The 114449-nt window shown below is 68.7% G+C and carries 115 protein-coding genes (1 of these 115 running past the window's edge); 37 read left to right on the forward strand and 78 right to left on the reverse strand.

Annotated features, from left to right (window positions below; all coding sequences use genetic code 11):
* The 6 genes from NM203_RS25385 to NM203_RS25410 all read right to left on the reverse strand — a co-directional run.
* Positions 1-945: hypothetical protein (locus tag NM203_RS25385; protein ID WP_308212852.1), on the reverse strand; the 945-nt coding region annotated here is incomplete at its 3' end.
* Between the two features lie 32 nt (positions 946-977).
* Positions 978-1844, reverse strand: coding sequence for a polyphosphate kinase 2 (gene ppk2 / locus NM203_RS25390; RefSeq protein ID WP_255063378.1), 867 nt, complete (start codon positions 1842-1844; stop codon positions 978-980).
* Between the two features lie 75 nt (positions 1845-1919).
* Positions 1920-2207, reverse strand: coding sequence for a cytochrome C oxidase subunit IV family protein (locus NM203_RS25395; protein ID WP_255063379.1), 288 nt, complete (start codon positions 2205-2207; stop codon positions 1920-1922).
* A gap of 3 nt (positions 2208-2210) precedes the next feature.
* Complete coding sequence (locus tag NM203_RS25400) at positions 2211-2729, reverse strand: cytochrome c oxidase subunit 3 (RefSeq protein ID WP_303625212.1); 519 nt, start codon at positions 2727-2729, stop codon at positions 2211-2213.
* Between the two features lie 74 nt (positions 2730-2803).
* Positions 2804-3559, reverse strand: coding sequence for a hypothetical protein (locus NM203_RS25405; RefSeq protein WP_255063381.1), 756 nt, complete (start codon positions 3557-3559; stop codon positions 2804-2806).
* Entirely contained in the window at positions 3556-4311 is a 756-nt protein-coding gene (locus tag NM203_RS25410; RefSeq protein ID WP_255063382.1) for a hypothetical protein, read from the reverse strand. Before NM203_RS25410 ends, NM203_RS25405 begins: the two co-directional genes overlap by 4 nt.
* A gap of 122 nt (positions 4312-4433) precedes the next feature.
* Here NM203_RS25410 and NM203_RS25415 point away from each other — a divergent pair, with 122 nt between their 5' ends.
* Positions 4434-5063 (forward strand): TetR family transcriptional regulator, encoded by a 630-nt coding sequence (locus tag NM203_RS25415; protein WP_408633419.1) that lies wholly within the window; start codon positions 4434-4436, stop codon positions 5061-5063.
* A 3-nt stretch (positions 5064-5066) separates the two neighbouring features.
* Here NM203_RS25415 and NM203_RS25420 read toward each other — a convergent pair whose 3' ends face one another.
* The 5 genes from NM203_RS25420 to NM203_RS25440 are packed head-to-tail and all read right to left on the reverse strand — an operon-like array spanning position 5067 to position 9110.
* A complete protein-coding gene (locus NM203_RS25420) occupies positions 5067-6584 on the reverse strand; it encodes an aldehyde dehydrogenase family protein (protein ID WP_255063384.1) in 1518 nt (505 codons plus the stop codon).
* Between the two features lie 9 nt (positions 6585-6593).
* Positions 6594-7166, reverse strand: a complete 573-nt coding sequence (locus NM203_RS25425) for a phosphatase PAP2 family protein (RefSeq protein WP_255063385.1) — start codon at positions 7164-7166, stop codon at positions 6594-6596.
* Entirely contained in the window at positions 7167-7697 is a 531-nt protein-coding gene (locus NM203_RS25430) for a mycothiol transferase (RefSeq protein WP_255063386.1), read from the reverse strand.
* 28 nt (positions 7698-7725) lie between these two features.
* Positions 7726-8694 carry a hypothetical protein gene (locus tag NM203_RS25435; RefSeq protein WP_255063387.1) on the reverse strand — a complete coding sequence of 323 codons (969 nt, stop codon included), beginning with the start codon at positions 8692-8694 and terminating at the stop codon, positions 7726-7728.
* A 26-nt stretch (positions 8695-8720) separates the two neighbouring features.
* Entirely contained in the window at positions 8721-9110 is a 390-nt protein-coding gene (locus NM203_RS25440; RefSeq protein WP_255063388.1) for a VOC family protein, read from the reverse strand.
* A 63-nt stretch (positions 9111-9173) separates the two neighbouring features.
* On the opposite strand from NM203_RS25440, the gene NM203_RS25445 reads away from it, so the two are divergent.
* Positions 9174-10895: an N-acyl-D-amino-acid deacylase family protein gene (locus NM203_RS25445; RefSeq protein ID WP_255063389.1), complete on the forward strand. Its 1722-nt coding sequence runs from the start codon at positions 9174-9176 to the stop codon at positions 10893-10895.
* Between the two features lie 10 nt (positions 10896-10905).
* Here the strand turns inward: NM203_RS25445 and fadA6 are convergent, their stop codons facing one another.
* The 8 genes from fadA6 to ipdE1 all read right to left on the reverse strand — a co-directional run bounded on the left by fadA6 (position 10906) and on the right by ipdE1 (position 18245).
* Positions 10906-12054, reverse strand: coding sequence for a steroid 3-ketoacyl-CoA thiolase FadA6 (gene fadA6 / locus NM203_RS25450; RefSeq protein ID WP_255063390.1), 1149 nt, complete (start codon positions 12052-12054; stop codon positions 10906-10908).
* A complete protein-coding gene (gene kstR2, locus NM203_RS25455; RefSeq protein WP_255063391.1) occupies positions 12047-12646 on the reverse strand; it encodes a TetR family transcriptional regulator KstR2 in 600 nt (199 codons plus the stop codon). Before kstR2 ends, fadA6 begins: the two co-directional genes overlap by 8 nt.
* Before the next feature lie 41 nt (positions 12647-12687).
* Positions 12688-14247 (reverse strand): DUF4153 domain-containing protein, encoded by a 1560-nt coding sequence (locus NM203_RS25460; RefSeq protein ID WP_255063392.1) that lies wholly within the window; start codon positions 14245-14247, stop codon positions 12688-12690.
* Entirely contained in the window at positions 14244-15203 is a 960-nt protein-coding gene (locus NM203_RS25465; protein WP_255063589.1) for a HAMP domain-containing sensor histidine kinase, read from the reverse strand. The genes NM203_RS25460 and NM203_RS25465 overlap by 4 nt, the downstream gene beginning before the upstream one ends.
* A 68-nt stretch (positions 15204-15271) precedes the next feature.
* The gene (locus NM203_RS25470) at positions 15272-15934 is read right to left on the reverse strand and encodes a response regulator transcription factor (RefSeq protein WP_255063393.1); all 663 of its coding nucleotides are present in this window, start codon (positions 15932-15934) and stop codon (positions 15272-15274) included.
* A gap of 91 nt (positions 15935-16025) precedes the next feature.
* Positions 16026-16298, reverse strand: a complete 273-nt coding sequence (locus NM203_RS25475; RefSeq protein WP_255063394.1) for a hypothetical protein — start codon at positions 16296-16298, stop codon at positions 16026-16028.
* 13 nt (positions 16299-16311) lie between these two features.
* On the reverse strand, positions 16312-17100 hold the full coding sequence (ipdF, locus tag NM203_RS25480; protein ID WP_255063395.1) for a (5R,7aS)-5-hydroxy-7a-methyl-1-oxo-2,3,5,6,7,7a-hexahydro-1H-indene-carboxyl-CoA reductase: 789 nt from the start codon (positions 17098-17100) through the stop codon (positions 16312-16314).
* Complete coding sequence (ipdE1, locus tag NM203_RS25485) at positions 17097-18245, reverse strand: acyl-CoA dehydrogenase IpdE1 (protein WP_255063396.1); 1149 nt, start codon at positions 18243-18245, stop codon at positions 17097-17099. Before ipdE1 ends, ipdF begins: the two co-directional genes overlap by 4 nt.
* Positions 18246-18292: 47 nt before the next feature.
* Between ipdE1 and fadD3 the strand changes: the two genes are divergently transcribed.
* From fadD3 to NM203_RS25510, 5 genes are all read left to right on the forward strand, one after another.
* Complete coding sequence (gene fadD3, locus NM203_RS25490) at positions 18293-19834, forward strand: 3-((3aS,4S,7aS)-7a-methyl-1,5-dioxo-octahydro-1H-inden-4-yl)propanoate--CoA ligase FadD3 (RefSeq protein ID WP_255063397.1); 1542 nt, start codon at positions 18293-18295, stop codon at positions 19832-19834.
* On the forward strand, positions 19834-20970 hold the full coding sequence (locus NM203_RS25495) for an acyl-CoA dehydrogenase family protein (protein ID WP_255063398.1): 1137 nt from the start codon (positions 19834-19836) through the stop codon (positions 20968-20970). The genes fadD3 and NM203_RS25495 overlap by 1 nt, the downstream gene beginning before the upstream one ends.
* Positions 20971-20975: 5 nt before the next feature.
* Positions 20976-21959 carry an acyl-CoA dehydrogenase family protein gene (locus tag NM203_RS25500; protein WP_255063399.1) on the forward strand — a complete coding sequence of 328 codons (984 nt, stop codon included), beginning with the start codon at positions 20976-20978 and terminating at the stop codon, positions 21957-21959.
* Positions 21956-22897 carry an acyl-CoA dehydrogenase IpdE2 gene (gene ipdE2 / locus NM203_RS25505; RefSeq protein ID WP_255063400.1) on the forward strand — a complete coding sequence of 314 codons (942 nt, stop codon included), beginning with the start codon at positions 21956-21958 and terminating at the stop codon, positions 22895-22897. The genes NM203_RS25500 and ipdE2 overlap by 4 nt, the downstream gene beginning before the upstream one ends.
* Before the next feature lie 215 nt (positions 22898-23112).
* Positions 23113-24282, forward strand: a complete 1170-nt coding sequence (locus tag NM203_RS25510) for a pyridoxal phosphate-dependent aminotransferase (protein WP_255063590.1) — start codon at positions 23113-23115, stop codon at positions 24280-24282.
* 608 nt (positions 24283-24890) lie between these two features.
* On the opposite strand, the gene NM203_RS25515 is transcribed toward NM203_RS25510, so the two are convergent.
* Positions 24891-25433, reverse strand: a complete 543-nt coding sequence (locus NM203_RS25515; protein ID WP_255063401.1) for a TetR/AcrR family transcriptional regulator — start codon at positions 25431-25433, stop codon at positions 24891-24893.
* A gap of 73 nt (positions 25434-25506) precedes the next feature.
* On the opposite strand from NM203_RS25515, the gene NM203_RS25520 reads away from it, so the two are divergent.
* Positions 25507-25896: a hypothetical protein gene (locus NM203_RS25520; protein WP_255063402.1), complete on the forward strand. Its 390-nt coding sequence runs from the start codon at positions 25507-25509 to the stop codon at positions 25894-25896.
* 37 nt (positions 25897-25933) lie between these two features.
* Positions 25934-26704 carry an alpha/beta hydrolase gene (locus tag NM203_RS25525; protein ID WP_255063403.1) on the forward strand — a complete coding sequence of 257 codons (771 nt, stop codon included), beginning with the start codon at positions 25934-25936 and terminating at the stop codon, positions 26702-26704.
* Positions 26705-26760: 56 nt separating this feature from the next.
* Here NM203_RS25525 and NM203_RS25530 read toward each other — a convergent pair whose 3' ends face one another.
* From NM203_RS25530 to hsaA, 5 genes are all read right to left on the reverse strand, one after another.
* Positions 26761-29088: a putative bifunctional diguanylate cyclase/phosphodiesterase gene (locus NM203_RS25530; protein WP_255063404.1), complete on the reverse strand. Its 2328-nt coding sequence runs from the start codon at positions 29086-29088 to the stop codon at positions 26761-26763.
* A gap of 203 nt (positions 29089-29291) precedes the next feature.
* Positions 29292-29858, reverse strand: a complete 567-nt coding sequence (hsaB, locus tag NM203_RS25535; RefSeq protein ID WP_255063405.1) for a 3-hydroxy-9,10-secoandrosta-1,3,5(10)-triene-9,17-dione monooxygenase reductase subunit — start codon at positions 29856-29858, stop codon at positions 29292-29294.
* A gap of 7 nt (positions 29859-29865) precedes the next feature.
* Positions 29866-30765, reverse strand: a complete 900-nt coding sequence (gene hsaC, locus NM203_RS25540) for an iron-dependent extradiol dioxygenase HsaC (protein ID WP_255063406.1) — start codon at positions 30763-30765, stop codon at positions 29866-29868.
* Positions 30762-31655, reverse strand: coding sequence for a 4,5:9,10-diseco-3-hydroxy-5,9,17-trioxoandrosta-1(10),2-diene-4-oate hydrolase (gene hsaD / locus NM203_RS25545; protein WP_255063407.1), 894 nt, complete (start codon positions 31653-31655; stop codon positions 30762-30764). The genes hsaC and hsaD overlap by 4 nt, the downstream gene beginning before the upstream one ends.
* 13 nt (positions 31656-31668) lie before the next feature.
* Complete coding sequence (hsaA, locus tag NM203_RS25550) at positions 31669-32853, reverse strand: 3-hydroxy-9,10-secoandrosta-1,3,5(10)-triene-9,17-dione monooxygenase oxygenase subunit (RefSeq protein ID WP_255063408.1); 1185 nt, start codon at positions 32851-32853, stop codon at positions 31669-31671.
* Between the two features lie 169 nt (positions 32854-33022).
* Between hsaA and NM203_RS25555 the strand changes: the two genes are divergently transcribed.
* Positions 33023-34081 (forward strand): ferredoxin--NADP reductase, encoded by a 1059-nt coding sequence (locus NM203_RS25555; protein WP_255063409.1) that lies wholly within the window; start codon positions 33023-33025, stop codon positions 34079-34081.
* 42 nt (positions 34082-34123) lie between these two features.
* Positions 34124-34663, forward strand: coding sequence for a hypothetical protein (locus NM203_RS25560; RefSeq protein ID WP_255063410.1), 540 nt, complete (start codon positions 34124-34126; stop codon positions 34661-34663).
* Between the two features lie 14 nt (positions 34664-34677).
* On the opposite strand, the gene NM203_RS25565 is transcribed toward NM203_RS25560, so the two are convergent.
* Positions 34678-36840 (reverse strand): acyl-CoA dehydrogenase family protein, encoded by a 2163-nt coding sequence (locus NM203_RS25565; RefSeq protein WP_255063411.1) that lies wholly within the window; start codon positions 36838-36840, stop codon positions 34678-34680.
* 197 nt (positions 36841-37037) lie between these two features.
* Here NM203_RS25565 and kstR point away from each other — a divergent pair, with 197 nt between their 5' ends.
* The 3 genes from kstR to NM203_RS25580 are packed head-to-tail and all read left to right on the forward strand — an operon-like array spanning position 37038 to position 39409.
* Positions 37038-37724 carry a cholesterol catabolism transcriptional regulator KstR gene (gene kstR / locus NM203_RS25570; protein ID WP_255063412.1) on the forward strand — a complete coding sequence of 229 codons (687 nt, stop codon included), beginning with the start codon at positions 37038-37040 and terminating at the stop codon, positions 37722-37724.
* A 3-nt stretch (positions 37725-37727) separates the two neighbouring features.
* The gene (gene otsB, locus NM203_RS25575; RefSeq protein ID WP_255063413.1) at positions 37728-38471 is read left to right on the forward strand and encodes a trehalose-phosphatase; all 744 of its coding nucleotides are present in this window, start codon (positions 37728-37730) and stop codon (positions 38469-38471) included.
* 11 nt (positions 38472-38482) lie between these two features.
* Complete coding sequence (locus tag NM203_RS25580; RefSeq protein ID WP_303625198.1) at positions 38483-39409, forward strand: phosphotransferase; 927 nt, start codon at positions 38483-38485, stop codon at positions 39407-39409.
* Here the strand turns inward: NM203_RS25580 and NM203_RS25585 are convergent.
* From NM203_RS25585 to NM203_RS25605, 5 genes are read right to left on the reverse strand one after another with little or no spacing between them, the layout of a single operon-like run.
* Positions 39406-40506: an Rv3575c family transcriptional regulator gene (locus NM203_RS25585; RefSeq protein ID WP_255063415.1), complete on the reverse strand. Its 1101-nt coding sequence runs from the start codon at positions 40504-40506 to the stop codon at positions 39406-39408. The genes NM203_RS25580 and NM203_RS25585 overlap by 4 nt on opposite strands.
* An 11-nt stretch (positions 40507-40517) precedes the next feature.
* A complete protein-coding gene (locus NM203_RS25590) occupies positions 40518-41408 on the reverse strand; it encodes a metal ABC transporter permease (RefSeq protein WP_255063416.1) in 891 nt (296 codons plus the stop codon).
* Positions 41408-42214 carry a metal ABC transporter ATP-binding protein gene (locus tag NM203_RS25595; RefSeq protein WP_255063417.1) on the reverse strand — a complete coding sequence of 269 codons (807 nt, stop codon included), beginning with the start codon at positions 42212-42214 and terminating at the stop codon, positions 41408-41410. The genes NM203_RS25590 and NM203_RS25595 overlap by 1 nt, the downstream gene beginning before the upstream one ends.
* Positions 42201-43169: a metal ABC transporter solute-binding protein, Zn/Mn family gene (locus NM203_RS25600; RefSeq protein WP_255063418.1), complete on the reverse strand. Its 969-nt coding sequence runs from the start codon at positions 43167-43169 to the stop codon at positions 42201-42203. The genes NM203_RS25595 and NM203_RS25600 overlap by 14 nt, the downstream gene beginning before the upstream one ends.
* Positions 43170-43217: 48 nt before the next feature.
* Complete coding sequence (locus NM203_RS25605) at positions 43218-44030, reverse strand: sulfurtransferase (RefSeq protein ID WP_255063419.1); 813 nt, start codon at positions 44028-44030, stop codon at positions 43218-43220.
* Between the two features lie 19 nt (positions 44031-44049).
* Between NM203_RS25605 and bluB the strand changes: the two genes are divergently transcribed.
* Positions 44050-44712 (forward strand): 5,6-dimethylbenzimidazole synthase, encoded by a 663-nt coding sequence (bluB, locus tag NM203_RS25610; protein WP_303625199.1) that lies wholly within the window; start codon positions 44050-44052, stop codon positions 44710-44712.
* Positions 44713-44722: 10 nt separating this feature from the next.
* Positions 44723-45499, forward strand: coding sequence for a LamB/YcsF family protein (locus NM203_RS25615; RefSeq protein ID WP_408633411.1), 777 nt, complete (start codon positions 44723-44725; stop codon positions 45497-45499).
* On the opposite strand, the gene NM203_RS25620 is transcribed toward NM203_RS25615, so the two are convergent.
* Positions 45492-45827 (reverse strand): ACP S-malonyltransferase, encoded by a 336-nt coding sequence (locus tag NM203_RS25620; protein WP_255063421.1) that lies wholly within the window; start codon positions 45825-45827, stop codon positions 45492-45494. The two genes, NM203_RS25615 and NM203_RS25620, sit on opposite strands and share 8 nt — an antisense overlap.
* An 84-nt stretch (positions 45828-45911) precedes the next feature.
* Here NM203_RS25620 and NM203_RS25625 point away from each other — a divergent pair, with 84 nt between their 5' ends.
* The 3 genes from NM203_RS25625 to NM203_RS25635 are packed head-to-tail and all read left to right on the forward strand — an operon-like array spanning position 45912 to position 49293.
* Complete coding sequence (locus NM203_RS25625) at positions 45912-46835, forward strand: MBL fold metallo-hydrolase (protein WP_255063422.1); 924 nt, start codon at positions 45912-45914, stop codon at positions 46833-46835.
* Positions 46832-48070 (forward strand): SLC13 family permease, encoded by a 1239-nt coding sequence (locus NM203_RS25630; RefSeq protein WP_255063592.1) that lies wholly within the window; start codon positions 46832-46834, stop codon positions 48068-48070. Before NM203_RS25625 ends, NM203_RS25630 begins: the two co-directional genes overlap by 4 nt.
* Positions 48067-49293 (forward strand): MFS transporter, encoded by a 1227-nt coding sequence (locus NM203_RS25635; RefSeq protein ID WP_255063423.1) that lies wholly within the window; start codon positions 48067-48069, stop codon positions 49291-49293. The genes NM203_RS25630 and NM203_RS25635 overlap by 4 nt, the downstream gene beginning before the upstream one ends.
* Positions 49294-49317: 24 nt before the next feature.
* On the opposite strand, the gene rlmB is transcribed toward NM203_RS25635, so the two are convergent.
* The 4 genes from rlmB to carD are packed head-to-tail and all read right to left on the reverse strand — an operon-like array spanning position 49318 to position 52696.
* Positions 49318-50259: a 23S rRNA (guanosine(2251)-2'-O)-methyltransferase RlmB gene (gene rlmB, locus NM203_RS25640; RefSeq protein ID WP_255063424.1), complete on the reverse strand. Its 942-nt coding sequence runs from the start codon at positions 50257-50259 to the stop codon at positions 49318-49320.
* Entirely contained in the window at positions 50259-51677 is a 1419-nt protein-coding gene (gene cysS, locus NM203_RS25645; protein ID WP_255063425.1) for a cysteine--tRNA ligase, read from the reverse strand. Before cysS ends, rlmB begins: the two co-directional genes overlap by 1 nt.
* Positions 51678-51718: 41 nt before the next feature.
* The gene (gene ispF / locus NM203_RS25650; RefSeq protein ID WP_255063426.1) at positions 51719-52195 is read right to left on the reverse strand and encodes a 2-C-methyl-D-erythritol 2,4-cyclodiphosphate synthase; all 477 of its coding nucleotides are present in this window, start codon (positions 52193-52195) and stop codon (positions 51719-51721) included.
* A 12-nt stretch (positions 52196-52207) separates the two neighbouring features.
* Positions 52208-52696, reverse strand: a complete 489-nt coding sequence (gene carD / locus NM203_RS25655; protein ID WP_255063427.1) for an RNA polymerase-binding transcription factor CarD — start codon at positions 52694-52696, stop codon at positions 52208-52210.
* Between the two features lie 342 nt (positions 52697-53038).
* On the opposite strand from carD, the gene NM203_RS25660 reads away from it, so the two are divergent.
* From NM203_RS25660 to disA, 3 genes are all read left to right on the forward strand, one after another.
* Positions 53039-53629 carry a copper chaperone PCu(A)C domain-containing protein gene (locus NM203_RS25660; RefSeq protein ID WP_255063428.1) on the forward strand — a complete coding sequence of 197 codons (591 nt, stop codon included), beginning with the start codon at positions 53039-53041 and terminating at the stop codon, positions 53627-53629.
* A gap of 70 nt (positions 53630-53699) precedes the next feature.
* A complete protein-coding gene (gene radA, locus NM203_RS25665) occupies positions 53700-55088 on the forward strand; it encodes a DNA repair protein RadA (RefSeq protein WP_255063429.1) in 1389 nt (462 codons plus the stop codon).
* Between the two features lie 123 nt (positions 55089-55211).
* Entirely contained in the window at positions 55212-56333 is a 1122-nt protein-coding gene (gene disA / locus NM203_RS25670) for a DNA integrity scanning diadenylate cyclase DisA (protein WP_255063430.1), read from the forward strand.
* A gap of 9 nt (positions 56334-56342) precedes the next feature.
* Here disA and NM203_RS25675 read toward each other — a convergent pair whose 3' ends face one another.
* Entirely contained in the window at positions 56343-57146 is an 804-nt protein-coding gene (locus NM203_RS25675; protein ID WP_255063431.1) for a hypothetical protein, read from the reverse strand.
* Between the two features lie 82 nt (positions 57147-57228).
* A complete protein-coding gene (locus NM203_RS25680) occupies positions 57229-57849 on the reverse strand; it encodes a carbonic anhydrase (RefSeq protein WP_255063432.1) in 621 nt (206 codons plus the stop codon).
* Here NM203_RS25680 and NM203_RS25685 point away from each other — a divergent pair.
* Together NM203_RS25685 and NM203_RS25690 are read left to right on the forward strand one after the other, a co-directional pair.
* Positions 57848-58762, forward strand: coding sequence for an iron-sulfur binding domain-containing protein (locus NM203_RS25685; protein WP_303625200.1), 915 nt, complete (start codon positions 57848-57850; stop codon positions 58760-58762). The genes NM203_RS25680 and NM203_RS25685 overlap by 2 nt on opposite strands.
* A gap of 9 nt (positions 58763-58771) precedes the next feature.
* Entirely contained in the window at positions 58772-60196 is a 1425-nt protein-coding gene (locus NM203_RS25690) for a bifunctional lipase/adenylate cyclase LipJ (RefSeq protein WP_255063433.1), read from the forward strand.
* Here the strand turns inward: NM203_RS25690 and NM203_RS25695 are convergent.
* Positions 60151-61116, reverse strand: coding sequence for a helix-turn-helix domain-containing protein (locus NM203_RS25695; RefSeq protein WP_255063434.1), 966 nt, complete (start codon positions 61114-61116; stop codon positions 60151-60153). The genes NM203_RS25690 and NM203_RS25695 overlap by 46 nt on opposite strands.
* 71 nt (positions 61117-61187) lie before the next feature.
* Between NM203_RS25695 and NM203_RS25700 the strand changes: the two genes are divergently transcribed.
* Complete coding sequence (locus tag NM203_RS25700) at positions 61188-61409, forward strand: hypothetical protein (protein WP_255063435.1); 222 nt, start codon at positions 61188-61190, stop codon at positions 61407-61409.
* Here the strand turns inward: NM203_RS25700 and NM203_RS25705 are convergent.
* Complete coding sequence (locus tag NM203_RS25705) at positions 61383-62189, reverse strand: alpha/beta fold hydrolase (RefSeq protein WP_255063436.1); 807 nt, start codon at positions 62187-62189, stop codon at positions 61383-61385. The genes NM203_RS25700 and NM203_RS25705 overlap by 27 nt on opposite strands.
* Before the next feature lie 42 nt (positions 62190-62231).
* Between NM203_RS25705 and mhuD the strand changes: the two genes are divergently transcribed.
* Positions 62232-62546 carry a mycobilin-forming heme oxygenase MhuD gene (gene mhuD / locus NM203_RS25710; protein WP_255063437.1) on the forward strand — a complete coding sequence of 105 codons (315 nt, stop codon included), beginning with the start codon at positions 62232-62234 and terminating at the stop codon, positions 62544-62546.
* A gap of 22 nt (positions 62547-62568) precedes the next feature.
* Positions 62569-63885 carry a serine hydrolase gene (locus tag NM203_RS25715; RefSeq protein ID WP_408633412.1) on the forward strand — a complete coding sequence of 439 codons (1317 nt, stop codon included), beginning with the start codon at positions 62569-62571 and terminating at the stop codon, positions 63883-63885.
* Here the strand turns inward: NM203_RS25715 and NM203_RS25720 are convergent.
* The 6 genes from NM203_RS25720 to lysS form a co-directional block, all read right to left on the reverse strand.
* The gene (locus NM203_RS25720; protein ID WP_255063438.1) at positions 63857-64426 is read right to left on the reverse strand and encodes a histidine phosphatase family protein; all 570 of its coding nucleotides are present in this window, start codon (positions 64424-64426) and stop codon (positions 63857-63859) included. The genes NM203_RS25715 and NM203_RS25720 overlap by 29 nt on opposite strands.
* Positions 64427-64435: 9 nt before the next feature.
* The gene (locus NM203_RS25725; RefSeq protein WP_255063439.1) at positions 64436-65251 is read right to left on the reverse strand and encodes a CbtA family protein; all 816 of its coding nucleotides are present in this window, start codon (positions 65249-65251) and stop codon (positions 64436-64438) included.
* 34 nt (positions 65252-65285) lie between these two features.
* Positions 65286-65501, reverse strand: coding sequence for a CbtB domain-containing protein (locus NM203_RS25730; protein ID WP_255063440.1), 216 nt, complete (start codon positions 65499-65501; stop codon positions 65286-65288).
* A 200-nt stretch (positions 65502-65701) separates the two neighbouring features.
* Complete coding sequence (gene clpC1 / locus NM203_RS25735; RefSeq protein WP_255063441.1) at positions 65702-68257, reverse strand: ATP-dependent protease ATP-binding subunit ClpC; 2556 nt, start codon at positions 68255-68257, stop codon at positions 65702-65704.
* 296 nt (positions 68258-68553) lie between these two features.
* Complete coding sequence (gene lsr2 / locus NM203_RS25740) at positions 68554-68895, reverse strand: histone-like nucleoid-structuring protein Lsr2 (RefSeq protein ID WP_255063442.1); 342 nt, start codon at positions 68893-68895, stop codon at positions 68554-68556.
* Between the two features lie 109 nt (positions 68896-69004).
* The gene (lysS, locus tag NM203_RS25745; protein ID WP_255063443.1) at positions 69005-70510 is read right to left on the reverse strand and encodes a lysine--tRNA ligase; all 1506 of its coding nucleotides are present in this window, start codon (positions 70508-70510) and stop codon (positions 69005-69007) included.
* A gap of 23 nt (positions 70511-70533) precedes the next feature.
* Here lysS and NM203_RS25750 point away from each other — a divergent pair, with 23 nt between their 5' ends.
* A complete protein-coding gene (locus NM203_RS25750) occupies positions 70534-71754 on the forward strand; it encodes an alanine racemase (protein ID WP_255063444.1) in 1221 nt (406 codons plus the stop codon).
* 140 nt (positions 71755-71894) lie between these two features.
* Here the strand turns inward: NM203_RS25750 and NM203_RS25755 are convergent, their stop codons facing one another.
* From NM203_RS25755 to NM203_RS25795, 9 genes are all read right to left on the reverse strand, one after another.
* Positions 71895-72983 carry a sulfotransferase domain-containing protein gene (locus NM203_RS25755; protein WP_303625201.1) on the reverse strand — a complete coding sequence of 363 codons (1089 nt, stop codon included), beginning with the start codon at positions 72981-72983 and terminating at the stop codon, positions 71895-71897.
* Positions 72977-74755, reverse strand: a complete 1779-nt coding sequence (locus NM203_RS25760) for an ATP-binding cassette domain-containing protein (protein WP_255063445.1) — start codon at positions 74753-74755, stop codon at positions 72977-72979. Before NM203_RS25760 ends, NM203_RS25755 begins: the two co-directional genes overlap by 7 nt.
* Positions 74756-74770: 15 nt before the next feature.
* On the reverse strand, positions 74771-75955 hold the full coding sequence (locus NM203_RS25765; protein WP_255063446.1) for a type III polyketide synthase: 1185 nt from the start codon (positions 75953-75955) through the stop codon (positions 74771-74773).
* Positions 75952-77430, reverse strand: coding sequence for a fatty acid desaturase (locus NM203_RS25770; protein ID WP_255063447.1), 1479 nt, complete (start codon positions 77428-77430; stop codon positions 75952-75954). The genes NM203_RS25765 and NM203_RS25770 overlap by 4 nt, the downstream gene beginning before the upstream one ends.
* A gap of 169 nt (positions 77431-77599) precedes the next feature.
* A complete protein-coding gene (locus tag NM203_RS25775) occupies positions 77600-78454 on the reverse strand; it encodes an LppX_LprAFG lipoprotein (RefSeq protein WP_255063448.1) in 855 nt (284 codons plus the stop codon).
* 270 nt (positions 78455-78724) lie between these two features.
* The gene (locus NM203_RS25780; protein WP_255063449.1) at positions 78725-79540 is read right to left on the reverse strand and encodes a type III pantothenate kinase; all 816 of its coding nucleotides are present in this window, start codon (positions 79538-79540) and stop codon (positions 78725-78727) included.
* 5 nt (positions 79541-79545) lie between these two features.
* Positions 79546-79953: an aspartate 1-decarboxylase gene (gene panD / locus NM203_RS25785; protein ID WP_255063450.1), complete on the reverse strand. Its 408-nt coding sequence runs from the start codon at positions 79951-79953 to the stop codon at positions 79546-79548.
* Positions 79953-80897, reverse strand: a complete 945-nt coding sequence (panC, locus tag NM203_RS25790; RefSeq protein WP_255063451.1) for a pantoate--beta-alanine ligase — start codon at positions 80895-80897, stop codon at positions 79953-79955. The genes panD and panC overlap by 1 nt, the downstream gene beginning before the upstream one ends.
* Complete coding sequence (locus NM203_RS25795; protein WP_255063452.1) at positions 80894-81823, reverse strand: Rossmann-like and DUF2520 domain-containing protein; 930 nt, start codon at positions 81821-81823, stop codon at positions 80894-80896. The genes panC and NM203_RS25795 overlap by 4 nt, the downstream gene beginning before the upstream one ends.
* 260 nt (positions 81824-82083) lie before the next feature.
* Here NM203_RS25795 and NM203_RS25800 point away from each other — a divergent pair, with 260 nt between their 5' ends.
* The gene (locus NM203_RS25800; RefSeq protein ID WP_255063453.1) at positions 82084-82308 is read left to right on the forward strand and encodes a hypothetical protein; all 225 of its coding nucleotides are present in this window, start codon (positions 82084-82086) and stop codon (positions 82306-82308) included.
* A gap of 9 nt (positions 82309-82317) precedes the next feature.
* Here the strand turns inward: NM203_RS25800 and NM203_RS25805 are convergent, their stop codons facing one another.
* From NM203_RS25805 to ftsH, 7 genes are all read right to left on the reverse strand, one after another.
* Positions 82318-83802, reverse strand: coding sequence for a DUF6779 domain-containing protein (locus tag NM203_RS25805; protein WP_255063454.1), 1485 nt, complete (start codon positions 83800-83802; stop codon positions 82318-82320).
* A 76-nt stretch (positions 83803-83878) separates the two neighbouring features.
* Positions 83879-84355, reverse strand: coding sequence for a DUF3180 domain-containing protein (locus NM203_RS25810; RefSeq protein ID WP_255063455.1), 477 nt, complete (start codon positions 84353-84355; stop codon positions 83879-83881).
* A complete protein-coding gene (gene folK, locus NM203_RS25815; RefSeq protein WP_255063456.1) occupies positions 84355-84870 on the reverse strand; it encodes a 2-amino-4-hydroxy-6-hydroxymethyldihydropteridine diphosphokinase in 516 nt (171 codons plus the stop codon). Before folK ends, NM203_RS25810 begins: the two co-directional genes overlap by 1 nt.
* Positions 84867-85247 (reverse strand): dihydroneopterin aldolase, encoded by a 381-nt coding sequence (gene folB / locus NM203_RS25820; protein ID WP_255063457.1) that lies wholly within the window; start codon positions 85245-85247, stop codon positions 84867-84869. Before folB ends, folK begins: the two co-directional genes overlap by 4 nt.
* Entirely contained in the window at positions 85240-86088 is an 849-nt protein-coding gene (gene folP, locus NM203_RS25825) for a dihydropteroate synthase (protein WP_255063595.1), read from the reverse strand. The genes folB and folP overlap by 8 nt, the downstream gene beginning before the upstream one ends.
* Positions 86089-86111: 23 nt before the next feature.
* Positions 86112-86717, reverse strand: coding sequence for a GTP cyclohydrolase I FolE (folE, locus tag NM203_RS25830; RefSeq protein ID WP_255063458.1), 606 nt, complete (start codon positions 86715-86717; stop codon positions 86112-86114).
* A gap of 18 nt (positions 86718-86735) precedes the next feature.
* Positions 86736-89093, reverse strand: coding sequence for an ATP-dependent zinc metalloprotease FtsH (gene ftsH, locus NM203_RS25835; protein WP_255063459.1), 2358 nt, complete (start codon positions 89091-89093; stop codon positions 86736-86738).
* 161 nt (positions 89094-89254) lie between these two features.
* Here ftsH and NM203_RS25840 point away from each other — a divergent pair, with 161 nt between their 5' ends.
* Both NM203_RS25840 and NM203_RS25845 read left to right on the forward strand, forming a co-directional pair.
* Positions 89255-90178, forward strand: coding sequence for an alpha/beta hydrolase (locus NM203_RS25840; protein ID WP_255063596.1), 924 nt, complete (start codon positions 89255-89257; stop codon positions 90176-90178).
* A 31-nt stretch (positions 90179-90209) separates the two neighbouring features.
* Positions 90210-90953 (forward strand): SIMPL domain-containing protein, encoded by a 744-nt coding sequence (locus NM203_RS25845; protein WP_255063460.1) that lies wholly within the window; start codon positions 90210-90212, stop codon positions 90951-90953.
* Positions 90954-90965: 12 nt separating this feature from the next.
* Here NM203_RS25845 and NM203_RS25850 read toward each other — a convergent pair whose 3' ends face one another.
* From NM203_RS25850 to dacB, 5 genes are all read right to left on the reverse strand, one after another.
* Positions 90966-93206 carry a molybdopterin-dependent oxidoreductase gene (locus tag NM203_RS25850; RefSeq protein WP_255063461.1) on the reverse strand — a complete coding sequence of 747 codons (2241 nt, stop codon included), beginning with the start codon at positions 93204-93206 and terminating at the stop codon, positions 90966-90968.
* Positions 93207-93224: 18 nt separating this feature from the next.
* The gene (gene hpt / locus NM203_RS25855; protein WP_255063597.1) at positions 93225-93809 is read right to left on the reverse strand and encodes a hypoxanthine phosphoribosyltransferase; all 585 of its coding nucleotides are present in this window, start codon (positions 93807-93809) and stop codon (positions 93225-93227) included.
* A 79-nt stretch (positions 93810-93888) separates the two neighbouring features.
* Complete coding sequence (tilS, locus tag NM203_RS25860) at positions 93889-94854, reverse strand: tRNA lysidine(34) synthetase TilS (RefSeq protein ID WP_255063462.1); 966 nt, start codon at positions 94852-94854, stop codon at positions 93889-93891.
* Complete coding sequence (locus tag NM203_RS25865) at positions 94833-95882, reverse strand: Rv3626c family coenzyme F420 biosynthesis-associated protein (RefSeq protein ID WP_255063463.1); 1050 nt, start codon at positions 95880-95882, stop codon at positions 94833-94835. The genes tilS and NM203_RS25865 overlap by 22 nt, the downstream gene beginning before the upstream one ends.
* Positions 95879-97258: a D-alanyl-D-alanine carboxypeptidase/D-alanyl-D-alanine endopeptidase gene (dacB, locus tag NM203_RS25870; protein WP_255063464.1), complete on the reverse strand. Its 1380-nt coding sequence runs from the start codon at positions 97256-97258 to the stop codon at positions 95879-95881. Before dacB ends, NM203_RS25865 begins: the two co-directional genes overlap by 4 nt.
* A gap of 119 nt (positions 97259-97377) precedes the next feature.
* Here dacB and NM203_RS25875 point away from each other — a divergent pair, with 119 nt between their 5' ends.
* The 6 genes from NM203_RS25875 to NM203_RS25900 all read left to right on the forward strand — a co-directional run bounded on the left by NM203_RS25875 (position 97378) and on the right by NM203_RS25900 (position 102576).
* The gene (locus tag NM203_RS25875; RefSeq protein ID WP_255063465.1) at positions 97378-97866 is read left to right on the forward strand and encodes an inorganic diphosphatase; all 489 of its coding nucleotides are present in this window, start codon (positions 97378-97380) and stop codon (positions 97864-97866) included.
* A gap of 158 nt (positions 97867-98024) precedes the next feature.
* On the forward strand, positions 98025-98540 hold the full coding sequence (locus NM203_RS25880; RefSeq protein ID WP_255063598.1) for a 2-oxo-4-hydroxy-4-carboxy-5-ureidoimidazoline decarboxylase: 516 nt from the start codon (positions 98025-98027) through the stop codon (positions 98538-98540).
* An 89-nt stretch (positions 98541-98629) separates the two neighbouring features.
* Positions 98630-99319, forward strand: coding sequence for a TetR/AcrR family transcriptional regulator (locus tag NM203_RS25885; RefSeq protein ID WP_255063466.1), 690 nt, complete (start codon positions 98630-98632; stop codon positions 99317-99319).
* Positions 99316-100254: a R2-like ligand-binding oxidase gene (locus NM203_RS25890; RefSeq protein WP_255063467.1), complete on the forward strand. Its 939-nt coding sequence runs from the start codon at positions 99316-99318 to the stop codon at positions 100252-100254. Before NM203_RS25885 ends, NM203_RS25890 begins: the two co-directional genes overlap by 4 nt.
* A 57-nt stretch (positions 100255-100311) precedes the next feature.
* The gene (gene alc, locus NM203_RS25895) at positions 100312-101346 is read left to right on the forward strand and encodes an allantoicase (RefSeq protein WP_408633413.1); all 1035 of its coding nucleotides are present in this window, start codon (positions 100312-100314) and stop codon (positions 101344-101346) included.
* An 81-nt stretch (positions 101347-101427) separates the two neighbouring features.
* Positions 101428-102576 carry a serine hydrolase domain-containing protein gene (locus NM203_RS25900; RefSeq protein WP_255063468.1) on the forward strand — a complete coding sequence of 383 codons (1149 nt, stop codon included), beginning with the start codon at positions 101428-101430 and terminating at the stop codon, positions 102574-102576.
* A gap of 7 nt (positions 102577-102583) precedes the next feature.
* On the opposite strand, the gene lhgO is transcribed toward NM203_RS25900, so the two are convergent.
* From lhgO to NM203_RS25955, 11 genes are all read right to left on the reverse strand, one after another.
* On the reverse strand, positions 102584-103795 hold the full coding sequence (gene lhgO, locus NM203_RS25905) for an L-2-hydroxyglutarate dehydrogenase (RefSeq protein WP_255063469.1): 1212 nt from the start codon (positions 103793-103795) through the stop codon (positions 102584-102586).
* 37 nt (positions 103796-103832) lie between these two features.
* The gene (locus tag NM203_RS25910) at positions 103833-105140 is read right to left on the reverse strand and encodes an acyltransferase family protein (protein WP_255063470.1); all 1308 of its coding nucleotides are present in this window, start codon (positions 105138-105140) and stop codon (positions 103833-103835) included.
* Positions 105141-105574: 434 nt separating this feature from the next.
* Positions 105575-106561 carry a 2-hydroxyacid dehydrogenase gene (locus tag NM203_RS25915; protein ID WP_255063471.1) on the reverse strand — a complete coding sequence of 329 codons (987 nt, stop codon included), beginning with the start codon at positions 106559-106561 and terminating at the stop codon, positions 105575-105577.
* Positions 106562-106565: 4 nt separating this feature from the next.
* A complete protein-coding gene (locus tag NM203_RS25920; protein ID WP_255063472.1) occupies positions 106566-107909 on the reverse strand; it encodes an enolase C-terminal domain-like protein in 1344 nt (447 codons plus the stop codon).
* Positions 107910-107990: 81 nt separating this feature from the next.
* Positions 107991-108800 carry an IclR family transcriptional regulator gene (locus NM203_RS25925; protein ID WP_255063473.1) on the reverse strand — a complete coding sequence of 270 codons (810 nt, stop codon included), beginning with the start codon at positions 108798-108800 and terminating at the stop codon, positions 107991-107993.
* A complete protein-coding gene (locus tag NM203_RS25930; protein WP_255063474.1) occupies positions 108797-109519 on the reverse strand; it encodes a sulfite exporter TauE/SafE family protein in 723 nt (240 codons plus the stop codon). The genes NM203_RS25925 and NM203_RS25930 overlap by 4 nt, the downstream gene beginning before the upstream one ends.
* On the reverse strand, positions 109516-110520 hold the full coding sequence (locus NM203_RS25935; RefSeq protein WP_255063475.1) for an ABC transporter ATP-binding protein: 1005 nt from the start codon (positions 110518-110520) through the stop codon (positions 109516-109518). The genes NM203_RS25930 and NM203_RS25935 overlap by 4 nt, the downstream gene beginning before the upstream one ends.
* Positions 110513-111547: an ABC transporter ATP-binding protein gene (locus NM203_RS25940; RefSeq protein WP_255063476.1), complete on the reverse strand. Its 1035-nt coding sequence runs from the start codon at positions 111545-111547 to the stop codon at positions 110513-110515. The genes NM203_RS25935 and NM203_RS25940 overlap by 8 nt, the downstream gene beginning before the upstream one ends.
* 22 nt (positions 111548-111569) lie before the next feature.
* On the reverse strand, positions 111570-112553 hold the full coding sequence (locus tag NM203_RS25945; RefSeq protein ID WP_255063477.1) for an ABC transporter permease: 984 nt from the start codon (positions 112551-112553) through the stop codon (positions 111570-111572).
* Between the two features lie 13 nt (positions 112554-112566).
* On the reverse strand, positions 112567-113496 hold the full coding sequence (locus NM203_RS25950) for an ABC transporter permease (RefSeq protein WP_255063478.1): 930 nt from the start codon (positions 113494-113496) through the stop codon (positions 112567-112569).
* 17 nt (positions 113497-113513) lie between these two features.
* Positions 113514-114449 carry the 3' portion of an ABC transporter substrate-binding protein gene (locus NM203_RS25955; RefSeq protein ID WP_255063479.1) on the reverse strand. It continues 642 nt past the right edge of the window, so 936 of the gene's 1578 nt are visible here — the last part of the coding sequence; the start codon falls outside the window, past its right edge — the gene reads right to left on this strand; the stop codon is at positions 113514-113516.

The raw sequence follows: 114449 nt of genomic DNA on the forward strand, positions 1-114449 counted from the left end.
GCAACTACCAGCGCGGCGACAAATCCACCCGGACCTACCGCACCCGCGAGCCTCAACCGGCATCATCGGTGTACGCGATGTCCTGAGACATATGTGTACGCGATGTCCCGAGACACCACACGTGCGCTCGCGCACTCCACCGAGGACTGCGCCGATCACACCGAACGCGACGAGCACCCCTCCCGCCGCCAGCGTCAGGCTGAGCCACAGATGCAGGCTGCCGATGGCGTGGCCGACCATCACGTCGGCGATCTGACGGATGTCGCCCGACGTCACGTCCAGCGCGGCCGCGATCCGCTTGCGCAGCACCTCGATCGCCGCCCAGCCGGTAGCTCCCACCAGCAACGCCGAAACACCCAGCGCCGCAAGCGCTTTACCGCGCCGCCTGGACGCGGCCAGGGTCAGCAAAGCGAACACGCCGGTGAGCACGCACGCACCCACGCTGACCCACGGCCCCCACTTCGTCAGCTGTCGCAGTTGGCCGGGCCGCACGTTCTCCGGCAGATCCGTCGAGATCGGCACCGTCAGCGACTCAGGCACGGAAACACCCACGTTCGCCAGCGGATCCCTGATCGAGCTGTCGTTGAGCAGCGGCCCGATGTCGACCACCCAGCCCTCGCCGTTCTGCTCGGCGCCCTCGGTGAACATCCACCGGTGCGCGATCTCGTTGAGGGCGGCGAACTGGCCGGGGAACGCGCTGCTGGCGGTGTACGCCCGCGCGGCGGTCCGCACCACGGTCTCGTTGACCGAGTACCGACTCGCCACCTGCGCGGTGATCTCACCGGCCATCGCCGCCTGCAGTTGCGGGTCCTCGGCAGCCGTCCTCGCCAGCGCGGCGTAGCCCGCACGGTCGACGACGGTGTGCTGCATCCAGGTCGCCGGTACCGCCACTGCGAGCGCCGCCGTCGCCAGCAGCCACATCAGCAGGGTCGCGAGGAACCGCACGCGCGTCCTTCCGGTGGGGGACGCAGGCTGGATCAGTCGGCCAACGCACGTCCCACGATGAGCGGGTCGGGCTTGCCGACCACGTCGAGGTCCTTGTTGTCGTAATCGAACTTACTCAGCACGTAACGCATGGCGTTGATGCGGGCGCGCTTCTTGTCGTTGCTCTTGACCACGGTCCACGGCGCCATCTCGGTGTCCGTCCAGGCGAACATGTCCTCCTTGGCCGCGGTGTAGGACTCCCACTTGTCCAGCGACGCGAGATCGGTTGGCGAGAGCTTCCACTGCCGCACCGGGTCGACCTGACGAATGGTGAACCGGGTGCGCTGTTCGGCCTGCGTCACCGAGAACCACAGCTTCGTGAGGCTGATGCCGTCGTTGACCAGCATCTGCTCGAACAACGGCGCCTGCCGGATGAATTCGGCGTGCTGCTTCGCCGAGCAGTAGCCCATCACCCGCTCGACGCCCGCACGGTTGTACCAGGACCGGTCGAACAGCACGATCTCGCCGGCGGCGGGCAGGTGGTTGACGTAACGCTGGAAGTACCACTGCGTCTGTTCCTTCTCGGTGGGCTTCTCCAGCGCCACCACGCGAGCACCACGCGGGTTGAGGTGCTCCATGAACCGCTTGATGGTGCCGCCCTTGCCCGCCGCGTCCCGGCCCTCGAAGACGATGACGTGCCGGTGGCCGTGGGACTGGCTCCACTTCTGCAGCTTGAGCAGTTCGATCTGCAGCAGTCGCTTCTGCTCCTCGTACTCGTCGCGCTTCATCCGCTCGTCGTACGGGTAGCCCTCGCGCCAGGTGTCGACGACCTCACCGCTGGGCTGGATCAGCAGTTCGGGATCGTCGTCATCGTCGTCGCGGACGGTGTAGCCGTTGAGGGTGGAGGCATCCAGGGTCACGGGTGGCAACGTATCCAGCACGGCGAACCGCAAGGTGACCGCGAGATGAACGGCAAGTGGCGTGGAACTGGGAGGTCAGGTCGCGGCGAAGTAGATGCCGAGCAGCAGCGCGAAGAGCACGACCAGCCAACTCATCGTGGTCACCCGCAGCCACGTCGGCGAGTGCCGCACCTCCATGAAGTGCCAGATCACCAACTGGGTCTTCACCGCGGCGATCAGCAGCACCACCACGGTGACCGTCGCGTTGACGACGTGCGTCGCGCCGCCGTCGCGTGCGGTCAACCACGACGCGACGGTGACCACCGTCAGCAGGGCCCAGACGAGGGTCAGATGGGTACGACGGTACGAAGGGGGGGATGTCACCGGTCACCTCATCACGTAGAGAAGCGCGAACAGGACGAGCCACAGCACGTCGACCATGTGCCAGTAGGTGGCGGCGGTCTCCACGAAGGAGATTCGCGGCGAGGCCGATCTCAGGTTGCGGATGACGAACGACATGATCACCAGGCCCAGCAGCACGTGACACAGGTGCAGGCCCGTCATCACGAAGTAGTACATGAAGAAGAGGTTCGTACCGGGCGTCAGGCCCGCGGTGATCTCCGGGACGTACTCGAACAGCTTCAGCACCGGGAACGCGGCGCCGATCGCGAGAGCGATACCGAAGAGGCGCAGTCCGTCCACCGTCTTCCCGGCGCGGACAGCGCCCGTCCCGAGCGCGACGAACAGCGAACTCGTCAGCAGCACGATCGTGTTGAGCGCGCCGATGTCCAGGTTCAGCCGAGCCTGGCTCTCCAGGAACATCGGAGAATCCTGCGTTCGGTAGTACATGTAGCCGACGAAGTAGACGCCGAAGATGAGCAGGTCGCCGATGACGAAGAACCACATGCCGGCGTCACCGGGAACATGCCTGCGCGCCTTCGTGTTTCGCACTCGATCGTCGACGCCCTCGGCGAGGTCGGTCACGCCTTCGCTCCGACAAGGGGGGCGTCGTCGTGAAGCCGGGCGTTGTCGAGTTCATCGTCGGGCTGATTCTTGATCGCCCGGTAAATGCAGACGTAGACGATGATCTGCCACGACACGTACAGCACCATCGCGAACCAGAACGTCATCACGCCGTTCCACGCGAACGGGCCCGACTTGGAGATCCACACCGGTGCCGCCATCAGCTCGGTGACGTACTGCCAGACCGTGTAGTAGCCAAGCCATTTCGGCAGGATGTTGTTCTGGTCCAGAATGATCGCCAGGCCGAAGGCCATCCACATCACGCAGAAGCAGCCAAGCGAGCCGATGTAGGCCAGGTATCCGAAGTCGTAGAGCAGCTGCAGGATCGACGGGTCGTATCCGGCACGGAACGAGCCGAGGCCGAAGCAGAACATCGGGAACAACATGCCCACGATGGCGCCCGTCATCGAGCCGATCATGATCGAGTAGCGGAACACCGGACTCACCGACATCCGTTTGACCTGAATCAGATAGACGGAGTTCGACAACGGCGCCAACCCGAAGGAGAGCGTCAGAATCGCGCACGCGATGAGCAGGTTGTGCGACTGCATGAACTCGACCACCTGCGGCGTGGAACTGTTCGCGGGCCGCGGCGGCATCATCCAGCTGAGCGGTACGAAGACGATGCCGAAGAGGTTGAAGAACACCGGAACGGTCCAGAACGCGATCCACTGGTCGCGCTTGCGGTTTCGCCGCCGTACCGGGGCGGTCATACCAGGGTGTCCTGCTCGTCGCCCTGCCGGTTGACGATCCGCAGGAGCACCAGGAACATCACGACGACGTAGGTCGCCAGCACCGCGATGCGCAGCGTGAACGACACGCCACCGTCCCAGGCGAGCGGGCCCGACTTGACCAGGATCGAGAACGCGCTCGGGGCCAGCAGCAGGGCGGCGGCGACGTTGAAGTGCGCCACCCAGCGGGGGAAGATCGGGTCCGGTCGTTCGTCGAGGTAGATGCTCACCGCGAGGCAGAGGTTCTGCACGATGATGGCGCCGACCGGCGCGATGAACAGGAACCACGCCATGTCGTTGAGCAGACTGATCAGCTGCGGGTCGCGGTCGGGCCTGAAAGCGGCTACGCCCCAGCAGTAGTCGGCGAGAATGAACGCCGTCGTGCCCACCCCGACGCAGATGACGTACGCGTAGGTGAAGACGCTGCTCGAGGTGCCGATACGCGACATCTGCACGGCGGTCACGGCGAAGAGCGGGACCAGCGACCCGGCGATGAGGTTGCAGAGGATGACGACACCGAGGATGCCGGTGTTGTAGTCGCGGAAGAACGCGGCGACCTCCTCCGGCGTCAACGTCGGCGACAGCGGTGGGGACATGACCGGGAAGAGCACGTACGCGAGCGCCAGCAGCGCCATCGCCGGCGGTGCCGTCCACAGCATGATGCGCTGGCCCCTGGTGTTCACGGGACGTCGGGCCGCCCGCCCGCCACGGCTGTCGGTATGCGTCGCCACCATGCGACAGGTCTAGCATGCTCACTGACAGATGACAACGAAATCTGGACCGCGAACACTCGAATGTTGGCTTTACCGCGGCAGCAGCTGCCGATTCGGATGACAGATGTCAGCGAATGGCTTTCCTGATGCACAATGGTCCGGTGCGAGACGGTTCCATCGGGCGCGAGGCGCAGCGACGTCGAACACGTGCCCGCGTCCTGGACGCCGCCATCGTGGAGTTCCAGCGGTCCGGTGCCGCCTCGGCGGACATCAACGCGATCGTCGAGTCGGCGGGAGTCTCGCGAAGCACGTTCTACTTCCACTTCCCGACCAAGGATCACGTGCTGCTCGAGTTGATCCGCCGCGACGAGAGTCGGCTCGGCGAGGAGCTCAACACCTTCCTCGATGCGCCCCACGATCTGCGGGCCGTGCTCCAGAAGATCATCGAATTGGTGCTAGCGCTCGAAAACCAATGGGGTGCAGGCTTGTTCCGCGATGTCATCGCGCTCTACTTCTCACCGACAAGGCTTGGCGAGGAACAGTGGTCGCAGCACCCGACGTACGTCCTGCTCGCCGGCGAGATCGAGCGCGCACGGCATCGCGGCGAACTCTACGACGACGTCGACTCACTCCAGAGCGCCGCGTTCTTCCTCGTCGGCCTGCACGCCCTGCTTATGACGAACAGGGAACTGAGCGCCGAACGCGAAGACGTGCTCGAGAAGTTCGTTACGAGCACGCTGCGCAGTGTCCAGCGGCGGTCGTCGCCGGACTGAGCCCTACTTCGCCGTGCGCTTCGGGCGCGCCAGCGCCAGCTTCGTCATCATGGTGTTCATGCGCTTGAGCGCCTTGAGCGAGTTGTTGTAGTAGTTGCCGCCCGCGCCGACGGCGGTACGCGGCACCACGACGGTCTCCTGCTTGCAGAACTTGCGGATACCGTCTGCGCCGCCGAACCGCGCGCCGATGCCCGAGGTCTTCCAGCCGCCCATCGGCGCGGTGGTGCACATCAGGTTGGAGATCACGTCGTTGACGTTGACGGCACCGCAATCGAGTTGCAGCGCAACATCCTTCGCGCGCTCGATATCGCGGGAGAACACCGCGGCACTCAGGCCGTACGGGCTGTCGTTGGCCAGCCGCACCGCTTCGGCGACCGACGACACCTTCATGATCGGCAGCGTGGGCCCGAAGGTCTCCTCCATCATGCAGTCCATCGAGTGGTCGACGTCCACGAGCACGGTCGGCTCGTAGAACGATCCCGGACCCGACGGGCGCTTGCCGCCGGTCCGCGCCCGGCCACCCTTCGCCAGGGCGTCGGCGACGTGGCGCTCGACGACCGCGACCTGGCTGTCGTCGATGAGCGACCCGAAATCGAAGCCGTCGCCGGCGCCCATCTTGAGGTTCTGCACGTCCTTCACCACGGCGTCGACGAACGCGTCGTACACCTGCTCCATGACGTACACGCGCTCGACCGACACGCAGGTCTGGCCCGCGTTGAAGAACGCACCCCATACCGCGGCGTGCGCGGCCAGTTCGATGTCGGCGTCCTCGAGCACGATCATCGGATCCTTGCCGCCGAGTTCGAGGCTGATCGGGGTGAGCGTGCGGGCGGCCCGCTCGGCCACCTTCGCCCCCGTCGCGGACGACCCGGTGAACTGGACGAAATCCGCGTTGTCGACGACGGCCTCGACGGCCTCGCGGGCGCCCTGCACGATCGCCATCACCTCGGGGGCACCCGAGTCGATCCACCCGCGCAGCAGCAGCTCGGCGGTCAGCGGCGTGCGCTCCGACGGCTTGAGCAGAACCGCGGATCCCGCTGCCAGCGCGGCGATGCCGTCCATCAGCAGGTTGGCCACGGGGTAGTTCCACGGCGCGATGATCGCGACGACGGGACGCGGCCGGTAGTGCACCTGGATCTTCTTGATCGACAGGAACGGCAGCGGCGCGGGCCGGGTCTCGGGCGCCAGCGCCTTCTCCATCGTCTTGATGTAGTACGACGCGATCATGATGAGCAGCGGCACCTCCTGCGCCGCGTCGGTCGCCGACTTGCCGGTCTCCTTGATCAGAAGCTGCTCGATCTCGTCGCGGTGCTCACCCATCCAGACGGCGAAGCGCGCGAGCACCTTCGCCCGGCCTGCGGCACCGCGCGCCTCCCACTCGCGCTGCGCCTGGCGCAGGCCAGCGGCGATGCGGGGAACGTCGGCCGGGTCGGTCCAGCGCACGGTTCCCGCCACGGCTCCCGTGGCGGGGTTGTGGATGGTGGCGGTGGCGGACGCGTCCACGTCAGGCGTAGCTGTCATGGGGCCATGTTAACCGCCGCTGTGATCTAAGTCGCAGCTGGGTTGACACCTGTCAAGTCCGGCGGCCCACGCGGCGAGGCAGACCACTGCGCTGCCGAGGAACAGCGCACCGACGGCATCGGTGAAGTAGTGGTAGGTGAACCCCTGCCCCAGCACGCCGATGACCGCGATGACCGACGCCGCGACGACCGACCACAGCGTCACGCCGAACACCAGCAGCGCCATCCCCAGCACCACCACCAGCAGCGTGGTGTGGCCGCTCGGATAGGCGAGCGCGTCGTCCCGGTAGCGGTCGAACACCCGCTTCGCCAGCCGCGAGGCGATCACCCCGACCAGCGGCGCCAGCACGACGACGGCGCTCAGTCGCCAGCGCCGCCGAAACACGGCCACCGCCACCACGATCAGCCACGCCGTGAACTGCACGCGCGCGTCGGTGACGAACAGCAGTCGGCCGAGGACCGGGTGGTCGTAGTAGGTGTGGTGGAACCAGTCGTCGAGCGGCGTCGTGCCGCTGCCGACGGCGACCCCCAGCGCGACGAGAGCGGCCAGCCCGACGGGCGGCCACCAGTACACCGCGCGCACTCAGCCCGCCGGTGCGATGCCGCGGAGGTACGCGGCCTGGCCGAGGTGCTGAGCGCAGTCGTCGATGATGCTGACGAGGCGGGCGCTCGCCGTCACGGGCGGTGTCCACCGCTCGTCGACGACGACCTCGAGATCCTCCGACGTCACCCCCGCGACGTACTCGAGGGTGACGTGGTGGACGGCCCGGTAGTAGCCGGCAAGCAGGGTCGCGGGCGCGCGCACCTTGCCGACGTCCTCGGGGGTGTGACCGTAGCCGTGCGCGTCGCGTGGCAGATCGAGGGCGAACCTGTCGACCCAGCCGTCGCGCAACCACACCTGTTCGATGCCTGCGATGTCGCACAGCTGCGCGTCCTGCACCCGCGCGCTGTGCCAGAGCAGCCAGGCGATGGTGTTGGCCTCGGGTGTCGGCCGGTAGAACGACACCTCGTCGGTCAAACCGTCGGTGAGGTCGTCGGCGTGCTCGATGAGTCGGGTGAACGCGTCGCGCAGCAGTTCGCGTGCGGCGGTGGCGTCTTCCGGAACGTGGGCCATACTCGCAAGCTACCCGCGGCCGGCGCGGTCAGTCGTCGACCATCGTGTACGTCACGTCGTCCGTGACGCTGCCGGCGCATCCGGCGCTGAACGTCGCGGTGCGCTCTCCGGACAGCGTGCGCAGGGGTGCGGACTCCCCCGTCGACTGCAACGTCTCGGTCACCGCGGCGACGCCGTCTCCACCCGTACCGCACGGCTGCTTCACCGCGGTGGCACGACGGCTGAACGCGTCCCCGTCGAATTCGAACACCGAGAACTCCGCAGCGTCGTCGTCGACCGACGTGCTGATGCACCGCGACTCGGCGCGCAGGCAGGTCGTCGTCACCTCCCTGGTGCTCAGCTGCACGACGCCACCGTCACGCGGCGTCCGCGTCAGGGTGTAATCGCCCGCGAAACCCGCCCCGCCGGGAACGATCCTGGCGGGCTGGTCCGCCGGATCGGGAACAGGCGCCCCCAGCAGCGAGTCGTCGGCCCTCGTGATGGTCGGATGGTGGACCTCGATGAACGGGCAGTCGCCGGTGCCCACCAGCGTCGCCGTCATCGTCAGGTCGTCGGTGATGTCGAAGACGGTCCACACCGGCGACGAGTACGTCTTTCCGTCCGCGCCCGCGCAGGTCGGGCCCTTCGCACTGCGCCACACGATCGACCAGCGCCCGTCGACGTAGTCGCCGATGCGCACGGCGGCCAGCCGCACCGTCGAGGCGCTGTTATCGGCGACGCCACCGCCGGTCGCGACACAGCCGTCGTCGTCACAGCTGGTGCGGAACACCCACGCGTTCCGTTCCCCCGGCCTCAGGCCGATGTCGACGGGAACGCCGATGTGCGAGACGGCACCCGTCCACTCGATCGCGTACAGGCCGGCGAGCGGAACGGGCTGCCCGGCGGCGGGACGCTCCGGCGGTCCGGACGCGGTCGGCCGCGACCCGTCGCCCAATGCTCCACACGCCGCGAGGATCAGCGCTCCGCCCACGACTGCCAACAGCTTGCCGATGCTCATAGAACGTTGATTCTAGAACATCGGTTCTAGGACTTCGGGCCGCCCCCGTGGAACACCGCCTCGACGTTGTTGCCGTCCGGATCGCGGACGAACGCGCCGTAGTAGTTCGGGTGGTACTCGGGCCAGAGCCGCGGCTCGTGCAGGGGTTCGGCACCCAGCGCGAGCGCGGTGTGGAAGAACGCCTGCACCGCCTCCGGATCCTTGGCCGCGAACGCGATGTGGGTCTCGCGGTTCGGCCCACTCGCGTCACCGGCCGAGGCGTCCGCGATCCAGAACGACGCGTGGCCGTCGGCGCCGTAGCCGACCGCCACGCCGAAGTCCATCTGGCGCGACGACCCGAGCACGCCCAGCACTTTGTCGTAGAACTCCTTGGATCTGTCCCAATCGCTGCAGTTGATTCCGAAGTGGTCGATCACGGGGCCATCCAAGCACGGCACTCGGACATGGTTCTTTGAGTTGGCGAGTCGTACATTCAGGAGATGGCTTACGACTTGATAATCCGCAACGGCACGATCGTCGACGGGTTGGGCGGTGAGCCGTACGTGGGCGACGTCGCCATCGCCGACGGCGTCATCGCGGCGATGGGATCGGTCGAGGGCTCGGGCGTTCGCGAGATCGACGCGACCGGCCTGTTCGTCACACCCGGCTTCGTCGACCTGCACACCCACTACGACGGTCAGGCCATCTGGTCGGATCGCATGACACCGTCGTCGGCCCACGGCGTGACCACGGCCGTGATGGGCAACTGCGGCGTCGGATTCGCACCCTGCCGCCCCGAGGACCACGACACCCTGGTCGACGTCATGGCGGGCGTCGAGGACATCCCCGGCGTGGTGATGGTCGACGGGCTGCCGTGGACCTGGGAGACGTTCCCGGAGTTCCTCGACGCCTTAGCGACGCGACAACGGGACATTGATGTCGCCGCGTTCCTGCCGCACTCGCCGCTGCGGGTGTACGTGATGGGCCAGCGCGGGGTCGACCGCGAGTTACCCACCGCCGAGGACCTCGCGATGATGCGCAAGCTCGCCGAGGAGGCCATCCGCGCCGGCGCGCTGGGCTTCGCGTCGTCCCGGTTGACGTTGCACAAAACCTCCAGCGGACAACCGATTCCGAGCTACGAGGCGGAGTACGCCGAGATCGAGGCGATCGCACGCGGCGTCGACGACGCCGGTGGCGGTCTGCTGCAGTTCGTGCCCGACCTGATGGCCTGCGACTACGAGGGCGCGCTGAGCGCCGTGTTCGACGTCGCCGCCGAAGTCGGTCTGCCCGTGACTTTCACACTGGCGATCGGCAACGCCGGCCCGCCGATTCACCTCGACGCGCTGCGCATGGTGGAGAAGGCCAACGCGAACGGTGGCGACGTGACGGGGCAGATCTTCCCTCGGCCGATCGGACTGGTGCTCGGGTTGGATCTGTCGGGCAACCCGTTCGTCATGTACCCGTCGTACCGGGAGATCGCCCAACTGCCCCTGACCGAACGCGTCGCCGAGATGCGCAAACCCGACGTCCGCGAGCGCATTCTGACCGACAAGCCGGCCAGTGACGGGCACCCGCTGATGTTCGCCGCGCAGGCGTGGGACTACATGTTCCCGCTGGGCGACCCGCCGAATTACGAGCCAGCGGAGGAGGATTCGATCGGTGCGCGAGCGCGCGCCCGCGGCGTCAGCCCGCTCGAGGAGGCCTACGACCGCCTGCTCGACGACGACGGCCACGCCATGCTGCTGGTCACGCTCGCCAACTTCCGCGACAACTCGCTGGACACCGTGGCGGAGCTGATTCAGCGCGACGACGTAGTGCTCGGCCTCGGCGACGGCGGCGCCCACTACGGAATGATCTGCGACGCAAGCTTTCCCACGTACATGCTGACGCACTGGGTCCGCGACCGGGAATCCGGGCGACTGTCGATGCAGCGGGTGATCCAGGAGCTGACGTCGGTGCCTGCGCGCATCGCCGGGCTGGCCGACCGCGGACAGCTCACCGTCGGGCACAAGGCCGACGTCAACGTGATCGACGCGGACGCCATGCGACTGTACCGGCCGACGGTGAAGGCCGACCTGCCCGCCGGTGGCCGCCGGCTCGACCAGGCCGCCGACGGCTACGTGGCGACCATCGTGTCCGGTGAGGTGATCGCCGAGAACGGCGAACCCACCGACGCCCGGCCCGGCAAGCTCATCCGCGGCCGCCAGCCGTCCCCGGTATAGGCGTCGAGAACTAGAGGCGCTCGATGATGGTGACGTTGGCGGTGCCGCCGCCCTCGCACATCGTCTGCAGGCCGTAGCGGCCGCCGGTGCGCTCCAACGTGTTCAGCATCGTCGCGAACAGCTTCGCGCCGGTGGCCCCCAGCGGATGGCCGAGCGCGATGGCGCCGCCGCTCGGGTTGACCTTCGCCGGGTCGGCGCCGGTCTCCTTGAGCCAGGCCATGACGACGGGCGCGAACGCCTCGTTGATCTCGACGGTGTCGATGTCCTCGATTGTCAGCCCGGCCTTCTGCAAGGCGTAGTGCGTGGCGGGAATCGGCCCGGTGAGCATGTACACCGGGTCGGCGCCGCGGGCGCTGATGTGATGGATCCGGGCGCGCGGCTTCAGCCCGTGGTCCTTGACCGCCCCCTCCGATGCGAGCAGCACCGCACTCGCGCCGTCGGAGATCTGGCTGGCCATGGCCGCCGTCAGCCTGCCGCCCTCGACGAGCGTCTTGAGGCCGGCCATCTTCTCCAGCGAGGTGTCACGCGGCCCCTCGTCGGTGACGAAGCCGTCCACCGCGATGATCTCGTTCTCGAAGTAACCGGCCCGGATGGCCTCCTGAGCGCGCTGGTGGCTGGTGAGCGAGTACTGCTCCATCTCCTCACGGGAGAGGTTCCACTTCTCGGCGATGAGTTCGGACCCGCGGAACTGTGAGATCTCCTGATCGCCGTAGCGGTGCAGCCAGGACTTGGACTCGTTGGTGGGCGAGGTGAACCCGAACTGCTCGCCGACGATCATCGCCGAGCTGATCGGGATCTGACTCATGTTCTGCATGCCGCCCGCGACGATCAGATCCGCGGTGCCCGACATGATCGCCTGTGCACCAAAGGAAATGGCCTGCTGGCTGGATCCGCACTGGCGGTCGACGGTGACACCGGGCACCTCCTCGGGGAAGCCCGCCGCGAGCCACGACAGCCGGGCGATGTTGCCCGCCTGACCGCCGACCGCATCGACACAGCCGGCGACGACGTCGTCGACGGCGCCGGGGTCGACGTCGTTGCGGTCGAACAGCCCGCGCCAGCCGGCGGCGCCGAGGTCGACGGGGTGCACACCGGAGAGCCCGCCGTTGCGCTTGCCGACTGCGGTGCGTACGGCATCGATGACGTAGGCCTCACCCATTGTTTTCTCCTTCGGTTATGCCACCGAGCACGATGGCGAGGTACTGCGCGCCGACCTGTTCGGCGGTGAGCGGGCCGCCGGGTTGGTACCAGCGAACCGAGACCCAGGTGGTGTCGCGGATGAAGCGGTAGACGAGGTCGACGTCGAGATCGGGCCGGAACATGCCATCCGCGACGCCCTGCTTGAGCACGTCGATCCACATGCTGCGCTGCTCGCGGTTGCGCTCGTTGAGGAAGCCGAACTGCGGCAGCGGGTTGAGCCGCTTGGCCTCGTCCTGGTAGATGACGACCTGCGCGTGCCGGTGCTCGATGGCCTCGAACGACACCATGAAAAGTCCCTTGACCCGTTCGAGCGGATCGGCGGTACTCGAGACGATCTCCTCGTAGCGGGTGAAGAGCCAGTCGAGGAAGTCGCGCAGAACCTCCTCGACCATCTGCTCCTTGGACTTGAAGTGGTGATAGAGGCTGCCCGACAGGATGCCCGCCGAATCGGCGATGTCCCGGACCGTGGTGGCCCGCAACCCGCGCTCGGCGAACATCGTCGCGGCGAGCGCGAGCAGCTCATCGCGGCGGGTCTGCGACGCCTTATCCACCGGACCACCATAGCAACCAAGCGCTTGCTAGGTAAGACCCGCTACCGCGACGACTCCCAGTACTCGCTGCACGCGTCGTCCGGCGTTCCGTCGTGATTCGCCCGCGCTCGAGCCAGATTGAACGCGTACCAGGGGACGGGCCGATCGTCACGATAGAACGCGCAGACGCGCATCGCCTCCGGGAGGCGCTGCAACGCCGGCTGGATGTCGGGCGACAGCCGCAGCAGGTACTCGGTGTCCAGCAGCCCCGACTGCTCGTAGCGGTCGATGTTGCGCTCGGCGATGAAGCGTTCGGGGTTCATCGCCGCCAACCCGAGGAGGGCGACGACGCCGGCCAGCAGCACCGCCCGCGGCAGCCACCGCCCGGCCATCCGGATTCCGGTGATCGCGATCAGCAGGAACACCGCTCCGAGCCACAGTTCGATCGTGATGACGACCAGCCGCTGCACGCTGAAGCCGTACGCCTGCTGGTACACCCACATCCGGTGGATCGCGGAGATCACCACGACGATCGAGGTGGCGCACAGGGTTCCGACGAGTACTCGCAGAAGCACCCGGTCACGGGGTTCGACGCGCGCGGCGACCCTGATGACGACGGCGAGCACCACCAGCGTCAGCGCCGCGACCCAGAGCAGCTGCCAGAAGCCCTGGCGCGCGTACTCGGCGTAGGTCAGGCCGTCGGTTCCCAGGACGTGCTCGTGGCCGCCGAACAGCACGGTCGCCTGTACCGCGACGAAGCCCAGGAACAGGACGTTCAGCACGCCGAGCGGAAACGCCCACTCCCAGTTGGGGACCGGCCGCATGGGCGGTGGCGCGGCGGCGTCCAACCTCGGCGCGAACCGAACGAGGTAGGCGCCGATCAGCACGAACGCCACGACGACGCCGAACACGACGACGCGTGCGAACAGCTGCCCGAAGCTCCACTCGGGGGTCAGCCCGTCGAGCACGCGGGAGAAGGCCGGGTCCGCGGAGGCGAACAGCCCGCCGAAGACCAGCGCGAGCACCACGGTGACGGCCACCACGACACCGGCCCGTAGCACCCGACCCCGGCCGAGGTCGCCGATCCCGGAACCGGGTACCGCGCGCTGCACCCACCCGGCGACGCGGGCGGGTGCGAGCCACGCGATGAAGGGGCCGACGAACACCGCAGTCCACGTCCGGCCGCCGACCAACGTGCCCCAGCCGACCAGCCATGCCGCCAGCACGCACAGCACGCCGAGCCACGTCGCCGCGAGGATCGCCGGTACGGCGAGCAACGCGAGAGTGATTGCCATACCGAGCCATTCGTCCCGGCTGGGCCGCCGCTGCGCGGTCCCGAACACCACGCCGAACACCAGCACCCCGACGACGAGGTAGCCGATGCTGAGCGTGCCGATCCGCCACACCGCGGTCCCGATGAGGCCCGCGACGACGGCGAGCACCACCGCCCGCTGCGGCGCCGCCTCCGTCGGATCCAGTGGCCACACCTTCCGCGGCCAGATGCTCCACCCCGGTTCACCGTGGCGTGGCGGCAGCGGGCCCTGCACCGGTGGCATCTGCGGTGGCGGTAGGACGGGTGACGAGACGGGCGTGGCGTACCACCCCTGGCCCGGCATGGTCATGTCAGCTCCTCGGTTGGGCGGGGGTGGGGAACGGTGACCGCGAATCGGCACCCGGTTGGCGAATCGACGACGTCGATGACCCCGTCGTGGAGTTCGACGGCCCAGCGGGCGATCGCCAGGCCGAGCCCGGTACCACCCGCCGACGTCGCCCCTCTGGTGAAACGCTGGAACACGGTCTCGCGTTCGGCCGGTGGGATGCCGGGCCCCTCATCGCACACCTCGAGTCGCAGACCCTCCGCGTCGGCGGCGCACCCCAGTACGGTCACCCGGCCACCTGCCGGACTGTGCCGAATCGCGTTGTCGACCAGATTGACCACCACCTGTCGCAGCCGCGCGGGGTCGGCCACGGCCGTCAGATCCGGCGGCGTCACCCGGACGTCGACTTCGACGTCGTGGGGCGCCGGTGACACGTGCCGGAGGGCGTCGGTCAGGAAGTCCTCCACGTGGAACGAACTGCGCTGCAATGGAATCGCCCCACCCTCGACGCGGGACAGATCGAGCAGGTTCGCCACCAGCTCGCCGAGCCGTTCGGTCTGGGCCAGCGCCACCCGCAGCGTCTCGGGGTCGGGCTGCGCGATGCCGTCGACGACGTTCTCCAGAACCGCGTGCAGCGCCGCGATCGGGGTCCGCAGTTCGTGGCTGACGTTCGCGATCAGCCCGCGGCGGTACTCGTCGGCCGCGCCGAGATCGGCCGCCATCTGGTTGAACGCGGTCGCGAGTTGGCCCACCTCGTCTCGAGAGGTCGCGCGGACCCGAACGCTGTAGTCCCCGCGAGCCATCGCGCGGGCGGCCGCGGTCATCTGGCGCAGCGGCGATGTCATGCCGTGCGTCAGGAACAGCGTGAACACCAGCGACGCCACCAGCGCGACGGCCAGCGTGTGGCGGATCTGCCAGCCCGTGCCCACCCAGAAGAGGAACGCGATGAGGATGATGACGCCGACGACGAGCAACCCCATCTTCGCCTTGAACGAGGCCAGCGGATCCAGCGGCCGGGGCAACCGGTCCCAGAGCGCGGCGAATCCGCTCACCTGGCCTCCAGTGCGTAGCCGACCCCGTGCACGGTGCGGATGAGCTCCGAGCCGAGCTTGCGGCGCAGCGCCTTCACATGGGTGTCGACGGTGCGGCTCTCCACGCCGGAAGCCCAGCCCCACAGGTGTTCGAGCAGGGCGTCGCGCGACACCGCCGCGCCCGGTCGGCTGGCGAGGAAGACGAGCAGGTCGAATTCCGTTCGGGTCAGATGGATCTCGACGTCGTCTCGATGAACGCGGCGGCCTTCCAGGTCGATTCGATACCCGCCGACGTCCAGCGCCTGACTCTGGCCGACCCGGTCGAGGCGGCGCAGCAGCACCCTGACCCGCGCCACCAGCTCACGCATGCTGAACGGTTTCGTGAGGTAGTCGTCGGCACCGATGCCGAGCCCGATCAGCATGTCCGTCTCCTCGCTCCGTGCGGTCAGCATCAGCACCGGAACCGGTTGGGCCGCCTGGATTCGCCTGCACACCTCGAGGCCGTCGAAACCCGGCAGCATCACGTCGAGCACGACGAGGTCCGGCGGGCTGGTGGTTGCGGCGGCCACGGCGGACGGACCGTCGACTGCGGTCTCGACGAGGAACTCCTCGGCGCGCAGCCGGGTCGCGACGGCCGCCAGGATCGTCGGCTCGTCGTCGACGACCAGGATGCGCTTCACGACTTCGACTGTAGGTGCCGGATGTGGGGCTACTGAGCGGTGATTGTGAAGATTCCGTGGAGATCGCCGGAAGGTCTGCGAACGACGGTCGTCAGACGAGGTCGCCGATCGTGACGTCGCCCCTGTCCGGAGGTGCACACGCGGCCAGGGTCGTCACCCTGGTGTCGACGACCTCGGTCGTCGACGAGTTCCTGCCGTTGCGCTCCTTGAGCATCCGCGCGACGGTCGCATCCATGTTCTCGGTGCGCATCGCCAGGAAGTCCCGGCACGTGGTGTCACCACCGGAGTTACTGGCACCGGAGCACCCGGTCAGCAGGGCCAGCACGCCGACCACGCTGCCGACGGCGACCGCCACGTGCTTCACGCACCCAGCGTACTCACGCCCGCTGGCTCGACACCGAGACGACCTCGCCGGTCAGGTAACTGGAGTAGTCGCTCGCCAGGAACGCGATGGTGGTGGCGATCTCCCACGGTTCGGCGGCACGGCCGAACGCCTCGTCGGACGCGAGCTGGTCGAGCAGCTCGGTCGAACTGGTCTTCTCAAGGAACTTGTGCCGCGCGATGCTCGGCGACACCGCGTTGATGCGCACCCCGAACTCGACGGCTTCGATGGCGCTGCACCGCGTCAGCGCCATCACGCCGGCCTTGGCTGCGGCGTAGTGCGACTGCGAATGCTGTGCGCGCCAACCCAATACGCTGGCGTTGTTGACGATGACACCGTCGTGCTCGACGTCGCGGAAGTACCGCAGCGCGGCGCGGGTGGCCCGCATCACGGAGGTGAGCGTGACGTTGAGGACGCGGTCCCATTCGTCGTCGGTCATGTCGACGACGGGTGTCTGCCCGCCCAGGCCGGCGTTGTTGACCAGCACGTCCAGCCGGCCCGCCTTCTCGACGGCCGATGTGATCAACGCGTCGACGGCCTCGGTGGAGGTGACGTCGCACACCACGGCGTCGACGCGGCCGAGGCCGAGTGCGGCGAGTTCGTCACGGGTCTCGTTGAGCCGCCGTTCGTGGTAGTCGGAGACCACGACGTCGGCGCCTTCGAGCAGGGCACGGCGCGCGGTCGTGGAGCCGATGCCGGTGCCCGCTGCGGCGGTGACGAGCACGACCTTCCCCTGCAGCAGGCCGTGGCCCGCGATCTCCTCGGGCGCTTGCGCGAGACTCATCCCTTGACCTCTCGGGGCAGGCCGAGCACCCGCTCGGCGATGATGTTGCGCTGAATCTCGTTGGACCCGCCGTAGATCGTGTCCGAGCGTGAGAACAGGTACAGCCGCTGCCATTCGTCGAACTCGCCGTCGGGGAGCAACAGCCCGGCCTTGCCCTGGACGTCCATCGCGATCTCACCGAGTTCGCGATGCCAGTTGGCCCACAACAGCTTCGACACGTTGTCTTGACCGGGTTGCTCCACGTCCATCGTCGCGAGCGCGTACGAGCGCATGGTCTGCAGGCCCACCCACGACTGAGTCAGCGCCTGGCGGATCAGCGGATCGTCGATGGCACCGGTCTTCTTCGCCAGGTCGACGACCCCGAGAAGCTCTCGCCTGTAACGGATCTGCTGGCCGAGTGTCGATACGCCGCGTTCGAACGTCAGCAGGCTCATCGCCACGCGCCAGCCGTCACCGGGCTCGCCGACGACGAGTGATGCGTCGGTGCGGGCGTCGTCGAAGAAGACCTCGTTGAACTCGGAGTCGCCGGTCAGCTGAACGATCGGCCGAACCTCGACGCCGGGCTGGTCCAGCGGCACCAGCAGGAAGGACAGGCCGGCGTGCCGCTTGGAACCCTTCTCGGAGCGCGCGACCACGAAGCACCACTGAGCCCAGTGCGCGAGCGACGTCCACACCTTCTGGCCGTTGACGACCCACTGGTCGCCGTCGAGTTCGGCGGTGGTCGAGACGTTGGCGAGGTCGCTGCCCGCGCCCGGTTCGGAGTAGCCCTGGCTCCACAGTTCGGTGACGTCGAGGATCTTGGGCAGGAAGCGCTGCTGGTGTTCCGGTGTGCCGAAGGCGATCAGCGTCGGTCCCAGCAGTTCCTCCCCGAAGTGGTTGACCTTGTCGGGGGCGTCGGCTTTCGCGTACTCCTCGTAGAACGCGACCCGGTGAGCCACCGACAGGCCGCGGCCGCCGTGCTCCTCCGGCCAGCCGAGGCAGGTCAGCCCCGCAGCGGCAAGATGCCGATTCCACGCGAGCCGTTCCTCGAACGCCTCGTGCTCGCGACCAGGGCCGCCGAGGCCCTTCAGTGCCGCGTATTCACCGACGAGATTGTCGGCCAGCCAACCCCGGACCTCGGACCGGAACTCCTCGACCTCTATCACTCTTGTAGGCTAACCTACCAAGCACTTGCTTTGTTAGAGGAGAGTCGATGACGACGGAGCGCAGGACCATCCCCCGGGTCCTGGACCGGATCAGCGACGAGTTCTCCGCCCACGAAGCCCTGGTCACACCCGATCGGACCCTGACCTACGCCGACCTCAGAACCGAGGTCGTCCGCGCCGCCGCCGCGATGATCGACCTCGGCGTCGAGGCCGGCGACCGCGTCGCGATCTGGTCCCCGAACACCTGGCACTGGGTCGTCGCCTGCCTCGCCACGCACTACGCGGGCGCGGTGGTCGTGCCGCTCAACACCCGCTACACCGCGAGCGAGGCCACCGACATCCTGGCCAGAACCGCGGCCCCGCTGCTGATCGGAATGGGCAGGTTCCTCGGCGCCGACCGGACCGCCGAACTGGACCGCACCGCGCTGCCCGCGCTGCGGCACATCGTGCGGGTGCCGATCGAGACCGACGACGTGGCCGCCGCGACGTCATGGCACGAGTTCGTCGCCCGCGGGACCGATCTAGCCGCCGTCGAGGCGCGCGCAGCGGCGGTCACCCCCGACGACGTCTCCGACATCCTGTTCACATCCGGCACCACCGGCCGGAGCAAGGGCGTGCTGTGCGCCCACCGGCAGTCACTCGACGCACCCGCCGCGTGGGCCGCCTGCGGTGAGCTGACGAGCGCCGACCGCTATCTCTGCATCAACCCGTTCTTCCACAACTTCGGCTACAAGGCGGGCATCCTGTCGTGCCTGCAGAAGGGCGCCACGCTCATTCCGCAGCTGACGTTTGATCCCGAGCAGGCCATGCGCGCCGTGCAGGATCAGCGGATCACGGTGCTGCCCGGCCCGCCGACCATCTACCAGACACTGCTCGACCACCCCAAGCGCGGCGACTTCGACCTGACGTCCCTGCGGTTCGCCGTCACCGGTGCCGCCGTCGTGCCGGTGGTGCTGATCGAGCGCATGCAGTCCGAGCTGGACATCGACATCGTGCTGACGGCCTACGGCCTCACGGAGGCAAGCGGATTCGGAACCATGTGCCGAGCCGACGACGACGCCGTCACCGTCGCCACGACGTGCGGACGGCCCATCGCCGACTTCGAACTGCGCATCGACGGTGACGACGAGACCGGCGAGGTGCTGTTGCGCGGCCCCAATGTGATGCTGGGCTATCTCGACGATCCCGACGCCACGTCCGCCGCGATCGACGCCGACGGTTGGCTGCACACCGGTGACATCGGGAAGCTCGACGAGCGCGGCAATCTCAGCATCACCGACCGGCTCAAGGACATGTACATCTGCGGCGGGTTCAACGTGTACCCCGCCGAGATCGAACAGGTGCTGGCACGGCTCGACGGCGTCGCCGAGGCCGCCGTCATCGGTGTGCCAGACGACCGGCTCGGCGAGGTCGGCAAGGCGTTCGTCGTCGTCAAACCCGGCGCGCACCTGGACGAGGCGACGGTCATCGCCCACACCCGCGAGCACCTCGCGAACTTCAAGACCCCGCGTTCGGTGGCCTTCCTCGATGTGCTGCCCCGCAACCCTGGAGGAAAAGTGGTCAAACCGCAACTGCGAGAGCTGATCTAATGGATCTGCACTTCGACGACGACAGCGAGGCGTTTCGCGCCGAGGTTCGCGGGTTCCTCGCGGCCAACCGTGAGCACTTCCCGACGAAGTCCTACGACACCGCAGAGGGTTTCGCGCAGCACCGGGTCTGGGACAGGGTGCTGTTCGACGCCGGGCTCTCGGTGATCGCGTGGCCGGAGAAGTACGGCGGCCGGGATGCGTCGCTGTTGCAGTGGATCGTGTACGAGGAGGAGTACTTCCGCGCCGGTGCGCCGGGCCGGGCCAGCGCCAACGGCACCTCGATGCTGGGGCCAACGCTGTTCGCGCATGGCAGCGAGGAGCAACTGGACCGCGTGCTGCCGAAGATGGCCAGCGGCGACGAGATCTGGGCGCAGGCGTGGTCCGAGCCCGAATCGGGCAGCGACCTGGCGTCGCTGCGCTCGACCGCCACCAGGACCGACGGCGGCTGGAAGCTCAACGGCCAGAAGATCTGGAGCTCGCGAGCGGTGTTCGGGGACAGAGCCTTCGGGCTGTTCCGCTCGGATCCGGAGGCACAGCGCCACAAGGGCCTGACGTACGTCATGTTCGACCTGCACGCCGAGGGCGTGACCGTCCGGCCCATCGCCCAACTCGGCGGTGACACCGGCTTCGGCGAGATCTTCCTCGACGACGTCTTCGTGCCCGACGAGGACGTCATCGGCGGTGTGCACGACGGCTGGCGCGCGGCGATGAGCACGTCGAGCAACGAGCGCGGCATGTCGCTACGCAGCCCGGCCCGCTTCCTGGCACCGGCGGAACGGCTGGTCGCCGAATGGGACGAGCGCGGCCGCGTCGACGCCCACGCCGACCGCGTCGCCGACGCGTGGATCAAGGCGCAGGCCTACCGACTGCACACGTTCGGCACGGTGACACGGCTGGCCTCGGGTGGCGAACTCGGCGCCGAGTCGTCGATCACCAAGGTGTTCTGGTCCGAACTCGACGTCGCGTTGCACCAGACCGCGGTGGATCTGCGAGGTTCGGACGCCGAGCTCGTCGATCACTGGACCGAAGGCCTGCTATTCGCACTCGGTGGTCCGATCTACGCCGGCACCAACGAGATTCAGCGCAACATCATCGCGGAACGTCTGCTGGGACTGCCTCGCGAGAGTAAGGGGTAGCCGCAGTGAGATTCGATCTGGACGAACAGCAGCGCGACTTCGCGTCGAGCATCGACCGCGCGCTCGGCGCCGCCGATGTGCCCACCGCGGTGCGCGCATGGTCGACGGGCGACACGGGGCCGGGCCGTAAGGTGTGGTCGACGCTGACCGATCTGGGCGTGACGGCACTGATGGTGCCGGAGGAGTACGACGGCATCGGCGCGCACCCCGTCGACCTGGTGGTGGCCGCTGAGCGGCTCGGCTACTTCGGTGTCCCCGGCCCCGTCACGGAATCGGTTGCGGTGGCGCCGATCCTGCTCGCGACCGACGAGCGGGCGGGTGGCCTCGCGTCGGGCGAGTTGATCGCGACCGTCGCGTTTCCGCCGCACGTGCCGCGCGCCGTCGACGCCGACACCGCCGGACTGATCCTCGTGGCGGGCGACGGCGAGGTCCGCGACGGCGTCGCAGGCGACGTCCACGAGTCGGTCGACCCCGCCCGCCGGGTGGTCGACGTGGACGCTTCCGGTGACGCCCGCCCGGCCGATACCGCGCGGGCCTTCGAATTCGGCGCACTGGCGACCGCAGCGCAACTGGTGGGGGCGGGCCAGGCGATGCTCGACATGTCGGTGGAATACGCCAAGCAGCGAACGCAATTCGGCCGACTTATCGGTTCGTATCAGGCGATCAAACACACGCTGGCCGACGTCTACATCGCCGTCGAGATGGCGCGGCCGCTGGTGTACGGCGCGGCACTGTCGCTGGCCGACGATTCCCCGGACACCGCGCGCGACGTGAGCGCCGCAACCGCCGCCGCCGCGGATGCCGCACTGCTGTCGGCGCGTTCGTCGCTGCAGGCCCACGGCGCCATCGGCTACACCCAGGAGCACGACCTGTCGCTGCTGCTGTTGCGGGTGCAGGCGCTCCGCTCGGCGTGGGGTGACGCGACGTGGCACCGTCGCCGGGTGTTGGAAGCACTGTCCAGCTCGAGCCTGGAGGCCCTCTCATCGTGAACGAGGAACGGGAACTGCTGCGCGACACCGTCGCATCGCTGGTGGAGAAGCACGCCGGCCCCGAGGCCGTGCGCCGGGCGATGGAGTCCGAGCGCGGTTACGACGAGAAGCTGTGGACACTGCTGTGCGAGCAGGTCGGCGTCGCGGCGCTGGTGGTGCCCGAGGAACTCGGCGGGGCGGGCGGTGAACTCGCCGACGCCGCGGTGGTGATCGAGGAAATCGGCAAGGGCCTGGTGCCGACCCCGCTGCTCGGCACCACGCTGACCGAACTGGCGCTGCTAGCGGCCGACGAGCCGGACGGTGACACGCTCGAGGCCCTGGCTGCGGGCGCGTCGATCGGCGCGGTGGTGTTCGATCCCGACTACGTGCTCAACGGTGACGTCGCGGACGTCGTCGTCGCCGTCGAGGACGGAAAGCTCACGCGCTGGACGGGATTCACCGCACATCCCGTCACGTCGATGGACCCCACCCGGCGGCTCGGTCGCCTCGAGTCGAGCGCCACCGCCGCACTCGGCACCGACCCCGGCCTCGCCGACACCGCGGCCATCCTGCTCGCCGTCGAGCAGATCGGCGCGGCGAGCCGCTGCCTCGACCTGACCGTCGCCTACACCAAGGACCGTGTTCAGTTCGGGCGGCCGATCGGCAGCTTCCAGGCGCTGAAGCACCGGATGGCCGACCTGTACGTACTGGTGCAGTCGGCGCGCGCGGTCGTCAACGACGCCGTGGGAGCGCCCTCGCCGGCGTCGGCCGCGCTGGCGCGGGTATCGGCGAGCGAGGCGTTCACCGCCGTAGCTGCGGAATCCGTCCAGATGCACGGTGGCGTCGCCATCACGTGGGAGTACGACATCCAGCTGTACTTCAAACGCGCCCACGGCAGCGCCCAACTACTCGGCCCGCCCCGCGACTTCCTGCGTGCGCTCGAATCGGAAGTCCTCTAGTCGTCGCGCCCTTCCGCGAGCGTGCGTGTCTGTACCCCCAACACGCCGAACCCCGACGTGCCGTCACGCACTTTCGCGTTGAACCGTTTCAGCGCGAGCGTACGGCGACGGGCCCGCTCAGCCGGCGTGTCGGGGTACAGACACGCACGCTCGCCGGGGGCGGTTCTCCAGCGTGCTCATCGTGTCTGCAGACTAGCCTGGATTCGATGACCGAAATCGCCCAGCGAGTCGCGATCCGCGCCGGGATCCCGCCGTTCCACGTCATGGACGTGTGGCTGGCCGCAGCGGAGCGGCAACGCACACACGGCGACCTGGTCAACCTGTCGGCCGGCCAGCCCGCCGCTCCGGCCCCGGCCCCGGTCCGCGCCGCCGCGACGGAGGCGCTCACCAGCCACACGCTGGGATACACCGTCGCACTTGGCATTCCGGAGCTGCGCGAGGCCATTGCGCACAGCTATCAGGATCGCCACGGCATCACCGTCGACCCGGCCGACGTCGTCATCACGACGGGGTCGACCGGCGGATTCCTGCTGGCGTTTCTCGCGAGCTTCGACGTCGGCGACCGCGTCGCCGTGACCTCGCCCGGCTACCCCTGCTACCGCAACATCCTGTCCGCCCTCGGCTGCGAGGTCGTCGAGGTGCCGTGCGGACCCGACACGCGTTTCCAGCCGACAGTCGAGATGCTGGCCGCCCTCGATCCGCCGGTGCGGGGTCTGGTGATCGCGAGCCCGGCCAACCCCACCGGCACCGTTCTTCCGCCCGCCGAACTGGCGGCCATCGCGACGTGGTGCGACGACAACGACGTGCAACTGGTGAGCGACGAGATCTACCACGGCCTGGTGTATCCCGGTGCGCCCGAGACCAGTTGCGCCTGGGAGACATCGCGCCGCGCGTTCGTCGTCAACAGCTTCTCGAAGTACTTCGCGATGACGGGCTGGCGGCTCGGCTGGCTCCTGGTGCCGCAGCCGCTGCTCCGCGCCGTCGATCGCCTCACCGGGAACTTCTCCATCTGCCCGCCGACGCTGCCGCAGTTGGCCGCCGTCGCCGCCTTCACCCCGGAGTCGCTGGCCGAAGCCGAGGGGCTCGTCGAGCAGTACGCGGTCAACCGGGAGCGTCTGCTCGCCGGCTTGCCCGCGATCGGGCTGCCGCGGCTGGCCCCGGCCGACGGCGCGTTCTACGTCTACGCCGACATCTCCGACTACTCGACCGACTCGCTCGCGTTCTGCGCGAAGTTACTTGCCGATACCGGTGTGGCGATCGCGCCGGGCGTCGACTTCGACACCGTGCACGGCGGCGCGTACGTCCGGCTCTCCTTCGCCGGATCGTCGGCTGAGATAGACGACGCGTTGCGGCGCATTGGCCCGTGGCTGGCAAGCGTCAATTGAGCGAATGTCCGAGGGATGATGACGACGCCGCCGCGGTGGCGTCGGGCTTCGGTCGGCTGCGGGGGTTCCGCAGCGGTGGCGTCGGGCTTCGGTCCGCGCGGAGCCTTTGGAGCGCCCCAGCAGCCGGGCTCCGCATTCGACGAGTGCCGCCCACAGGGCGAATTGAACAATGCCTAGAAGGATGAGGGGCCAGAGGAGGCCCGTGAAGGCCGCCAGCAGCAACCGTGAATTCCCGCTCTGCTGAATGAGTTTGACTCGGATGCCCATCGCGATGGCACTGGCCAGGCCGACGAGAAAGCCCAACGCATACACCGCAAGCAACGCATCACCGGTCAACGTCGTTCATCCGTCCCCGCGGGTCGACAACCGGCGTCGTTCGGACCGCCTCCCGACGCGTGATCCGATGCCACGTCCCACCCCCGTCCGGCGGCCAAGTCGGCCATCTGATGATGCCTGCTCGCAACCGTGGGCGAGCACTTCAGCAAACTTTCATCACGGTGCACCCAACACCCGGAACGTACCCTAAAGTATACTTACTCCAGAGTCAATTAGCTTCACTAGACGGATCCCCGGCGCCGTACGCGCCGTCCCCGGCTGACGGCCCAGCGCTAGTTCAACCGCAACCCGAGTGCGACGGCGGCGCGATCAGCGGCGGCCGCACCGGCGAGTTGACGGACGAGCAGCACGCCGTCGACCAGGGCCACGGTGGCCTCCGCTTCCGCGCGACGACGGTGCGGATCGCCGCTGAAGAACTCGGACAGCCAGCCGACCCAACCCTGCATGAGCTGGCCGGCGAGATCCCCGAACGGTTCGAGACCAGCCGCGGCCAAGCCGCATGCCTCGAAGTACACGGCGAAGAGCGGTTCGAACTCCTTGCGCGACAACACCGGTAGCGCCGCCCGAGCCAAGTGTCGATGATCCTCGGCAGCGTCGGTGAAGGCGGAGCCGAGAGCAACTTGGAGCCGCTCGCCCACCTGAATCAGCACGTCCGTGACGAGCTGATTCTTCGTCGGGAAGTAGTACACGATGATTCGGTCGCTCACCCCGAGCCGCTTGGCCAACGTCCCGAAGGTGAGTCGGCTCACACCGTCATCCAGTGCGGCCTCCACGGCGCCGTCGAGGATGTCGTCCCGCGTGTGCTTGTGTCCCATCGGGGGTTGATTGTAGTTGTCGCTACACATATGGTTTTGTAGTCATCACTACAAACCGATTACAGGAGCCGCCATGACGACCACCGCACCCGATCCGACCGCCGCTCGAGCTGCCGTCCTGGCCATTTCGGTCGGCCGCATCTTCGCCGGCGGACTGTCGTGGGCGAGCCCCCGCCACTCGTGGCGCCTGTTCGGCCTCGGGCCGATGAACACCAGCGACAGTTCGAGCATCACCTCCCGACTGTTCGGCGTCCGCGACGTCGCGCTGGGGCTGGCCGCCCAACACCCCGACCCGAACGTCAAGCGACTCGCGCTGCGGGCCGGCATCGTGATCGACGCAGCCGACGTCGCAGGGAACCTCCTCGCCGTGCGAGCGGGCGCGCCCAAGACGAGCCTGCTGGGGGTTGCGGCCGGCGCCGGCCTCTTCGTCGGCCTCGGCGCCTTCGCGTTGGCCCAGCAGTAGGCCGACCCGAACCCGAGGCATCGCTTAACGTCGGGTCATGCCATTCCTCGAAACCGACGACGGTCGCGCCTACTACCGGCACTGGGCCGCCGAGGCACCCCACGCGGCCGTCATCTTCCTGCACGGCTTCGGCGAGCACACCGGCGTCTACCACCGGTACGGCTTCGCGCTCAACGCCGCGGGTATCGACCTCTGGGCCGTCGACCAGTTCGGTCACGGCCTGACCGCAGGCGACCGCGGGGACTTCACGACCCTGGAGGCCAGCATCGGGCTCGGCGACGAGCTCGCACGTCTCGCGGCAGCGGCATCGCCCGGCATTCCGCTTGTCGTCCAAGGACACTCGTTCGGTGCGGTGGCGACGCTGTGGAAGCTGGTCCAGGACGCCGGACCGTACCGGGCCGCCGTGGTGTCCGGCGCTCCCCTGGTGCCGGTGGCGGGTCTCGTCGACGCCGACAGCACGTTCGAGATCGCGCCCAGCCAGCTGTCAGCCGACCCGTTCTACCTCGACCAGATGGAGAACGATCCCCTGGCGTTCGTCGACGCCGACGGCGGGCCGCTCGCGCGTGAACTCGATCGCGGCTGGGACGCCTTCGGCGCGACATTGCCGAACCTCACGCTGCCGACGCTCGCAGTGCACGGCACTAACGATCCGATCGCCCCGATCGGCGCGGTGCGCGCCTACGCCGAGCAGATTCCCGCGTTGTCACTGTTCGAGCTGGCCGGTGGCGGCCACGACATCCTCAACGACGTCACCCACCGCGAGGTGGCGGCCAGGATCGCGGAGTTCGTCGACCAGCACGTGGGCTGAAGCATCCACAGGGGTTGTGCACACTGTGGATGAATAACAGCGGTGTAATTCGACCCTCAGCGCCGGAGGTGCACGTCGCCGTGTGTGGCGTCCAGCCAGTGGTCGAGTTCGTCGGCCGGTAACGGCGGGCAGTGCACGTGCCCCTGCGTGATGTCGCAGCCGTAACGCCGCAGCGCGTCGAGGGTCTCGTTGTCCTCCACGCCCTCCGCGACCAACGACGCGCCGAGGCTGTGCGCCAGCGCCACCGTAGAGCGGACGATGGCGATCGATCGCGGTTCGTTCGCGAGCCCTTCGACGAACACGCCGTCGAGTTTCAGCTCGTCCACGGTCATCTCCTGCAACCGGGCCAGCGACGACCATCCGGTGCCGAAGTCGTCGATCGACAGTTTGACGCCGAGCTTCTTCAGCGCATCGCCGACGCTGCGCGAACGCGCGCGTTCGGAGATGAGCATGCCCTCGGTGATCTCGAGGATCAACGCATCAGCGGGCACGCCGTGGCAGTCCAGACGATCCCCGATGTGAGCGACCAGGTCGACGTCGAGCAGGTTGGTCACCGACAGGTTGACGGCGACCGCCAGGTCGTCGTGCGTCTCGCGCCACCGGCGCACCTGTGTGAGCGCGAGGTCGAGCACGGTGTTCGTCAGCGGGCGCATCAACCCGCCGCGTTCGGCGAGGTGCAGGAACGCATCGGGCGTCAGCAGGCCACGGGTGGGATGTTGCCAGCGCACCAGCGCCTCGACGCTGTGCACGCCGCCGTCGGACCGCACCTTCGGCTGGTAGTGGCAGGTCAGCTGGCCGCCCTCGATCGCCAGTCGCAGTTCGTCGATGGTGCGGCGTTCGTCGATGCGCAGCGACTCGTGTCCGGTGTCGTAGACCGCGACCCGAACCGGCGACCCCTTGGCCAGATACATGGCGATGTCAGCGCATTGGAGCAGGTCCTCCGGACGGCGACAGTGCAACGGGCACAGGGCGATACCCACGCTCGCATCGACCTGGACGGTGATGGCCGAGAGGTGGAACGGTTCGCTCAGGGTGTCCACGATTCGCGCCGCGATCGCTTCCGCGGTCGACAGGTCGACGCCCGCCGGAAGCAGCACGGCGAACTCGTCACCACCCACCCGTGCCAGCAGATCCTCGGACCGCACCGTCTGCGAGAGTCGGTCGGCCACCCGGCGCAGCAGTTCGTCCCCGACATGGTGTCCCAGGGAGTCGTTGACACCCTTGAACCGATCGAGGTCGAGCACCAGTAGTCCCGGTCCCGCCTGGTCGCTGTCGCTCTCCGAGAACGCGAACGACGCGGCGGTCAGCGCCGTCGACATCGCCCGGCGGTTCGCCAGCAGGGTGAGATCGTCGGTCATGGCGTGGCGGTGGCTGTCGGCCAGCAGGCTGACCTCCCTGAAGGCCACGGCGAGGCGGGCGGTGACCGCGAGCAGGCCGCACGCGGCCAGCACGATCGCGACTCGGGGCACACCGGCGTCGTAACTGAGCACCAGCAGACCGATCAGCACGGCCGTGGCCACGAGTTGGGGAACCCCGTTGCGCTGCAGCGCCCCGAGCGCGTGCGTCCGCCGCGCACCGGGCGCCAGCCAGCTGGCGGCAGCCAACAGCAGGGCCGCCGCGGGCCGCAGCGCATCGGTCCAGCTGCCGCGAACGTAGGTGCCGTCGGCGACGTAGACCATGAAGAGCACATCGGCGATCGCGTACAGCACGAACCCGGCCAGGAGCAGACCCCAGCGCCGATCGGCGCCCCAGCCCAGCAGCGACAGCGCGCAGGCGGCCAGCGCGACCAGCATGAGATCTCCGGCCGGGAACGCCAGCGCCAGCACGACCGCCAGCGGGGAACCGTTGGTCGCCGCGCTGTACGGGCCGAATGCCACAGCCGCCAGCGCGGCCACTGCAAAGCCCGCGATGAGCGCGTCCAGCCCCAGCGCAATCGGTAGCCGCCGCAACCGCGCCCGCAACAAGAGCAACAAGCCGGCGAACAGCAGGGGGTAGAAACACAGCCAGAGCGGGCGCCACGCCGGCAGTAACCCGAACGCCGGGTACAGCATGTTGCGGACCGCCGGGATGAGCATGCCGCCGGCGATCAGGGCCCACGCCCACCGGTCGTCGGGGCGGAGTCGAACGCGTGCGAAGACGGCGATCGAGGCGCCCAGCATCAGCGCGGGGTACAACCACCCACCCACCGACTTCGCCGTCACGCTACTGTCCGGCAGCACCGCCGTCAGGGCATGCACCGCGACGCCTACCAGCAGTATCAACAGCGCGGAGCGGACGCCGCGGGGCACCGGCGTCGAATGAACCCCGGACCGAAACACCCCGGAGGCGCTCACCGGGTCGCTCGTCGACCGCGAGACCGACGTCGCCGTGTGCAACAACTGCATACCGGCTCCTCGACTCGAACTCGGGCGACGTATCGCACACTTGATCCCGGCGTTTGCCGAGACCACGATCACAGGCGAGCGAAGTGGGTCACGTGGAACCACGTCAGCTGGCGGAAACCGCTCTCAGTGTACGGATGCGCGTCGCTCCAAGCGAACTACTCGACGGCGTTCACAGATTCGCTAGATTCGCGCCTCGAGGGCGGCTACAGCCAGGTGTCGGCCGTCGTCGTGGTGAGGAACGCCTCGAGATCGTCGCGCCAGTGCGCCGGAGTGTTCTTATCGGGCTCGATGCCCGTGTACTCGCCGCGGTAGAACAGCAGCGGGCGGGGCTTCTTCTTCGGCACCTCCGACAGCGAGTGCACCGCACCGAACACCACGAAGTGGTCACCGCCGTCGTGCACCGAGTGCACCGTGCAGTCGATGTGAGCCAGGGTGTCGTCGAGGATCGGCGAACCGAGTTGCGACGGACTCCAGTCGATCCCCTTGAACTTGTCCGGCTCCTTGGACCCGAACTGCGCAGACACGTGCTGCTGCTTCTCGTGCAGCACGTTGACGCAGAACTTTCCGCTGGCCTCGATGGCCTGCCACGACCGCGACTGCTTGGTCGGGCAGAACAGCACCAGCGGCGGATCGAGCGACAGCGCCGCGAACGACTGGCAGGCGAAACCGATCGGCTCGCCGTCGTGCACCGTCGTGATGATCGTGATGCCGGTACAGAACTGGCCGAGCACGTGCCGGAACGTGCGGGGGTCGAATTCGGTCGCAGCCACTGCGGACCTACTTGAAGCCGACGCTGAAGTCGTGACCCCACAGGCTGACCGCCGTGCTTTCGCGAGCCACCCAGTTCTCGTCTTCGACTTCGAGTCCCTCGCAACCGAACTCGATGTCGAACCCGCCCGGAGTCTTCATGTAGAACGACAGCATCTTGTCGTTGACGTGGCGGCCCAGGGTCGCCGACATCTTCACCTTGCGTCGCAGCGCCCGGTCGAGGCAGAGGCCGACGTCGTCGGCCTCTCCGACTTCGACCATGAGATGGACGATGCCACTGGGGGTTTCACCCGGCATGAACGCGAGGCTGTGGTGGCGCGGGTTGACGCCGAGGAAGCGCAGCCAGGCGGGCGGACCGTCAGCCGGTCTGCCGACCAGTTGCGGGGGCAGTTTCATCGAGTCGCGGAGGCTGAACCCGAGCACGTCGCGATAGAAGTGCAGCGTCTCCGCGTCGTCGCGGGTCGTCAGGACGACGTGGCCCAGGCCCTGCTCCTCGGTGACGAACTTGTGCCCGTAGGGGCTGACGACGCGACGGTGCTCGAGAGCCACACCGTGGAACACCTCGAGCGTGTTGCCCGACGGGTCGTCGAACGTGATCATCTCGTCGACGCGACGGTCCGCCAACTCAGCCGCGGTGGCCTCCTTGTACGGCACGCCCTGGACGTCCAGCCGATTCCGGATCTCCTGCAGACCAGCGGCGTTCGCGGCCTCCCAGCCGGACTGCAACAAGCGGTCGTTGTCGCCGGGGACGATCACCAGGCGAGCCGGGTGCTCGTCCATCCGCAAGTAGAGCGCACCGTCAGTGACCCCCGACCCTTCGACCATGCCGAGGACCTTGAGCCCGTACTCGCGCCACGCCCCGACGTCGGTGCTCTCGATGCGCAGATACCCCAGTGACCGGATGCTCATTTCCTACCGCCCTTGAGGAAATCGGATGCCAGCTTGTTGAACTCGTCGAACTTCTCCAGCTGCGCCCAGTGGCCGCACTGCCCGAAGACGTGCAACTGCACGCGCGGAATCTGCTTGAGCGCCACCAGGGCGCCGTCGAGCGGGTTGACCCGGTCCTCACGACCCCAGATCAGGAGCACCGGCTGACGCAGCTTGTACACCTCGCGCCACATCATCCCGAGCTCGAAGTCCGCACCCGCGAACGACTTTCCCATCGCCTTGGTGGCGGCGATCGACTCCGGCCGACTGGCGATCGCGAACCGCTCGTCGATCAGCTCCTCGGTGATGAGACTCTGGTCGAAAACCATGATGCGCAGGAACTTCTCGATGTTCTCACGGGTCGGTTCGACGGTGAACCTGCCGAGCAGCTTGACGCCCTCGGTGGGATCGGGCGCGAACAGGTTCATCGACAGGCCGCCCGGGCCCATCAGTATCAGCCGGCCCGCCCGCTTCGGATTGTCGAGCGCGAACCGCACCGCGGTGCCGCCGCCCAGCGAATTACCCAGCAGTGCAGCGCGTTCGATGCCGAGATGGTCGAACAGGTTCAGCAGCGCGGTCGCGCTGTACCGGTTGTACTGCTCGTGCTCGGTGTGCTTGTCGGATAGCCCGTAACCGGGCTGGTCGACGGCCAGCACGTGGAAGTCCTGCGCCAGCACGGCGATGTTCTTGGAGAAGTTCGACCAGCTGGATGCACCCGGTCCACCACCGTGCAGCAGCACGATCGTCTCCGAATTGCCCACGCCCGCTTCGTGGTAGTGCAGCCGCATGTCCTCACGGACCTGCGCGTACCGGGAGGTCGACTCGAACGTGATCTCCTGCTGCTGAGCAGTCTCCTGTGCGAACGACGTCATCGGCCTCTCCCGGTTAAACCATGGTGTCGGCAGGCGGCAGACCGAACGCCTCGTTGCCGAAGATCATGTACGCCCGCTCGGGCTCGTTGGCGGCGTGCACTCGACCGGCGTGCGCGTCGCGCCAGAAACGCTGCACGGGCTTGTCGAGTTCGAGCGCAGTGGCACCGGACGCCTCGAAGAGCAGGTCGATCGACGAGATCGCCCTCGCCGTGGCGCGGACCTGGTCGCGACGGGCACGCGCGCGAAGCTCGAACGGAATCTCCTTGCCGGCCTTCAGCAGTGCGTACTCCTCACCGACGTTGCCGATGAGCTGACGCCAGCCCGCGTCGATATCGCTGGCGGCCTCGGCGATCCGGACCTTGGCGAACGGGTCGTCCTTCGACTTCTCGCCGGCGAACGCCGCGCGCACGCGCTTGCCCTGATGCTCGACGTGGGCGTCGTACGCGCCGTAGGCCATCCCCACGATCGGGGCCGTGATGGTCGTGGGATGCATGGTGCCCCAGGGCATCTTGTACACCGGAGCGGTGTTGTTCTGCAGGCCACCCGCGGTGCGGTCGTTCATCGACTTGTACGACAGGAACCGGTGCCGCGGCACGAACACGTCCTTGACGACGACGGTGTTGGAGCCGGTGGCCTTCAGGCCGACCACGTGCCAGACGTCGTCGATCCGGTACTCGCTGCGGGGGATCAGGAAGCTGCCGAAGTCGACGGGCTTGCCGTCCTTGATCACCGGGCCGCCGAGGAACGCCCACGTGGCATGGCCCGATCCCGAGGACCACTGCCACGCACCGCTGACCAGGTAGCCGCCGTCGACCACGACGCCCGCACCCATCGGGGCGTACGACGACGAGATGCGGACCGACGCGTTGTCGCCCCAGACCTCGTCCTGCGCCTGCTGATCGAAGAGGGCGAGGTGCCAGTTGTGCACGCCGATGATCGAGCTGACCCAGCCGGTCGAGCCGCACGCGCTGCCGAGGCGGCGGACCGCTTCGTAGAAGAGCGTCGGATCACTCTCGAGGCCACCCCACTGCGACGGTTGCAGCAGCTTGAAGAAGCCCACCTCGTCGAGCTCGTCGATGGTGTCGTCCGGGATCTGCCGGAGATCCTCGGCCTGCTGCGCCCGCTTGCTGATGCGCGGCAACAAATCGTCGATGCCGTCTAGGACCGACTGGGCATCGCGTTGTTCAATGGTGGTCATTCAATGCCTCCAGGAGTGCGGGGCTGACGAAGCTGAAGCTACCCAGAGATTAGAACACGTTACGATTTAAGTCGAGTAAGGCATTCCTACGGTCCCTAGACCTGCAGAAGCGCAGTTTTGTAACATGTTCTAGTTCTGGCTGGGAAACGAACCCTGGAGGAGACGCAGCGTGACGGACGAGCCGCTCGGCAGCCATGTGCTCGAGCTCGAGCTGGCGGACGTCGTCGAGGAGACCGCCGACGCGCGCTCACTGGTCTTTCGAGTACCGGATGGCGTCGAGGTCTCCCCCGACAAGCTGGGGTACCGGCCGGGGCAGTTCCTCACGCTTCGGGTGCCCAGCGACCGCACCGGGTCGGTCGCGCGCTGCTACTCGCTGTGCAGCTCCCCGCACACCGACGACCGGCTGACCGTCACGGTGAAGCGGACCGACGGCGGCTACGCGTCGCACTGGCTCTGCGACAACGCGCACGTCGGTATGAAGATGCACGTCCTGGCCCCATCGGGAACGTTCACGCCGGCGAATCTCGACACCGACTTCCTGCTGCTCGCGGCGGGCAGCGGCATCACGCCGATGATGGCGATCTGCAAGTCCGCGCTCTCAGAGGGCGCCGGCCAGGTGACCCTGGTCTACGCCAACCGCGACGAGACGTCGGTGATCTTCGCGGCCGCACTGCGCGAGCTCGCCGCCAAGTACCCCGACCGGCTGACCGTCGTGCACTGGCTGGAGTCGGTGCAGGGGTTGCCGAGCGCCGTCGCGCTCACCGGGCTCATCGGTCCCTACACCGGCCGGGAGGCGTTCATCTGCGGACCGGGCCCGTTCATGGCGGCCGCCGAAGAGGCGCTCACGACCGCCGGTGCCGCACGGGAAAGCATTCACATCGAGGTGTTCAAGTCGCTGGAGTCGGATCCGTTCGCGGCCGTCGTAATCGCCGAGGACGACAGCGACGAGGGGCCCGCGACCGCCGTGGTGATGCTGGACGGCGAAACCCACGAAGTGCGCTGGCCGCGCTCCGCCAAGCTGCTCGACGTGCTGCTGGACAAGGGGCTCGACGCACCGTTCTCGTGCCGTGAGGGGCACTGCGGCGCGTGCGCGGTGTTGAAGACGTCGGGCGACGTCGACATGCACGTCAACGACGTGCTGGAGCAGTCCGATCTGGACGAGGGCCTCATCCTGGCGTGCCAGGCGCACCCGTTGTCGGATTCGGTTGAAGTCACCTACGACGAGTAGCGGCCGGGCTAACCTGAGCCGCGCCACTGAGAGGACAGCACGATGACACGGTTTGCCGGAATCGCCGCAGCGCTCTCGGCGACGCTGCTGGTGCTCGCGCTCGTCACGCCCATGTCGGTGGCGTCGGCGGCGGAGAACACCATGACGAAGTCGATTCCGGTCGACGGTGTCACCCAGTTGGAGATCCACACCACCGCCAACTGCGTTCCCAACGACCAGTGCTACTTCACGGCCCGGTCGAATCTCCTGACTCCGCAGGGGCCGACCGGATTCCCGCCGCAGTTCTACGCGCGACAGAACGTCACCGTTCGCTCCTCGGACCGGATGTCCTACATGGAGTCCGATTTCAACGCGCCGAACACGCGGGAGTTCAAGTCGATCACCGACAACGAGTTCTCCACCGTCTACTTCGACGGCGGCCCGCCCGAGAAGTTCACCGTGCACGGCAACACCAAGACGCTGGACTGGTCGACCGGGCAGTTGAAGCAGGACGCCGACTACATCGTCTGCTCCTACATCCAGGTCGTGTACGCGGGAGTGAACCTCACGTCGCCCACCGCCTGCGCCCGCACGACGTACTAGGAACCCCGCGAGCGTCAGCGAGGCAGGCCCAGCAGTCGCTCGCCCGCCAGCGTCAGCAGGATCTGCTCCGTGCCGCCCGCGATCGACAGGCAGCGGGTGTTGAGGAAGTACCGCACGTCGGGCGAGTCGACGATGCCCGCGCCGTCCTGGCTGTCCATGATGGCCTCGGCGAGGTTCTGCCGGTAGCGCACGCCGATGAGCTTGCGCACGCTCGACGGCGCACCCGGATCATGGCCGCCCACAGCCATTTTCGCGATCAGCTGGTCGAGGAGCGCGCCCACCTGAGCGGCCACGATCAACACGCCGAGTCGGTCGGCATCGGCGGGATCGATGTCGTCGGTACCGAGCACCTCGAGCAGGTGCTCCATCCCCTTGTCCAGCGCGCCGCCGGTGGCGATCGCGACGCGCTCGTTGGCCAGCGTCGTGCGCGCCAGTGCCCAGCCTCCGTCGACGGGGCCGACGACCATCTCGTCGGGCACGAACAGGTCGTCGAAGAACACCTCGTTGAACAGTGCCTCACCGGTGATCTCGCGTAGCGGGCGGATGTCGATGCCCGCCGACTTCATGTCGACCAGGAAGTACGTGATGCCCTTGTGCTTCGGCGCGTCCGGGTTCGTGCGCGCCAGGCAGATCCCCCAGTCGGCGCGGTGCGCATTCGACGTCCACACCTTCTGCCCGGTCAGCTTCCAGCCGCCGTCGGTGCGAACGGCCTTGGTGCGCAACGCCGCCAGGTCGGAACCCGCACCGGGCTCACTGAAGAGTTGGCACCAGTAGACGTCGCCGTTGAGCGTGCCGGGGATGAATCGCTCGATCTGCTCCGGTGTGCCGTGCCCGAGAATCGTCGGCGCCGCCCACCAGCCGATCGAGATGTCGGGCCGCACCACCTTCGCGGCCTCGAGTTCCTGGTCGATCACCAACTGCTCCGCAGGCGACGCCCCACGGCCGTACGGCTTCGGCCAGTGCGGCGCCATCAGTCCGGTCTCGGCGAGCGCGGCCTGCCGCTTCTCCTCGGGCAGCGCGGCGATGTCGACGACCGTGGCCGCGATCTCGGCCCGGATGTCCTCGCCCTCGGTGACGTCGACGAACAACTGACGACGCACGCCCGACCGGGTCAGCTGCGCGCTGCGGCGCAGCCAGAACGACTTCCCGCCCAGGAACTGCGCGTTGGCGTACGCGCGCCGCATGTAGAGGTGCGCGTCGTGCTCCCATGTGATGCCGATGCCGCCGAGCACCTGAATGCAGTCCCGCGCGTTCACCTTCTCCGCCTCGATGCCGACGGCCGAGGCGACGGCCACGGCGATGGCCAGCTGCGCCGGATCGGGATCGCCGACCGCGCTCGCGGCATCGGCGGCGGCGACGGAGATCTGCTGCGAGCGCAATAGCATCTCGGCGCACATGTGCTTGACGGCCTGGAAGCTTCCGATCGGCTTGCCGAACTGCTCGCGGACCTTCGCGTACTCGGCTGCGGTGTCGAGCATCCAGCGGGCGAGCCCGGCCGCCTCGGCGGCCAGCACGGTCGCCGTCAGATCCACCATGCGCTCGGCGGACGCGTCGAGCACCGTCGCCGTCGCGGAGTCCAGGCGGACTCGCGCCAGCGGTCGCGAGAAGTCGGTTGCCGCAAGCGGTTCGACGGTGACGCCGTCCGTCGTGGCGTCAACCACGATCCACTGTTCTCCGGCGGGCAGCAGCAGCACCGAGTCTACGAGCCCCCCGAGCACGTACTCGGCCGTGCCGGAGGCCGTGCAGCCCCCCCCGGTCGCTTCGCTCCCGCCCGCCGTGTTCCCGTCGAGCACGATGTCCGACCGCAGCGCCACACCGGCGGTGCGCGTGCCCGCCGCGAGCGCGTCCAGCAGGTTCGCGTCGGTGACGACCAGGGTGGCCAGCGCGGTCGGCGCCACGGGTCCGGGCACCAACGCGGCTGCGGCCTCGTCGACCATCGCGCACAGATCCTCGACCGTTCCACCCGCGCCGCCCAGATCCTCGGGGATCGCGACGCCGAAGATCCCCAGCTGCGCCAGACCGTCGTACGGCGCGCGCCACGCGTCGGGCGTGCCCTGCTCGATGGCCCGCACCGCCTGGATCGATGCCGAGGACGCCGCCCAGTCGCGCACCATGTCGCGCGCAGCAAATTGATCGTCGGTACCGGGAATGGACACTGCAACGGCAGACTGAGCCATCTTCGGCCTCCTAGCCTTGGGTGAGAAGACGATGCTTCCCACTAGAACGTGTTCTAATGGTGACAGCGATCGAACGTCAAGTCGACCGCCGTTCGACCAGGACACGCGGGTGTCTCGGGGGCACGGAGGTGGGAGAACATGAAGCGCGATGCGTATCGTTTTCACCCCGTGCGCAAAGAGAAAGTGGGGTCAGGGGCATGTCCGGATCATCGATCCCATCAGCTACAAACCCGGGTTCGGGGTCCGATTCGACCGCCGGCCCTCGTCGGGTGATGAACGTGGCCGTTCTCGCCGAGTCCGAACTCGGATCCGAAGCCCAGCGCGAACGCCGTAAGCGCATCCTCGATGCCACCCTCGCGATCGCGTCGAAGGGCGGCTACGAAGCGGTGCAGATGCGCGCCGTCGCCGAACGCGCCGACGTCGCCGTCGGCACCCTGTACAGGTACTTTCCGTCGAAGGTGCACCTTCTGGTCTCGGCCCTGGGCCGCGAGTTCGAGCGCATCGACGCCAAGACCGATCGCGCGTCGCTTGCGGGCGGGACCCCGTATCAGCGCCTCAACATGATGGTCGGCAGGCTGAACCGCGCGATGCAGCGCAACCCGCTGCTCACCGAGGCCATGACGCGCGCGTTCGTCTTCGCCGACGCGTCCGCCGCGGGTGAGGTTGATCACGTCGGCAAACTCATGGACTCGATGTTCGCGCGCGCGATGAGCGAGGGCGAGCCGACCGAGGACCAGTACCACATCGCTCGGGTGATCTCCGACGTCTGGCTGTCCAATCTGCTGGCCTGGCTGACGCGACGCGCGTCGGCCACCGACGTCAGCAAACGACTCGACCTCGCCATGCGGCTGCTCATCGGGGACGGCGAGCACCCTAAGATCTAGGGGGTGCTTCCCCCCGAACTGACCGACGCGCTCGACGCTGCCGCGGGGAGTCCGCGCCTGCTTCTCACCTCCGACTTCGACGGCACACTCGCGCCCATCGTCGGGAACCCCGCTGACGCGCGCCCGCTGCCCGCGGCGGCCGATGCGCTGAGCGCGCTCGCCGACGTTCCCGACACCACCGTCGCGCTGATCTCCGGGCGCGCGCTGGCGGTGCTGCGCGAGCTGTCCGGCGCCCCGCCGACCGTGCATCTCGTGGGTAGCCACGGCGCGGAGTTCGACACCGGCTTCACCCACCCGATCGACGGAGACCTGTTGGCGCGCATCATCGCCGAGCTGCGATCGATCGCCGAGGGGCGGCCCGGAGTCGCGGTCGAGACCAAGCCCGCCAGCGTCGCACTACACGTGCGCAACGCGTCGGCAGCTGACGGCGAAGCGGCGTTGGCGGCAGCCGAGGTGGCATCGCAGCACTGGGGCGCCCACGCGACCGCAGGCAAGGCCGTCCTGGAATTCGCGGTGCTGCGGACCGACAAGGGCGAGGCCGTCGACATCCTCCGCGAGCAGTGCGACGCAACCGCGGTGGTGTTCCTCGGCGACGACGTCACAGACGAGAAGGCGTTCCGGCGGATGCGCGCGGCCGACGTCGGCGTGAAGGTCGGGCCGGGAGACACGCTCGCGCGGTACCGCGTCGACACCCCCGACGACGTCGCCGAGACGATCGCCTATCTGCTGGCCGCACGCAGGTGCTGACCCCCGGCGAGATGACCGCCCGCACCGGACGCGCGGTGGCGGCCGCCCGTGCCGCCGGGACGGCTCTCGGAGTTCGCGTCGACGAACCCCGCGTGCTCTACGACGTCTTCTCCGTCATCGTGCACCTCGCGCCGTCGCCGGTGGTGGTGCGGGTGCCGACCGTGTTGCCGCCGTCGCGAATCGGAGACCCCGAAGCCCAGGCCGCCCAGCAGCGACGCGAACTCGCCGTCACCGGATGGCTCGCGGACCGCGGCCATCCCGTCGTGCCGCCGAGCGCATTGGTTCCCCCGGAACCCGTGCTGCGAGAGGGCTTCTCGATGACTTTCTGGCAGCTCGTCGATGTCCTCGACACCCCACCGGACCTCGAGACCCGCGTCGCGCAGACGACGCGGCTGCACGCGGCGCTGCGCGACTACCCGACTTCCAGTGGCGAGCTCTCGTTCTGGGCACCGTACGGCACCTACATCCCCGAGGGACTGATCGCACTGGAGGACATGCCCGACGTGCTCGACCGCGCTGATCTTCAACGGGCTCAACGGGAATGGTCGATCATTGCTCCGGTGCTCACGTCGCAGTCCGCGTTCGAGGCCGCGTTCCCCGGCGTCCCGATACAGCCGATTCACGGAGATGCGCCCTACCACAACATGATCACGACTCCAGCCGGTGAGCTGTGGTCGGATTTCGAACTCGTCACGCTCGGCGCCGTCGAATCCGATCTCGCGATGGTGGGGCGCGACGCCCTGCGGGCGTACGACGATGCCGCGCGGAATCTCGGGGTGCGCACGCTCAACCCCGACGTCCTTCGCATCACCGACGCTGCGGCGAACCTCGCGGTGGTGTCGTGCCTGGCGATGGCGCCCCAGCTGCCGATGCTGGTCGGCGGCGTCGCCCCCGCGCTCGACGCGTGGCGGGCCACACCAGAGCTCACCTCGCTCTAGGCGGGCGGACCCGATGTCCTGCCGCGGACCACCTCCGTGGCGAGAACGTCGACGACGGGCAGCCCCGATCGCGGCGGATCGTGCAGGAGTCGCCCTGCGCGCCTGCCCTTCTCGACGCTGGACTGCGTCACGGTGGTCAGACCGCGGGCCAGCGCCTCGGGCACCCCGTCGAAACCCGTCACCGTCATCTGGCCGGGCACGTAAATGCCGTGCGCACGTAGGTGATCCATCGCGGAGAGCGCGAGAACGTCTGCCGTGCACATGATCGCGGTTACCTGCGGCTGCGCCGCGAGTGCCACCTCGACGGCCGAGCCGCCCGATGACGGCAGGTGTTCGTAGCTCTCCACCACGGTGAGGGCGTCCGAGTCGAGCCCCGCGGCCCGCATCGCGTCGAGCACCCCGCCGATCCGCTCACGCTGAACGTGGAAGTGGGGGGACTGCAGTCGGTCCGCCTTCGCGACGGCGGGGGCGGTCGACTCGTAGGGCCAGTCCCGGCCCAGCCGCATGGTCAGCAGCGCAATCCGCCGATGCCCCAGACCCACAACGTGTTCCGCCATCGCCCGCATGGCGGCACGGTCGTCGATGCAGACCCGAGAGGCACCCGGCACGTCCATCGGCTGGTCGACGACGACCGTCGGCAGGCCGCGCTGCTGGATCACGTTCAAATAGGGATCGTCGTCGGATGCCGAGTAGACGACGAAGCCGTCGACACCGGCGGCCAGGACGGCGGCGGTGCCGTCCTCGACGGAACGGCTGGGCCCGACGGCGATGAGCAGCAGGCCCTGCCCCGCCTCCTCACACGATTCGGCCAGTCCCGTCACGAAGCCGAGCGCCGCCGGATCGTTGAAGGAGTAATTCAACGGTTCGGTGATCATCAGTCCGACGGCGCCGGCCCTGCGGGTGCGCAGCGACCGGGCGACGGGATCCGGCCCCGGATAGCCCATGTCCCTGGCTGCGGCCAGCACGCGCTCGCGCAACTCGGTCGAGAGTTGGTCGGGCCGGTTGTAGGCGTTGGAGATCGTGGTCCGCGACACATTCAGCTCGGCGGCCAACGACGCCAAGGTCGCGCGACGGCGTGGCGCTGGACCTCGGGACATGCCTCATGAGGCTAGCGGATGAGCTCCTGTGCGCCGTGTTCCTGCGGCGCGGCTCTGCGATCGGTGCCCGTGCGCTGCGCGATCGACCACACCACCAGCCAGACCAGCGACACGATGGTCACGATCACGAAGCTCGGCGGCACGTTGAACATCGCCGACACCGCGAGTCCGAGCCAGACACCCGCCACGGCCAACACCGTCGACGCGGCCATCGCCGCCGCCGGTCGCGCCGTCAGCATGATCGCCGTCGCCGCGGGTGTCACCACCAACGCGAACAGCAGCAGCGTGCCGACGGCCTGGACCGCCATCGTCACCGACAAGCCCAACAGCGCCATGAAGACCACCGACAGCGCCCGCACCGGGACACCCTTGGCCTCGGCCACCTCCGCGTTGACCGAAGCGAACAGCAGCGGCCGGTAGATCACCGCCACGACGACGGCCAGCACCGCGAGCGCCACCGCGAACGTGACCAGCTGCTCGTGGGTGACGGCGAGCAGGTTGCCGAACAGGACGTTGGTGACCGTGCTACTGCTCCTGGTGGCAAGGGAACTGAAGAACAGCCCCAGCCCGGTCGCCGCGGCCAGCACCGTTCCGGTCGCCACTTCTCGTTCCTCGGCGCGCTTTCCGAGCGCCCCGATCACCAGCGCACCGCCCACGCAGAAGACGGCCAAGCCGACCGTGACCGGAAGGCCCACCAGCACCGCGCCGGTGGCACCGGGAAAGCCGATGTGCGCCAACGCGTGTGCGGCGAACGCACTGTTGCGCACGACGATGAAGTAGCCGATCAACCCAGCCGCCAACGCCACCAGCGTGCCGCCGATCAGAGCGTTGCGCATGAACGACGACGTCAGGATCTGCAGCCAGTTGTCCTGGTAGCCGAGGGCGAGCACGGTCGGGTGCATCAGACGCTCCGCATGTAGAGGTCGCCCTGCGGGGTGTGTACGACTTGGATTGACGTTCCGTACAGGTGGCTGAGCAGATCCTCGTCGACCACCTCGTCCATGGTGTCGAAGTGCGCGTGGCCGTCCAGCAGGTAGATCGCACCGTCGAGAATTCCGAGCAGCGGGTTCAGGTCGTGCGCCACGACCACGATCGTCACGCCGAAGTCGTCGCGAATTCGGGCGAGCAGCTTGACGATGTCGCGCTGGTTGCGAACGTCCAACGCGGTCAACGGTTCGTCGAGGATGAGCAGCTGGGGCCGCCCGACCAGAGCCTCCGCGATGGCAATGCGCTGCCGCTGCCCGCCGGACAGCTGGGAGAGCCGTTGGTGGGCGAACTCGAGCGCGTCGGTCGCGCGCAGAATCTCGTCGATGCGGGTGCGCTGTTCGCCGGTCGCCCTGCCGAAACCCCAGCGGTTGCCGGTCAATCCGAGCTGCACGGCGTCGGACGCGCGAATCGCATTGCCGGCCGCAGCCGCGTAGTTCTGCGGCACGTACCCGATCGAGCCGGTGGCGGCGCCCGGCGACTTCCCCAGCACGCGCAGCTCGCCCGACGCGACCGGGATCATGCCGAGCACCGCGTGCAGCAGCGTGGTCTTACCCGAGCCGCTCGACCCGATGACGGCGACGATTCCACCGGCGGGTACGTCGAACGTGCCCTCCGACCAGATCAGCTTGCCGCCGCGGACGACGCTGACGTCCTCGAACGACAGGGCCGATTCCCGGGTCGCTGCGCTCCTGCCCTCCTGCGCGGAATCAGGCTGGGACACCGAGCGCCTTGGCGAGGGAAGTGAGTTGGTCCACCTGCCAAGCCTCGAACGAATCCGTCCCCGGCGCCACCGTTTCGGTGACTTCGACCACCGGAACACCCGCGGACTCGGCGGCGCTGCGGATCTGGTCCGGCACCGAACCCTGCGTCTGCGAGTTGAAGATCAGCACGTCGACCCCCTTGTCACGGAGCAGGCCGAGCAACGCGTCGAGATCGGCCGGCGACGGATCGGATTCGTTGCGCGCCGCGGCCTGATAGCCCGCGGGCGTCTTGTTCTGCAGTCCGACGGCCGCGGCCATGTCGTCGAACACCGACTCCGTCGCGGCGTAGGTCTTGCCGGTTGCGGACGCCCTTATCTTCGCAATCGAGTCCTGGTACGGCTTGAGGTCCTCGCCGAAGGCGGCACGCCGCTGCGCGAAGTAGTCCCTCGCGGACGGTGAGAGCGTGGTCAGTTCGGCCGTCACGGCGTCGGCGACGGCGGTGACGGTGGCCGGGCGGTACCAGACGTGCGGGTTGCCCTCGTCGTGCTCGTGGCCCTCCTCGTCGTGGCCCTCGTGCTCCTCGTGGCCGGGATCGCCGATGGCGACGGCGTCGATCACCGGGGCGTTCGGGGCGGAACCGGCGGCCAGCTTCGCCGCCCACTCGTCGTAGTGGCCCCCGTTGACGACCACGAGTTGCGCGCCCTCGAACTTGGCGGCGTCGGCGGGCGACGGCTCGTAGTCGTGCGGATCGACCGACGAACTCGCCAGCAGTGTCGTCACGTTCGCGCAGGCGCCACCCAGCTCGGACACGATGTCGCCCCACTGGTCGACGCTGACCACCACCTCGACGGGCGACGTGGGGCACGGCGGCGCGTCGCTCGGCGGTGCACTCGCCTCGTCGGCCCCGCCCGCGCACCCGGCGAGCACGAGGGGAGCGACGAGGAGCAGGGCGGCGTAGCGGCGCGCGAGAGGCATGCCGATAACGATAACCGTTTCCATTAAGTGACGGAAATCGGACCCGGCTCACTCGCCGGTGGCCACCGGGCGACCGGGTTCGGCGGACCACTGCGACCACGAACCGGGGAACAGTGCCACGGGTCTGTCCGCCGCCGCGAAGGCCGCCACCACCACGGCCGCGGTCACGCCGGACCCGCAGTACGCGCCGGTGGCCTCACCCTCCGGGGCCGAACCGAACGTGCCGTCGGCGGCGAGCAGCGACGTGCTCGGCACGTTGATCGCGCCCGGCACGTGGCCGGCCACCGGGTCGACGGGTTCGACCTCGCCGCGGAATCGCTCGGGGGCGCGCGCGTCGATCAGGCGGGCGCCGAGGGTCGATGCCTCGTCGGCGGTCAGCGTCGGCAGCCCACCGTGGTAGAGGTCGTCGTACCCGACCGTGACATCACCGCATTCGACCACCGCCGTGCCGGTTTCGAGGTCACCGCCCGCGGCCATCCACGCCGCCAAGCCGCCGTCGAGGATCCGTACGCCGTCGATCCCGGCGGCGGTCAGCACCCACCACGCGCGTGCCGACCCGGCCCGGTTCCAGTCGTCGTAGACCACGACGGGAACACCCTCCCGCACGCCCCAACGCCGCGCCGCCGCCTGCACCGACGGGCCCGAGGGCAGCGGATGCCTGCCGCGCCCCGGCACCGCGTGATCGCTGAGTTCGTCCTCCAGCGACACGTACACCGCGCCGGGCACGTGACCGGACTCGTAGGCGCCGCGACCGTCCGGCGCCGCGAGCTGCCAGCGCACGTCCAGCACGGTGACGGGCAGCCGGTCGGCGAGCAGCCCGCGCAGCTCGGTGGCGGTGATCAGGACGTCGTCTCGGCTCACACCGACGATGCTGCCACCTATGCTGTCCGGCGTGACGGACGAGTCGTTCAGCGATGCCGAGCGGCGCGCCGTGTACCGGGCCATCGCGGAGCGCCGCGACATGCGCGAGTTCGTGCCGGGCGCAACCGTTCCCGACGACGTGCTGGCCCGCTTGCTCGCGGCCGCCCACGCAGCACCCAGCGTCGGCCTGATGCAGCCGTGGCGGTTCATCCGCATCACCGACGCCGAACTCCGTCGAAGCATCCACGCACTGGTCGACGACGAGCGCAGGAACACCGCGGAGGCGCTCGGCGAACGCTCCGACGAGTTCCTCGCCCTGAAGGTGGAGGGCGTCCTCGACTGCGCCGAACTGTTCGTCGTCGCGCTCGGTGACGATCGGTCGCGGCACGTGTTCGGCCGCCGCACGATGCCCTCGATGGACCTGGCGTCGGTGTCCTGCGCCATTCAGAACCTGTGGCTTGCCGCACGCGCCGAGGGACTCGGCCTCGGGTGGGTGTCGCTGTTCGACCCGCATGCGCTCGCCGAACTGCTGCGGCTGCCGGGCGACGCCGAGCCCGTCGCCGTGCTGTGCCTCGGACCGGTGCCGGGCTTTCCCGACCGGCCCGTGCTGGAGCTCGAACGGTGGGCGGTCGGCCGCCCGCTCGCGGAGTTCGTATCGGAGAACGCGTGGACCGGTCCGTAGGGTGAGCGTCGTGGCTTCAGTTGGTCTCACCGCGGAAATCGACTTGAACGCCGATCTCGGTGAGGGTTTCGGCGTGTGGCGCCTCGGCGACGACGACGCCATGCTCGACGTGGTCACCAGCGCCAACGTCGCGTGCGGCTTCCACGCCGGCGATCCCGCCGGCCTCGCGAGGATCTGCCGCGCCGCCGCCGTGCGAGGCGTGCGCATCGGCGCCCAGGTGGGCTACCGCGACCTCGCCGGGTTCGGCCGCCGCTTCATCGACGTCACAGCGGAGGACCTCGAGGCAGACGTCGTTTACCAGATCGGCGCGCTGCAGGCGCTCGCGCACGCCGCGGGGACCGCCGTCTCCTACGTCAAACCCCATGGCGCGCTGTACAACACGATCGTCGACCACACCGAGCAGGCCGGCGCCGTCGCCGCCGCGGTGCACGCCGTCGACTCGGCCCTGCCCGTCCTCGGCCTGGCCGGGTCGGCGTTCTTCGCCGCCGCGACCGGACTGGGCCTGCGCACGGTGCCCGAGGCGTTCGCCGACCGCGCGTACACCCCCGACGGCACGCTGGTGGCACGCCGTGAGCCAGACGCGGTACTGAACGACGCCGACGTGATCGCCGAGCGGGTGGTGGCGATGGTCACGACGGGGCGGGTCACCGCCTCCGACGGAACGGACCTCGTCATCTCGGCGGAATCGGTGTGCGTGCACGGCGATTCGCCGGGCGCGGTGGCGATCGCCGAGGCCGTGCGCGACGCGCTGACCGCCAGCGGCGTCATACTGCGCGCCTTCACATAGCGCAGCCGCGCCGCAGGCACTGCGACCAGTGCCTGCTGAGCGCGTCGATCTGCTCGGCGGGGAAGTCGACCCAGGCCCGACGCTCCCCCGCGGTGATCTCGAGATCTCCGGGGCCCGCCGCGAACCGCGCGGCATCGGACAGGCTCGAGAAGCAGATGTGCGCGACCCCGGCTTCGCCGCCCTGGCAGGAGAACTCGGTGGTCAGCCCATGCGCCCACAGCGCCTCGAGGAGGTCGCGGATACCCTCGTCGACCTGCACGCCGATCGAGGTGTGCACCTGACGGTGCGTGGGTACATATCGCATCGCCGATTCGGCTGGAGCGCGCACGGAGGCCACCTTAACCATAATGGTAATCGTTTTCAAAAGAGCGACACCCAGATTCCTGCCAGCGGCCGGCTCTAGGGTGTCGGCATGCGGCTGAAGCTCGGGCGGCCGAACCTCGCCGACTACACCGAGTTCTTCAACGAGCCACCCGCCGCAGCTGATTCCCCGGTCACCGTCACGTGGGCCGGCGTCACGACCCTGCTGCTCGACGACGGCGCGACGGCCCTGATGACCGACGGCTTCTTCTCGCGGCCGTCGCTCCTCGAGGTCGGCACCCGACGACTCACGCCGTCGCAGCAGCGCATCGACAACGCGCTGGCCCGCCTCGGCGTCGCCCGGTTGGACGCGGTGCTTCCCGTGCACACCCACTTCGACCACGCGATGGACTCGGCCGTCGTCGCCGAGAAGACCGGCGCGACGCTGATGGGCGGCACGTCGGCGGTGAACATCGGCCGCGGCGCGGGCCTGCCCGAGGACCGCCTGATCGTTGCGACCCCCGGCGTCCCGATCCCCTTCGGCTCGACGTGGGCGGTGACCCTCGTCGTCGGCGACCACTGCCCCCCGGACAGATTCCCCGGTTCGATCAGCGCACCCGTCATCCCGCCGGTCAAGGCCGCCGCCTACCGGTGCGGCGAATCCTGGTCGACGCTGGTGCACCACCTCCCGACCGGTCGCAGCGCGCTCATCGTCGGCAGCGCGGGCTTCGTTCCCGGCGCGCTGCGCGGTCACCACGCCGACGTGGTGTACCTCGGCGTCGGCCAACTCGGCCTGCAGCCCGAGCGCTACCTCGTCGACTACTGGACCGAGACCGTACGCACCGTCGGGGCGCGCCGGGTGACGCTCATCCACTGGGACGATTTCTTCCGGCCGCTCGACGCTCCGCTGCGGGCGCTGCCCTACGCCGGCGACGACCTCGACGTCACGATGCGGGTACTCACCCGGCTCGCACTCGAAGACGCTGTGCCACTGCACTTTCCGTCGCTCTGGCAACGCAGCGACCCGTGGAGCTGACGCTCGCACTCGGCTCGCTGGCCGTGGTGCTGCTGTTCGCAATGGTCCGCCCGCGCGGGTGGCCGGAAGCCGTCGTCGCGGTCCCCGCGGCAGCCCTGCTGATCGCCACGGGTGTCGTCACGTGGGAGGCGGCGCGCGCCGAGATCGTCGAACTGCTGCCGGTCGTCGGTTTCCTCGCCGCGGTGCTGGTGCTCGCCAAGCTGTGCGACGACGAGGGCCTGTTCCACGCCGCGGGCATCGCCATGGCACGCCGTAGCCGGGGCAACCCCCGCACCCTGCTGATCGCCGTGTTCGTCATCGCGGCGGGAACGACGGCGGTGCTGAGCCTCGACGCCACGGTCGTGCTGCTGACGCCGGTGGTGCTGGCGACGGCCCGCACACTGCAGGCGCCCGCCCGACCGCACGCCTACGCCACGGCCCACCTGGCCAACACGGCGTCGCTACTGCTTCCGGTGTCCAACCTCACCAACCTGCTGGCCTTCGGTGCCGCCGGAATCAGCTTCCTGCACTTCACCTCACTGATGGCCGCCCCGTGGATACTGGCCATCGCGGCCGAATTCGTGTTGCTGCGCTTACTGTTCCGGCGCGAACTGGCCGTGCGGCCCGCGACCACGGAGGTGCCGCCGCCCGCCGAGATCCCGGTCTTCGTGCTCATCGTGCTGGCGCTGACACTCGTCGGCTTCGTGGTCGCGTCGGGCGTGGGCGTGGCACCGGCGTGGGCCGCGCTGGCGGGTGTCGTCGTCCTCGGCTGGCACGGCCTGGCGCGCAGCCGGACGTCGATCGCCGGCATCGTCCACGCGGCCAACCTCCCGTTCCTCGCCTTCGTACTGTGCCTCGGCGTGGTCGTCACCGGAGTCACCGACAACGGGCTCGGCGACGCGATGCGGGGCATGCTGCCGTCGGGCACCGGTTTCGTTGCGCTGCTCGGCATCGCCGTCATCGCGGCACTGCTGGCCAACGTCGTGAACAACCTGCCCGCGGTGCTGGTGCTGCTGCCGCTGGTGTCGGGTGCCGGCCCCGCCGCCGTGCTCGCGGTCCTGATCGGCGTCAACGTCGGACCGAATCTGACCTATCCGGGATCACTGTCGAACCTGCTGTGGCGCAACGTGATACGACGAGAGCGCCTGGACAGCGGGTTCGTCGAGTTCAGTCGCATCGGGCTACTGACGACACCCGTCACGCTGGTGGTCGCGGTGTGCGGGCTCTGGCTGGCGATCCAGGTCGTCGGCACATGACGAGCAGACAGTCGCTGCGCGGACTCGACGGGTTGAACTTCTTCCTCGCCGACGTCCGGGACGGCCTCGGGCCCTACCTGGCGATCTACCTGCTCGCCGTCCGTGGTCCGACACACGGCTGGGACGAGGCCACGATCGGCACGGTCATCACCGTCGCAGGCATCGTCGGACTGCTGTCGCAGACACCTGCGGGCGCGCTCATCGACAGGGTGCGCAACCGCAGGGCCATCATCGTGATCGCCGCCCTGCTCGTCACGATCAGCAGCGTCGCACTGCCCTTCGCCGACGGCTTCGCGCTGGTGACGATCACCCAGGCCGTGGCATCGGTGGCCGGAGCGGTGTTCGGCCCCGCCATCGCGGCCATCACACTCGGACTCGTCGGGCCTCGGATGTTCGCGCCGCGGATCGGACGCAACGAGGCGTTCAACCACGCGGGCAACGCCGCCGCCGCGGGGCTGGCGGCGGCGCTCGCCTGGTTGCTGGGGCCGGTCGTCGTCTTCTGGTTGATGGGCGTGCTCGCGGTGCTCAGCATCGTTGCGACGCTTCGTATCCGCCCTGCGGAGATCGACGAGGAGATGGCCCGCGGCCTCGCCGACGGCGCATCCGATGACGCGCCCGCAAGCGTCTGGTCCGTGCTACTGACCAACCGGGCACTGCTGACGTTCGCGGTCATCGCGTTCGCCTTTCACCTCGCCAACGCTGCGATGCTGACGTCGGTGAGCCAGTTGCTCACCCGCCTCGAGGGCAAGGACAACGCCACCACACTGGTTGCGGGTTGCGTGTTGGCCGCCCAGCTGGTGATGATCCCCGTCGCGGTGCTGGCGGGCCGCACCGCGGATCGATGGGGTCGAAAGCCGCTGTTCCTCATCGCCTTCGGCGTGCTGGCTGCGCGCGGCGTGCTCTACACGGTGTCCGACGACAGCGTCTGGCTGCTGGCCGTGCAGGCGCTCGACGGCGTCGGCGCGGGCATCTTCGGCGCGCTGTTCCCGATCGTGATCGCCGACCTGACGCGCGGCACCGGGCGCTTCAACGTGGCCCAGGGGGCCGTGTCGACGGCGCAGGGGCTGGGGGCGTCACTGTCGGCGGCGCTGGCGGGCACCATCATCGTGGCGGGTGGCTACACGCTGGCGTTCTGGACGCTCGCGGCGATCGCCGCCGTCGGCTTCGTCCTGTACGCGGCGCTCATGCCCGAGACGAAACCGGCTGCGTTGATCGCGAATTGAGCGTCGAGCAGACAGTCGCCGCGATCAGCTGCGGCGCTGGCGGGCGATCTCGGCGAGCACCACGCCCGCGGCCACCGATGCGTTGAGCGACTCAGTCGGGCCCGCCATCGGGATCGACACGATGGCATCGCAGTTCTCCCGCACCAGGCGCGACAGGCCCTTGCCCTCCGAGCCGACCACGACGACGGTCGGGCCCGTCGCGTCGAGTTCGTCGAGTTCGGTGTCGCCACCCGCGTCGAGGCCCACGATCTGCAGCCCCGCGTCGGACCAGCTCTTGAGAGTCCGGTTCAGGTTCGTCGCGCGCGCCACCCGCAGCCGGGCTGCAGCGCCCGCGCTGGTCCGCCACGCGACGGCCGTCACCGACGCCGACCGCCGTTGCGGAATCAGCACGCCGTGCCCGCCGAAGGCCGCGACTGACCGCACGATGGCGCCGAGGTTGCGCGGGTCGGAGATGTTGTCGAGGGCCACCAGCAGCGCGGGCGTGGCATCCGTCGTCGCCGCCTTCAGCATGTCGTCGGGGTGCTGGTAGTCGTACGGCGGCACCTGCAGCGCGATTCCCTGATGCAGTCCGTTGGTGGACAGCCGATCCAGGTCGTGGCGCTGCACCTCCATGATCGGGATGCCGGAATCGGCTGCGCGCTGGACGGATTCGGTGAGCCGCTCGTCGGACTCGGCGCCCAGCATCACGTAGAGGGCGGATGCGGGAACACCGGCGCGCAGACACTCGACGACGGGGTTGCGGCCGAGCACCAACTCGTTCTCGTCGGTCTTCTTGTGCCTACCCTGATCGCGCCGGGCGGTCTTGGCGGCCCGCTTGCCCGCCGGGTGATGCGGCCGTTCGTGGGCGGGCGGGGTGGCACCCCGGCCCTCGAGGCCCCGGCGGCGGACTCCGCCGGACCCCACGGTCGGGCCCTTCTTGGTGCCCTCCTTGCGAACCGCTCCGCGCCGCTTCGAATTACCCGCCATCACTTGCCGTCCACATCCAGCAGCGACCACTGGGGGCCGTCCGCGGTATCGGTGACCTCGATGCCCGCGGCCTTCAGCCGGTCGCGGATCTCGTCGGCCTGCGCCCAGTTCTTCTGCTCACGCGCGTCGGCGCGCTGCACCAGCGCCCACTGCACCAGCTCGTCGACCGCGGCGAGCGCGGCGGTCGTCTCGTCCCGCGACTCCCACCGCTCGTCGAGCGGATCGCAGCCCAGAATGCCCATCATCGACCGGATCGCCTGCGCCTGCGCCATCGCGGCCGCGTGGTCGCCCGCGTCGAGCGCACGGTTGCCCTCGGCTCGCGCGGCGTGCACCTCGGCAAGGGCCATCGGCACCGCCAGGTCGTCGTCGAGCGCCGCGCCGAACTTCTCGGTCCACGTGCCGGGCACCACCACGCCGACGCGGCTGCGGACGCGATGGAGGAAGTCCTCGATGCCGGTGTACGCCTTGGCCGCGTCCTGTAGCGCGTTCTCGGAGAACTCGAGCATGGACCGGTAGTGCGCGCTGCCCAGGTAGTAGCGCAGCTCGGCGGCCCGAACCCGTTGCAGCACAGCCGGAATCGCCAGCACGTTACCCAGGGACTTGCTCATCTTCTCGCCGCCCATGGTGACCCAGCCGTTGTGCAGCCAGTACTGGGCGAACCCGTCACCGGCCGCGCAGGCCTGCGCGATCTCGTTCTCGTGGTGCGGGAACACCAGATCCATCCCGCCCGCGTGGATGTCGAAGGCCGCACCGAGGTAGGCCTCGCACATCGCGACGCACTCGGTGTGCCAGCCCGGTCTGCCGCGGCCCCAGGGGGTCGGCCAGGACGGCTCGCCCGGCTTGGCGCCCTTCCAGAGCGTGAAATCGCGCTCGTCGCGCTTGCCGGTCGCGACACCCTCACCCTGGTGCACGTCGTCGATGCGATGACCCGACAGCCGCCCGTACTCGGGGAAGCTCAACACGTTGAAGTAGACGTCGCCGCCGCTGGCGTACGCGTGGCCGGAGTCGATGAGCCGCTCGATGAGCTCGACCATCTGCGTGATGTGCCCGGTGGCGCGCGGCTCGGCCGACGGCGGAAGCACGCCGAGAGCGTCGTAGGCGGAGCTGAACGCCCGCTCGAAGGTGGCCGCCCACTCCCACCACGGTCTGCCGGCGTCGGCGGCCTTGGTGAGGATCTTGTCGTCGATGTCGGTGACGTTGCGGATGAACGCGACGTCGTACCCCTTGGCGGTCAACCAGCGGCGCAGCACGTCGAACGCGACGCCGCTGCGGACGTGCCCGATGTGGGGCAGGCCCTGCACGGTGGCGCCACACAGGTAGATGGATACGTGGCCGTCGCGCAGAGGGGTGAACTCGCGCACGGCACCGGTCATGGTGTCGTGCAATCTGAGGCCATTCAGCTGGCCGCTCTCGGTCACGACGGGCCAGCTTACCGGCCTGTTTCCCGCTTGTTCGACAGTCACTCCTCTAGACCGACGACGAGGACCGTCGCCATGGCGGCCAACCCTTCGCCGCGGCCCGTCAGGCCGAGCCCGTCGGTGGTCGTCGCCGACACCGACACCGGTGCACCGACGAGCTCCGAAAGCACCCGCTGCGCTTCCTCGCGCCGCGGACCCACCTTGGGCCGATTGCCGATCACCTGAACCGCCGCGTTCCCTACTCGGAACCCGGCCTCGATGACCAGCCCGTGGACGTGCCGCAACATGTCGGCGCCGCTCACTCCGCGCCACTGCGGCTTGTCGGTGCCGAACACGGAGCCCAGATCACCGAGGCCGGCCGCGCTGAGCAGCGCGTCGCACAGGGCGTGCGCCGCCACGTCACCGTCCGAGTGTCCGGCGCAGCCATCGGCGTCGTCGAACAGCAGGCACAGCAACCAGCAGGGCCTACCGGCCTCGATGGGATGGACGTCGGTCCCCAGACCGACGCGGGGTGTCATGCGCGAAACGCGTCAGGACGCGGCAGCGAGCGCCTCGTCGAGAATGATCATCGCCTTCTCGTCATCGGTGTTCTCCGCCAACGCGAGCTCACCGACGAGGATCTGCCGAGCCTTGGCCAGCATGCGCTTCTCGCCCGCGGACAGGCCCCGCTCCTGGTCACGACGCCACAGGTCGCGAACGACCTCGGCGACCTTGTTCACGTCACCGGACGCCAGCTTCTCGAGGTTCGCCTTGTAGCGGCGCGACCAGTTCGTCGGCTCCTCGGTGTGCGGGGCGCGCAGCACCTGGAACACCTTGTCGAGACCCTCTTGACCGACCACGTCACGAACACCGACGTACTCCGCGTTGTCTGCGGGAACTCGAACGGTGAGATCACCCTGCGCGACCTTCAAGACGAGGTATTCCCTCTGCTCGCCCTTGATGGTGCGGGTTTCGATCGCCTCGATCAGCGCTGCGCCGTGATGTGGATAGACAACCGTGTCTCCGACCTTGAAAATCATCAGTTTCGAGCCCCTTTCACACCCCAATGTTAGCACGCGACTTGGACACACGTGGAACAACGATGCAGGTCAGGGGCACCATGGGTGAAGGATAGGGGTTGACATGGTGACTAATCCGTGCCTGGAGTACGGAAATCCCGAGGCCTCCGGCAACTCCCGTCGACCGCCTCGGGAGGGTCCAGCGAAGGCCCGGCTGGCCACCGTCAGAACGGGATTCGGCCACGTTGGCGACCTCCGCTACCGCACCCAACCGCTACCTACTACTCTGCATAGTCGAAACCGGGAACGCCTGTTCGCGGTCGCCCGTGTGTGTCGATTCGGACAGCCGATCAGGAGGCTCCAGTGCACCCCTTCAGAGCACGCACATCGATCGCGTCCGCCGCACTGGCGGGAGGCGCGCTGGCCGCGGCGCTGACGCTGTCCGGCTGCGGCGCCGGCCAGGTGTCCCAGATGGCCACCCAGGCCGCCGCGGTCAACGGCAGCGCCGCCGACATCGGCGACATCAACCTGCGGAACGTGCACCTGCGCGCCGTGCAGGAATCCGACTACATCCGGCCGGGCAGTGATGTCGAGCTGTTGTTCGTCGCCGCTAACGGCTCGGACGCCAACGGCGACCGGCTGGTGTCGATCACATCGGAGGTCGGCACGGTCGCGCTCACCGGCGACACCGAGATCAAGCCGGGCAAGTCGCTGGTGGTCGGCACACCCGACCTTCAGCCCAGCCCGCTCGACGCGACCGCGGGCGACGAGACGGCCGAGGCCAAGGTGACCATCACCGAGGACATCAGCAACGGACTCACCTACCCCTTCACCTTCACCTTCGAGAAGGCCGGCGAACAGGTCGTCCAGGTGCCGATCTCCGCGGGCGAATCACCTCGCCGCGAGGCCGAGGGTGCGTCCAGCGGTGGCGGAGAGCATTCCGGCGGCCACTAGCGCGTCGCAGCGCGCGAGCCTCTCAGCGCGGCTCCGCCGCAGTGTCTGCCGCGGGGGCTAACGTCGGTTCGTGGCTAGAGCAGGCTCGAAAGCGCGTTCGCAGTACCGGTGCTCGGAGTGCCACCACATCGCCGCCAAGTGGGTGGGCCGCTGTCCCGACTGCGGCACCTGGGGCACGGTCGACGAGGTCGCGTCGGTCAGCGCGCTCGGCGGCACGGCGGGTACCCGAGCCGTGGCGCCGTCGTCGGCCGCGGTTCCGCTCAGCTCCATCGATCCCGGCAGCACCCGTCACTTCCCCACCGGGATCGAGGAACTCGATCGCGTCCTCGGCGGCGGGGTCGTTCCCGGCTCGGTGACGCTGCTCGCGGGAGATCCCGGTGTCGGCAAGTCCACTTTGCTCCTCGAGGTCGCGCACCGCTGGGCCTCCGCGGGCCGCCGCGCGCTGTACCTCTCCGGCGAGGAGTCGGCCGGCCAGATCCGGCTGCGCGCCGAGCGCACGGGCTGCACCCACGACGAGGTGTTCCTGGCCGCCGAATCCGATCTGTCGACCGCGCTCGGCCACATCGAGGCCGTCCAGCCGTCGCTCGTCGTCGTCGACTCGGTGCAGACCATGTCCACCACGGAGGTCGACGGCGTCACCGGCGGCGTCACGCAGGTGCGTGCGGTCACGACGGCGCTGACCATGGCGGCCAAGACGTCCGGCATCGCGATGCTGCTCGTCGGTCACGTGACGAAGGACGGCGCCATCGCGGGTCCCCGCTCGCTGGAACACCTCGTCGACGTGGTGCTGCACTTCGAGGGTGACAGGGCGACGCCGCTGCGCATGGTGCGCGGTGTCAAGAACCGGTTCGGCGCCGCCGACGAGGTGGGCTGTTTTCAATTGCACGAGAACGGAATAGAGTGCGTCGCCGATCCGTCGGGACTGTTCCGCGACCAGCGCCCGGCACCGGTCGCGGGGACCGCGGTGACGGTGACACTGGACGGTAAGCGGCCGCTTATCGGCGAGGTGCAGGCCCTGGTGGCCGACTCGTCGGCGGGCATCCCGCGGCGGGCCACCAGTGGCATCGACTCGTCACGCGCCGCGATGATCCTGGCCGTGCTGGAGAAGCGCGCCGGACTCCCGCTGGGCAAACACGACGTCTACCTGTCCACGGTCGGCGGCATGCGGCTGTCCGACCCGTCCTCGGACCTCGCTCTCGCCGCCGCCATCGCATCGGGGGCGCTGGACGTGCCCATGCTCCCCGACGCCGTGTTCATCGGCGAGGTGGGCCTCGCGGGCGATATCCGCCGGGTCACGGGTACCGACCGCAGACTGGCCGAAGCCGCCCGGCTGGGCTTCCGCATAGCAATGGTGCCGCCCGGCGTCACCGGAGCACCCGCGAGCCTCCGCATCATCGAAATCGCCGATATCGCCCGGTTGTTGCAAGGGGTGAATCGAATCGCTCACAATGGCGGCTGACATCGGGTTCGGCGGGCAGGAGCGCAGGGAACCGGGGAATCGGGTTCGGCGGGCAGGAGCGCAGCGACCAGGGAATCGGGTTCGGCGGGCAGGAGCGCAGCGACCAGGGAATCGGGAGGGCACATGGCGGTGAAGTCCGGCGGCAGGGCGAGCCGAGGCACCGTGGTGCAACTGGCGCGCCCGACGCTTCGGGAGACGCTGGGGCGGTTGGCTCCCGGAACGGCCCTGCGCGACGGCCTCGAGCGCATTCTGCGCGGCCGCACGGGTGCATTGATCGTGCTCGGCTACGACGACAGCGTCGAAGCCATCTGCGACGGCGGGTTCTCACTCGACGTGCACTACGTGCCCACCCGGCTGCGCGAGCTCTCCAAGATGGACGGCGCCGTGGTCCTGTCGAGCGACGGCACCCGGATCCTTCGCGCCAACGTACAGCTGGTGCCGGACCCCTCGATCCCCACCGACGAGTCGGGCACCCGGCACCGATCCGCTGAGCGCACCGCCATCCAGACCGGGTATCCCGTTGTCTCCGTTAGCCATTCGATGAGTATCGTCACGGTGTACGTGGCGGGCGAACGACACGTCGTGCCCGACTCGGCCGCCATCCTGTCGCGTGCCAACCAGACCATCGCCACACTCGAGCGCTACAAGGCCCGTCTCGACGAGGTGAACCGGCAGCTGTCCACCGCCGAGATCGAGGACTTCGTGACGCTCCGCGACGTCATGACCGTGGTCCAGCGGCTCGAGATGGTGCGCCGCATCAGCCTGGAGATCGACGCCGACGTGGTCGAACTCGGCACCGATGGCAGGCAGCTCAAGCTGCAACTCGAGGAACTCGTCGGCGACAACGACACGGCCCGAGAGCTGATCGTCCGCGACTACCACGCCAACCCCGATCCGCCGACCAACACGCAGGTGACGTCCACCCTCGAGGAGCTGGACGGGTTGAGCGATAACGAGTTGCTCGACTTCACCACGCTGGCAAGGGTTTTCGGTTACCCCACCACGCTCGAGGCGCAGGACTCCGCGATGAGCTCGCGCGGCTATCGGGCGATGGCGGGCATCCCGCGGCTGCAGTTCGCCCACGTCGATCTGCTCGTGCACGCGTTCGGATCCCTGCAGGGCGTGCTGGCGGCCAGCGCCAACGACCTGCAGTCGGTGGACGGCATCGGCTCGATGTGGGCCCGCCACATCCGGGAGGGTCTGTCCCAGCTCGCCGAGTCGACCATCGCCGACCAGCTCGCCTGATCGCCGAACTCAGCCGGGCGGGGGCGGAACCTCGGCGGGCGGCGGAACGTCGGCGGGCGGGGCGTCCACAGGCGGAGGAGCCTCACCCGGAGGCGGCGGCGCGGCGGCCTCGGCCAGGGTGAACGGCACGGTCGCCGAGCGCAGGTTGCCCAACTGGACCAGCAGGTTGTAGGTGCCGGGCCCGATCGCCTGACGGGGCAGCGGGCAGTTCGGCGCCGAGCCCATCCCCGTCCAGGTGACCTCGGTGGTCACCTGCTCACCGGGGGCGAACGTCTTCACCAAGGTCTCGTTCGACGGCGCGCAGTCGAGATTCGACCACAGCCGGTTGTTGTCCAGGCCGTAGACGTACGCGGCCAGCACGGCGGCACCGACGTCGCGCTTGCAGGCGACGAGGCCGATGTTGGTGACCACCATGGTGAACTTCGGCTGATCACCGACGACGTAGTTCGGCTGACTGGTGATGCCCTTGACCGCCAGCGTCGAGTCGGGGCAATCGTCCCCCTCCTTGAGAACCGGCGGCGGCGTCACCGCAGCGGTCGGCGTCGGAGTGGCCGCCGGGGCCTCCGGGGCGGGCGGTACGACCGGTGACTTGATCTCGGGATCCTGGCCCGGCAGCGGAGTCGGCGGCGCCTCGGCGCTCGGCGTGTTCGCAGCCGCCTGCTCGGGAGCGGAGTCCCCGGTGGCGTTCGACACGACGACGAGCACGATGGTCACGACGATGGCGATGACTACGGCGGCGACCCCGATGGCGAGCATCCGGCGGCGCCGGTAGATCTCCGGGGGGAGCGGGCCGTTCGGTTCGAGATCCAGCACAACATCACGGTAGGGGCAGGTCACCGCTACTCGTTCGACCCGGCCCGGCGTGTCGCCGCACTTATTCGGGGCCGGTGGGCTATCAGACCTCGCCGATGTCGCCGGCGTGCTCGCGTAACGCGATGCGTCCGTCGGCCAGGTGGTAGGTGACTCCTGCGATGGCGAGCCTGCCCTCGTCGACCGCCTCCGAGATCGCCGTCGACCGATCGGCGAGCTGGGCGACGGTCTGGTTGACGTGCTTCTCCTCGAACTCGTCGACGCGACTGAGGCCGTCGCGGCGACCGATCAAGATCGACGGGGTCACCCGTTCGACGACGTCACGCACGTAACCGCCGGGGATCACGCCGTCGTCGATGGCCGCCAGCGTCGCCTTGACCGCACCGCAGCTGTCGTGGCCGAGGACGACGATCAACGGCACGGACAGCACGTTGACCGCGTACTCGATGGAACCGAGCACCGCGGAGTCGATGACGTGACCGGCGGTGCGCACCACGAACATGTCGCCGAGGCCCTGGTCGAAGATGATCTCGGCGGCGACCCGACTGTCGGAGCAGCCGAACACGACTGCCGTCGGCTTCTGCGCCTCGGCGAGGCTCGCCCGGTGCTCGATGCTCTGGCTGGGGTGCTGGGGCTGACCCGCGACGAATCGCTCGTTACCCTCTCGGAGTGCTTTCCATGCGGTCACTGGACTCGTGTTGGGCATGCGCACATTGTGCCCCGCGTACGCGTCGACGGAAACCGTGACGGTGGACACCGGGGAACTGCTCGACTGGTACGGCCGCGCTCAGCGCGATCTGCCGTGGCGCCGGCCCGGCGTGACCGCGTGGCAGATCCTGGTCAGCGAGTTCATGCTGCAGCAGACGCCGGTCGCGCGGGTCGACCCGATCTGGCGGGACTGGATCGCGCGCTGGCCGACTCCGTCGGCGACGGCCGCCGCCAGTGCCGCCGACGTCCTGCGCGCCTGGGGAAAACTCGGCTATCCGCGCCGCGCCAAACGACTGCACGAGTGCGCCGCCGTCATCGCCGCCGAACACGGCGACGAGGTGCCCGATGACGTCGAGACGCTGCTGACGCTGCCGGGCATCGGCGCGTACACGGCTCGGGCGGTGGCGTGCTTCGCCTACCGCAAGCGGGTCCCCGTGGTGGACACCAACGTCCGGCGTGTGGTGGCTCGGGTCGTACACGGCAGGGCCGACTCCCCCGCCAGCGTTCGCGACCTTGCCGACGTGGACGCGCTGCTGCCGAATGACGATGAGGCGCCGACGTTCTCGGTCGCGCTGATGGAACTGGGGGCCACGGTCTGCACGGCACGTTCGCCACGCTGCGGCGTGTGCCCGTTGAGCGCGTGCGCGTGGCGTGCCGCCGGCTACCCACCCGCCGAGACGCCCGCCCGCCGCCCGCAGCGCTTCGCGGGGACGGATCGCCAGGTGCGCGGCAAGCTCCTGGACGTGTTGCGCGCCAACGTCGCTCCGGTCGAGAGGGCCGCACTCGACGTGGTGTGGCTGACCGACACGGCGCAGCGCGACCGCGCGCTCGACTCCCTGCTCGTCGACGGCCTCGTCGAGCAGACCGGGGACGGCCGGTTCGCTCTCGCGGGCGAAGGCGGCGACGGCTAGCCTCGGTATGTGGTCGAACCCGGTGCTCGGGCTTCTCGGGCTTCAGCGGCACCTCGGACCCGCTATGCGTCACGCGGCGATCTCGACATCGCGTACCAGGTGCTCGGCGACGGGCCGGTCGACGTGGTCGTCATGCCGGGGCCGTTCATCCCGATCGACTCCATCGACAGTGAACCCTCGATGTACCGCTTCTACCGGCGGCTGGCGTCGTTCTGCCGCGTGATCCGGTTCGACCACCGCGGCATGGGCATGTCCTCGCGCATCGGTGCGGACAAGATCACCCCGGCGTGCTGGGCCGAGGACGCGGTCGCGGTGATGGACGCCGTCGGCATCGAGCGCGCAACCTTCTTCGTTTCCGGATTCACCTCGGTGAGCGCCCTCTTCCTGGCCGGCGACCGGCCCGAGCGGGTCGCGAATCTCGTCGTCGTCAACGGTGCCGCCCGCGTGCTGTGGGCGGCCGACTACGAGGTGGGGTCGGATGCCGCCGCGGCGAAGGCGTTCACGACCGCCGCAGTGGAACCCGACGCGGTGGAGCGCGGTGCCGACGTCCTCGGCAGAATGGCGCCGTCGGTCGCCGAGGACCACGCGTTCCGGGCGTGGTGGGACTCGGCCGGTCACCGCGCCGCGTCGCCGAGCATGGCCCGCCGATCCAGCCAGGCGCTCGCCGACGCGGACGTCCGCGACAAGCTCGCGCACATCAGCGCACCGACACTCGTCGTGCACCGCGCGGACGCGACCTTCGTTCCGGTCGGCCACGGCCGGTACCTCGCCGAGCACATCTCCTGCGCTCGCTACGTCGAATTGCCCGGCGCTGACACGCTTTACTGGGTCGGCGACAGCGCACCCCTTCTCGACGAGATCGAGGAGTTCATCACCGGCGCGCGCAGCGGCGCGGTCACCGAACGCGTGCTGACCACCATCATGTTCACCGACATCGTGGGCTCGACCGCGCGGGCCGCGTCCCTCGGCGACGACCGCTGGCGCGACCTGCTGGACAACCACGACACCGCGGTCCGCCGCGAACTCGAGCGGTTTCGCGGCCGCGAGGTGAACACCGCCGGTGACGGTTTCGTCGCGACGTTCACCAGTCCGAGCGCCGCACTGGGCTGCGCCGAGGCGATCGTCGACGCGGTCCGCGCGCTCGGCATCGAGGTGCGAGTGGGGATTCACGCGGGCGAAGCCGAGGTCCGCGGCGAGGACATCGCGGGCATGGCCGTCCACATCGCGGCGCGGGTCGCGGGCTACGCCGGCGCCGGCGAGATCCTGGTCTCGTCGACGCTCAGCGAGATCGTCACCGGCTCAAGGCATTCCTTCACCGAACGCGGTGAGTACGCGTTGAAGGGCGTGCCGGGGGTCTGGCGGCTGTACCGCCTCGCACGCGAACGCGGTCAGGCCGTCTCGGCGCAGTCCGTGCACGAGAACCTGCGGCGGTAGTCGGTCGGCGTCACACCGATGACCCGACGGAAGTGGTGCCGCAGCAGCGTCGCCGTGCCGAACCCGGACTTGTCGGCCACCCGGTCGATGTCCAGATCGGTCTCCTCCAGCAGGCGACGCGCGTACAGCACGCGCTGATCGGTGACCCACTGCATGGGCGTGCGGCCGGTCTCCTCGACGAAGCGGCGGGCGAACGTCCGCGCGGACATGCTGGCACGCTTGGACAGCGTCGCGACGGTATGCGGGTGCTCCAGATTGGACAGGATCCAGTCGAGATGCGGCGCAAAGCCTTCCGAGCAGCGAACCGGGATCGGCTGGTCGATGTACTGGCGCTGCCCACCGTCGCGGTGCGGCGGCACCACCATGCGGCGGGCGATGATGTTGGTGACCTCGCTGCCCAGTTCGCGACGGACCAGGTGCAGGCAGGCGTCGATACCGGCCGCGGTGCCCGCGCTGGTGATGAGATTTCCGTCGTCCACGTAGAGCACGTTGCGGTCGACCTTCGCGGTAGGGAACATCTCCGCCAGCGCGTCGGCGTGCATCCAGTGCGTCGTACAGTGCCTGCCGTCCAGCAGTCCGGCGGCGCCCGCGACGAACGCTCCCGAGCACACGGTCAGGATGATCGAACCCGCGGCCGCGGCCCGCCGGATGGCGTCGAGCGCGTCCTCGGGATAGTTCACGCCGGCGATGGCCGGGATCGCCACCAGGTCTGCGCCGATCAGGTCCTCGAACCCGTGATCGGGGATCAGCGAGGCCCCGACCGACGTGCGGAGCGGTTTCCCCGGCTCGGGACCGCAGACCTTGAAGTCGAAGTTGGGCACGCCGTCTCCGGACCGGTCGATGCCGAAGACCTCGCACACCACGCCGAACTCGAAGGGGGCGAGGCCGTCCAGCACCAGTGCTGACACCGTTCTGATCATGGCAGCATCTTATCCAAGGCCGTCAGTTCTGCCACTGTTGGCGGGATATCGCATACCGAACAATTACTGCCATGAACACGATCCTCGCCTTCCTCGTCCTGGCCGCCCCGTTCGCGGTCGCAGCCCTGTTCAGCTGGGCCAGCCACCGCTCCCACCCCGCCCGCAACTACCTGGCATCGGTGACCGACGACCGCGACTGGTACCGCGTCGAGCACGACGCGGACGCCGCGCGCACGCGGTTCGAGCAGACCCCGGCGTGGCCGGCGTCAGGCGCCACCGGCGAACGACGTTAGGAACGTCTCGACGGCGCGGCGGTATTCCAGCGGCGCGTCGTCGTGAACCAGGTGACCGGCGGTCGGCACGTGCACGTAGGTGGTGCTTCCGTGTGCCGTTTCGTGCATCCGGGCCATCTGCCCCTCGGGTGTCACCGAGTTGCCCGCCTCGATGAGCAGCACCGGCGCCCGCACGGCGCGCCACTGCTCCCAGTAGTCCCTCGTCCCCCACTCCGCGGCGATCTCGATCCACCGCCCCGTGTGACCGTGCAGACGCCAGCCCGTCGGCGTCCGGTCGAACGCCTCGAGAAAGTACCGGCCCGCGACCTCCCCGAACGCCTCGAGAACCTGATCGGGAGAGCCGAATTCGACGGGCAGCGCCAGCAGCCACGGCTCCCATGGCCCCGTCGTGCGACCTCGGAAATCCGGTGCCATGTCCTCCACGACGAGGGCCTTCACCAGATCGGGGCGCGCCGCGGCGAGACACCAACCGTGCAACCCGCCCATCGAATGACCGATCAACGTCACCGGTCCGCCCAGCCCCTCGATCGCGTCGGCGAGATCCGCGACGAAGCGCTCCGTGCTGATCGGCGCGTCATCTGCGACGTCCCGTCCGCGGTGCCACGGCGCGTCGTAGGTGTACACCGTTCCGTACCCGGTCAGCCACGGCAGCTGGCGCGACCACGTCGACCCGCGCCCCATCAGGCCGTGGACCAGGACGACGGGCTCGCCGGACCCTCCGCGGGCTGTCAACGGCTCTGCGCTCAATCCCCCGTCGCTTCGCTCGCCCGTAGTCTGCATGCCTCGATCTTGCCGTCCCGTTCGAGCGGTAATCTAAGCCCCATGCCAGTGGTGAAGATCAACGCGATCGAGGTTCCCGCCGACGCAGGCCCGGAGTTGGAGAAGCGGTTCGCCAACCGCGCCCACGCCGTCGACAACCAGCCCGGCTTCCTGGGTTTCCAGCTGCTGCGCCCGATCAAGGGTGAGGACCGCTACTTCGTCGTCACGCAGTGGGAGTCCGAGGAGGCCTTCCAGGCGTGGGCCAGCGGCCCCGCCGTCGAGGCGCACAAGGGGCAGGCGAACAAGCCGGTCGCGACCGGCGCGTCACTGCTGGAGTTCGAGGTCGTCCTCGACGTCCGGGGGACGAACGATAAGTAGTCGCCGGATCCGTCGATCGGCCGTGGCCCTCGCCACGTCGGTCGCCGTTCTCGCCTGCGGCTGCTCGCATGCCGGGATGCCGGTCGCGCAGGTCACGTACGGCATGCACATCGAGACCAACACGCCGCCGGGCGCCCGCGCCAAGCAGCTGATGGACATGGTCAACTCCGACTGGCCGATCGGCACCGTCACGGTCGCCACCCTGGCCGACTCGGACCTGATCGAGCCCGTCGCCGGGGCGATGGACCGGCTATGGGCCGACCGGCCGATCACCGTCACGGCGATCTCCGTCGGCGCCGGGCAGGCCACGCTGCAGGTGCGCAACTCGTACAGCGTCGCGCAGACCGTCGAATTGCACACGGGCGACTCGGGTCTCGTCGATCGCTTCAAGGTCACGCTGGACAAGCCGACGATCACGCAGTGGCCCGACGTCGACGCCGAGATCGCCAAGTCGGGGGCGGGCTTCGCGTATCAGGTGTCCAGGGTCGACGACGGCACGTGCGTCCGGATCGCGGGCACGGGAGCCGACCGGTCGATGCCGCTCGCCTCGATCTTCAAGCTGTACGTGCTGCTAGCCGTCGCCAACGCCGTCAACGCGCGCACCCTGACGTGGGACGAGCGGCTTCTGATCACCAAGGAGGACAAGGCCGTCGGCTCCGCGGGCTTCAACGACCTCAAGCCCGGCGCCGAGGTCTCGGTGCGCGACGCCGCCCAGCAGATGATCTCGGCGAGCGACAACATGGCCACCGACATGCTGATGACGCGCCTCGGCCCCGGCGCCGTCGAGCGGGCGCTGGTCGCCGCCGGCCACCACGACCCGGCGGCGATGACCCCCTTCCCCACCGCACACGAACTGTTCTCGATCGGCTGGGGTAAGCCGGACGTGCGCGAGGAGTGGAGGACGGCGTCGCCCGGACGCCGAGCAGAGATGCTCGCGCACACGAGAAGCCTTCCCTACGAACCGGATCCGATGCTCACGCGAACGCCTGCATCGCCGTACGGAATCGAGTGGTACGGCACGCCGATGGACGTCTGCCGCGTGCACGCCGCCCTGCAGGCGGCGGCGACCGGACCCGCACGGCCCGTGCGCGACATCCTCTCGGCCACCCCCGGTATCGAACTCGACCGGTCGAAGTGGGGCTACGTCGGCGCGAAGGGCGGAAACCTGCCGGGCGACTTGACGTTCAGCTGGTACGCCGAGGACTCCAGCGGCCAGGGCTGGGTGGCCAGCTATCAGCTCAGCTGGCCGCAGTACCGCAGCCTGACCGCGGCGTCGTGGCTGCTGTCCATCGCCACGCAGGCGTTCGATCTCATCCCGGTGAGCCCGCCGAGCCGGTAGACCGCAGCGTCCACGCCTGGCCGCGCAGATGCAGCACGGTATGGCTCGCGGGGGCTACGTCGATGCGCCAGAACGACTTCGGTGGTGCATCGAGCGCCACCAGGATCGCCGCCCTCACCACCGCGGGGTGGGTGACGGCAACCAGCCGGCCCCGCCGTGCCGTCAACGACTGGAGCCAAACCCGGACCCGAGCCACGACGTCGACGACCGACTCGCCGCCGTGCGGCGCCTGCGAGGCGTCGGTCAACCACAGCGCCAGTTCCTCGGGCGGCACCCCGCCCAGCACGTTGCCCCGCCACGTCGCGCAGTCGAGATCGGCGAGGGCGTCCTCGATCTCGGCTCGCAGGCCCAGCAGTTCCGCCGTCTGCCGGGTGCGCTTCTCCGGACCGCACACGGCGGCGTCGATCGGACCTAGTTCGACCGTGGCGTCGAGTTGCCGCTGCCCGAGCGCGTTGAGGGGTTCGTCGATGGGAAATCGTCCGGCCGCCATCGCATCCGTCATGCCGTGGGATACGAGGGTCAGCCGGACGACTTCACTCACCGGGCCGACTCATGCCGACAGCGCGTCCTGCCGCTTCCCGTCGAGCAGCCTCGAGACGAGTGCTGCGAAGACCAGTCCGATCGTCGCGTACATCACGACCTGCGCGCCGAGGGAGTACAGCCGGAACTCGTACAGCAGGTCGGCGGGGAACCCCTCGTAGACGATGGTGCCCGCCTCGTCGGTCAGCGGGCCGGGCGTCTCGTCGACGGTGGGGAGGACGAGCATCAGCACCGCAATGGCGACGACGTAGCCGGCGGCCGCGACCAGGGTGGCGTTCCACGCGCCCAGCTTCTCGTTGAGCCGTCGACCCAGATACACCGCGCCGACCAACAGCGCCGCCGACAGCACCACCAGCAGCAGGTACAGCAGGGTGCGCTGGCGGATAGTCTCGTCGAGGCTGAGCGCGGGCGGACTCGCCGGATACTTCAGGAACGGCACCACGTACAGGCTGACGAGCATTCCGCCGGCGACGTACAGCGACAACAGCCTGGCCGACACGTTCCCGACGCGGCCGTAGGCCACGGTGTAGACGACGGCGAACAGCGCGCCGATGGCGAGGCTGAACAGCACCACCCCGATGCCCATGCCGAGGTTCATCTGGATGGCACGACTGAAGCCGCCGCCGTCGGCGCCGTGGCTGTGCGCAGCAATACCCGTTGACGCCGCCGCTGCATCTTCGAGGGCCTGGTGCGCTTCTCCGATGCCGTCCTCGTAGTCGATCGCGAGCTCGATGATCGGCTCGATCAGGAGACGCGAGAAGACGAAGGTGAGTAGCCCGGCCAGGGCGCCGGCCAGCAAGCCGCGCCCGATGATCTGCTTCTCCATATTCGTTTGGGTTCCTCTGCTTCCGGCCGGTTCGTCAGTGGCAGGGGAAGCCGAGGAGATGGCGGGCGTCGTGGATGAACTCGTGAATGTGGGTGTCGCTGCCGAATACCGACGTCGCGCCCTGATCCAGGCCGACGAAGTAGAGCACCAGCAGCGCGAGGAAGGCGGTGGCGGACAGCCACACCGCCGCGCTGGCGGCCGAGATGTCGATCGCAGGAGCCTTGGCGCTGCGTGCCTCTGGAGATGTCATGTCATCTGTCCTTTCGGGATTTCGCGTCCCGTATCGGGGGTGACGGCGTCGGGTCTGACTGTTCACAGTGGCGCGACCGTTCTGGATTCTCACCAGATTCCTTCGCTCGTCGATTACACCAGCTATCTAAGCACGGCACGTGCGTTAAGCACGCGAAAGGCCCCCGACTTTCGTCGGGGGCCTTCAGCGTGCACGGTGATCTACTCGGCGATGACGTCTCCGGTGGTGCCCGCAGCGGTTCCGGCCTTGGCCAGATCCACCTCGAGCTCGACGGCCGGCTTGCTCCGACCGGCGAACGTGAAGACCGCGTCCTCGACGTTGTTGCTCTCGCCGTCCCAGTTGTCGACGTCCACCAGCACGATCTGGCCGGGGCCGACCTCTTCGAAGAGGATCTTCTCCGACAGCTGATCCTCGATCTCGCGCTGGATCGTGCGGCGCAGCGGACGCGCACCCAGCACCGGGTCGAAGCCGCGCTTGGCCAGCAGCGCCTTCGCCTTGGGCGTCAGCTCCATGGCCATGTCCTTCGCCTTGAGCTGCTTGCCGACCCGACCGATCATCAGCTCCACCATCTGGACGATCTCTTCCTGCGTCAGCTGGTGGAAGACGATGATGTCGTCGATGCGGTTGAGGAACTCGGGGCGGAAGTGCTTCTTCAGCTCGTCGTTGACCTTCTGCTTCATCCGCTCGTAGTTGTTCTCGCCGCCACCCTGGGTGAAGCCGAGACCGACCGCCTTGCTGATGTCGGACGTGCCGAGGTTCGAGGTGAAGATCAGCACGGTGTTCTTGAAGTCCACCGTGCGCCCCTGACCGTCGGTGAGACGGCCGTCCTCGAGGACCTGCAGGAGGCTGTTGTAGATCTCCTGGTGGGCCTTCTCGATCTCGTCGAACAGCACGACGCTGAACGGCTTACGACGCACCTTCTCGGTGAGCTGACCGCCCTCCTCGTAGCCGACGTACCCCGGAGGGGCACCGAACAGCCGCGAGGCGGTGAAGCGGTCGTGGAACTCGCCCATGTCGATCTGGATGAGCGCGTCGTCGTCGCCGAAGAGGAACTCCGCCAGCGCCTTCGACAGCTCGGTCTTACCGACACCGGACGGGCCGGCGAAGATGAACGAGCCCGACGGCCGCTTGGGATCCTTCAGCCCGGCGCGGGTACGCCGGATGGCCTTGGAGACGGCCCGGACGGCGTCCTCCTGGCCGATGATCCGCTTGTGCAGCTCGTCCTCCATGCGCAGCAGGCGCGTGGTCTCGGCCTCGGTCAGCTTGAACACCGGGATACCGGTCCAGTTGCCGAGCACCTCGGCGATCTGCTCGTCGTCGACCTCGGCCACGACGTCGAGATCACCTGAGCGCCACTGCTTCTCACGCTCGGTGCGTTGCGCGACCAACTGCTTCTCCCGGTCGCGCAGGTTGGCTGCCTTCTCGAAGTCCTGCGCGTCGATCGCGGACTCCTTCTCCCGGCGCGCGTCGGCGATCTTCTCGTCGAACTCGCGCAGGTCCGGCGGCGCGGTCATCCGGCGGATGCGCATGCGCGCGCCCGCTTCGTCGATCAGGTCGATCGCCTTGTCCGGCAGGAACCGGTCGTTGATGTAGCGATCGGCCAGCGTCGCCGCGGCGGCGATGGCGCCGTCGGTGATCGAGACGCGGTGGTGCGCCTCGTACCGGTCGCGCAGCCCCTTGAGGATCAGGATGGTGTGCTCGACCGTCGGCTCGCCGACCTGAACCGGCTGGAAGCGGCGCTCCAGGGCGGCGTCCTTCTCGATGTACTTGCGGTACTCGTCGAGGGTGGTGGCGCCGATGGTCTGCAGCTCGCCGCGGGCCAGCTTCGGCTTCAGGATCGAGGCCGCGTCGATGGCACCCTCGGCGGCACCCGCGCCGACGAGCGTGTGCAGCTCGTCGATGAACAGGATGATGTCGCCGCGGGTGTTGATCTCCTTGAGCACCTTCTTGAGGCGCTCCTCGAAGTCGCCGCGGTACCGGCTGCCCGCCACCAGCGAACCGAGGTCCAGGGTGTAGAGCTGCTTGTCCTTCAGCGTCTCGGGCACGTCGCCGTGCACGATGGCCTGCGCGAGTCCTTCGACGACGGCGGTCTTGCCGACGCCGGGCTCACCGATCAGCACCGGGTTGTTCTTGGTGCGGCGGCTCAGCACCTGCATGACCCGCTCGATTTCCTTCTCACGGCCGATGACCGGGTCCAGCTTGCCCTCCATCGCCGCGGCGGTGAGGTTGCGGCCGAACTGGTCGAGCACCAGCGAGGTGGACGGGTTGCCGGACTCGCCGCCGCGGCCACCCGTGCCCGCTTCGGCGGTCTCCTTGCCCTGGTATCCGCTCAGCAGCTGGATGACCTGCTGGCGCACCCGCGTCAGCTCGGCGCCGAGCTTGACGAGCACCTGGGCGGCGACACCCTCACCCTCGCGGATGAGGCCGAGCAGGATGTGCTCGGTGCCGATGTAGTTGTGGCCGAGTTGCAGAGCCTCGCGAAGCGACAGCTCGAGCACCTTCTTCGCCCGCGGCGTGAACGGGATGTGTCCCGACGGCGCCTGCTGCCCCTGGCCGATGATCTCCTCGACCTGGCTGCGGACACCCTCGAGGGAGATGCCGAGCGATTCCAGCGATTTGGCGGCTACGCCTTCGCCTTCGTGAATGAGACCGAGGAGGATGTGCTCGGTGCCGATGTAGTTGTGGTTCAGCATCCTGGCCTCTTCTTGGGCCAGGACGACAACGCGCCGAGCGCGGTCGGTGAAGCGTTCGAACATCGGTGGTTACCTGCTCTCCATCACGTAGCGCAGTTGGAGGGAAATCCCAGCGCGGCGCACCGCGCTCTGCACATATCAGTCACTCTAATGCGCGGCCGCCCGCACCGCCCCGCCTGTCCTCAGCTCGTAAGAGCTTCGACGCGTTAGCTCGGGGTTGTCGCGCAGCCGTAGACGACCAACGCGGACGCGTGAGCATTCGTTTCCGAGAATTCGCCATCGACGGCGACCGATCGTTGCGCCGTCGGCGAAACGTCCGAGTGCGGGACCGTTACGGATCGCAGGCTGGCAACATCCGCCTACGTTGCCGCGTGGAATGCGTCGATGACGTCGGCCGGAATGCGGCCGCGGGTGGACACATTGTGCCCGTTGCGACGCGCCCAGTCCCGGATCGCAGCGCTCTGCTCGCGGTCGATCGATGCCCGGCCACGTCCTGAACCGGCTGACCGTCCCCTGCGACGGCCACCCACGCGGCGGCCCGCCTCAACCCACCCCTTGAGGTCGTTGCGCAGCTTTGCGGCATTCTTGGACGAAAGGTCGATCTCATAGCTCACGCCGTCAAGCGCGAATTCGACGGTCTCGTCCGCAGCACCTTCACCATCGAAATCATCGACCAAGGTGACGGTTACCTTCTTCGCCATTAGCCCACACTGACCCTTCTGCCTGAGCAAGTCGTCGGTTCCCGTTGAACCCAGGCCACAATGCTGACATAAGAATCGAAATCATTCAACAAGTATGATTCCCGAACCGTCAGTTTGTGGATCTTCGGACAATCGGGAACAAAACGGTCTCGCGAATCGACAGGCCCGTCAGAGCCATCAACAACCTGTCGATACCCATTCCGGTACCCGTCGTGGGGGGCATCCCGTACTCCAATGCGGCGAGAAAATCCTCGTCGAGTGCCATTGCCTCGTCGTCGCCGGCAGCAGCCGCCCTGGCCTGCGCTTCGAACCTCTCACGCTGCACCACGGGGTCGATCAGTTCGGAGTATCCGGTCGCCAGTTCGAAGCGCCGGATGTACAGATCCCATTTCTCGGTGACTCCCGGAATGCTGCGGTGCGCACGGACCAGCGGAGACGTCTCGACCGGGAAATCGCGTACGAAGGTGGGTGCCCACAACTTCTCGCCGACGGTGGCCTCCCACAGTTCCTCGACGAGCTTGCCGTGCCCGTAACCGCGGTCGCGTGGCAGTTCCAGCTTCAGCGAGTCCGAGATGGCCCACAGCCGCTCGGCGCTCGTTTCGGGGGTTATCTCCTCCGATAGTGCCTCCGACAGCGACGGGTACATTTCCACCGTCGCCCATTCACCATCCAGGTCGTAGGTGCTGCCATCCGGCAGCGGTACGTTTCTGGTGCCAATGGCTTCGTCGGCGACCTCTTGAATAAGCTCACGCGTCACAACCGCGGAATCGTCGTAAGTTCCATAGGCCTGATAAGTCTCCAACATGGCAAATTCCGGAGAATGCGTGGAATCCGCACCTTCGTTTCGAAAGTTCCGATTCAACTCGAAGACCTTCTCGAAACCGCCGACCAAGCACCGCTTGAGGAACAACTCCGGTGCGATCCGGAGGTACAGGTCGGTGTCGAGGGCATTGGAGTGCGTGACGAATGGCCGGGCCGCAGCGCCGCCCGCAATCGTCTGCAGCATGGGAGTCTCCACCTCGAGGAAGTCCCTGCGCTCGAGTGCGGAGCGGACCGCGCGGACAACCGCGACACGCTGGCGGGCGATGGTGCGCGCCTCCGGTCGCACGATGAGATCGACGTAGCGCTGCCGGACGCGGGACTCCTCGCTCATGTCCTTGTGCGCGACGGGAAGTGGTCGCAACGCCTTCGAGATGATTTGCCAGGAATCCGCCAGCACCGAAAGTTCACCGCGACGGGAACTGATGACCTGACCTTCGACCAACACGATGTCGCCGAGATCGACGTCGGCTTTCCACGCGTCCAGGGACTCCTGGCCCACTTGAGCGAAGCTGATCATCGCCTGCAGCTGCGTGCCGTCGCCGTCCTGCAGCGTCGCGAAGCACAGTTTCCCGGAGTTACGGGCGAACACCACCCGGCCCGTCACACCGACCACCTGGCCGGTCTCGGTGTCCGGAGCGAGATCGGGATGGGCCTCGCGCACCTGGGCCAGCGAGTGCGTGCGCGCCACCTCGACGGGATAGGGGTCACGCCCTTCGGCCAGCAGCCGCTCGCGCTTGGCCTGGCGGATCCGGAACTGCTCGGGCAGGTCGGCGGTGGAATCAGCAGCGCTCACGACGTGCCAGCTTAAATGAACGCGTGACCGCGAAGAGCCACGCGAACGTCGACGCCGCGACCGTCGCCGCGCTGGCCCACGAACCGCTCGACTGGCGCTACAAGGGACTGCCCGTCGCGTGGTCGGGAATGACGCCCGCTGCGCTGCTGGGGGCCGACCCCTTCGACGCCGGCGCGGTCGGGCCGCTGTGCACGCTCGACGCTGCGGCACTCGACCACAACGTCCGCGCAATGGCGTCGTGGTGTGCCGCACACGGCGTGGAACTCGCGCCGCACGGCAAGACGCACATGTCGCCCCAGCTGTTCGCCAGGCAGGCCGCGGCGGGCGCGTGTGCGGTCACCGTCGCGACGACGAGCCAGGCGCGCGTCTACCGAGCCTTCGGCGCGTCACCGGTGATCATCGCCAACGGAGTGGTCGACGAGCCGGGATTGCGTTGGCTCGCGTCCGAACTCGACGCCGATCCGGCGTTCGACGTGATCTGCTGGGTCGACTCGGTGCGCGGTGTCGAGCTCATGACGGCGGCGCTGGCGGGGGCGCGCAGACCGCTGGACGTGTGCGTCGAGGTCGGAATGGCGGGCGGCCGGACCGGGTGTCGCACGGATGCCGACGTCGACGGCGTGGTGGCGGCGGTGTCCGCATCCGACCGGCTGCGGCTGGTCGGGGTGGCCGGATACGAGGCCGCGACCGCCGGGGACGTCCGGGGCTACCTGGGGTGGCTGCGGGCGACGACGCTCCGGCTGGCCGGCCGGTTCGAATCCGCTTCCGTGATCGTCAGCGCAGGCGGGAGTTCGTACTTCGACGTGGTCGCCGAGGCGCTGACCGCTTGGCCCGCGGATCTGTCGGTACGCACCGTCCTTCGCAGCGGGTGCTATCTGACCCATGACGACGGGCTGTACGAGCGGACGTCGCCGCTGCGCGGGGAACTGCGGCCCGCGCTGACCGTGTGGGGGCGCGTCGTCTCGCGACCGGAGCCGGATCTGGCCCTGGTGACGATGGGCCGGCGCGACGTGTCGTTCGACGCCGACCTGCCGACGCCGCGCGGGTTGGCCGCAAGCGTCTGCGAACGGCTCAACGACCAGCACGCCTACCTGCGCCTCGGCGCGACGGACCGCAGCAGCGCCGAGGTCGGTGCCTGGATCGGGTTCGGGGTTTCGCATCCGTGCACGGTGTTCGACAAGTGGCAGCTGATCCCGCTGCTCGACGGCGACCGCCGGGTGGTCGACCTGGTGCGGACGTTCTTCTAGGCCGGGTCGGCGCCTCGAGGTTGAACGTACGTAGGGGTCTACTCGAACTTCCTCTGCGTCAACTCAATCTGAATCTCCGGGACGCCACAGTCTCCCGAACTGCACTGGGGACCGCCCACAGCAGTAAGGCACTTCACTGCCTATGAATGGGCCTCGCATGACCGCAGCTTCGCGTGATCGGCCGACACACCATCCCCACACGAGATTGAACCTACGCAGGGGTCTACTCGAACTTCTTCTGCGTCAGCGCAATCCCGAGGGGCCGGGTCGGCGCCGCGCCTACCGTGATGGGCCCACGCCCATACCTCGGGTGACGCCCACTCCTCGCCGCGGCGGCGGTACAGCTCCTGCTCGGCCTCACCGACGATGGCCCCCCAGTCCCGGCTGCCGCCCGCCCGGAAGAACGGCTCCGGGCCGGCCCACAGCTCCGGGGAGAGCTCGGCGGCGCGGGACCGCATCGACTCCAGCGTGGCGTGCTCGGAGAGCTCCTCGAGCCGGGCCCTGTCCACGTCCACGCCGATCGCGTCGGCGAGCCTGCCGAACTCGCCGACGAGGTCGGCACGGTAGTCGTCGTAGTGGAACAGCGCCACGTTCGGCAGATGTCTTCTGCTCCATGCGGTTTCGTAGTGATGCAGGATGGTGGCCAACGACACGATTCCCTCTGTGGCCAGCACGGGGCGCTCGAGCCAGACCCGCATCTCCTCGAGCGGGTTCTGCGGTGGCGGTCGGAGGCCGGGCCGGTGCGGCGGGACCGGAGGACGCGGGTGCCCCGGCGGCGGGTGGGGTGGCGGATGCCCCGGACCCGGCGGCGGTCCCCCACCGGCTCGGGTGGCCGCCTCGAGCGCGTACAGGCGATCCTGGTCCACCAGCATGGACACCGCCGCGTCGCGAGGGTCGCGGCCCACCACCAGGTACGTGACGCGCGGGTCCACGTCGAGCCCGTCGAGCGGCGTGTGGGTCTTGATGAACCTGCGGTGGGTCTGCGCGTCGAGCGCCGCGACGACGTGTTCGACCGGCATGGCGGTGAGGTCGAGCCAGGGCGAGATCATCGCCAGCGGACCCGGAAGTTCGGGGCCGGAGAAGACGAGCAGCGACACCAACCGCTGCGTCCAGGTGGTGCCGCTCTTGGGTGGCGTGGAGATGACGATGTCGCCGTCGCGCAGTTCGAGCGCGTCCCACCGCGCGTTGTCGCTCATCCACGACCGGTAGGCGACGCGATCGGTCAGCATCGGGTGCCCTGCAGCGCGTCATCGGCGGCGCGCACGCCGAAGTCGAGCTTCACGATCTGGTCGGCGCAGTGGAAGTAGCGGTCGTCGTGGGTGATCACGACGACCGTCTTCCCCCGGTCGCGCAGGCCGGGCAGGATCCGCGTGTAGAACACGTCGCGGAAGCCCGGCTCCTGGTCGGCGGCCCACTCGTCGAACACGTACAGCGGGCGGTCCTCCAGGAGAGCGGTCAGGAGCGCGAGGCGCTTGCGCTGGCCCTGCGACAGCGCGACCGTGGACAGCCGCCCGTCCTGCACCGTCACCTTGTCCGCGAGCTGCAACGCGATGAGGTACTCGCGCACCTCGTCGTCGATTCCCGGCCGGTCGAACCCCAGATAGTCCTCGAACAGGTGGAAGTCGGTGAAGATCGCCGAACAGTTCTGCCGGAACCACTCCACGTTGTGCTCGTCCACCCGCTCACCGTTCAGCGTGATGGTGCCGCACTGCGGCGCGTACAGGCCGGTGATCAGCTTCGCGAGCGTCGACTTCCCGCTGCCGTTGCCCCCCACCACGAACGTGATCTGGCCCGGCTCCAGCAGCAGGTCGAGCGGACCGAGCCGAAAACCGGGGGCCAGGGCGTGCGGCGGCGGCGGACCACCGGGCGGCGGGCGATGCCCCGTGTGCGGGCCGCCCGGTCCGGGTGGGCCGGGATGACCGGGCCCGGGACGCGGCGGACCCATCGGCGGCAGCTCGGGTCCGAGCGTCGAGGTCGGGGCCAGCTCGCCCTGATAGGTGTAGCCGACACCGGACAGTGTGAGGCGCGCGGAGGCGGCGACCGGACGGCCGTCGTAGGGCAGCCGGTCCTCTACGCCCCCCGCGGCGATCGTGAGGTCCATGGCGCGGATCTTGGCCAGCGCCACGTCGCCTCGAATGAGGTCCGGGATGCGAGACATGAAGTGCTGCATGGGCATCGCGAGGAAGATGGTGATCAGCACGTAGCTCACCAGTATGTGGGCGGGCAGCTGCAGCGTCGACGCGAGGACGAACAGGATCACCGCCATCGCGAGGTTCTGCACGAGCCGGCCGTAGCCGTGCGCGACCGAGGCGCGCACTCCGGCGTCGACGTTCTGATCGCGGAGTTCGCCTGCCGCACCGACCAGGTGACGATCCATGAAGTCGGCGCGGCGGCCGCGGTGCAGTTTGAGTTCCTTGATCCCGACCGTGACCGCGTGGAACGAGCGCAGCAGGGCGTCCTCGTTCTCCCGCGACTCGCGATACAGCCGCTTCACGCGGCGCAGCAGGATCTCCACGCCGAGGATGCTCAGCGCGGTGCCCGCCACCGTGACCGTGAAGACCGGTCCCGACACCACGGCGAGCGCCACCAGGCATCCGACGATCGTCACGACGTCGACGCAGAAGTTGGGCAGCGCAGTCACCGCCTGCGAGAGTGCTCGCACGTCTTCGGTCAGCGTGGCCAGAAGCCGGTGCACGCCAAGACGTTCGAGGCGTTCCAGCGGAGCGGCGACGACCGCTTCGGATAGTTGCACCCGCAGCTGGTAGACGGCCTGCTGGGTCAGCCGGATCAGCAGTACCTGCGAGATCACGCTGGCGATCAGCGCGACGACGGCGGTCACGATGAACGGCACGACGGCCTGGTGGTGGTTCGCGTGCGGCGCCAACACGTCCCTGATCAACAGCAGCAGATAGGTGTTGGCGACGCCGCTGATCAAGCCGGCGATGAAGACCGCGATGATGCGCGCCCTCGATATCGAGAGCAGGAATCTGATGAGTGCCATGAGCGACGTCTCCGATCAGTGCCGCACGATGTCGAAGACGAAGCCTTCGACGGTCACACCGGGAGCGAACGAGAACGCGACACCGGTGCACGGTTCCCCGCCCGAATCCGGTTCGGCGACGGACGTCTTCATGGCTTCCAGGACGAAGAGCAGCGACACGCTGAGCATGTTGCCGAAGCGGGCCAGTACGTCCCAGCTGTGCGCGGCCGCGCTCGGCGGAATCCCCAGCGACCGTGCCGACTGCTCGATGATCTTCGGGCCACCGGGGTGGATCGCCCACAGGTCGACGTCGGACTTCCGCAGTTCGAGATCGGCGAGCACCCCGGTGATGACCGGGTCCACCCCGTCGAAGATGTAGGCGGGCAGGTTCTCGGACAGCTCGCAGGTGACGCCGTTGTGGTTGACGCCCAACACTATTCCGTCCTCCGCCGCATCCAACAGCCGGCTGAACGTCTCGCGGATGACGATCCGGCCCGGAGCCAGTTGCTGCTGCACCTGGCCCGCACCCACCACCACCGCACCGCACCCGTCGCCGAACAGGCTCGAGATGATGACGTCGTTGACATCGCCGGCGAAAACGGCGTTCACAGAGCACATTTCGATGCACACGACCAGGGCCTTGCGGCCGGGGTGCGAGCGTACGTAGTCGGACGCGGTGCGCAGGCCGTTCATCGCGGCCGCACACCCCATGAAGTTCACCACCAGGCGCGAGACGCTCGGCGACAGCCCGAGTCCCCTGACCACCGCGACGTCGACGCCCGGTGCGATGAAGCCGGTGCTGGTAACGAACACCAGCAGTCCGATCGCCTCGGCGCCACCCTCGACGCCGGCCACCGCACGGCCCGCGACCTCCACCGCCAGCGGTGCCGCGTGAGCGTAGAAGAGCCCCATGCGATCTCGCACGGTGCCCGCGGCGCGGCGGAACTCGTCGAACTCCGGGTCGAGCGGATCGATCGCCATCCGCCTGCTGTCGATGCGCGTCTTCTCGAACACCCGCGTGACGCGTTCCCGCTGCTCGGCGTCGAGGTTGAACAGCTCCGCCACCCGTGCGGCGGCCGCGTCCTGCGGGACCACCCGGCCGGGCGCTCCCGTTGCGATGCTCTCGATGACGGCGACCGCGGTCGGCGGGGCGGGCGGCAGTTCGGCCAGGTCGACCAGGGCGCCGTCGTGCTGGCGGCCGGAGGACGGCGCCGAACTCATACCGACCCCAGCCCGGCGAAGCCCTGGACGACGTACGTCGCACTGGTGCGCAGGGCCGCGGGTGAGAGGTGCTCTCGGACGACACCCCAGTCGCGTTCCTCCGCTTCGCGTGACCGCATCAGCAGGTAGGTCCGGCACAGCGCCGGGAGCCGGTCGGTGACGAAGCTCTTCGCGGGCAGCCACTCGATCCCGGACTTCGCGGCCTCCTCGCGCACGATGTCCTCGGTGGCGATGTTGGCGAAACCGCTGCGCTGGTACGGCACCACGTGGTGAACCCGATGCGAGCTCAGCCCGGCCGACAGGAAGCAGTCGACATACCTGTTGCCGACGACTTTGAGGTCGTACGCGGCGTCGACCTGATGCACTCCCCAGTCGTCGGTGTCGACGGCCTCCTCCTCGTCGTCGTCATCCTCGAAGTCGTGGCTCGACACGATCAGGAAGGTGCTGACCCACAGCGTGATGACGAATTGCAGCGCCCACGCCCAGAAGTCGCCGAACACGGTGAAGGCGACGAGTTCGGCGACCAGCAGTACGCGAACGGCGATCGAGCCGGCGAAGTGGGCGGATGCGTTGCGCCAGCTGCCGTAGAGGTTGGCCGCGCCGACCTTGCGAGTGATCCGGATGACGTCGACCACGCGGATGGTCATTCCGGTGAGCAGATGGCCCACCTTGTGCACGGTGTGCACCGGGATCCGGTACAGCCGCGGCAGCCGCATCATCATGGTGAAGACGTTCTTCTTGATGTCGACTTCGCTCTGCGTGTGAGGGTGGTGCAGCAGCGTGTGACCGTCGGCGACCACCAGCGACAGGGCGACGTAGTTCAGATCGAAGGCGCTGTCCAGCGCCCGCGTCGCACCACGCTGCGGACGGTGAATCGCGTAGTGCCCGAAGGCAACCAACGAGCTGCGCAGCACCACCATCGCGACGACGAAGATCGGCAGCGGCATCCAGGCGGGCATTCCCAGCCGCAGCACCTGCACGGCCACGTAGGCGAGTGCCATGACCGCCACCAGGACGTTGAACACGGTGTCCATCCGCGCGATGTGCGCGGCGGTCCGCGGCTCGCGCAGGCGTGCCCGAACGCGGTGCAGCAGGTCGTTGCGGTCGTCGAAGCGGAACTTCGGGGTGTCACGCCAGCTGTTGAAGTTCTCCTTGAACAGGAACGGCGGCGCGTTGTTCTTCGGGTGAATGTCCTGTGGCGTGGCGTCGCGGCCCAGCGCGTAGCGCTCGAGCATCCGCTCGATCGCCTCGGGGTTCGGATGGTACGTCCGGACGATCGAGGTGATGTCGCGGTTGCGGGTGCGCCCGATGAAGAAGGCACCACCGGGGTGTTTGGCGATCCAGTCGGACAGGTCGTAGGCGCGGCCGTTGTAGACCCACACGTCGGGCGGCGGGCCCGGACGCGGACCCGGCGGAGCACCACGTCCGCCCGGTTCCGGAACACCCCTGGTCTCCGGAAGATCTGTGGTGGTCATGTCGTTCCTTCGGATCGGGAGCCGCTGCGGCGGTCGGCAATCGTGCCGCAGTAGCGTCGAACAGCGACGTTGACGAATTCTTGAAGGATTCTTGGAGCGCGAATCGAGAGGGAGCGGGCGGAAGCGGCCCCGACGAACGGTTCCACCCGCTCCACTCTCACGTCCGCACCTACGGAGTGGGGATCGTGACGGGCACAGCCCACTTCGACAACGTCACGTCCACCGAGCCGGCGTCCTTCTCGATGACGACTCGGACGAGGTTCGGTCCCTTGCCCTCCGACGGCGCCTCGGACGGCAGGGCGGTCGGCGGCGGTCCGGCCGGCGGGGGCACGTCGGCGATCCACAGCGTGATCGGCAGCTGGCCGCCACCCTGTCCCATGCTCGGCACGATCGGGTCGACGATCGCGGCGTCGATGGTCCCGCTCACCTTGACGGTCGCGATGCCGGCGACGTCCTCCTTACCGTCGTCCTTCGGGTCCTGCACGGAACCGATGAGCTTCGCCAGACCCTTGTCCTTGTCCAGGATCACCGCGGGGTCGTAGATCTTGTCCGCGGGGCCCTTCGACTCGTACGTCCCATCCGCGCCCTTCGTGTAGAAGACCTTCTGGGTGACGAGGAAGTCAGTGGGCTCGAGCGTCGCGCCGGGGGTCAATCGGAACGTCGCGTTGCCGACGGCCTGACCGTTGCCCTGCTCGATGCTGGTTACGTCGGCGTTGACCATGCCGACCGGCAGGTTGGGCAGATCGGTTGCCTCCAAGTCGATGTGGACCGCTCGCAGCGTCTGAGTGGTCCGCGCGCTCTCCTGCAACGCACCTGCCGCATCGGGTGTCGGCGGCGCGTCCGACGACGCCGAGGTCGTGGCGGATTCGCTGGTGGTGGTGGTGGTCGCCGCTTCCGATGACGACTCGGCGGTCTTCGTGTCGGACCCGCAACCGGCCACCAGGGCGGTGGCCAGGGTCGCGCAGGCGAGGAAGGCCGGAATCTTCGTGAAGGTTGTTTGCGCGTGCAAAGGAAACATGGGCATGCGAGCCTTTCGGAAAAGGTGTCCAAGTGGTGTGGCGAAGGCTGCGTCGCCAACCTTTCGGCGACGCCGATGCGGACACCCCGATGTCGCCCGCAGATGGCTCGTCGTCCGGGCCGAATGCGCCCCGTGCACCCCGACGCGAGCAATCCCCCAATCTGTGCGGTGGCCCTCTATTCGCATCGCATTCGCTGCGACGCTAACACGCGCAAAGTTGCAAGATCGGACTTTTAACGTAAGCGTTATTAGGCCTGCGTACGCAGCCGAAACGGGTTACCGAGCCGACTTCAGCTTGCCCCGTTGGTTATCGAGATTGCGCTCGTAGACGAGCCGCAGACCGTCCAGGGTGAGGTAGCGGTCGTAGTGCTGGACGGTCCGCAGATCCGGCAGCACCAGAGGCGCCGTATGGCCCGTCGCGACCACCGCGACGTCGTCGCCGGCGAACCCGTCGACGTCGTCGCGGATCCGGCGCACCAGACCGTCGACGAGGCCCGCGAAGCCGAACACCGCACCCGCCTGCATGCACTCCACGGTGTTCTTGCCGATGACGGACCGAGGTCTGGTCAGTTCGACCCGGCGAAGCGCCGCCGAACGGGCCGCAGCGGCGTCCGAGGACACCTGCACGCCGGGCGCGATCGCGCCGCCGAGGAACTCGCCCTTAGCCGACACCACGTCGACGCAGATCGAGGACCCGAAATCGACGACGATCGCGGCGGACTTGTACTTCTGATAGGCGGCAAGGCAATTGACGATCCGATCCGCACCGACCTCTTTGGGATTGTCGACGAGCAGCGGCACCCCCGTGCGCACGCCCGGCTCGATGAGCACGTGCGGGATGGCCGGCCAGTACTGGTCGAGCATCAACCGGATCTCGTGCAACACGGACGGCACGGTGGAAAGGCCGGCCGACCCCGTCAGTTGATCAGCGGCATCACCGATGAGGCCGTCGATGGTGAGCGCCAGCTCGTCGGCGGTGACCTCGGCCTCGGTCCGGATGCGCCAGCTGTGCGCGACCTTGGCGTGGTCGCCGGATCCGGACACCAGGCCGACGACGGTGTGGGTGTTGCGGACGTCGATCGCGAGGAGCACGGCGACTACCTCGGCGAGACGAGGTCGGCGACGCCGGCGGGGACGTGCGCGGCGTCGTCACCGATGTCGATCTGCCGGTTCGCACCGTCGACGAACACCACCCGCGGCCGGAACCGCCTGGCCGCCGCGTCGTCGAGGGTTGCGTAGGCGATCAGAATCACCAGGTCGCCCGGATGCACCAGATGCGCTGCGGCGCCGTTGATTCCGATGACACCCGAGCCGCGTTCGCCGGTGATGGCGTACGTGATCAGCCGGTTCCCGTTGTCGATGTCCACGATGGTCACCTGCTCCCCCTCGAGCAGGTCCGCAGCTTCCATGAGATCCGCGTCGATCGTGACCGATCCCACGTAGTGCAGGTCCGCCGCCGTGACGGTCGCCCGGTGGATCTTCGACTTCAGCATCGTGCGCAACATCAGTTCCTCCAGGGCAGTTCGTGGTTCTCACCGGACGCGGCCCGAGGGTGTCCGTCGATTCCCGCCGATGCTCCGATGTCGATCGCGATGTTGTCGAGGAGGCGCGTCGTGCCGAGTCGGGCCGCCACCAGCAGCCGCCCCGCCCCTTCCGCGGGTGCCGGGCCCAGCCAGGTGTCGCGCACCTCGAGGTAGTCCACGTCCAGTGCGGGCACCTCGTCGAGGACCGCACGTGCGGCGTCGATCGCTTCCGCGGAACCCCTTGAAGCCGCGTACATCCCGGCGAGTAGCGCCGCCGACAACGCGCCGGCCTGCTCGCGCTCGACGTCGTTGAGGTACCGGTTGCGCGACGACATCGCGAGGCCGTCGGGTTCCCGCTCGATGGGAACGCCGACGATGCGGGTGTCGATGTTGAGGTCGTCGGCCATCTGCCGGATCAGGACCAGTTGCTGGTAGTCCTTCTCGCCGAAGTAGGCGCGGTCGGGCCGGACGATCTGCAGCAGCTTGCACACCACGGTGAGCATGCCCGCGAAATGCGTTGGTCGAGAAGCACCTTCGAGCTCTGCACCGAGCGGACCGGGCAGCACCGTGGTCCGCGGCCCCGCCGGGTACATGTCGGCGGCGGTCGGCGTGAACGCGATGTCCACTCCCTCGGCGCGCAGCATCTCCAGATCGTTCTCCAGCGTGCGCGGGTAGGCGTCGAGGTCCTCACCCGCACCGAACTGCAGTGGGTTGACGAAGATCGAGACGACGACCACGCCACCCTGAATCTGCTTGGCGGCCTTGACCAGGGCGAGGTGTCCGTCGTGCAGGGCACCCATCGTCGGCACCAGGAGCACGCGGCGGCCGGTGGTGCGAAGCGCCCGCGAGACGTCCGACACGTCAAGCGGACGGTGATAGACGTTGAGCTCACCGCTGGTGAACTTCGGTGGTCGGCGGTCGCTCACGCGGATCCCCTTCGATCAGCCGCCAGTACGGCGAACACGTCCTGCGGCGCGTGTGCCCGCTGAGCAGTGCGCAGCGAGTTCGCACGATACGACTCGGCCAGGTCCGGGTCGACCTCGGCCAGCGCCGCCAGATGGCGCGCGACAGCGGCCGCGTCACCGCGCGCGACGGGGCCGGTGAGCGCGTTCTGCCCGCGAGTCAGCGCGTTCTCCAACGAGGCGCGCGCGAGCGGCGCGATGATCCGCTCGGCCAGCCCGCCGGGTGCGTCGACGACCATCTCCTGACCGAGCAGTTCCTGGCCGGACAATGCGGCGCGCAATGCCTCGACGGCGTCGACCAGCACGGTGATGACGTGGTTGCCGCCGTGCGCCAGCGCCGCGTGGTAGAGCGTGCGAGCGTCCTCCCGCACCCGAAACGGCTCACCGCCGATCTCCAGGACCAGCGACTGCGCGATCGCGTAGCCGACCTCATCGGCTGCGGTGATACCGAAACACGTCTCGCTGAGCCGGGCGACGTCCTCGTCGGCTCCGGTGAACGTCATGGCGGGGTGGATGGCCAGCGGGATGCAGCCGCGGTCGGTCAGCGGCGCCAGCACGCCGATGCCGTTGGCACCGGAGGTGTGCACGACGATCGTGCCGGGGCGAACCGCCTCCGTGGTCGCGAGCCCCGACACCAGGCCTGCGAGGTCGGCGTCGGGCACCGTCAGCAGGAGTAGCTCCGCGCGGGCCGCGACATCGGGAACCGGGAGCACCGGGGTGTCGGGCAGCCACCGCTCCGCACGCTGCCGCGACGCGTGCGAGATCGCACTGCACGCCACGACGACGTGCTCGGCGCGTTCCAGGGCCACACCGAGCGCGGTCCCGACGCGGCCCGCGGAGATCACTCCGATGCTGAGCCGAGCCGGACGCAGTCCGTTGGGGGTCCCCATTCAGACGACCTCGCTGACGTCATGAGTTCGTTCGTTCCGGTCCCTGAACAGGGGTACCGGACGGTCGACAAGAGAGTAGCCCACCCGCCTCGCGGGCTGCGACGTCGCTGTTCCCCCGATCGGTGGACACGCGATTCCCCCGCGGCATCCACCGGTCGCCCGACATACGTCGACCCTGCATCGCGACATAGTTATCCCATCGCCGGAACACACCGGCGGCAGACAGCTAGAAGCCAACTCACACAGAAGGATTCACTGAAATGACTCGCATCGCCCGCATAATCGCCCTCCCCGTCGTCTCCGCAGGCATCCTCGGCGGCGCCGCCCTCGGCCTGGCTGGCATGGCCAGCGCTCAGACCCAGGCCCCCACCGGCCCCGGTTACAGCTACAGCCCGCAGACGACCGCCACCCCGGCCCCCACCCAGCAGGGCGGTTGGCAGGCCCACCACGGCCCGCAGCACGTCGCCAACCTGCAGAACCGCTAGCCCGAAGAATCAGTCCTCGCGCCGTCTGCGCCTGCCGCCTTCGGACTGCGACACCTGCAGGCGAGCCAGCAGTTCCGACAGCGGCTGTCCACCCGCGTGTTGCCCGGCGTCGACGGGCGGCGTCTCCTCGGCTCCCCGGTGGCGGGCGGACGGCGCGTCCTCCGGCGGCGGGCCCGCGGGCGTGCTGGACGGGGTCGCGAGCGTCGGCGCCGGCCGGCCCGGATCGGCGCCGGGAGCGTAGTGGCGAGCCCGGCGGGGTGCGTCATCGCCGTTGGTCTCCGCCGGGGTGTGCCTGCCGCGGCGCCCCTCGGTCGGCGGGGGCGTCATGGCGGGCGGGGTGGACGGGGCGGGCGGCTCGACCGGTGGTGCGGACGCGACGGGTTCGGACGCCTCGGGTTCGGGCTTCGTCGGCGGAACAGACGGTGTGCCGATGCCGTTCTCGGCGGCGGGCGACTGCCAGTTGCTGCCGGGGTGCCCAGCGGGAATGAACAATCCCTCGGCGGGCGCCGGCTGCCAGCCGGGGGCCGCCCCGGGCTGAGTGTGCCTGCCGGGTCGCTCGGGTTCTCGCCACGGCGACGCCGGCGGGGTGGACGCAGCCGCGGGCGGCGTCGACACCGGAGGCGCGGGCGGCGTCGACACCGGTGGCGCGGGTGTCGGGGCGGGTTCCGGTTCCGGTTTGGGCGCAGGCGCAGGCGCAGGGGGAGGCACGGGCGCGGGGCGGGGCGCGGGCGTCGAGGCCGGGGGTGGCTCCGGCGGCAGCCACGGGAAACGCAACTCGGCTTCGCGCGGCTGCTCCGGGGCACGGGGCGCGGGAGGCGGCGGTTCGGCGGGCCGCCACGCCGCCGACGCACGATCGGACGCCCGACGGTGTGCACCGCCCTCGTCGCGCGACAACGCCCACTCGTACTCGGGCGGATCCGGCTCCGCCGGAACGTCGATGATCGGGCTCTCGTCGGTGTGCGGCTCCTCGTCCGCCTGCTCTTCGGCGTCGATCCTGCTGCTGATCACCCGGCCGAAGGTGTGCACCGCGGTGCGTTCGGTCTCCAGCGCCGGTCGGTGCGCCAGGTCGGTGTCGAACAGGATCTCGAGGTTCGCGCGCAGCGCCGCGAGCTCGGCGCGCAGGCTGGCGATCTCGTCGGACGACTGCGCTCGCAGCTCCGAAGCCAGCTCCCGTCTCAGCTGCGACTCCACCGACAGCTCGTATTCACGGCGTGCGGAGATCTCCCGATCGAGCTGGAGGTCGTAGACCAGCTTGAGATCGCGGGCCTTGGCCTGGTCGATATCAGCCTGTCTGCGATAGATGAACGAGATGAACGCTGCGACAACCGCAGCCCACAGTGCGATGATGACAGCGAGCTTCAGAAGTTCCACCTTGTTGGTGAACACCAGCGCGGAGCTGGCCACGATGGCCAGCACCAGCAACACCGTCAGCAAGACCCATCCCGGCCTGCGGTTGCTGCGCCGCTGGCGCACTCCGCGGGTGGGTTCGGTCATGGGCCGACTGTACCCGTCACAGGTCACTCAGCGTGTCGACCACTCCGGCGATTCGGCAGGTCAGGTATGGCATCAGCTACTCCAGCACGCCCTCGGGATCCTCCGGCGGCTCGTGCGGCGACTTGCAGCAATGCTGAAGCCACAGTGCGGCGATGACCAGTGCCAGCGCACTCACCGCCGCGACGATGACGCCGGGGGTGTCCGCCGCTGCGACACGGAGTCCCCCGCGCCGGGGCAGCACGAACGCCAGCACGCCGACCCACCAGCCGAGCATCACGGCGCCCACCCACGCGGACGCCTTGGCCACGGTGACCGAGCGGGCCACCGACAGCGGGTGCAGCCAGCCGCGGGCGTCGCCGATCTCGCCCTCGGCGATCTTGGCGCGGACGTGGAACGCCCAGCCGAACTCGGCGGCCGCGACGAGGAGCAGCGAGATCCCGGTCAGCAGCGTGATCGGCGGGAACCAGCGATACGCCCCCAGCACCACGAGGTAGCCGGCGATCGCGACCACGACCGCGGCCCCCAGCAGGTCGCGTTTCCGTGTCGGCCCCATCAGGTCTCCAGCAGCATGTCGATGCGTTGCACCCCGGCACGCTCGTCGGCGGGAAGCGCGGCGAGCAGTTCCTCCAGCGGTCGAGCCATCCCGTCGACCGTCAACGTCGCGGCCGGCTCCAGCGCGAACCACGGCACGAGCACGAACGCGCGCTGGTGCGCGTACGGGTGCGGCAGCCTCAGCTCGTCATCGTCGCTGAAGACCTGGGTGACACCCTCCAGGCAGGTGATCACGTCGACGTCCAGAGTCCGCGGGCCCCAGTGCTGTTCGCGCACCCGCTGCGCCGCCCGCTCGAGGGTTTGACCGCGGTGCAGCCAGGCACGGGCATCGATCTCGGGGCTCTCGGCGATCAGCACGGCGTTGAGGAACGGGCCCTGTTCGACGCCGCCCCACGGTGGTGTCTCGTAGACCGGCGACACCGCGCGCACCGCCGACCCCAACCCGTCGACCACCGACTGAAGGTGCGCGAGACGGTCCCCGACATTGGAACCGATCGACAGGACGACGCGGCTCAAGACGCGCCTCGCGTACCCCGCCTGGACCGCCGCGCGACGACCGCGACGTCGGAGAACGTCAGTGGGATCGGCGCATTCGGCTTGTGCAGCACGACCTCGACCGCGTGTACCCGGTCATCGGTCATGACGTCCTCGGCGATCTCCGCCGACACCGTTTCGATGAGGTCGCGCGGGGGACCCGAGATGACCGCGGCGGCGCGCTGCGCCAGCGCGCCGTAGTCGAGGGTGTCCGCGAGGTCGTCGCTGGCGGCGGCCGCCTCGAGGTCGAGCCACACCGTGATGTCGACGACGAAGTCCTGACCGTCGCGCCGCTCGTAGTCGAACACCCCGTGATGTCCTCGAACGGTCAAGCCCCGCAACTCGATTCGGTCAGACACCCGATCGCACCCCATCCCCCGAGTCGCTCCGCTGCTGCCCCGCCTGAATCCCCTCCCACGCCTCGACCACTTTGAGCGCGTCGACCGATCCCCGGACGTCGTGCACGCGGACGCCCCACGCGCCGTGGCGTGCCGCCAGCGCCGAGATGACGGCGGTGGCCGTCTCCCTACCGTCCGGTGGGCGCGGCGACCCCTCGTCGTCGGCCAGCAGCGTGCCGAGGAACCGCTTGCGCGACGCGCCGACGAGCACGGGGATCCCGGTGCCGACGAGTTCCGGCAGTGCGCGCAGCAGGGCCCAGTTGTGCTCCGCGGACTTCGCGAAACCCAGCCCCGGATCGATGACGAGTTTGGCCGGGTCGACACCCGCGGCGACCGCGGCGTCCACGGACGCGAGGAGCTCCGCGCGCACATCGGCGACGACGTCGCCGTAGTCGGGCACGTCGTGTGGGCGGTCGGCGGCGACCGATCGCCAGTGCATCAGGATCCACGGCACGCCGGCGTCGGCGACCGCCCTCGCCATGTCGGGATCCGCGCGGCCCCCCGACACGTCGTTGACGATCTGCGCGCCGTTCTCGAGCGCCGCGCAGGCCACCCCGGCGTGCATGGTGTCGATGCTGACGACGAGCCCTTGTCCGGCAAGGGCTTTCACCACCGGCGCGATTCGGGATATCTCGACACCCGAGTCGACGCGGGTGGCGCCGGGGCGAGTCGACTCACCGCCGACGTCGACGATCGACGCACCGTCGGCCGCCAGTCGCACACCGTGCGCGATGGCGCGGTCGGGGTCGAGAAACCGCCCGCCATCGGAGAAGGAGTCGTCGGTGACGTTGACGACCCCCATCACCAGCGGGGCGAGCGACGGACTCACTTGCGCAATATCAGGTCCAGCGCTTCGGATCGAGAAGCCTTGTCGGTCTTGAACTGTCCGCGCACGGCGGACGTCGTCGTCGTCGCGCCGGCCTTGCGCACCCCGCGCATCGCCATGCACAGGTGCTCGGCTTCGATGACCACGATGGCACCCCGTGGATTCAGCTTGCGGACCAGCGCGTCGGCGATCTGCGTGGTGAGCCGCTCCTGCACCTGCGGCCGCTTCGCGTAGAGGTCGACGACCCTGGCCAGCTTCGACAGCCCGGTCACCCGCCCGTCGATTCCGGGGATGTAGCCGACATGCGCCATCCCGTGGAACGCCACCAGATGGTGCTCGCACGTGGAGTACATCGGGATGTCCTTCACCAGGACGAGCTCGTCGTGCTGCTCGTCGAAGGTGGTGTTGAGGACCTCGTCCGGGTCGTCGTACAGCCCCGCGAACATCTCCCGGTACGCCCGCGCAACGCGCGCCGGAGTGTCGATGAGCCCGTGTCGGTCGGGGTCCTCCCCCACCGCGAGCAACAACTCGCGCACCGCCGCCTCGGCTCGATCCTGATCGAACTTCGACGGGGTGAACGGGGCGTTGTCGAGCTGCCGCGTCATGTATGGCTCCGTTTCTGGTCAGCCCGAGGGTGGGGTCGGCCGGTCGTCGGGCCGGTCGCCCTTCTCGTCGTGAGGGACGGGTTGTCCCGGCTGCGGATACGACTGGTACGGCGGGTAGTGGCCGGCTTGCGGCGGCGCCCATCCGTAGGGCGGCGGGTACTGACCCGGCTGCCCCTGCTGGGGGTACTGCCCGTACTGGCCGGGGGGCGGGTACTGGGCGGGCGCCGGGTGTTGACCGGGACCGCCGGGCGGCCAGCCCGGCGCGTGCCAGCCCGCGGGGGCGCCGTAGTCGGGCTGAGTCGCGCCGTTGGCGGGCACGCCGTTGACCGGCGAGCCGTTCCCGTTGCTGCCGTTGCTGCCGTTGGCTCCGTTGCGCTGAGCCTCGGCTTGCGCCACTCGACTGGCCTCGGCGATCGCGGCCTTGAACGCGGGCTCGGGCATCGGCGGCGGCCACGGCTCCCCGCGTTCGATCGCGAGCTCGCCGGGAGTCTTGATGGGCGGCTTGTCCGACGGCACCCGGCCGCCGAAATCGTCGAACATCGTCAGGCGCGGGCGCTTCTTCACGTCGGCGAAGATGGCCTCGAGCTCGGCGCGGTGCAGCGTCTCCTTCTCCAGGAGCTCGCCGGCCAGGATGTCGAGCACGTCGCGGTACTCGGCGAGGATCTCCCACGCCTCGGTGTGGGCGGCCTCGATGAGCTTGCGGACCTCGTCGTCGATGTCGCGGGCGACCTCGTGCCCGAAGTCGGATTGCGTGCCCATCGTCCGGCCGAGGAACGGGTCGCCGTGCTCGGTGCCGTAGCGGACCGCGCCGAGCTTGCTGCTCATGCCGTACTCGGTGACCATCGCCCTGGCGATCTTGGTGGCCTGGTCGATGTCCGAGGAGGCACCGGTGGTCGGCTCGCGGAAGACGAGTTCCTCGGCGGCGCGTCCGCCCATCGCGAACACCAGGCGGGCGATCATCTCGGAGCGGGTCATCAGACCCTTGTCGTCCTCGGGGACGGCCATGGCGTGCCCGCCGGTGCGGCCGCGGGCGAGGATCGTCACCTTGTAGATGGGATCGATGTCCGGCATCGCCCAGGCGGCCAGCGTGTGGCCGCCCTCGTGGTAGGCCGTGATCTTCTTCTCGTGTTCGCTGATGATGCGGCCCTTGCGGCGCGGGCCGCCCACGACCCGGTCGACGGCCTCCTCGAGCGCGGCGCCGGTGATGACGGTGCCGTTCTCGCGAGCGGTCAGCAGGGCCGACTCGTTGATGACGTTGGCGAGGTCGGCGCCGGACATGCCGACGGTGCGCTTGGCGAGTCCGTCGAGGTCGGCGTCGGGCGCGATCGGCTTGCCCGCGGAGTGCACGCGCAGTACGGCCTTGCGGCCGGCGAGGTCGGGGTTGGACACCGGGATCTGCCGGTCGAAGCGGCCGGGCCGCAGCAGCGCGGGGTCCAGGATGTCGGGCCGGTTGGTGGCGGCGATCAGGATGACGCCCTGCCGGTCACCGAACCCGTCCATCTCGACGAGCAGCTGGTTGAGGGTCTGCTCGCGCTCGTCGTGTCCGCCGCCCATGCCCGCGCCGCGCTGGCGGCCGACGGCGTCGATCTCGTCGACGAAGATGATGCACGGGCTGTTCTGCTTGGCCTGCTCGAACATGTCGCGGACGCGGGAGGCGCCGACGCCGACGAACATCTCGACGAAGTCCGACCCGGAGATCGTGAAGAACGGCACCCCGGCCTCACCCGCGACCGCACGCGCGAGCAGCGTCTTGCCCGTGCCGGGCGGACCGTAGAGCAGCACGCCCTTGGGGATCTTGGCGCCGAGCGCCTGATACCGCGTCGGGTTCTGCAGGAAGTCCTTGATCTCGTAGAGCTCTTCGACCGCTTCGTCGACACCTGCGACGTCGGCGAAGGTGGTCTTCGGCATGTCCTTGGAGAGCTGCTTGGCCTTGGACTTCCCGAAGCCGAAGCCCATCCGGCCGCCGCTCTGCATGCGCGAGAACATCACGAACAGGCCGACCAGCAGCAGCAGCGGCAGCATGTAGATGAGCAGCGAGCCGAGCACGCTGCCCTCGTTGACCGTGGTGTTGGTCTTGACGTTCTTCGCGGTCAGGGCATTGAACAGTTCGACGCCGTACCCGGTCGGGTACTTGGTGATGATCTGGGTCTTGCCCTCGGTGCCGCTGTTGCCGTTCTTGAGGTCCAACCGGACCTGCTGTTCGCGGTCGTCGATCTGGGCGCTGTTGACGTTGTCCGAGTTGATCTGCGCCACCGCCACCGACGTGTCGACCGGCGCGTAGTCGCGGGTGTCGTCGCTGAGGTAGTAGAAGAACCAGGCCGCGAGCAGCACGACCGCAATGGCGGTGAGGGTTCGGATGACGTTCTTACGGTTCATCGGTTCTCCGGCCGCGGGACAGACCCCCGACCCAGTCCTTCCGTCTGCGCTGCTCGGTTCGTTTCAGGTTACCGCTAGACCAACGAACGATTGTTCCCGACGGCGTAACGCCCGAGCGCACGCGTGTCGGCGGACCGTACGCTCGGCGCGTGAGCACCCGGATGATCGCCACCAACGGAGTAACGCTGCAGGTCACCGAGGCCGGCGACGCCGGTGCCCCGGTGGTCGTACTGCTGCACGGCTTCCCCGAGTTGGCGTACACGTGGCGTCATCAGATCCCCGCCCTGGCCGCCGCGGGCTATCACGTCGTCGCACCGGACCAGCGCGGCTACGGCGGCTCGTCGGCCCCCGCGGAGGTCGACGCGTACACCGTCGCCGACCTGTCGGCCGACGTCGTGGGACTGCTCGACGAGGTGGGTGCCGAGAAGGCGGTCCTCGTCGGCCACGACTTCGGCGGCGTCGTGGCGTGGGGTGCGCCGCTGCTGCATCCCGACCGCGTGGCCGGCGTCGTCGGGATCAGCTTTCCGCCGGTGCCGCGGCCGCGCGTCCCGACGACGCAGGCGTTCCGGCGCCTGTTCGGCGACGAGTTCTTCTACATCCTCTACTTCCAGGACGTGGGTCCCGCCGACCGCGAACTGGCAGCGGACCCGGCGACGACGCTGCGCAAGATCATGGCCGCCGACCTCACGGCGCCCTCGTCGGTGCCGAACCCGACGGGTTTCCTCGACCGCATCGCGGACCCCGGTCACCTGCCGCCGTGGCTCAGTGCGGCCGAATTCGAGCACTACGTCACCGCGTTCGCCAGGAGCGGATTCACCGGTCCGCTGAACTGGTACCGCTGCTTCGATCGCAACTGGGAGTTGACGGCGTCGCCGCCCGCCGCGGCGATCACCGCGCCCGCCCTGTTCATCGGCGGTCATGAGGACCCGACGCTGGCCTACACGCCGCGGGACCGGGTGCGCGACATCGTCACCGGCGAGTACCGCGAGGTGCTTCTCGACGGCGGCCACTGGCTCCCCGAGGAGCGGCCCGCCGACGTGACCGCCACGCTGCTGGAGTTCCTCGGAACGCTCGAGTGGCCGTGAGCCGCGCCGTCGGATCGGTAGGGTTGCCCCCATGCTGAAGCGCGCGTGGGCGAAGCTGCCGACTCGAATCCTCGTCCTCGCAGCCGCCGGGCTGACCATCGTCGGGGTCGCGGCCTGCGAGGCGAAACCCGCGACGTCGGTGGGCGGAGCGGGTGGACCGGCGCCGCGCCAGGTCACGGTCGTCGGCGAGGGCAAGGTGCAGGGCACTCCCGACAACGCCTCCATCAACGCGTCGATCGTGTCGACGGCGCCCGACGGCGCCACCGCCTCGGAGCAGACCAACACCAAGATGACGCAGGTGATCGATGCGCTCAAGACTCAGGGCATCGACCAGAAGGACATCACCACAAGCGATTTGAGCGTGCAGCCGCAGTACGGCGACAACTCGGTGATCACCGGCTACACCGCCACGAACACGATCGCGATCACGTTCCGCAACATCGACGCGCTGGGACCGGCGACGACGACCATCCAGACCATCGGCGGCAACGCGACGCGGATCGACTCGCCCAGCTTCTCGTTCTCCGACGACTCGCAGCTGATCAAGGACGCCCGCGCACGGGCGTTCAACGACGCCAAGGACCGCGCCAACCAGTACGCCGGCCTCGCCGAGTTGACCCTGGGGAACGTCATCTCCATCACCGAGGCCGGCGCCACCGTGCCGCCGCCGACGCCGATGCCGCGCTTCGGCACGATGGAGGCCGCGGCGCCGCCGGTCGAACCGGGGCAGCAGACCGTCGGCTTCTCGGTCACGGTGGTCTGGGAGCTCACCTGAGCCCCGCGAGCGTTAGGGAATCGGGGACAGTTGGACCGGAATCCCGTTCAGCACAGCGGTTCCCGACAGCGGATCGAGCGCCGTTCCGTCGTTGAGCTGGTTGACGTTCACCCCCGGCTGGCCCGCGGCCACCGACAACTTCGTCCCCGCGCGGTCGTGGCCCCAGCCGTGGGGTAGCGACACCACGCCGCGGCGCATCGCGTCGGTCAGCTCGACGGGCGCCTCCAACTCGCCACCGGGGCCCTTGATGCGCGCCGCGTCGGTGATGCCGAGGTCGGCCGCATCGGCCGGATGCATCTGCAGCGTGCAGCGATTCGTTCCACCGGCGAGCGCGGGCAGGTTGTGCATCCAGCTGTTGTTCGAGCGCAGATGCCGTCGCCCGATGAGCAGGAAGCCGTCGTCGACTCTGCTCAGCGCACCGCGTAGCCGCGCCACGTCGACAGCCAGCGACTCGGGCACCAACTCGACCTTTCCCGAAGGTGTACGCAGGATCTCGGTGAGCCGCGGCCGCAGCGCCCCGAGGTCGATGCCGTGCGGGGCCGCCTTCAGCCGCTCGAGCGTCAGCCCGTCGGGCTCGGCGCCGAACGCGTCTCCGTAGGGCCCGAGGCGCAGCATCATGTCGAGCCTGCGCTCGTAACCACGGCCCTCGGGCAACATCGCGACGAGGTCGTCGACGGCGCGCCCGGCGACCGGTGAGTCGGGGTCGGCGGTCTCCTTGGTCAGCGTCATCGCGATCACCTGCTCGTCGACGAGCGCAGGGTCGGCGTGCGGGCCCATGCCGTAGAGGATCAGCGCGATGCGCGACAGGATCTCCGGCTCGTCGGGCCTGCCCGGTTCGAGAGGCAGCGCGGGCGGCGAGTACCTGGCGTTGTTGCGCACCGAGGCGCCGGCCAGTGCGACGTCGAAGTGCGCGCTGCGCGACGGCGGGGGTGGCGGCAGGATGACGTCGGCGTGCCGGGTCGTCTCGTTCAGGTACGGGTCGACGCTCAGCATGAAGTCGACACGAGAGAGCGCCTTGCTCAGCCTCTCGCCGTCCGGCGCCGACAGCACCGGGTTGCCCGCGATGGTGACGACGGCCCGGATCCGGTCGTCCCCCGGCGCTTCGAGTTCCTCCGGCAGCGCCGCGGTCGGCAGTTCGGACAGCACCTCGGGAAAGCCGGACACCCGGCTGCGCCACCGGCCGGTCCGAAAACCCTTGCCCGGCTTCGGCGGTCGTGGTGCCGGACCGACGGCCGACTGCGGGAACATGGCACCGCCGGGACGGTCGAGGTTGCCGGTCAGGATGTTGACGACGTCGACGAGCCAGCTGCCCAGCGTGCCGAACTCGACGGTCGACGTGCCGATGCGTCCGTAGACCGCCGCGGACGGTGCGGCGGCGAGGTCGCGCGCCAGCGTGCGGATCTGCGCAGCGGGCACCCCGCAGTGCGCCTCGACGGCCTCGGGTGCGAAATCCGCTGCCAGCATCCGCATTTCGTCGACGCCGACGACGTGGTCGGCCAGGTCACCCAGAGTCACCAGGTCCTCGTCGAACAGCGTGTGCACGACGGCGAGCAGGAGAGCGGCATCGGTGCCGGGCCGCGGCGCGATGTGCGTGTCCGCCAGTTCGGCCGTGCGGGTGCGCGCCGGGTCGATCACGACGAGGCGGCCGCCGCGCTTGCGCAGCGCCTTGAGCTTGCCGCCGAAGTCCGCGGCGGTGGCCAGGCTTCCGTTCGACACCAGCGGGTTGGCGCCGATGACGACCAGGTGGTCGGTGCGATCGAGATCGGGCACCGTGAACGCCAGCGCATTGCCGAACATGAGCCCCAGCGAGACGTGCTTGGGCATCTGGTCGAGCGTGCTCGCCGAGTAGAGCTGTTGGGTGCCAAGGCCCTTAACGATCAGCGGTACGTACAGCGCGCCCGCGATGGTATGCGCATTCGGGTTGCCGACGTACACCGCGACCGACGCACCACCGTGCGCTTCGACGACGGCACCGAGCCGCTCCGCCACCACGTCGTAGGCCTCCCCCCAGGACACCTCGACGAGTTCGCCGTCGCGGCGCACCAGCGGGCCGGTGAGACGGTCGGGATCGCCGTCGAGTTCGCCGAAGCTCGCACCCTTCGGGCAGATGAAGCCGGCGCTGAAGACGTCCTCGCGGTCACCGCGGGCACCGGTGATGCGACCGGCGTCGATTGTGAGCGTCAGTCCGCACGTCGCCTCGCAGAAGGGACAGATGCGAAGGGCGGTGTCGGCGGTGGTGGTGGGGGCTGCCACGGAACTCCCTTTCGACGGCTAGGTTTCTTCGTACACCTTCGGCTCAAGGGTGCCGATGTAGGGCAGGTCGCGGTACCGCTCGGCGTAGTCCAGGCCGTAGCCCACGACGAATTCGTTGGGGATGTCGAAGCCGATGTACTCGATGTCCACGACGGCGCGCATGGCGTCGGGCTTGCGGAGCAGCGTGCACACCTTCAGCGAACGGGGGCCTCGGGTCGCGAGGTTGCGCAGCAGCCACGACAGCGTGAGCCCGGAGTCGACGATGTCCTCGACGATCAACACGTCACGGTCGTTGATGTCGCGGTCGAGGTCCTTGAGGATGCGCACGACGCCCGACGACGACGTCGACGAGCCGTAGGAGCTGACCGCCATGAACTCCAGCTGAGTCGGCACGGGGATCGCTCGGGCGAGGTCGGTGACGAACATGACCGCGCCCTTGAGGACGGTGATGAGCAGCAGATCGTCGCCGTCGCCGCCGCGGTAGTTCGCGCCGATCTGTGCGGCCAACTCGTCGACTTTGGCCTGGATCTCGTCTTCGGACAGCAGTACCGACTTGATGTCGCCGGGGTAGAGCTCGTCGGCGGGATGCGCGGGCACGGCCATCAGCGTGCCATGTCCACGCCGACTCGACCACCACGAGGGCACCGCGTCTTCCATTCGGAATCGTTCGCGCGCCCCGGCGTCACCGAACCGGTTCCCGCCAGAGCACCAAGCGGCCGTCTCGGCGACCCGCGAACAGGCGCTGCTCGCGCAGGCTCGAGCTGACGGCGACGCCCCCCTGGCCGTGCCAATCGGTGAGCAGGGCGTCGACGGAGCGGATCTGCCCGTCGGTCAGATCACCTGCGCCGCCCTCGAGCAGCCAGGCCCGCAGGACGCGGCGCCGCACCGCCGTGGGCAGTACCGAGACCTCCGCGACGACCAGTCGGCCGCCGGAGTGCAGCCTCGTGAACGCCTCCGCCGCCTGCCCGTCGAGGGTGTCGGTGTCCTCGCGCAGCGCCGTCGCGGTACGGGCCAGGGCCTCGGCGACGCCTCCGCCGAGGACGTCCTCGAGGAGCGGCAGCACCTCGGTGCGCAACCGCACCCTGGTGAAGCGGGGGTCGACGTTGTGCGGGTCGTGCCAGGGCGACACCCCGAGCTCGGCGCAGGCCGCCTCGGTGGTGGCGCGGCGGACTGCGAGCAGCGGCCGGCACCAGGGCGCGTCGTAGGGACGCATACCCGCGGTGGAGCGCGGACCGGAGCCGCGCCCGAGGCCGAGCAGGACGGTTTCGGCCTGATCGTCGAGCGTGTGCGCGAGCAGGACGGGTGCCCCGCCGCGGGCCGATTCCAGGGCGGCGTACCTGGCGGCGCGGGCCGCCGCCTCGGGCCCGCCGGCGCGCCCGACATCGATGCGGATCACCTGCGCGGCAACACATCCCAGGTCCATCGCCTGATCGCGCGCCCGGTCGGCGACCTCACCGGACTCGGACTGGAGCCCGTGATCGACGATCAGCGCCGTGGTCGGCCTGCACGCGGCGCCCGCGGCGGTCAGTGCCAGCGAGTCGGCGCCACCGGAGAGCGCGACGCACCACGGCCGGCCGTCGGGCAGATGGGCGGCGCCGAACCGCGCGACGGCAGTGCGCAGCGCGGCTACAGGACCCGGTCGATCCATCGCTGCGGTTCGTCGACTTCGGCTGGCAGCGGCAGCGTTTCGGCATTCGTCCAGACCGTGTTGAAGCGCGCCATCCCGACGGTCGTCACGACGTGGTCGACGAACGCCTTGCCGCGCGTGTACTGCGCCATCTTGGCGTCGAACCCGAGCAGCGCGCGGACCAGTCGCTGCAGCGGCGGCTGCCTGCGCTGCCTGCGCTCGTTGAACCGGCGTCGGATGGTGGCCACCGACGGCACCACGGCGGGCCCGACGGCGTCCATCACGTGGTCGGCGTGCCCCTCCAGCAGCGTGCCCAGTACCAGCAGCTCGTCGAGCGCCTTGCGTTGCGGCTCAGATTGGATCGCGCGCATCACGCCGAGCACGCCCTCCGAGTTCGGTTCGGCCGCAGCGCCGTTGCGGCGATCGCGGACGAGCTCACCGAGTCGGCCGACGACGTCGGTGACGTCCTGCCCCTTCTCGTCGGTGAGCACCGCGAGGGCCTGCGACATGTGGTCGGCGAGCCACGGATTGGCGCGGAACTGCACGCGGTGGGTGACCTCGTGCAGGCACACCCACAACCGGAAATCGCTGGGCGACACCCGAAGCTGTCGCTCGACGGCGATGATGTTCGGGTACACCAGGAGCAACTCGCCCCCGCGCGCGGAGAACGGGTCGTACTGGCCCAGGATGCCCGACGACACGAACGCCAGGACCGCTCCGGTCTGCGCGCCGGTGATCCGGCCGGACACGAAACCGCTCGCCTTCCCGTCGGCATTGCCGCCTGTCATCATCCGCATGGATTCCGTTGCCGCATGGACCCATTCGGGCCGATCGACGATGCGCGCGTCGGGCACCTCCGCACCCTCGGCCAACAGGGTGACCTCACGTACCGGCAACTCGGCGCGCCGCGACGCCTCGTCGAGTTCGGTGACGGCCTGCTCGCGGGTGTAGTCGGTCACCGGCGGCGCGGGTCGGACGAGCTTCGTGCCGACGGTGGCGGCGAAGGCCCAGTCGACGGTGCGGCCGACGGTCGGCCGTTGCGCGCTCACGGTCCGCACCCGCAGGATCGCAGCGCGGCGGCGAGCGCGTCGATGGCGGTGCGCCCCGTCGGGCCCGCGTTGTTCGAGATCAGGGAGAACGTCAGCACCCGACCGCTGCTGTCGGTGACGATGCCCGCCAACGCGTTGGTGCCGGTGAGCGATCCGGTCTTGGCGCGCAGGAACCCGGCGGCGTCGCGCCCAGCGTCGGTGTCGAGGTAGCGGTTGGACAGCGTGCCGCTGCCACCGGCGATGGGCAGCAGGTCGACGAGTGGACGCAGCCTCGGGTGCTCGTCCCCCACCGCGACGTTGACCACCTCGTCGAGTGTCAGCGCCGTCAGCCGGTCCTCGACGGACAGTCCACTGGAGTCGCGCAGGAACGCACCCGCTGTGTTGATGTCGTTGTCCTTCAACTCGGCGAGCACCGCCTCCGCGGCGCCGTCGAAGCTCTGCGGCAGTCCGCGCTGCGCTGCGACCTCCCGGCCGGTCGACTCGGCCATCACGTTGTCGGAGTCGTTCATCATCTGGCGCAGCCGCTCGATGAGCGGCGGCGAGTGCACCTCGCCGATCGACTCGGCGTTGGCGGGTGTGGTGCGGATGACGGTCACGCCCTTCGGGTCGACGCCGAGCGCAACGGCCAGCGCGCGGCCCGCGTCCAGGCCGGGGGTGTCGGAACGCCAGGAGTCGACGCTGACGGGCTGGATGCGCCCGCCGTCGAGCATCACCGATTCCATCGGCGCGATGTCGCCGTTCTTGATGTCGAGCGGATCCCAGCCGGGTGCCAGCGTCGGCCCGCTGTACGCGCTGAGGTCGACCTGCACCGACGTGGCGGCGAAACCGGCGTCGCGCACCTGCTCGGCCAGGTCGCTGATGCGGGCCGCCCCGCGGTACCAGGTCGACTCACCGGGTGCGGCCGCCGACAGCGTGGGGTCGCCGCCGCCCTTGAGGATGACCAGCCCCGGTTCGTCCGGGTCCATCAGCACCTCGGTGGTCAGCACGGCGTCGCGATCGAGCGACAGGAGAGCCGCCGCGGCGGTGAGCACCTTGTTGACGGACGCTGGCTGCATCGGCACGTCGTCGCCCCGCTCCCACAACTGCTCGCCGGTCTCGGCGTCGGTGACGCGGCCGCCGAGCAGGCCGAGGTCGGGGTTGGCGGCGAACGGCGCGAGAACGGCGGCCAAGCGGGCGGGCAGCGGTTCGGGAGCGGTGTCCGCCAGCGCGACGACCGCGGGTTGCGGCGTCACGGCCGCGGGCTGGGCCGGGAGCGCCACCACCTCGCGATGGTCATTGGCGTTCACCGCGGCGACGCCGACCACGGCCGCCACCAGGATCAGCACCGCCACGCCGATCAACACGTGGGTGGACCGGCGCCACTTCGTGGGCCGCATGACTCTCCTCAGATAGCCGGGCTGGCGAGCAACCCTGAGAGCTCAGGGTATCGCTCGTCTATGGTGGACCCGGTTCGTCGCCCCGACGACGCTGGTTGAGACGTGAAGGAGCCGTGGCCGTGGAGTTCGAGGTCGTCATCGAGATCCCGAAGGGTTCACGCAACAAGTACGAGGTCGATCACGAAACCGGCAAGGTCAAGCTCGATCGCTACCTGTACACCGCGTTCGGCTACCCCACCGATTACGGCTTCATCGAGGACACCCTCGGCGAGGACGGCGATCCGCTCGACGCGCTGGTGCTGCTGCCCGAATCGCTGTTCCCCGGCGCAGCGCTGGATGCGCGCCCCGTCGCCATGTTCCAGATGACAGACGAGAAGGGTGGCGACGACAAGGTGCTCTGCGTGCCCGCAGGCGACCCGCGGTGGGACCACGTGCAGGACCTCGGCGACATCGACGACTTCGAACTCAAGGCCATCGAGCACTTCTTCGTGCACTACAAGGACCTCGAGCCGGGCAAGTTCGTCAAGGGTTCCAGCTGGGTGGGCCGCGCCGAGGCCGAGGCCGAGGTGAACCGGTCGATCGAGCGGTTCAAGGCCGAAGGGCACTAGCTCGGCGATTCACTGCCGCCGAGCGTGAAGCTAAGCGCGAAATCCGCGTGATTACTCGCGATTAACTCGACGTTCGACGGTGTGTGAAGTGATTTAGCACCCCCGTAACACGGGGTAACGCGGTCGTGGTTTCGGCCTTCGATCATGGCCGTGTGTTGATGCATCAGGGAATCGGCCTCGACGCGTTCAATGCGCTCGCCGAACGCAAAGCCGTACACGCGCTCTACGAGTGCGCCAACAGCTACACGCTGGCCCGTGACCTGGCGCGCGGCCGCCCCTACGACGATCACGACGCGCTGTTCCGGCGCGCCGACGCCCTGCTGTTCGCCCTGTCGGAGGAGTGCGTCGACCAGATCCTCGACGCGTGCCCGCACGTCGGTCGTCGTCCCCGCAGCGCCAAGTCGGCCGCCGAGCAGTGCTCGGTCTGGGATGACGACCCTGCGGTGATGACCGAGTTGAGCGAGGCGGCCCGCGGCTACGCCGACCGGTACGGCTTCGGCTTCGTGATGCACGTCGGCGGGCTCGGCGCCACCGACGTGCTGGCGGCCATCGCGGACCGCATGCACCACGACGTCGACATGGAACGCAAGGTTCTGCGCAACGAGCTCGCGAAGATCAACCGCAGCAGGCTCGAGCGGATGCTGGGACCCGAGGGCGGCTACCACAACTGGTAACTCCGGCCGGCTGTCCACGCTCCGGCCCTTGACGGTGACGTGGCTCACAGTATTATGACCAGTGGTCATTCTCCACTGGGAGGTCTGCGATGCCAACAGTCACCTGGGCTCGCGTCGATCCGCGTCGCCGCGCGGCCGTAATCGAAGCCGCAGAGGCCGAGTTCGGTGCGCACGGCTTCTCGCAGGGCAGTCTGAACGTCATCGCGCGGCGCGCCGGAGTCGCGAAAGGCAGCCTGTTCCAGTACTTCGCGGACAAGCGCGACCTCTACGCCTACATCGCCGACATCGGTAGCCAGCGCGTCCGCTCCCACATCGAGGACCGCATCCGCGAGCTCGACCCGAGCCGGCCGTTCTTCGAGTTCCTCACCGATCTGCTCGACACCTGGGTGGCCTACTTCGCCGACCATCCGCAGGACCGCGCCCTACACGCCGCGTCGAGTTTCGAAGTCGACGCCGACGCCCGCGTGAGCGTGCGGTCCGTCATCCACCGCCACTACCTCGAAGTGCTGCGGCCGCTCGTCCGCGACGCCCACGCACGCGGTGACCTCCGAGCGGAGTGCGACACCGACGCGTTGTTGTCGCTGTTGTTGATGATCTTTCCGCACATGGCGCTGGCGCCGTACGTGCGCGGCATGGACCCGGTCCTGGGACTCGACGACCCCACCCCGGAACAGCCCGCGCTCGCCGTGCGCAGGCTCGTCGCCGTCCTCGCGGACGCCTTCGCCTCCACCTTGTCCATCGATCCAGTCTCAGTGCCGACCAAGGAGGTCACCAGATGACACGGAAGAATTCCGCCACGCTCGACGCGGGCGGCCTGAATTGGAACAGCCTGCCGATGAAGCTGTTCGCGGGCGGGAACGCGAAGTTCTGGAACCCCGCCGACATCGACTTCTCGCGCGACCGCGAGGACTGGGAGTCGCTGTCCACCCTCGAGCGCGACTGGGCCGCGCGCCTGTGCGCTCAGTTCATCGCAGGCGAGGAAGCGGTCACCCAGGACATCCAGCCGTTCATGGCGGCGATGCGGGCCGAAGGACGACTGGCCGACGAGATGTATCTGACGCAGTTCGCGTTCGAGGAGGCCAAACACACTCAGGTGTTTCGGATGTGGCTCGACGCCGTCGGACTCACCGAGGACCTTCATCACTATCTCGACGATCTGCCCGCCTACCGGCAGATGTTCTACGAGGAGCTTCCCAGTTCACTCGACGCACTGTCGAACGACGCCTCGCCGACGGCGCAGGTGCGCGCCTCCGTGACCTACAACCACATCATCGAGGGCATGATGGCATTGACGGGTTACTATGCCTGGCAACGTATTTGCGTCGACCGCGGCGTACTTCCGGGCATGCAGGAGATCGTGCGGCGGATCGGCGACGACGAACGACGCCACATGGCGTGGGGCACCTTCACCTGCCGCCGCCACGTCGCAGCCGACGACGCCAACTGGGGGGTGTTCGAAGCGCGGATGACCGAGCTGATTCCGTTGGCGTTGCAGAACACCGACGAGTCGTTCGCCCTCTACGACGAGATCCCGTTCGGTCTGACGATGGACGAGTTCCAGCAGTACGCCAGCGATAAGGGCATGCGACGGTTCGGCACGATCAGCAGCGCACGCGGCCGTCCGCTTGAGGAGATCGACATCGACTACTCGCCGCTGCACCTCGAGGACGCGTTCGCCGATGAAGACGCGAAGGCGCTTGCCACCATCGCCTGACGGCGGCCGGATCCACGGCACGGACCTCCACCGGCGGGAGTGGATAAGCTTCCCTGCGTGACGACTCCCTCCCAGCCGAGCCGGGCGCATTCGCACTTCCTCTCGCTGCCCGACCTGGCGGCCCGGCCCGCCGGAGGCGCCGTGGTGTGGGCGAACGACGACGTGTTCGCCGAGAAGGAGAATCTGATCACTCCGGCTCCCGCCGAGTTCAGGCCGGCGACTTTCGGCCACAAGGGGCAGATCTACGACGGGTGGGAGACACGCAGGCGGCGCGGCACAACCGGCGATTCGCACGACTCCGCGATCGTCCGGCTCGGGGTGCCGGGCGTGGTCCGCGGCGTCGTCGTCGACACCGCGTGGTTCACCGGCAACTATCCGCCGCAGATCTCGGTCGAGGCGGCGTTCGTCGACGGCTACCCGTCCGTGGAGGAACTCGTCGACAAGGTCGGCTGGACGACGATCGTCGAACGCTCGGTGGTCAACGGCGACACGCGAAACCCCTTCAAGGTCAACTCGACCCAACGCTGGACCCATGTGCGGCTGTCGATCTACCCCGACGGCGGCGTGGCGCGGTTCCGCGTGCACGGTGAGGGCCTGCTGAATCCCGACTTCGCCGAGGACATGACGCTCGACCTCGCGGCGATGGAGAACGGTGGCCGAATCACCGCCTGCTCCAACATGTTCTACAGCTCCCCCAACAACCTGCTGCTGCCGGGCAACGCGAGGACCATGGGCGACGGTTGGGAGACCTCACGCCGCCGCGACTCGGGCAACGACTGGGTGCAGCTGCATCTGGCCGGCCACGGTCTGCTCAACGCCGTGGAACTGGACACGTCGTACTTCGTGGGCAACGCACCCGGCGCCGCGCGGTTGCGCGGCCGCGCCGACGACGAGGACTGGTTCGACCTGCTGCCCATGACCGACCTGCAGCCGGATACCCGGCACCGCTTCCGGATTCGCGATGAGCGGCCGATCACCGAGGCGCGGTTGGACATCCACCCCGACGGTGGCATGGCGCGGGTGCGCCTGTTCGGCAAGCTGACCGAGCAGGGCCTGCGCGACATCCGGGAGGCGTGGGACGCCAGCGCCTGAGCCTGTGATTTCGACGCGCCAACCACCCACGTATGGGGTGAAAGCGCGCCGAAATCACAGGCGCTGGCGCAGGATGACAGCATGCACGAACTACTCCACGGCCACTGCGATGCCCGCTTCACTCAGGTAGCCGACGCACTCGGCGCGGCGATCGAGAGCGGCGAGGAGGTCGGTGCGAGCCTCGCGATCGACGTCGACGGCGAACTCGTCGTCGACGTCTGGGGCGGACACGCCGATGCCGCCGGGACCACCCCGTGGGCGAAGGACACCATCGTCAACGGCTGGTCCTCCACGAAGACCGTGACGGCCCTGGCGGGGCTCATGATGATCGACCGCGGACTGATCCAGCCGACCACCCGCGTCGCCGACGTGTGGCCCGAGTTCGGTGCGAACGGCAAGGGCGACATCGAGTTCCGCCATTTCCTGTCCCACACGTCGGGGGTGTCGGCATGGGATCAGCCCGTCACCGTCGAGGACGTCCTGGATTGGGAGAAGTCGACCTCGATGCTGGCCGCGCAGGCGCCGTGGTGGGAGCCGGGCACCGCGTCGGGGTACCACGCACTGAACTACGGCCACCTCATCGGCGAGGTGGTTCGTCGGCTCACCGGGTCGAGCCTGAAGCAGTTCGTGGCCGACGAGATCGCCGGCCCACTGGGTGCGGATTTCCAGATCGGCGCCAGGCCCGAGGACCACGGCCGCATCGCGGAGATCATCATTCCCGAGGATCCGTTCGAGGGCATTCCCCCGATGCAGGAGTGGTCCGAACAGATGCTCAAGACGTTCACCGGACCGGCACCCGATCCGAACGTCGCGAACAGCGCCGAGTGGCGCGCCGCTGACATCGGCGCCGCCAACGGGCACACCAACGCCAGGGCGCTGGCGAAGATCCTGTCGGTGGTATCCCTCGGTGGCGCGAGAGACGGTGTCACGCTGCTGCAACCCGAGACCATCGAGAAGATCTTCGACGTGCAGAGCGACGGCCCGGATCTGGTGCTCGCCGGTCACAACATCAAGTTCGGCCTCGGCTTCGGCCTGCCGTCACCCGAGACGATTCCGTACATCCCCGACGAGAAGATCTGCTTCTGGGGTGGCTGGGGCGGGTCCTGGGAGAGCATGAACCCGGACCGTCGCACCACGATCGCCTACGTGATGAACAAGATGGGCCCTGGCATCGAAGGCAGCGAGCGCACCAACCGCTACTTCACGCTGATCTACGACGCGCTGGGCTGACCACGCGCTAATCCCCGGTCGCTGCGCTCCTGCCCTCCGCCATGGCCGCGATGCGCCGCCCGATCGGTAGCGCCGCGGTCGCGGCCGGCGACGGCGCGTTGAGCACGTGCACCATCCGCTCGGTGCGTTCGATGACGAAATCGTGCACCAGCGTGCCGTCCCTGCGCACCGCCTGCGCCCGAATACCGGCCTCGCGCGGCAGCAGGTCGTCGGCCGTCAGACCGGGTGTGTACTTGCGACACTCCCGCAGATAGCTGGTCTTCGACACGGAGTTCCGGATCTCCCGCAGCCCGGTGCGGATGTTGGCACGCGCGACGCGCCACAGGCCGGGGAACCGGGCCATCGCCGCCGCGTCGCGGGCGTCGAAAGAGAACTTCGGATACCCCTCGCGGGCTAGCCCCAGCACCGCGCTCGGGCCGACGGTGATGTCGCCGTCGATCGTCGGGCTGAGGTGGACGCCGAGGAACGGCAGGTCGGGATCCGGCACCGGGTAGATCAGCCGTTGCACGAATCCGGCTCGGCTGGAGGGCAACTGGTAGTACTCGCCGCGGAACGGCACGATCTGAACACCCGCGTGCAGGCCCGCCAGCGCGGCGAGCCGGTCGGCCTGCAGACCGCCGCACACCACCAGCCGGTCGCAGCGCAGCGACGCCGCCTCGGTCGACACCGTCACTCCCGAAGCGCCCTCGACGATGCCGTCGACGCGCGCGCCGAGTCGCACCTCGCCGCCCGCGGCGGTGACCAACTCAGCGAGCTTGCCCGCGACCAGCCGGTAGTCGACGATGCCCGTCGCGGGCAGGTGCAGGGCTCGCAGTCCGGTGACGTTCGGTTCGAGATCGGCGAGTTCGCCGCGTTCGACCGGCTGACAGGTGATGCCGTTGACCGCGGCCCGCTCCTGCAGCTTGACCAGCCGGGCCACCTCGACGTCGTCGGTGGCGACGATGAGCTTCCCGCACTCGTCGAAGGCGACGCCGTGGGCGGTGCAGAACTCCTTCGTCGCCCGCTCGCCGGCCCGGCACAGGGTGGCCTTGAGGCTGCCGGGTTCGTAGTAGATGCCGGAGTGGATGACACCGCTGTTGTGGCCGGTCTGGTGGACTGCGACCTCATCGGCTCCGTCGAGCACGACGAGCGTCGCGCCGGGGTCCGCTTCGAGCAGGTGGTGTGCCGTCGACAACCCGACGATGCCGGCGCCGATCACGCAATAGCGGTGCCGCTCCATGACACCGCACTGTACAAAGCGGGAAACGGAGGCGCTGTCAGGCGCCCGCTGCGGGCACGGCGCTCTCGGGCCGCTCCGCCTTGGCCTTGCTGCGGGCGCGAACCCGCTTGGCGTAGTTCATCGCGGGCTTCTCGACGAGGTAGTAGGTGATGCTGGCCATCAGGACGGTCACGCTGAGCACCAGCACCGTGTTCTGCAGCATGCCCGGCAGCGTGTCACCGGCCATCCAGCCGAATCGGCCCAGCATCAGCAGCACCGGGAAGTGCCAGAGGTACGCCGACAGCGAGATCTCACCGACGAAGCGGATCGGCGCGAAGTCCAGCGCGTTGGCCAACCGCGACTTCCGGTGCTGTGCCAGCGGGACCACGATCACCAGGATCATCAGGGCCGCGACGACTCCGACACCCGCGGTGACGAACTGCGAGGCGAACGCCAGCATCAGCGCGGACAGGACGAGGACCGGAAGAATCGCGAGCAGGCTGAACAGCCGGATGCGCTTCGTCACCCGCGCGGGAAGGACTCCCCGCTCGATGGCGACGAACAGGATGGCGGCGAACATGCCGAGCGCGAAGTTGTCCGCGTTGGTCAGGAAGCTCTTGGCGAACACCGCGGCCCACGTCGGGCCCCAGTTCAGCAGGTTGAAGTCCGTCGTGCCGGAGTGCGCGTTGACCAGCGGGATCAGGGCGCGACCCGCCATCCCGAGCACCACCAGCGCACCGGGCACCAGGCAGGCGAGCAGCAGGGGGTTCATCTGAATGCGCTTGCGCATCGCGAAGACGCCGAGGAACAGCACAGGCAGGCACGCGTAGAAGGCGTACTCGAGAGTCAGGGACCAGGACGGGTTGATGCCGGTCTGGATGTACTGAGGGAAGTAGGACTGCGTCAGGGTGAGGTTCGCCGCCAGCATCCCCGGGTCGGTGATCATCCCCGTGCCCGCGTCGCCGCCGAGCGGGAACGTGGCCTGATTACCGATGTATGACACTTGTAGGACGAAATTGCAGACGAGGAAGATCACCAGGTAACCCGGCATAATCCGCGCCAACCGGTGGATTGTGTAATCGGTCACATTCGGGATCGCCGCCGCAGCGCGGTCCTTCATCAGATTCCGCAGAAACGGCAGCGACAGCAGGAATCCACTCAGAACGAAGAAGTACACCAGCGAGAATCCGAAGGCATTGGTCTTCCACGCGGCCGCGGTATTCGGCGAGTAATGACCGGTCACGTGGGTGATCGCAATGCTGAGACACAGCAGTCCGCGAACCCCGTCCAGACCCACGATCCTGGCTCGAACCGGTTTGGCGACGCCGCCGACCGCTGGATCAGCGCTGGTCAGTTCCTGTGTCATGCCTCTGTCACCTAGCGTTCCGAGATCAGGTTGATCGTGTTCGAGGTCTGTCACACGGCGCGGATCGACCTCGGGCTCTTCGTACTGGCAGCCGGAATCCACAATCGACTCCGACCGCTATTCGATTATGCGCCCGCACCTGGCCGGCTACTTGCAATGACAGCTAATTCGGTCGCTGGAATTTGCTACTCGCGACCGAAGTTAGCTGCAGGAAATAGGCTAACTTATGGTGGCTTTTTTTGCACGTTGAGCAGCGCCTTCGCGATACAACGCGCTTAGCGAAACACGGTTCTTCTAAACGCAACAACCGGGCGAATTCACGCCGACGGGTGGTCACCACTACTGACCTGCAATTTGCTTGCCTGATCAAGTTTTCGGCAACGGCGAGCGGCACGGCTCAGGCGACTTCCGCTAATACACGGGGAAAGCGTCAATTAGTTGCTGTGAGCAACGGTGTTGAGCAACGCCTCGCCACGGGCCAACCGAACGATGTTGGCGGCGATGTCATCGGATCGTCCGACGAACGTCGCGGCGGTGACACCGGACGAGTGAGGTGTCATCAGCACGTTCGGCAGGTCCGCGAACGGCAACTCGCCCGGTGCCGCGGTAGCGCCGCGGGACGCGGGGTAGCGATACCAGACGTCGATCGCGGCGGCGCGGATGACGTTGTCGCGGAGCGCTTCGTACAGCGCGCGCTCATCGACCAGCGGGCCGCGCCCGACGTTGACCAGCGCGCCGTGTGGGCCCAGAGCGCGCAGCTGTGCGGCGCCGATCATGCCCGTGGTGTGCTCGTTGAGCGGAGCGGACACGACGACGAGATCGGACTCGCCCATCAGTTCGTTCAGCCGGGAGGTGTCGCCGGCCCACGCCAGCCCGTGTGCGGCGGCGGCGACGCGACCCGAGCCGGTCACCGCCGCGCCCGTGCACCCGATGGCTCGCAACAGATCCCACGACAGCGAGCCGATGTGACCGAAGCCGACGAACCCGATGCGGCTGCCCGCGGTCGTCCGCGGCTGGGCGATGTCCTCGTCGTACACCGACGTCGCCCACACGTTCCGGCGCAACGCGCGGTCCTGTTCCAGGAAGCCGCGGGTCAGCATGATCGCCGCACCCAGGACGTACTCCGCGATGGACCGCTCGTGGTGAAAGGTGTTGGCCACCAACACACCATCGGGAAGCGCGGCGAAGGCGATGCGGTCGGTGCCCGCTCCGACCACGTGAATCAGGCGCAGCTTCTCGGCGACGGCCGCGAGTTCGGCGGTGAATCGCCCGCCAACGTAGACCTCGGCGTCGCGGACCTCGTCGGCCAGCACGTCCGGATCGGCGCCGACGCACCAGCGGATGTCGGCGTCACCCGGTAGGGCCGCCTCGAACCGGTCCCGATGCGGCACCAGGTTCGCGTCGGCGACGACGATGCGCACGGCGTCAGCCCCGCTGTAGCGCGGGGCGCTTGCTGTCGAAGGTCCAGCCGGGAACCAGGTACTGCATGGCGACCGCGTCGTCGCGAGCGCCCAGTCCGCGGCTGAGGTACAGCTCGTGGGCCGCGGCCACGGCGTCGTCGTCGAGTTCGACACCCAGCCCCGGCGCGGGGGGGACGTCGAGGTACCCGTCCACGATCGGATACGGCCGCGTGGTCAGGCGCTGACCGTCCTGCCAGATCCAGTGGGTGTCGATCGCGGTGACCTCGCCGGGCGCGGCGGCGGCGACGTGGGTGAACATCGCCAGCGAGACGTCGAAGTGGTTGTTGGAGTGCGACCCCCAGGTCAGGCCCCAGGCGTCGCACAGTTGGGCGACCCGCACGGAGCCGTGCATCGTCCAGAAGTGCGGGTCCGCCAGCGGGATGTCCACCGCGCCTGCGCGGATCGCGTGGCCCATCTCACGCCAGTCGGTGGCGATCATGTTCGTGGCGGTCGGCAGACCGGTGGCGCGCTTGAACTCCGCCATCACCTCGCGGCCGGAGAAGCCGCCCTCCGGCCCGACCGGATCCTCGGCGTAGGCCAGGACGTCGGCGAGTTCTCGACAGGTCGTGATCGCATCGGCGAGCAGCCAACCGCCGTTGGGGTCCAACGTGATTCGCGCCTCGGGGAAGCGATCCTTGAGCGCGATCACGGCCTTGGCCTCGTCGGCGGCGGGCAGTACGCCGCCCTTGAGCTTGAAGTCGCGGAAGCCGTACCGCTCGCGGGCCGCCTCGGCGAGCCTGACGACGCGCTCGGGACTCAGCGCCTCGTCGTGCCGGACCCGGAACCACTCGTCGGCGTCGGGATCCTCGTCGGCGGGTGACCGGTAGGCGAGATCGGTCTTGGTGCGGTCGCCGACGAAGAACGGGTAGCCCAGCGCCTGCACCCGCGTCCGCTGCTGGCCGTCGCCGAGCAGTGCCGCGACCGGCACGTCGAGGTGCTGCCCCAGCAGGTCGAGCAGTGCGGACTCGACGGCGGTCACGGCGTGCACCGTGATCCGAAGATCGAAGGTCTGAGCACCGCGGCCACCGGAATCGCGGTCGGCGAACGTGCGGCGGATGTCGCCGAGGACCGCGTGGTACTCGCCCACCGGCCTGCCTTCGACGAGTGACCGCGCGTCCTCGAGCGTGCGCTGGATCGCGCCACCGCCGGGTACCTCCCCGACACCGGTTCGGCCGTCGGAGTCCTTGAGGATCACCAGGTTTCGCGTGAAGAACGGCCCGTGCGCACCGCTGAGGTTCAGCAGCATGCTGTCGTGGCCCGCGACCGGGACGACCCTCATCTCCGTGACGACGGGGGTGCGATGAGTCATGAGGTCAGCCTTCCTTCCGGTGGCTTGCGTGTCCGAACCCGCTCTGAGCGCGGGCTTCCACACGCAAACCGCAATGGGTTGTCACTGGGCGAACCACTTGTCGCCGTTCGCCACGGGCCGCAGCACGCGGGTCACCTTGTCCCCCACCGTGCACAGCGCCTCGACCAGCTCTCGCTCGCGGGTCCCGGTCAGGCGGGCGACTGGGATCGACACGCTGATCGCGTCCTGCGCGGGCCGCGCGTAATGCAGTGCGACCGCGAAGCAGCGCACGCCGAGGGTGTTCTCCTCGTCGTCGACGGCGTAGCCGCGGATGCGCGCCGTCTCGAGCGCCTCGTCGAGTTCGGCGCGGTCGGTGATCGTGTGCGGGGTGAGCGTCGGCAGCACGTCGTACAGGTGGCGGTCACGGTCGGGACCGAAGCGGTCGGACAGCAGCGCCTTGCCCAGCGCGGTGGCGTGCGCGGGCAACCTGCGTCCGACCCGACTGGTGGTGCGCTGATACTGCCGCGACTCCCGCGTCGCGAGGTACACGACGTCCGGCCCGTCCAGCCTGCCGACGTGGAAGGTCTCGTCGAACTCGCGGCGCAGGTCGTCCAGGAATGGCGTGATCATCGGCAGGTACGGATCGCTGTCCAGGTAGCTGGTGCCGACCAGCAGGGCACGAATTCCGATGCCGTACAACGTGCCCGAGTCGTCAGCCCGCACCCAGCCCTGCGACATCAGCGTGCGCAGCAGGGCGTGCGCGCTGCTGCGGGGCATGTCCAGCGCGGCGCTGATCTCGCGGATGCGCGCGGGCCGGTCCTGCCTGGCGGCCAGGTACTCCAGCAGTTCGACGGTGCGGACGGCCGATTTCACCTTACGGCCGGCGACGGCGTCGGATTCCGGGTTGGTCACAGCAGGCCTGCCTCGTGTGCGATCAGTGCGGACGCGCCGGCGACGGACATGCCGATCGCCGTCCAGCGCTGCCGCGAGGGATTGAGCCATCCGTTGACGAACCGGGACAGCACGTAGCCGCCGACGATGGCGGGGAGGAGAAGCGCGCACATCCGGAACGTGTCGGCGTGCACGGCACCGGTCGCGGCGAGGACGCCGATCGACATCAGCGACCCGACGAGGAAGAACCCGCTCATGGTGCCGCGCAGCCGGGCGCCCGAACTGCGTTGCCACACCAGCGCCATCGGCGGTCCGCCGATCGACGTCGCCGTGCCGAGCACACCCGATGTCGCGCCGGCCAGCATCAGGTTGCGGGGCCGCGGCACCGGGACCCAGCCGAGGCTGGTCACCGTGACGCCGACGAGTACGACCGCCGCGATCAGCAGCGCCAGGGTCCGTTCGGGGATCACCGTCAGCAGCAGTCCTCCCGCGATCGTGCCCGGCACCCGTCCGAGCAGCGCCCACCCCGTGCCCGACATGTCGATGTCCTCGCGCTCACGCACGGTGACGGCCAACGTGACGACGGCTGCCAGCATGATCAGCGTGCCGGGGATGAGGCTCGGGTCGACGAGCGCGACCACCGGCGCGGCGAGCATCCCCATGCCGAAGCCGATCGACGCCTGCAGGCAGGACGCGATCAGAACGGCGGTGGCGATGACCGCGTAGCCGAGCGGGCTCATGCGCTCCGCGACAACGCGGGCTCCCCCAGCGGATGGTGGCACTCGGCGACATGACCTCCCGGAGCCTCGGCGGCCGCGGGCCGCTCCGTGGCGCAGATGTCGGTCGCCTTCCAGCATCTGGTGCGGAACCGGCAGCCCGACGGCGGGTTGAGCGGTGACGGCACCTCACCCTTGAGCAGGATGCGATCTCCGCGCTGCGCGGCGTCCAGCTTGGGCGCCGCGGACATGAGCGCGGCGGTGTACGGATGCTGCGGCGAGTCGAACACCGCTTCTGTGGAGCCGGATTCGATGATCCGGCCCAGGTACATCACCGACACCCGGTCGGCCACGTGACGCACCACCGACAGGTCGTGCGAGATGAACACGTAGGAGATCTTCAGTTCCTGCTGCAGATCGTTGAGCAGGTTCAGCACCTGCGCCTGCACCGACAGGTCGAGCGCGGAGACCGGCTCATCGCAGATGATCACGTCGGGATCGAGCGCCAGCGCGCGGGCGATGCCGATGCGCTGTCGCTGGCCTCCCGAGAACTCCTGCGAGTACTTGTCCGCGGCCTTGGCGCCGAGCCCGACGAGGTCGAGCAACCCGCGCACCCGCATGTCGCGGTCGGCCCGGTTCTTGACCAGGCCCTTGTGGGTTCGCCACGGCTCGGCGATGAGGTCGGCCGCCGTCATCCGGGCGTTGAGCGACGCGTAGGGATCCTGGAACACCATCTGCACCCGCCTGCGGAACTTCAGCAGGTCCTTGCCGCGCAGTCCGAACGGGTCGATCCCGTCGAACGTCACCGTTCCCGCATCGGGCCGCTCGAGCATCATCAGCGTGCGGGCCAGCGTCGACTTGCCGCACCCCGATTCGCCGACCAGACCGAGGGTTTCGCCGCGGGCGAGGTCGAGGTCGATCCCGTCCAGCGCGCACAGCTTCGCCTTGCCCCCACGGCCGCCGGGCACGCGGAACGACTTCGTCAGGTCACGGACGGTGAGCAGCTGATCGTCCTTGTCAGACATTCGAGACCTCTTCCGGGAAGTGGCACGCCGACGCGCGTCGGGCGCCGACGGATTGGAGTTCGGGCCGGTCCGTCCGGCAGACGTCGCCGGCGAGCGGGCAGCGCGCCTGGTACACACAGCCCTCGGGGATCGAGTGCAGGTCCGGTGGCGAACCGCCGATCGACTTGAGGTGCGCGCCGCGCTCGGCGTTGACGGGCACCGAGTTCAGCAGGCCCTTGGTGTACGGATGCTTCGGGTTGCCGAAAACCTCGGCGACGGACCCGGTTTCGACGACGGTGCCCGCGTACATCACCGCGACGCGGTCGGCTTCCTCGGCGACCAGTGCCAGGTCGTGGGTGATCAGCACGACGGCCATGTCAAACTCGGTGCGCAGGCTCTTCAGCAGTGCCATGATCTGCGCCTGCACCGTGACGTCGAGCGCGGTCGTCGGCTCGTCGGCGATCAGCACCCGCGGGTTCAGCGCGACGGCCATGGCGATCAGCAGCCGCTGACGCATGCCACCGGAGAACTGGTGCGGATACGAGTTCAGCCGCTCCTCGGGCTGCGGAATGCCCACGCGGGTCATGAGTTCGGTGGCCTTGCGCTTCGCGTCCTTGGCCTTCATCCCGTGGTGGATGCGGAACGGCTCGGCCAGCTGAGTGCCGACGGTGTAGAGCGGATTGAGCGCGGTGAGCGCGTCCTGGAAGACGATCGCCAGCTCGGTGCCCGCCATCTCGCGGCGCGTCTTCCGGTTGGCGGCGAGGATGTCGGCGGTTCCGTTCTTGCCTGCCAGTTCGGCGGTGCCCGACGTCACTTCGGCGACCGGTTCGAGCAGGCCGACGAGGGCGGTGGCGGTCATCGACTTGCCGCACCCCGATTCCCCGAGCAGTGCCAGGGTTTCGCCGCGGTGCGCGGCGAAGGTCACGTTGTCGACGGCGCGCACCGTGCCGGACACGGTGCGGATGTCGACGGTGAGGCCTTCGACCCGCAGCGCCGGATCGGCGTCGGCGTGCTCGGCGGCGGGCGGGTGTTCTGCAACTGCGGTCATGGCGTGCCTTTCTCCGGGGCTGTCAGGCGAGACGCGTGGTGGTCTTGGCGAAGCGGGACAACCGCTTCTGCGGGATGGTGAGGCGCCAGCGCTGCGCGGGATCGGTGGCTATGCGGGCCCATGCGGCGAGGATGGTCGAGGCGACCGTCGTGATGACGATGGCCAGGCCGGGGAAGAACGACAGCCACCACGCCGTGTGCAGGTAGGTGCGGCCCTGCGCGACCATCAGGCCCCAGCTGACGTCGGGCGGCTGGATGCCGATGCCGAGGAAGCTCAGCGAGCTCTCCGCCAGCATGACGTAGCAGAAGTCCAGGGTGGCGACCGTCAGCAGCGTCGGGAGCACGATCGGTACCACGTGCCGGGTGATGATCGACGTCCCGCTGGCGCCGAACGTCCTTGCAGCGTCCACGAACACGCGGCTCGACAGCTCGGCCGACTCCGCCCGCGCCGTCCGCAGGTACACCGGGATGCGGGTGATCGCCAGCACCAGCACGATGTTGGCCGCACTCGGCGAGAACACGTACAGCACGACGACCGCGAGCAGTAGCGACGGGAAGCTCATGATGACGTCGGCGATCCGCATCGCCAGCGTCTCGCGCCACCCGCGGTAGTAGCCGGCCCACATGCCGATGATCGAGCCGACGACGGCCGAGATCACGACGGCGGGGATCGCGACCGACAGGGTCGTCTGGCAGGCGACCACGAGACGGGCCAGCATGCTGCGGCCCAGCGGGTCGGTGCCGAGGATGTTGGCCCAGCCGTGCGCCAGCGTGAACGGCGCCTGGTTGGAGTTGTCGAGGTCGATCTTCGTCGCGAGATCGCCCATCAGCCACGGGCCGACGAGGGCGGTCAGGAAGACCAGCGCCAGCACGATCGCGGCGCAGGCGGCGACGCGATCGTTGAGCAGCATGCGCAGCCACACCTTGCGGCCGGACGTGCGCTTGCCGTCCTCGCCGACGATCGCCGTCGTGGGCTTGACCGGGACCAGGTCGAGTTGAGTGCTCATCGTGTTGTCTCCCTTAAACCTTCGCCGGTTCCCGGACGCGGGCGTCGAGTAACGCGTAGCCGGCGTCGATGAGGATGTTGAGGATGAAGATGCTCACCGCGGTGAGAAGCACGGCCGCCTGCAGCACGGCGAAGTCGCGCTGCAGGATCGCGTCGATCATCAGCTTGCCGATGCCGGGCCAGCCGAAGATGGCCTCGACGACCACCGCGCCGTTGATGAGCCCGACGGCCAGGTCGCCCGCGACGGTCAGCGCGGGGGCGGCCGCGTTGCGCAGGGCGTGGTGGGTGACGACGCGGAGGTCGCTGGCACCCTTGCTGCGCGCCAGCCGGACGTACGGCGCCGACAGCGCCGACACCATGGCGCCGCGCACCACCTGGGTGAGCACGCCGAGCGGGCGGATCATCAGCGTCGCGATCGGCAGGATCCACGACAGGATGCCCGCGTCCGTGCCGGAGGTCGGGAGCCAGCCCATCAGCACCGAGAACAGCCAGACACCGGTGATGGCGAACCAGAAGTCGGGGATGCTGGCGGCGGTCATCGACAGCAGGCTGGAGAACCGGTCGGCCAGTGAGTTCGGCCGGTACGCGGCCCAGCAGCCGATGACGATCGCGCCGATGATCGCGAGAACCATTGTGGTGAGCGCCAACTGAAGCGTGGCGGGGAACGCCCGCAACGCCATGTCGGACGCCGACTCACCCGTCCGCAACGAGGTGCCGAAATCGAGGTGGATGACACCCTTGAAGTAGTCGACCAGCTGCGTGGGGAAGGAGTCGTTGAACCCGTTGGCTTCGGCGAACGCCTCGCGCTGCGCCGGTGTCGCGGATTCGGGCAGGTACAGGTTGGTGGGGTCACCGGTGAGCCTGGCCAGGAAGAACACTCCGAGCAGGACGATGATCAAAGGCAGTGCGCTGGTGGACATCCGGCGTCGGACGAACGAGAGCATGTGGGCTGTCTCCCTGGTCAGGACGGGTTGGGGGGCGTAGTGACTCCGGGCGGCTGGATCACTGTCATCTCTGACAACCGCATCTCGTCACCGGTCGCGGAATTGGGGGTGTAGCCGACGCGTTCCGATTTTCCGAGGATGCCCTGCATGTGCGCCAGGTAGGCCAGCTGCATGATCTCCTCGGGCTCCTCGGCGAACAGCTTCGCGAGTGCGTCCTGGCGGGCCTGGCCGGTGAGGGCCTCCGCGGCGTCGATCTTCCTGTCGAATGCTGGGGTGCCGTAGGCATTCTGAGGTCCGGTACTGCGGATGTACTGATCCAGTGAGAACGCCGCGTCACCGGCCTGGTTGCCGTGCATGATCATGACGAGGTACGGCCCGGTGTTCTCCGGGAACGGCCGCAGCTGGTACTGCAGCTGGGCTGCGGTGTCCATCATCTCGATCTTGACGTTCAGGCCGATCTCGGCCAGCTCGCTCTGCATCACCTCGATGGTCTCGGCGATCTTCGGGAACTGTGCGGTGCGGCCGATGAGGCGGATCTCCTTGTCGACTGGCACGCCGTCGGCCTTGGCCTCTGCGATCAGCTGCTTAGCCTTGTCCGTGTCGTGCGGGAACGGCTGCAGGTCGGGGTTGTAGCCGACGACCCCGGTCGGGATCAGCTGCGACGCCGGCTCGCCGAGACCGCGGAAGAGCGCCTTGACGATGCCGGTGCGGTTGATCGAGTAGTTGATCGCCTGCCGCACGCGCATGTCGTCGAGCGGCGGCTCGGTAGCCTGAATGCGCAGCGCGGTCGTCTCGTTGTTATCGAACGGCACACCCAGATCGCCTGCGCCGTCTTCGGGGCCCAGACCGGTCGCGATGTCGGCCTCGTCGTTGGTGATCATGGCGGCGCGCACGCTTCCCTCACTGCGCCACTGGTATTCGGCCTTGGCGAAGGAGGGCGCCTCACCCCAGTA

Origin of the sequence: Mycolicibacterium arenosum (assembly GCF_024320865.1) — a bacterium.
Taxonomy (GTDB): domain Bacteria; phylum Actinomycetota; class Actinomycetes; order Mycobacteriales; family Mycobacteriaceae; genus Mycobacterium; species Mycobacterium arenosum.

Bases quoted from the DNA above. Each gene is read 5' to 3' on its own strand.
- NM203_RS25400 (WP_303625212.1), bottom strand. From the start codon at position 2,729: ATGTGGTTCTTCGTCATCGGCGACCTGCTCATCTTCGGCGTCTACTTC.
- NM203_RS25405 (WP_255063381.1), bottom strand. From the start codon at position 3,559: ATGACCGCCCCGGTACGGCGGCGAAACCGCAAGCGCGACCAGTGGATC.
- NM203_RS25410 (WP_255063382.1), bottom strand. From the start codon at position 4,311: ATGGTGGCGACGCATACCGACAGCCGTGGCGGGCGGGCGGCCCGACGT.
- NM203_RS25420 (WP_255063384.1), bottom strand. From the start codon at position 6,584: ATGACAGCTACGCCTGACGTGGACGCGTCCGCCACCGCCACCATCCAC.
- NM203_RS25430 (WP_255063386.1), bottom strand. From the start codon at position 7,697: ATGGCCCACGTTCCGGAAGACGCCACCGCCGCACGCGAACTGCTGCGC.
- NM203_RS25435 (WP_255063387.1), bottom strand. From the start codon at position 8,694: ATGAGCATCGGCAAGCTGTTGGCAGTCGTGGGCGGAGCGCTGATCCTC.
- NM203_RS25445 (WP_255063389.1), top strand. From the start codon at position 9,174: ATGGCTTACGACTTGATAATCCGCAACGGCACGATCGTCGACGGGTTG.
- fadA6 (WP_255063390.1), bottom strand. From the start codon at position 12,054: ATGGGTGAGGCCTACGTCATCGATGCCGTACGCACCGCAGTCGGCAAG.
- NM203_RS25460 (WP_255063392.1), bottom strand. From the start codon at position 14,247: ATGACCATGCCGGGCCAGGGGTGGTACGCCACGCCCGTCTCGTCACCC.
- NM203_RS25465 (WP_255063589.1), bottom strand. From the start codon at position 15,203: ATGGGGTTGCTCGTCGTCGGCGTCATCATCCTCATCGCGTTCCTCTTC.
- ipdF (WP_255063395.1), bottom strand. From the start codon at position 17,100: ATGAGTCTCGCGCAAGCGCCCGAGGAGATCGCGGGCCACGGCCTGCTG.
- fadD3 (WP_255063397.1), top strand. From the start codon at position 18,293: ATGACGACGGAGCGCAGGACCATCCCCCGGGTCCTGGACCGGATCAGC.
- NM203_RS25495 (WP_255063398.1), top strand. From the start codon at position 19,834: ATGGATCTGCACTTCGACGACGACAGCGAGGCGTTTCGCGCCGAGGTT.
- NM203_RS25515 (WP_255063401.1), bottom strand. From the start codon at position 25,433: ATGGGACACAAGCACACGCGGGACGACATCCTCGACGGCGCCGTGGAG.
- NM203_RS25520 (WP_255063402.1), top strand. From the start codon at position 25,507: ATGACGACCACCGCACCCGATCCGACCGCCGCTCGAGCTGCCGTCCTG.
- NM203_RS25525 (WP_255063403.1), top strand. From the start codon at position 25,934: ATGCCATTCCTCGAAACCGACGACGGTCGCGCCTACTACCGGCACTGG.
- NM203_RS25530 (WP_255063404.1), bottom strand. From the start codon at position 29,088: ATGCAGTTGTTGCACACGGCGACGTCGGTCTCGCGGTCGACGAGCGAC.
- hsaC (WP_255063406.1), bottom strand. From the start codon at position 30,765: ATGAGCATCCGGTCACTGGGGTATCTGCGCATCGAGAGCACCGACGTC.
- hsaD (WP_255063407.1), bottom strand. From the start codon at position 31,655: ATGACGTCGTTCGCACAGGAGACTGCTCAGCAGCAGGAGATCACGTTC.
- hsaA (WP_255063408.1), bottom strand. From the start codon at position 32,853: ATGACCACCATTGAACAACGCGATGCCCAGTCGGTCCTAGACGGCATC.
- NM203_RS25560 (WP_255063410.1), top strand. From the start codon at position 34,124: ATGACACGGTTTGCCGGAATCGCCGCAGCGCTCTCGGCGACGCTGCTG.
- NM203_RS25565 (WP_255063411.1), bottom strand. From the start codon at position 36,840: ATGGCTCAGTCTGCCGTTGCAGTGTCCATTCCCGGTACCGACGATCAA.
- kstR (WP_255063412.1), top strand. From the start codon at position 37,038: ATGTCCGGATCATCGATCCCATCAGCTACAAACCCGGGTTCGGGGTCC.
- NM203_RS25580 (WP_303625198.1), top strand. From the start codon at position 38,483: ATGACCGCCCGCACCGGACGCGCGGTGGCGGCCGCCCGTGCCGCCGGG.
- NM203_RS25585 (WP_255063415.1), bottom strand. From the start codon at position 40,506: ATGTCCCGAGGTCCAGCGCCACGCCGTCGCGCGACCTTGGCGTCGTTG.
- NM203_RS25590 (WP_255063416.1), bottom strand. From the start codon at position 41,408: ATGCACCCGACCGTGCTCGCCCTCGGCTACCAGGACAACTGGCTGCAG.
- NM203_RS25600 (WP_255063418.1), bottom strand. From the start codon at position 43,169: ATGCCTCTCGCGCGCCGCTACGCCGCCCTGCTCCTCGTCGCTCCCCTC.
- bluB (WP_303625199.1), top strand. From the start codon at position 44,050: ATGCTGTCCGGCGTGACGGACGAGTCGTTCAGCGATGCCGAGCGGCGC.
- NM203_RS25625 (WP_255063422.1), top strand. From the start codon at position 45,912: ATGCGGCTGAAGCTCGGGCGGCCGAACCTCGCCGACTACACCGAGTTC.
- NM203_RS25635 (WP_255063423.1), top strand. From the start codon at position 48,067: ATGACGAGCAGACAGTCGCTGCGCGGACTCGACGGGTTGAACTTCTTC.
- rlmB (WP_255063424.1), bottom strand. From the start codon at position 50,259: ATGGCGGGTAATTCGAAGCGGCGCGGAGCGGTTCGCAAGGAGGGCACC.
- ispF (WP_255063426.1), bottom strand. From the start codon at position 52,195: ATGACACCCCGCGTCGGTCTGGGGACCGACGTCCATCCCATCGAGGCC.
- carD (WP_255063427.1), bottom strand. From the start codon at position 52,696: ATGATTTTCAAGGTCGGAGACACGGTTGTCTATCCACATCACGGCGCA.
- disA (WP_255063430.1), top strand. From the start codon at position 55,212: ATGGCGGTGAAGTCCGGCGGCAGGGCGAGCCGAGGCACCGTGGTGCAA.
- NM203_RS25685 (WP_303625200.1), top strand. From the start codon at position 57,848: ATGCGCACATTGTGCCCCGCGTACGCGTCGACGGAAACCGTGACGGTG.
- NM203_RS25680 (WP_255063432.1), bottom strand. From the start codon at position 57,849: ATGCCCAACACGAGTCCAGTGACCGCATGGAAAGCACTCCGAGAGGGT.
- NM203_RS25695 (WP_255063434.1), bottom strand. From the start codon at position 61,116: ATGATCAGAACGGTGTCAGCACTGGTGCTGGACGGCCTCGCCCCCTTC.
- NM203_RS25700 (WP_255063435.1), top strand. From the start codon at position 61,188: ATGAACACGATCCTCGCCTTCCTCGTCCTGGCCGCCCCGTTCGCGGTC.
- NM203_RS25705 (WP_255063436.1), bottom strand. From the start codon at position 62,189: ATGCAGACTACGGGCGAGCGAAGCGACGGGGGATTGAGCGCAGAGCCG.
- mhuD (WP_255063437.1), top strand. From the start codon at position 62,232: ATGCCAGTGGTGAAGATCAACGCGATCGAGGTTCCCGCCGACGCAGGC.
- NM203_RS25725 (WP_255063439.1), bottom strand. From the start codon at position 65,251: ATGGAGAAGCAGATCATCGGGCGCGGCTTGCTGGCCGGCGCCCTGGCC.
- NM203_RS25730 (WP_255063440.1), bottom strand. From the start codon at position 65,501: ATGACATCTCCAGAGGCACGCAGCGCCAAGGCTCCTGCGATCGACATC.
- clpC1 (WP_255063441.1), bottom strand. From the start codon at position 68,257: ATGTTCGAACGCTTCACCGACCGCGCTCGGCGCGTTGTCGTCCTGGCC.
- lsr2 (WP_255063442.1), bottom strand. From the start codon at position 68,895: ATGGCGAAGAAGGTAACCGTCACCTTGGTCGATGATTTCGATGGTGAA.
- NM203_RS25755 (WP_303625201.1), bottom strand. From the start codon at position 72,983: ATGCTGACCGATCGCGTCGCCTACCGGTCGTGGATGAGCGACAACGCG.
- NM203_RS25760 (WP_255063445.1), bottom strand. From the start codon at position 74,755: ATGGCACTCATCAGATTCCTGCTCTCGATATCGAGGGCGCGCATCATC.
- NM203_RS25765 (WP_255063446.1), bottom strand. From the start codon at position 75,955: ATGAGTTCGGCGCCGTCCTCCGGCCGCCAGCACGACGGCGCCCTGGTC.
- NM203_RS25770 (WP_255063447.1), bottom strand. From the start codon at position 77,430: ATGACCACCACAGATCTTCCGGAGACCAGGGGTGTTCCGGAACCGGGC.
- NM203_RS25775 (WP_255063448.1), bottom strand. From the start codon at position 78,454: ATGCCCATGTTTCCTTTGCACGCGCAAACAACCTTCACGAAGATTCCG.
- panD (WP_255063450.1), bottom strand. From the start codon at position 79,953: ATGTTGCGCACGATGCTGAAGTCGAAGATCCACCGGGCGACCGTCACG.
- NM203_RS25795 (WP_255063452.1), bottom strand. From the start codon at position 81,823: ATGGGGACCCCCAACGGACTGCGTCCGGCTCGGCTCAGCATCGGAGTG.
- NM203_RS25800 (WP_255063453.1), top strand. From the start codon at position 82,084: ATGACTCGCATCGCCCGCATAATCGCCCTCCCCGTCGTCTCCGCAGGC.
- NM203_RS25805 (WP_255063454.1), bottom strand. From the start codon at position 83,802: ATGACCGAACCCACCCGCGGAGTGCGCCAGCGGCGCAGCAACCGCAGG.
- NM203_RS25810 (WP_255063455.1), bottom strand. From the start codon at position 84,355: ATGGGGCCGACACGGAAACGCGACCTGCTGGGGGCCGCGGTCGTGGTC.
- folP (WP_255063595.1), bottom strand. From the start codon at position 86,088: ATGGGGGTCGTCAACGTCACCGACGACTCCTTCTCCGATGGCGGGCGG.
- folE (WP_255063458.1), bottom strand. From the start codon at position 86,717: ATGACGCGGCAGCTCGACAACGCCCCGTTCACCCCGTCGAAGTTCGAT.
- ftsH (WP_255063459.1), bottom strand. From the start codon at position 89,093: ATGAACCGTAAGAACGTCATCCGAACCCTCACCGCCATTGCGGTCGTG.
- NM203_RS25840 (WP_255063596.1), top strand. From the start codon at position 89,255: ATGATCGCCACCAACGGAGTAACGCTGCAGGTCACCGAGGCCGGCGAC.
- NM203_RS25845 (WP_255063460.1), top strand. From the start codon at position 90,210: ATGCTGAAGCGCGCGTGGGCGAAGCTGCCGACTCGAATCCTCGTCCTC.
- hpt (WP_255063597.1), bottom strand. From the start codon at position 93,809: ATGGCCGTGCCCGCGCATCCCGCCGACGAGCTCTACCCCGGCGACATC.
- tilS (WP_255063462.1), bottom strand. From the start codon at position 94,854: ATGGATCGACCGGGTCCTGTAGCCGCGCTGCGCACTGCCGTCGCGCGG.
- dacB (WP_255063464.1), bottom strand. From the start codon at position 97,258: ATGCGGCCCACGAAGTGGCGCCGGTCCACCCACGTGTTGATCGGCGTG.
- NM203_RS25880 (WP_255063598.1), top strand. From the start codon at position 98,025: ATGCATCAGGGAATCGGCCTCGACGCGTTCAATGCGCTCGCCGAACGC.
- NM203_RS25885 (WP_255063466.1), top strand. From the start codon at position 98,630: ATGCCAACAGTCACCTGGGCTCGCGTCGATCCGCGTCGCCGCGCGGCC.
- NM203_RS25890 (WP_255063467.1), top strand. From the start codon at position 99,316: ATGACACGGAAGAATTCCGCCACGCTCGACGCGGGCGGCCTGAATTGG.
- NM203_RS25900 (WP_255063468.1), top strand. From the start codon at position 101,428: ATGCACGAACTACTCCACGGCCACTGCGATGCCCGCTTCACTCAGGTA.
- lhgO (WP_255063469.1), bottom strand. From the start codon at position 103,795: ATGGAGCGGCACCGCTATTGCGTGATCGGCGCCGGCATCGTCGGGTTG.
- NM203_RS25910 (WP_255063470.1), bottom strand. From the start codon at position 105,140: ATGACACAGGAACTGACCAGCGCTGATCCAGCGGTCGGCGGCGTCGCC.
- NM203_RS25920 (WP_255063472.1), bottom strand. From the start codon at position 107,909: ATGACTCATCGCACCCCCGTCGTCACGGAGATGAGGGTCGTCCCGGTC.
- NM203_RS25930 (WP_255063474.1), bottom strand. From the start codon at position 109,519: ATGAGCCCGCTCGGCTACGCGGTCATCGCCACCGCCGTTCTGATCGCG.
- NM203_RS25935 (WP_255063475.1), bottom strand. From the start codon at position 110,520: ATGTCTGACAAGGACGATCAGCTGCTCACCGTCCGTGACCTGACGAAG.
- NM203_RS25940 (WP_255063476.1), bottom strand. From the start codon at position 111,547: ATGACCGCAGTTGCAGAACACCCGCCCGCCGCCGAGCACGCCGACGCC.
- NM203_RS25945 (WP_255063477.1), bottom strand. From the start codon at position 112,553: ATGAGCACTCAACTCGACCTGGTCCCGGTCAAGCCCACGACGGCGATC.
- NM203_RS25950 (WP_255063478.1), bottom strand. From the start codon at position 113,496: ATGCTCTCGTTCGTCCGACGCCGGATGTCCACCAGCGCACTGCCTTTG.